Annotated in this window: 102 protein-coding genes, 1 other RNA gene and 1 riboswitch (1 of these 104 running past the window's edge); of the genes, 32 read left to right on the top strand and 71 right to left on the bottom strand. The window is 41.8% G+C overall.

Annotated features, from left to right (window positions below; translation table 11 throughout):
* The 7 genes from PR766_RS09160 to xerD all read right to left on the bottom strand — a co-directional run.
* Positions 1–1,159: hypothetical protein (locus PR766_RS09160; protein WP_272518476.1), on the bottom strand; the 1,159-nt coding region annotated here is incomplete at its 3' end.
* Entirely contained in the window at positions 1,156–1,653 is a 498-nt protein-coding gene (locus PR766_RS09165; RefSeq protein WP_036964165.1) for a hypothetical protein, read from the bottom strand. The genes PR766_RS09165 and PR766_RS09160, both read right to left, overlap by 4 nt.
* A 702-nt stretch (positions 1,654–2,355) precedes the next feature.
* Positions 2,356–3,873 carry a lysine--tRNA ligase gene (lysS, locus tag PR766_RS09170; RefSeq protein ID WP_006658054.1) on the bottom strand — a complete coding sequence of 506 codons (1,518 nt, stop codon included), beginning with the start codon at positions 3,871–3,873 and terminating at the stop codon, positions 2,356–2,358.
* 7 nt (positions 3,874–3,880) lie between these two features.
* Positions 3,881–4,982 (bottom strand): peptide chain release factor 2 gene (gene prfB / locus PR766_RS09175; RefSeq protein ID WP_112860566.1). Its coding sequence is split into 2 segments (ribosomal slippage): positions 3,881–4,903 and positions 4,905–4,982, totalling 1,101 coding nucleotides; the frame shifts between segments, so codons are not numbered across the junction.
* 126 nt (positions 4,983–5,108) lie between these two features.
* Positions 5,109–6,842, bottom strand: a complete 1,734-nt coding sequence (recJ, locus tag PR766_RS09180; protein WP_036968251.1) for a single-stranded-DNA-specific exonuclease RecJ — start codon at positions 6,840–6,842, stop codon at positions 5,109–5,111.
* A gap of 8 nt (positions 6,843–6,850) precedes the next feature.
* Positions 6,851–7,552, bottom strand: coding sequence for a bifunctional protein-disulfide isomerase/oxidoreductase DsbC (gene dsbC / locus PR766_RS09185; protein ID WP_006658051.1), 702 nt, complete (start codon positions 7,550–7,552; stop codon positions 6,851–6,853).
* Positions 7,553–7,570: 18 nt separating this feature from the next.
* Positions 7,571–8,473 carry a site-specific tyrosine recombinase XerD gene (gene xerD, locus PR766_RS09190; RefSeq protein WP_006658050.1) on the bottom strand — a complete coding sequence of 301 codons (903 nt, stop codon included), beginning with the start codon at positions 8,471–8,473 and terminating at the stop codon, positions 7,571–7,573.
* 117 nt (positions 8,474–8,590) lie between these two features.
* Between xerD and fldB the strand changes: the two genes are divergently transcribed.
* Positions 8,591–9,109, top strand: a complete 519-nt coding sequence (gene fldB / locus PR766_RS09195; RefSeq protein ID WP_006658049.1) for a flavodoxin FldB — start codon at positions 8,591–8,593, stop codon at positions 9,107–9,109.
* Positions 9,110–9,134: 25 nt separating this feature from the next.
* Here fldB and PR766_RS09200 read toward each other — a convergent pair whose 3' ends face one another.
* Complete coding sequence (locus tag PR766_RS09200) at positions 9,135–9,545, bottom strand: protein YgfX (RefSeq protein ID WP_006661186.1); 411 nt, start codon at positions 9,543–9,545, stop codon at positions 9,135–9,137.
* Positions 9,526–9,792, bottom strand: coding sequence for an FAD assembly factor SdhE (sdhE, locus tag PR766_RS09205; protein WP_230086674.1), 267 nt, complete (start codon positions 9,790–9,792; stop codon positions 9,526–9,528). Before sdhE ends, PR766_RS09200 begins: the two co-directional genes overlap by 20 nt.
* A 291-nt stretch (positions 9,793–10,083) precedes the next feature.
* Here sdhE and ygfZ point away from each other — a divergent pair, with 291 nt between their 5' ends.
* On the top strand, positions 10,084–11,070 hold the full coding sequence (ygfZ, locus tag PR766_RS09210) for a tRNA-modifying protein YgfZ (RefSeq protein WP_006661184.1): 987 nt from the start codon (positions 10,084–10,086) through the stop codon (positions 11,068–11,070).
* Between the two features lie 11 nt (positions 11,071–11,081).
* On the top strand, positions 11,082–11,702 hold the full coding sequence (locus tag PR766_RS09215; protein ID WP_006658045.1) for an HD domain-containing protein: 621 nt from the start codon (positions 11,082–11,084) through the stop codon (positions 11,700–11,702).
* Between the two features lie 88 nt (positions 11,703–11,790).
* Here the strand turns inward: PR766_RS09215 and gcvP are convergent, their stop codons facing one another.
* The 7 genes from gcvP to PR766_RS09250 form a co-directional block, all read right to left on the bottom strand.
* Complete coding sequence (gene gcvP / locus PR766_RS09220) at positions 11,791–14,667, bottom strand: aminomethyl-transferring glycine dehydrogenase (protein WP_036978469.1); 2,877 nt, start codon at positions 14,665–14,667, stop codon at positions 11,791–11,793.
* Positions 14,668–14,851: 184 nt separating this feature from the next.
* Positions 14,852–15,244, bottom strand: a complete 393-nt coding sequence (gcvH, locus tag PR766_RS09225) for a glycine cleavage system protein GcvH (protein ID WP_006658043.1) — start codon at positions 15,242–15,244, stop codon at positions 14,852–14,854.
* A gap of 79 nt (positions 15,245–15,323) precedes the next feature.
* Positions 15,324–16,418: a glycine cleavage system aminomethyltransferase GcvT gene (gene gcvT, locus PR766_RS09230; protein ID WP_006661180.1), complete on the bottom strand. Its 1,095-nt coding sequence runs from the start codon at positions 16,416–16,418 to the stop codon at positions 15,324–15,326.
* Between the two features lie 467 nt (positions 16,419–16,885).
* Positions 16,886–18,112: an FAD-dependent 2-octaprenylphenol hydroxylase gene (gene ubiI, locus PR766_RS09235; RefSeq protein WP_006658041.1), complete on the bottom strand. Its 1,227-nt coding sequence runs from the start codon at positions 18,110–18,112 to the stop codon at positions 16,886–16,888.
* Positions 18,113–18,137: 25 nt separating this feature from the next.
* Positions 18,138–19,316 (bottom strand): 2-octaprenyl-6-methoxyphenyl hydroxylase, encoded by a 1,179-nt coding sequence (gene ubiH, locus PR766_RS09240; protein WP_154635792.1) that lies wholly within the window; start codon positions 19,314–19,316, stop codon positions 18,138–18,140.
* 37 nt (positions 19,317–19,353) lie between these two features.
* Positions 19,354–20,676: a Xaa-Pro aminopeptidase gene (gene pepP, locus PR766_RS09245; RefSeq protein WP_006658039.1), complete on the bottom strand. Its 1,323-nt coding sequence runs from the start codon at positions 20,674–20,676 to the stop codon at positions 19,354–19,356.
* 164 nt (positions 20,677–20,840) lie between these two features.
* Entirely contained in the window at positions 20,841–21,419 is a 579-nt protein-coding gene (locus tag PR766_RS09250; protein WP_006658038.1) for a YecA/YgfB family protein, read from the bottom strand.
* A gap of 222 nt (positions 21,420–21,641) precedes the next feature.
* Between PR766_RS09250 and zapA the strand changes: the two genes are divergently transcribed.
* The 3 genes from zapA (at position 21,642) to PR766_RS09265 (ending at position 23,004) form a co-directional block, all read left to right on the top strand.
* Positions 21,642–21,971: a cell division protein ZapA gene (zapA, locus tag PR766_RS09255; protein WP_006658037.1), complete on the top strand. Its 330-nt coding sequence runs from the start codon at positions 21,642–21,644 to the stop codon at positions 21,969–21,971.
* 109 nt (positions 21,972–22,080) lie between these two features.
* Positions 22,081–22,263: non-coding RNA, 6S RNA (ssrS, locus tag PR766_RS09260), on the top strand.
* Between the two features lie 138 nt (positions 22,264–22,401).
* On the top strand, positions 22,402–23,004 hold the full coding sequence (locus PR766_RS09265) for a 5-formyltetrahydrofolate cyclo-ligase (RefSeq protein WP_224120247.1): 603 nt from the start codon (positions 22,402–22,404) through the stop codon (positions 23,002–23,004).
* 37 nt (positions 23,005–23,041) lie between these two features.
* On the opposite strand, the gene serA is transcribed toward PR766_RS09265, so the two are convergent.
* Positions 23,042–24,292, bottom strand: a complete 1,251-nt coding sequence (serA, locus tag PR766_RS09270; protein WP_006658035.1) for a phosphoglycerate dehydrogenase — start codon at positions 24,290–24,292, stop codon at positions 23,042–23,044.
* A 428-nt stretch (positions 24,293–24,720) separates the two neighbouring features.
* Positions 24,721–25,380 carry a ribose-5-phosphate isomerase RpiA gene (gene rpiA / locus PR766_RS09275; protein ID WP_006658033.1) on the bottom strand — a complete coding sequence of 220 codons (660 nt, stop codon included), beginning with the start codon at positions 25,378–25,380 and terminating at the stop codon, positions 24,721–24,723.
* A 197-nt stretch (positions 25,381–25,577) separates the two neighbouring features.
* Here rpiA and PR766_RS09280 point away from each other — a divergent pair, with 197 nt between their 5' ends.
* Positions 25,578–26,498 carry a LysR family transcriptional regulator ArgP gene (locus PR766_RS09280; protein ID WP_006658032.1) on the top strand — a complete coding sequence of 307 codons (921 nt, stop codon included), beginning with the start codon at positions 25,578–25,580 and terminating at the stop codon, positions 26,496–26,498.
* Here PR766_RS09280 and PR766_RS09285 read toward each other — a convergent pair.
* From PR766_RS09285 to PR766_RS09300, 4 genes are all read right to left on the bottom strand, one after another.
* Entirely contained in the window at positions 26,488–27,216 is a 729-nt protein-coding gene (locus PR766_RS09285; protein WP_036964156.1) for an oxidative stress defense protein, read from the bottom strand. The two genes, PR766_RS09280 and PR766_RS09285, sit on opposite strands and share 11 nt — an antisense overlap.
* Positions 27,217–27,331: 115 nt before the next feature.
* Positions 27,332–27,949, bottom strand: a complete 618-nt coding sequence (argO, locus tag PR766_RS09290) for an arginine exporter ArgO (protein WP_154635791.1) — start codon at positions 27,947–27,949, stop codon at positions 27,332–27,334.
* A 206-nt stretch (positions 27,950–28,155) separates the two neighbouring features.
* A complete protein-coding gene (gene mscS, locus PR766_RS09295) occupies positions 28,156–29,028 on the bottom strand; it encodes a small-conductance mechanosensitive channel MscS (RefSeq protein WP_006661175.1) in 873 nt (290 codons plus the stop codon).
* Positions 29,029–29,180: 152 nt separating this feature from the next.
* Positions 29,181–29,546 carry a YacL family protein gene (locus PR766_RS09300; RefSeq protein WP_154635790.1) on the bottom strand — a complete coding sequence of 122 codons (366 nt, stop codon included), beginning with the start codon at positions 29,544–29,546 and terminating at the stop codon, positions 29,181–29,183.
* Between the two features lie 176 nt (positions 29,547–29,722).
* On the opposite strand from PR766_RS09300, the gene PR766_RS09305 reads away from it, so the two are divergent.
* Positions 29,723–30,100 carry a VOC family protein gene (locus PR766_RS09305; RefSeq protein WP_006658027.1) on the top strand — a complete coding sequence of 126 codons (378 nt, stop codon included), beginning with the start codon at positions 29,723–29,725 and terminating at the stop codon, positions 30,098–30,100.
* Between the two features lie 107 nt (positions 30,101–30,207).
* Here the strand turns inward: PR766_RS09305 and acnB are convergent, their stop codons facing one another.
* From acnB to nadC, 8 genes are all read right to left on the bottom strand, one after another.
* Positions 30,208–32,805: a bifunctional aconitate hydratase 2/2-methylisocitrate dehydratase gene (acnB, locus tag PR766_RS09310; RefSeq protein ID WP_006658026.1), complete on the bottom strand. Its 2,598-nt coding sequence runs from the start codon at positions 32,803–32,805 to the stop codon at positions 30,208–30,210.
* A gap of 963 nt (positions 32,806–33,768) precedes the next feature.
* Positions 33,769–33,993, bottom strand: a complete 225-nt coding sequence (locus PR766_RS09315; RefSeq protein WP_036978471.1) for a hypothetical protein — start codon at positions 33,991–33,993, stop codon at positions 33,769–33,771.
* 28 nt (positions 33,994–34,021) lie between these two features.
* A complete protein-coding gene (locus PR766_RS09320) occupies positions 34,022–35,344 on the bottom strand; it encodes an adhesin (RefSeq protein ID WP_230086672.1) in 1,323 nt (440 codons plus the stop codon).
* A gap of 211 nt (positions 35,345–35,555) precedes the next feature.
* On the bottom strand, positions 35,556–36,983 hold the full coding sequence (lpdA, locus tag PR766_RS09325) for a dihydrolipoyl dehydrogenase (protein ID WP_006661171.1): 1,428 nt from the start codon (positions 36,981–36,983) through the stop codon (positions 35,556–35,558).
* Positions 36,984–37,188: 205 nt separating this feature from the next.
* Positions 37,189–39,054, bottom strand: coding sequence for a pyruvate dehydrogenase complex dihydrolipoyllysine-residue acetyltransferase (gene aceF / locus PR766_RS09330; RefSeq protein WP_036978473.1), 1,866 nt, complete (start codon positions 39,052–39,054; stop codon positions 37,189–37,191).
* 13 nt (positions 39,055–39,067) lie between these two features.
* Positions 39,068–41,734, bottom strand: coding sequence for a pyruvate dehydrogenase (acetyl-transferring), homodimeric type (gene aceE, locus PR766_RS09335; protein ID WP_006660778.1), 2,667 nt, complete (start codon positions 41,732–41,734; stop codon positions 39,068–39,070).
* Positions 41,735–41,927: 193 nt separating this feature from the next.
* Complete coding sequence (gene pdhR, locus PR766_RS09340) at positions 41,928–42,704, bottom strand: pyruvate dehydrogenase complex transcriptional repressor PdhR (protein ID WP_006661169.1); 777 nt, start codon at positions 42,702–42,704, stop codon at positions 41,928–41,930.
* Positions 42,705–43,299: 595 nt separating this feature from the next.
* The gene (gene nadC, locus PR766_RS09345) at positions 43,300–44,205 is read right to left on the bottom strand and encodes a carboxylating nicotinate-nucleotide diphosphorylase (RefSeq protein ID WP_006660776.1); all 906 of its coding nucleotides are present in this window, start codon (positions 44,203–44,205) and stop codon (positions 43,300–43,302) included.
* Positions 44,206–44,306: 101 nt separating this feature from the next.
* Between nadC and ampD the strand changes: the two genes are divergently transcribed.
* The 7 genes from ampD (at position 44,307) to yacG (ending at position 49,886) form a co-directional block, all read left to right on the top strand.
* Positions 44,307–44,843, top strand: coding sequence for a 1,6-anhydro-N-acetylmuramyl-L-alanine amidase AmpD (ampD, locus tag PR766_RS09350; protein ID WP_036964207.1), 537 nt, complete (start codon positions 44,307–44,309; stop codon positions 44,841–44,843).
* Positions 44,844–45,124: 281 nt separating this feature from the next.
* On the top strand, positions 45,125–45,550 hold the full coding sequence (ppdD, locus tag PR766_RS09355) for a prepilin peptidase-dependent pilin (protein ID WP_006661167.1): 426 nt from the start codon (positions 45,125–45,127) through the stop codon (positions 45,548–45,550).
* A 12-nt stretch (positions 45,551–45,562) separates the two neighbouring features.
* Positions 45,563–46,957 carry a GspE/PulE family protein gene (locus tag PR766_RS09360; protein ID WP_006661166.1) on the top strand — a complete coding sequence of 465 codons (1,395 nt, stop codon included), beginning with the start codon at positions 45,563–45,565 and terminating at the stop codon, positions 46,955–46,957.
* A gap of 5 nt (positions 46,958–46,962) precedes the next feature.
* Positions 46,963–48,147, top strand: coding sequence for a type II secretion system F family protein (locus PR766_RS09365; RefSeq protein WP_154636235.1), 1,185 nt, complete (start codon positions 46,963–46,965; stop codon positions 48,145–48,147).
* 153 nt (positions 48,148–48,300) lie between these two features.
* Positions 48,301–48,906 carry a dephospho-CoA kinase gene (gene coaE / locus PR766_RS09370; RefSeq protein ID WP_006660771.1) on the top strand — a complete coding sequence of 202 codons (606 nt, stop codon included), beginning with the start codon at positions 48,301–48,303 and terminating at the stop codon, positions 48,904–48,906.
* An 8-nt stretch (positions 48,907–48,914) separates the two neighbouring features.
* On the top strand, positions 48,915–49,673 hold the full coding sequence (zapD, locus tag PR766_RS09375; RefSeq protein ID WP_006661164.1) for a cell division protein ZapD: 759 nt from the start codon (positions 48,915–48,917) through the stop codon (positions 49,671–49,673).
* A gap of 15 nt (positions 49,674–49,688) precedes the next feature.
* Positions 49,689–49,886: a DNA gyrase inhibitor YacG gene (gene yacG / locus PR766_RS09380; protein ID WP_006660769.1), complete on the top strand. Its 198-nt coding sequence runs from the start codon at positions 49,689–49,691 to the stop codon at positions 49,884–49,886.
* Positions 49,887–49,982: 96 nt separating this feature from the next.
* On the opposite strand, the gene mutT is transcribed toward yacG, so the two are convergent.
* From mutT to secM, 3 genes are all read right to left on the bottom strand, one after another.
* A complete protein-coding gene (mutT, locus tag PR766_RS09385) occupies positions 49,983–50,381 on the bottom strand; it encodes an 8-oxo-dGTP diphosphatase MutT (protein WP_006660768.1) in 399 nt (132 codons plus the stop codon).
* A gap of 60 nt (positions 50,382–50,441) precedes the next feature.
* Positions 50,442–53,153, bottom strand: a complete 2,712-nt coding sequence (secA, locus tag PR766_RS09390; protein ID WP_154636234.1) for a preprotein translocase subunit SecA — start codon at positions 53,151–53,153, stop codon at positions 50,442–50,444.
* Between the two features lie 95 nt (positions 53,154–53,248).
* Positions 53,249–53,776 (bottom strand): secA translation cis-regulator SecM, encoded by a 528-nt coding sequence (gene secM, locus PR766_RS09395; protein ID WP_006660766.1) that lies wholly within the window; start codon positions 53,774–53,776, stop codon positions 53,249–53,251.
* Positions 53,777–53,862: 86 nt separating this feature from the next.
* Here secM and PR766_RS09400 point away from each other — a divergent pair, with 86 nt between their 5' ends.
* Positions 53,863–54,384 (top strand): DUF721 domain-containing protein, encoded by a 522-nt coding sequence (locus PR766_RS09400; protein ID WP_006661161.1) that lies wholly within the window; start codon positions 53,863–53,865, stop codon positions 54,382–54,384.
* Positions 54,385–54,420: 36 nt separating this feature from the next.
* Here PR766_RS09400 and lpxC read toward each other — a convergent pair whose 3' ends face one another.
* The 21 genes from lpxC to leuO form a co-directional block, all read right to left on the bottom strand.
* Positions 54,421–55,338 (bottom strand): UDP-3-O-acyl-N-acetylglucosamine deacetylase, encoded by a 918-nt coding sequence (lpxC, locus tag PR766_RS09405; RefSeq protein WP_006660764.1) that lies wholly within the window; start codon positions 55,336–55,338, stop codon positions 54,421–54,423.
* A gap of 99 nt (positions 55,339–55,437) precedes the next feature.
* A complete protein-coding gene (gene ftsZ, locus PR766_RS09410; protein WP_006660763.1) occupies positions 55,438–56,595 on the bottom strand; it encodes a cell division protein FtsZ in 1,158 nt (385 codons plus the stop codon).
* A 57-nt stretch (positions 56,596–56,652) separates the two neighbouring features.
* Entirely contained in the window at positions 56,653–57,909 is a 1,257-nt protein-coding gene (ftsA, locus tag PR766_RS09415; protein ID WP_006660762.1) for a cell division protein FtsA, read from the bottom strand.
* 44 nt (positions 57,910–57,953) lie between these two features.
* Positions 57,954–58,769 (bottom strand): cell division protein FtsQ, encoded by an 816-nt coding sequence (ftsQ, locus tag PR766_RS09420; RefSeq protein WP_006660761.1) that lies wholly within the window; start codon positions 58,767–58,769, stop codon positions 57,954–57,956.
* Between the two features lies 1 nt (position 58,770).
* Complete coding sequence (locus PR766_RS09425; protein ID WP_036968218.1) at positions 58,771–59,691, bottom strand: D-alanine--D-alanine ligase; 921 nt, start codon at positions 59,689–59,691, stop codon at positions 58,771–58,773.
* 2 nt (positions 59,692–59,693) lie between these two features.
* Positions 59,694–61,157 carry a UDP-N-acetylmuramate--L-alanine ligase gene (gene murC / locus PR766_RS09430; protein ID WP_006661159.1) on the bottom strand — a complete coding sequence of 488 codons (1,464 nt, stop codon included), beginning with the start codon at positions 61,155–61,157 and terminating at the stop codon, positions 59,694–59,696.
* A gap of 73 nt (positions 61,158–61,230) precedes the next feature.
* A complete protein-coding gene (gene murG / locus PR766_RS09435; protein WP_006661158.1) occupies positions 61,231–62,307 on the bottom strand; it encodes an undecaprenyldiphospho-muramoylpentapeptide beta-N-acetylglucosaminyltransferase in 1,077 nt (358 codons plus the stop codon).
* Positions 62,304–63,497 (bottom strand): cell division protein FtsW, encoded by a 1,194-nt coding sequence (gene ftsW, locus PR766_RS09440; protein ID WP_006661157.1) that lies wholly within the window; start codon positions 63,495–63,497, stop codon positions 62,304–62,306. Before ftsW ends, murG begins: the two co-directional genes overlap by 4 nt.
* The gene (murD, locus tag PR766_RS09445) at positions 63,497–64,822 is read right to left on the bottom strand and encodes a UDP-N-acetylmuramoyl-L-alanine--D-glutamate ligase (protein ID WP_006661156.1); all 1,326 of its coding nucleotides are present in this window, start codon (positions 64,820–64,822) and stop codon (positions 63,497–63,499) included. The genes ftsW and murD overlap by 1 nt, the downstream gene beginning before the upstream one ends.
* A gap of 1 nt (position 64,823) precedes the next feature.
* Complete coding sequence (mraY, locus tag PR766_RS09450; RefSeq protein WP_006660755.1) at positions 64,824–65,906, bottom strand: phospho-N-acetylmuramoyl-pentapeptide-transferase; 1,083 nt, start codon at positions 65,904–65,906, stop codon at positions 64,824–64,826.
* Positions 65,900–67,258 carry a UDP-N-acetylmuramoyl-tripeptide--D-alanyl-D-alanine ligase gene (gene murF / locus PR766_RS09455; protein ID WP_154630477.1) on the bottom strand — a complete coding sequence of 453 codons (1,359 nt, stop codon included), beginning with the start codon at positions 67,256–67,258 and terminating at the stop codon, positions 65,900–65,902. The genes mraY and murF overlap by 7 nt, the downstream gene beginning before the upstream one ends.
* A complete protein-coding gene (gene murE, locus PR766_RS09460; protein WP_006661154.1) occupies positions 67,255–68,742 on the bottom strand; it encodes a UDP-N-acetylmuramoyl-L-alanyl-D-glutamate--2,6-diaminopimelate ligase in 1,488 nt (495 codons plus the stop codon). Before murE ends, murF begins: the two co-directional genes overlap by 4 nt.
* The gene (gene ftsI / locus PR766_RS09465) at positions 68,729–70,495 is read right to left on the bottom strand and encodes a peptidoglycan glycosyltransferase FtsI (RefSeq protein ID WP_006660752.1); all 1,767 of its coding nucleotides are present in this window, start codon (positions 70,493–70,495) and stop codon (positions 68,729–68,731) included. The genes murE and ftsI overlap by 14 nt, the downstream gene beginning before the upstream one ends.
* 12 nt (positions 70,496–70,507) lie before the next feature.
* Positions 70,508–70,828, bottom strand: a complete 321-nt coding sequence (gene ftsL / locus PR766_RS09470) for a cell division protein FtsL (RefSeq protein ID WP_006660751.1) — start codon at positions 70,826–70,828, stop codon at positions 70,508–70,510.
* Positions 70,829–71,782 carry a 16S rRNA (cytosine(1402)-N(4))-methyltransferase RsmH gene (rsmH, locus tag PR766_RS09475; RefSeq protein WP_036964135.1) on the bottom strand — a complete coding sequence of 318 codons (954 nt, stop codon included), beginning with the start codon at positions 71,780–71,782 and terminating at the stop codon, positions 70,829–70,831. It lies immediately after the preceding gene.
* 2 nt (positions 71,783–71,784) lie between these two features.
* Positions 71,785–72,243 (bottom strand): division/cell wall cluster transcriptional repressor MraZ, encoded by a 459-nt coding sequence (gene mraZ / locus PR766_RS09480; protein WP_006661153.1) that lies wholly within the window; start codon positions 72,241–72,243, stop codon positions 71,785–71,787.
* 722 nt (positions 72,244–72,965) lie between these two features.
* Positions 72,966–73,976 (bottom strand): catabolite repressor/activator, encoded by a 1,011-nt coding sequence (gene cra, locus PR766_RS09485; protein ID WP_006661152.1) that lies wholly within the window; start codon positions 73,974–73,976, stop codon positions 72,966–72,968.
* An 84-nt stretch (positions 73,977–74,060) separates the two neighbouring features.
* A complete protein-coding gene (gene ilvN, locus PR766_RS09490; protein ID WP_006660747.1) occupies positions 74,061–74,552 on the bottom strand; it encodes an acetolactate synthase small subunit in 492 nt (163 codons plus the stop codon).
* Between the two features lie 2 nt (positions 74,553–74,554).
* Positions 74,555–76,282, bottom strand: coding sequence for an acetolactate synthase 3 large subunit (gene ilvI / locus PR766_RS09495; protein WP_154636233.1), 1,728 nt, complete (start codon positions 76,280–76,282; stop codon positions 74,555–74,557).
* 329 nt (positions 76,283–76,611) lie between these two features.
* Complete coding sequence (locus PR766_RS09500) at positions 76,612–78,369, bottom strand: AMP-dependent synthetase/ligase (protein ID WP_154636232.1); 1,758 nt, start codon at positions 78,367–78,369, stop codon at positions 76,612–76,614.
* 301 nt (positions 78,370–78,670) lie between these two features.
* Complete coding sequence (gene leuO, locus PR766_RS09505) at positions 78,671–79,618, bottom strand: transcriptional regulator LeuO (protein WP_036968205.1); 948 nt, start codon at positions 79,616–79,618, stop codon at positions 78,671–78,673.
* Positions 79,619–80,523: 905 nt separating this feature from the next.
* Between leuO and leuA the strand changes: the two genes are divergently transcribed.
* From leuA to PR766_RS09540, 7 genes are all read left to right on the top strand, one after another.
* Positions 80,524–82,104: a 2-isopropylmalate synthase gene (leuA, locus tag PR766_RS09510; RefSeq protein ID WP_006660743.1), complete on the top strand. Its 1,581-nt coding sequence runs from the start codon at positions 80,524–80,526 to the stop codon at positions 82,102–82,104.
* Between the two features lie 2 nt (positions 82,105–82,106).
* Positions 82,107–83,198: a 3-isopropylmalate dehydrogenase gene (gene leuB / locus PR766_RS09515; protein WP_036978490.1), complete on the top strand. Its 1,092-nt coding sequence runs from the start codon at positions 82,107–82,109 to the stop codon at positions 83,196–83,198.
* A gap of 1 nt (position 83,199) precedes the next feature.
* Positions 83,200–84,603, top strand: a complete 1,404-nt coding sequence (leuC, locus tag PR766_RS09520) for a 3-isopropylmalate dehydratase large subunit (RefSeq protein ID WP_006661148.1) — start codon at positions 83,200–83,202, stop codon at positions 84,601–84,603.
* An 11-nt stretch (positions 84,604–84,614) separates the two neighbouring features.
* Positions 84,615–85,217, top strand: a complete 603-nt coding sequence (leuD, locus tag PR766_RS09525; protein WP_154636231.1) for a 3-isopropylmalate dehydratase small subunit — start codon at positions 84,615–84,617, stop codon at positions 85,215–85,217.
* A 452-nt stretch (positions 85,218–85,669) separates the two neighbouring features.
* Positions 85,670–87,346 carry an HTH-type transcriptional regulator SgrR gene (gene sgrR, locus PR766_RS09530; RefSeq protein WP_006661147.1) on the top strand — a complete coding sequence of 559 codons (1,677 nt, stop codon included), beginning with the start codon at positions 85,670–85,672 and terminating at the stop codon, positions 87,344–87,346.
* 568 nt (positions 87,347–87,914) lie between these two features.
* On the top strand, positions 87,915–88,598 hold the full coding sequence (gene mutH / locus PR766_RS09535; protein ID WP_006661146.1) for a DNA mismatch repair endonuclease MutH: 684 nt from the start codon (positions 87,915–87,917) through the stop codon (positions 88,596–88,598).
* A 62-nt stretch (positions 88,599–88,660) separates the two neighbouring features.
* A complete protein-coding gene (locus PR766_RS09540; protein ID WP_036961763.1) occupies positions 88,661–89,389 on the top strand; it encodes a TerC family protein in 729 nt (242 codons plus the stop codon).
* A gap of 8 nt (positions 89,390–89,397) precedes the next feature.
* On the opposite strand, the gene PR766_RS09545 is transcribed toward PR766_RS09540, so the two are convergent.
* Positions 89,398–89,637, bottom strand: a complete 240-nt coding sequence (locus tag PR766_RS09545; RefSeq protein ID WP_006660735.1) for a hypothetical protein — start codon at positions 89,635–89,637, stop codon at positions 89,398–89,400.
* A 218-nt stretch (positions 89,638–89,855) separates the two neighbouring features.
* On the opposite strand from PR766_RS09545, the gene PR766_RS09550 reads away from it, so the two are divergent.
* Positions 89,856–90,731, top strand: a complete 876-nt coding sequence (locus PR766_RS09550) for an alpha/beta hydrolase (RefSeq protein ID WP_036961757.1) — start codon at positions 89,856–89,858, stop codon at positions 90,729–90,731.
* Between the two features lie 58 nt (positions 90,732–90,789).
* Here PR766_RS09550 and speB read toward each other — a convergent pair whose 3' ends face one another.
* Both speB and speA read right to left on the bottom strand, forming a co-directional pair.
* Complete coding sequence (speB, locus tag PR766_RS09555; protein ID WP_006660733.1) at positions 90,790–91,710, bottom strand: agmatinase; 921 nt, start codon at positions 91,708–91,710, stop codon at positions 90,790–90,792.
* Positions 91,711–91,723: 13 nt separating this feature from the next.
* Positions 91,724–93,628 (bottom strand): biosynthetic arginine decarboxylase, encoded by a 1,905-nt coding sequence (speA, locus tag PR766_RS09560; RefSeq protein WP_006660732.1) that lies wholly within the window; start codon positions 93,626–93,628, stop codon positions 91,724–91,726.
* Between the two features lie 675 nt (positions 93,629–94,303).
* Here speA and metK point away from each other — a divergent pair.
* Complete coding sequence (gene metK, locus PR766_RS09565; protein WP_006661136.1) at positions 94,304–95,455, top strand: methionine adenosyltransferase; 1,152 nt, start codon at positions 94,304–94,306, stop codon at positions 95,453–95,455.
* Positions 95,456–95,610: 155 nt separating this feature from the next.
* On the opposite strand, the gene PR766_RS09570 is transcribed toward metK, so the two are convergent.
* The 3 genes from PR766_RS09570 to PR766_RS09580 are packed head-to-tail and all read right to left on the bottom strand — an operon-like array spanning position 95,611 to position 96,806.
* On the bottom strand, positions 95,611–96,027 hold the full coding sequence (locus PR766_RS09570; RefSeq protein WP_006661135.1) for a DUF6691 family protein: 417 nt from the start codon (positions 96,025–96,027) through the stop codon (positions 95,611–95,613).
* Positions 96,028–96,031: 4 nt separating this feature from the next.
* Positions 96,032–96,469, bottom strand: coding sequence for a YeeE/YedE family protein (locus PR766_RS09575; protein WP_036968197.1), 438 nt, complete (start codon positions 96,467–96,469; stop codon positions 96,032–96,034).
* A gap of 1 nt (position 96,470) precedes the next feature.
* Positions 96,471–96,806, bottom strand: a complete 336-nt coding sequence (locus tag PR766_RS09580) for an ArsR/SmtB family transcription factor (RefSeq protein WP_154636230.1) — start codon at positions 96,804–96,806, stop codon at positions 96,471–96,473.
* 120 nt (positions 96,807–96,926) lie between these two features.
* Between PR766_RS09580 and PR766_RS09585 the strand changes: the two genes are divergently transcribed.
* Positions 96,927–97,454, top strand: coding sequence for a SprT family zinc-dependent metalloprotease (locus PR766_RS09585; RefSeq protein ID WP_154632655.1), 528 nt, complete (start codon positions 96,927–96,929; stop codon positions 97,452–97,454).
* A 31-nt stretch (positions 97,455–97,485) separates the two neighbouring features.
* Here the strand turns inward: PR766_RS09585 and PR766_RS09590 are convergent, their stop codons facing one another.
* From PR766_RS09590 to hcp, 3 genes are all read right to left on the bottom strand, one after another.
* Positions 97,486–98,556 (bottom strand): magnesium transporter, encoded by a 1,071-nt coding sequence (locus tag PR766_RS09590; RefSeq protein ID WP_006660726.1) that lies wholly within the window; start codon positions 98,554–98,556, stop codon positions 97,486–97,488.
* Between the two features lie 73 nt (positions 98,557–98,629).
* A riboswitch (M-box (ykoK) riboswitch) is annotated at positions 98,630–98,802 on the bottom strand.
* A gap of 347 nt (positions 98,803–99,149) precedes the next feature.
* Positions 99,150–100,154, bottom strand: a complete 1,005-nt coding sequence (hcr, locus tag PR766_RS09595) for an NADH oxidoreductase (RefSeq protein ID WP_006661133.1) — start codon at positions 100,152–100,154, stop codon at positions 99,150–99,152.
* Between the two features lie 51 nt (positions 100,155–100,205).
* Complete coding sequence (gene hcp / locus PR766_RS09600; RefSeq protein WP_154636229.1) at positions 100,206–101,858, bottom strand: hydroxylamine reductase; 1,653 nt, start codon at positions 101,856–101,858, stop codon at positions 100,206–100,208.
* 285 nt (positions 101,859–102,143) lie between these two features.
* Between hcp and clcA the strand changes: the two genes are divergently transcribed.
* Complete coding sequence (gene clcA / locus PR766_RS09605; RefSeq protein ID WP_006660723.1) at positions 102,144–103,532, top strand: H(+)/Cl(-) exchange transporter ClcA; 1,389 nt, start codon at positions 102,144–102,146, stop codon at positions 103,530–103,532.
* Between the two features lie 53 nt (positions 103,533–103,585).
* Here the strand turns inward: clcA and tehB are convergent, their stop codons facing one another.
* From tehB to PR766_RS09630, 5 genes are all read right to left on the bottom strand, one after another.
* On the bottom strand, positions 103,586–104,473 hold the full coding sequence (tehB, locus tag PR766_RS09610) for an SAM-dependent methyltransferase TehB (protein WP_036968188.1): 888 nt from the start codon (positions 104,471–104,473) through the stop codon (positions 103,586–103,588).
* A 112-nt stretch (positions 104,474–104,585) separates the two neighbouring features.
* Positions 104,586–105,665 (bottom strand): linear amide C-N hydrolase, encoded by a 1,080-nt coding sequence (locus PR766_RS09615; RefSeq protein WP_006661130.1) that lies wholly within the window; start codon positions 105,663–105,665, stop codon positions 104,586–104,588.
* Positions 105,666–105,890: 225 nt separating this feature from the next.
* Positions 105,891–106,664: a hypothetical protein gene (locus PR766_RS09620; RefSeq protein ID WP_036961790.1), complete on the bottom strand. Its 774-nt coding sequence runs from the start codon at positions 106,662–106,664 to the stop codon at positions 105,891–105,893.
* A gap of 278 nt (positions 106,665–106,942) precedes the next feature.
* On the bottom strand, positions 106,943–107,521 hold the full coding sequence (locus PR766_RS09625) for a YceI family protein (protein ID WP_006660719.1): 579 nt from the start codon (positions 107,519–107,521) through the stop codon (positions 106,943–106,945).
* A gap of 13 nt (positions 107,522–107,534) precedes the next feature.
* Positions 107,535–108,092: a cytochrome b gene (locus tag PR766_RS09630; RefSeq protein WP_006661126.1), complete on the bottom strand. Its 558-nt coding sequence runs from the start codon at positions 108,090–108,092 to the stop codon at positions 107,535–107,537.
* A gap of 432 nt (positions 108,093–108,524) precedes the next feature.
* On the opposite strand from PR766_RS09630, the gene PR766_RS09635 reads away from it, so the two are divergent.
* Positions 108,525–109,154: a glutathione S-transferase family protein gene (locus tag PR766_RS09635; RefSeq protein WP_006660717.1), complete on the top strand. Its 630-nt coding sequence runs from the start codon at positions 108,525–108,527 to the stop codon at positions 109,152–109,154.
* A gap of 155 nt (positions 109,155–109,309) precedes the next feature.
* Here PR766_RS09635 and PR766_RS09640 read toward each other — a convergent pair whose 3' ends face one another.
* Positions 109,310–109,930, bottom strand: coding sequence for a malonate decarboxylase holo-ACP synthase (locus PR766_RS09640; RefSeq protein WP_006660716.1), 621 nt, complete (start codon positions 109,928–109,930; stop codon positions 109,310–109,312).
* A 223-nt stretch (positions 109,931–110,153) separates the two neighbouring features.
* Here PR766_RS09640 and PR766_RS09645 point away from each other — a divergent pair, with 223 nt between their 5' ends.
* Positions 110,154–111,131, top strand: coding sequence for an FUSC family protein (locus tag PR766_RS09645; protein WP_006661125.1), 978 nt, complete (start codon positions 110,154–110,156; stop codon positions 111,129–111,131).
* Positions 111,132–111,187: 56 nt separating this feature from the next.
* On the opposite strand, the gene PR766_RS09650 is transcribed toward PR766_RS09645, so the two are convergent.
* The gene (locus tag PR766_RS09650) at positions 111,188–111,880 is read right to left on the bottom strand and encodes a DAPG hydrolase family protein (protein WP_154636228.1); all 693 of its coding nucleotides are present in this window, start codon (positions 111,878–111,880) and stop codon (positions 111,188–111,190) included.
* Between the two features lie 104 nt (positions 111,881–111,984).
* Between PR766_RS09650 and PR766_RS09655 the strand changes: the two genes are divergently transcribed.
* A complete protein-coding gene (locus PR766_RS09655) occupies positions 111,985–112,620 on the top strand; it encodes a TetR/AcrR family transcriptional regulator (RefSeq protein ID WP_036975185.1) in 636 nt (211 codons plus the stop codon).
* 88 nt (positions 112,621–112,708) lie between these two features.
* Positions 112,709–113,350, top strand: coding sequence for an NAD(P)-dependent oxidoreductase (locus tag PR766_RS09660; protein WP_036961729.1), 642 nt, complete (start codon positions 112,709–112,711; stop codon positions 113,348–113,350).
* 465 nt (positions 113,351–113,815) lie between these two features.
* Here the strand turns inward: PR766_RS09660 and PR766_RS09665 are convergent, their stop codons facing one another.
* Positions 113,816–114,070, bottom strand: a complete 255-nt coding sequence (locus PR766_RS09665) for a helix-turn-helix domain-containing protein (protein ID WP_006660711.1) — start codon at positions 114,068–114,070, stop codon at positions 113,816–113,818.
* A 961-nt stretch (positions 114,071–115,031) separates the two neighbouring features.
* Here PR766_RS09665 and PR766_RS09670 point away from each other — a divergent pair.
* On the top strand, positions 115,032–115,343 hold the start of the coding sequence (locus tag PR766_RS09670) for a helix-turn-helix domain-containing protein (protein WP_006661122.1). The gene runs 573 nt beyond the window's last position; only the first 312 of its 885 coding nucleotides appear in the window; it begins with the start codon at positions 115,032–115,034; its stop codon lies off the right edge, out of view.

Genomic DNA, 115,343 nt, shown 5'->3' on the forward strand with positions numbered 1-115,343 from the left:
CCAATTGCTGTTTAGCGTCAGATTGCAGTTTCGCAATCTCTGCCGTTAACTGATCAATACGTTGGTGAGCATCAGTAACTTGCTTATCTTTGTCGGTGAGTTGTTTTTTCGTATTCGCAACATCAACCAAACCATCATTAAGTTGTTTTTCCAACTTTTTGATGGTTTCTAAAGACTGATCATTCTGTTTGGCGAGCGCTTCCAAACTGGCTTGTTTTTCAGCAACAGCACCCTTCGATTTCGTTAACTCATTGTTAAGTTCATCGATAACAACTTTATTATCAACCGACTTCACAACATTTTGTAACTGATCAATTTTCAGCTTGTTGGCTGTAATTTCTTCGCTAAGTTGATTAATCGTAGATTGTTTTTCAGCAATAATACGATTTAGCTCAGCAATACTTTTATTGTAGTTGGTAAGCTTATTGACTAGCTGACCATCCGTTAAAAGCTTATTGTACGCAATTAACTCACCCACACCTTGCGCAATGCCAAGGCGATAAAGGCTTTTTAATTGTTGCTGCTCAATTAAGTTTGCCAACTGAGCTAAATAGGCAGCATTATCTGCCCCTGCTTTCTTCGTGAAATCAGAAGAATACAGACCAAGAGGATCAATAATAACTTGGTATTTGGCAAAATCTTTCGCCAAATACTTAGGGTTCCATTGATTACTTTGCAGTAAGTATGAAGATGTCGGCTGGTAAGATGAAGGCTCAGTTGGTAACACACAAACCTCTGTAACAGGAGGAGTCACCGGCTCTGTTACTTGTGGTTGTGTTTTAGGCTCGACCTGCGTTTGTACCGTGGCGGTTACTGGCGCTGTAGTGTTTTGAGAATGAGACACCGTCACCGTATTCGATACGTGCTGAGTGACCTTTTTCTCTTTAGTATTCCTTGCATTAACCGTCTTGACTTGGCGGTTTTCTTTCGGCAGTGGAACTGGCGAAAGTGTGGATAAAACATCATAACCCTGGGCTTGTGATTTAACACTCAGTGGCACTTCGATAGGACGTGGCTTTGGCTTTTGACCTTCATTTTCAGATTGAAGGTAAGTATCAAAGTCATCGATGACATTGTTAAAACGATCCGCATAGGATGCCGATGAAAAACATGTCGAGAAGAGTGCCAGAGAGACACAAAGCCTTAGGTTAAGTCTCATAATCCATTAATTTTCTGCAAAGTTGATTCCGTTGACAGCACTGCGTTGTAACGCACCTTAGCACAAAGTACTTTTGTTTTAGACTCAATTGCCATTTGCAATAGTTCAATCGTATCTGGGCTAGCAGTTGCTTCGATTTGCTTATACAACTGATTGATTTCACTCACTTCCTTAAATGAACCAACCAGACGATTGTAATTTTCTGGTGATAATGTTTTCAATGAACTGAGTTCTTTAATACAGGTATTAAGTGGAGCAACGCCCGATTGCTCAGCACCATTTGGCGAGCGATCTAAAGCATTATTTAAAACATTTTGTGATTCAGGGTAAGAATTATCGACCTTACCGCTTTGTGAACTTTTCGTTGATGCTGTAGCTAGTTGAGAATCAGCTGATGCCGTATTTTGCGCGTTTGGACCAGAAACACAGCCAGAAAGTAAAACTGTGCTTACCGCAAGCAAAGATGCGACATAAAATTTATTTTTTAAAAACATATATTTACCTTACCAGTACTTTTCTTCGCTATTATTATGATGTCCTAGAAACCTAGTGTAAGCTAAAAACTTCTTATTTTCTATATAGTCGAATAGAGAAATAGAGTCTTCTCATAAATATAATGCATTTTTATTTTTCACTAATATAATTCCACACTGCGGTGTCGTTATTTTAACGACAATAATACTCATCGCTACTCTAAATAAGATATCCTGCATTCCTATTTATTGGTTGTTTATCTCCATTTATTAACACCAAAAACACATCTCATTAGTAATAACTTAAAATGAGTAATGCCTATTTACTTTATCTATCCAGTTATCTACACGTGTTTTATCAAGTAAACCTAATTAGCAATGTCATATCAAAATCAATCAATTACAATCAAGTAGATTTACTCATTAAAAGACTTAAATTCTCTTAATCTGAAAAACAAAAAAGTGCTAACGCTCACCTTGATGATAAAAATAAGTATTAATGAAACAATACTCTACATTTATTAAAACCAGCGAAGAATAGCAGTTATCTTAAAAGATACAGACATTCAATTAACGCACAACGTGATATAACTCAGCTTTTATTTGCTACAAAAGAAAAATACGACAAATTAATTGTAAGTTCACATAGGTTAATTAAATAGAACGGTGACAACGTATTGAGAGGTTCATGCCCAGCAATTTACTGGGCATGAAAAGCAAAATTTAAGCTTTGCTAGGACGTAATGCAGGGAATAAGATTACATCGCGGATAGTATGGCTATTGGTAAATAACATGACCATACGGTCAATACCAATACCTAAACCTGCTGTTGGCGGTAAACCGTGCTCTAATGCGGTGACGTAGTCTTCATCATAGAACATCGCTTCATCATCGCCTTCATCTTTCTGGCGAACTTGCTCAGCAAAGCGCTCAGCTTGGTCTTCCGCATCATTTAACTCAGAGAAACCATTACCGATTTCACGACCACCGATGAAGAATTCAAAACGATCTGTAATGAACGGATTTTCATCGTTACGGCGAGCTAATGGTGAAACTTCAGCTGGATATTCAGTAATAAATGTTGGCTGAATTAAGTGGCTTTCCGCAACTTCCTCGAAAATTTCACACTGAATACGACCTAAGCCCCAGCTCTTCTCAATCTTAATGCCAAGAGACTGAGCAATCGCAACCGCTTTGTCCATGTCATCCAAATCCGCAACATTGGTTTCTGGACGGTATTTGCAGATAGCTTCTTTCATCGTCATTTTGGTAAATGGCTTACCAAAATCAAATTCTTGCTCACCATACTTCACAACCGTATTCCCTAACACTTTCTGCGTTAAGATACGGAATAAGTCTTCAGTCAGAACGATTAAGTCACGGTAATCCGCATACGCCATGTACAGTTCCATCATTGTGAATTCTGGGTTATGGCGTGGAGATAAACCTTCATTACGGAAGTTACGGTTAATTTCGAACACACGTTCAAAACCACCCACAACTAAACGCTTCAGATACAGTTCTGGCGCAATACGCAGATACATATCGATATCTAACGCATTATGGTGTGTGACGAATGGACGCGCAGAAGCCCCACCAGGGATGACTTGCATCATTGGAGTTTCAACTTCCATAAAGCCATGATCGACCATGAAATTACGAACTTCCGCTAAAATCTTAGAACGGATGATGAAAGTGTTACGAGATTCATCGTTAGCAATTAAATCAAGGTAACGTTGACGATAACGTGTTTCTTGGTCTGATAAACCGTGGAACTTGTCTGGTAATGGACGCAGAGCTTTGGTTAACAAGCGAACTTCATGACAATGAACAGTCAATTCGCCCGTTTTAGTTTTAAATAAACGACCCTTAGCACCCAGAATGTCACCTAAGTCCCATTTTTTGAACTGCTCGTTATAAATACCTTCTGGCAGATCATCGCGGGAAACGTAAATCTGAATACGACCACCAACATCTTGCAATGTTGCGAATGATGCTTTACCCATGATACGGCGAGTCATCATACGACCCGCGATAGTCACTTCAACATTCAGATCTTCTAACTCTTCTGCTGTTTTTTCACCAAATTCAGCGTGAAGCTTATCGGACACATTTTCACGGCGGAAATCATTTGGGAACGGAATACCCTGTTCGCGTAACGCAACCAGTTTTTCTTTACGGGCTTTGAGTTCGTTATTTAAATCGGGAGCGTGTTCTGCACCCTGTTGCTCTTGAGACATTTTTTCCTCACAGGCCAGCTTTTAAACTAGCTTCAATGAATTTATCCAAATCACCATCCAGCACGGCTTGCGTGTTACGCGTTTCCACACCAGTACGTAAATCTTTAATTCGCGCATCATCAAGGACGTAAGAACGAATTTGGCTTCCCCAGCCAATGTCCGATTTATTCTCTTCCATCGCTTGCTTATCTGCGTTCTTCTTCTGCATTTCCAGTTCGTACAACTTCGCTTTTAACTGGCGCATGGCTTGATCTTTATTTTTATGTTGCGAACGGTCGTTTTGACACTGAGTCACTATGTTGGTCGGTATATGGGTAATACGCACCGCTGACTCAGTTTTGTTAACGTGCTGACCACCAGCTCCAGAGGCGCGGTATACGTCGATACGCAAATCAGCAGGGTTAATTTCGATATCAATATCATCATCAACTTCAGGATAGATAAACGCTGAGCTAAATGAGGTATGACGACGGCCGCCAGAATCAAATGGGCTCTTACGAACCAAACGGTGAACACCCGTTTCTGTTCTTAACCAACCATAGGCATAGTCTCCGATGATTTTAATTGTCGCAGATTTTAAACCTGCCACATCACCATCGGACTCTTCAATAATTTCTGTTTTGAAGCCTTTTGACTCGGCCCAACGCAAGTACATACGCATGAGCATACTTGCCCAATCTTGCGCTTCAGTACCACCAGAACCTGCTTGTAAGTCAATGTAGCAGTCAGCACTATCATACTCGCCGGAAAACATACGACGGAATTCCAGTTGTTCTAACTTGCCTTGCAGTACGTCTAACTCGGCACCCGCTTCGTTGAACGTTTCTTCGTCATCAGCTTCTACCGCTAATTCCAATAAACCTTCTACGTCTTCGATACCTTGGGTCAGTTGGTCAATAGTCTCAACAATTGCCTCAAGGGAAGAGCGTTCTTTACCAAGCGCTTGAGCTCGTTCTGGTTCATTCCAGACATCCGGTTGCTCAAGTTCTGCGTTCACTTCTTCTAAGCGTTCTTTCTTGGCATCATAGTCAAAGATACCCCCTCAGAACCATTGTCCGTTCAGACAGGTCCTGAATCTTGCTTTTTACTGGGTTTATTTCAAACGTCATTTTCACTATCTTATAGTTGATCAATAAAGATAAATATTTCCATTCACGAACCGTTTAGTATAACGGAATTCCTGTCAGGTTTATAGGGCATCACTCCCCTATTTCTGTACGAATTGTATCGTCAGTTTAATCCGGCCAAATATGCTCAATCATCAATTGCACATTTTTATTGCCGCGAAATTCGTTTACATCCAGCTTAAATGCGATTTTAGCTTTTTTCACACTGTTGTCTGGCCATCGGCGAACATCAATATTAAACATGATACCATCGAGCATGGGTCCACCATTAACGGGCTCCAACATCAATTTCAAATGTTTTTCACCCACTAACTTTTGTTGTAATAACTGGAAATGTCCATCAAATACCGGTTCAGGGAAAGCCTGTCCCCAAGGACCACTTTCACGCAGTAATTCTGCTGTTTCTAATGACAGCTGATTACGCAATAGCTCACCGTCACTCCAGATCACACCCGATAACAGTTCAGGCTGAATAAGCTCCCCCATTAACGTCTCAAAGTGGTATTTGAAGGCGTCAAATTTACTCTCTTCAAGAGACAAGCCAGCCGCCATGGCATGTCCACCAAACTTTTGCATTAACCCTGGTTGCAGCGTGTTCAAACGCTCAAGCGCATCACGCATATGTACACCTTGAACCGAGCGACCAGAGCCTTTTAATAACCCATCACCGGCGGGTGCAAAAGCGATGACAGGACGGTGAAACTGCTCTTTAATTCTCGATGCTAAAATCCCAACAACCCCTTGATGCCATTCAGGATGGTACAAAGCTAGCCCATTGGGTAATTGATTGTCGCTATATTCGATTTTATTAAATAACACCAAAGCTTCTTGCTGCATGCCTGCTTCGATTTCTCGACGAGTTTGGTTCAAACCATCAAGCTCATTAGCTAGCTCACGCGCATATGCCATATCATCCGTGAGTAGCAATTCAATACTCACCGACATATCATCGAGCCGTCCAGCCGCATTTAACCGAGGACCTAACGCAAAGCCAAAATCGTTCGCGACAAGACGAGACGCATCTCGCTTGGATACCTCAATTAACGCTTTGATTCCCGCGCAGCAACGTCCTGCTCTTACGCGATTTAACCCTTGATGCACTAAAATACGGTTATTGGTATCTAATGGCACCACATCAGCGACCGTGCCAAGTGCAACTAAATCGAGATATTCCGCTAAATTAGGTTCACTGATCCCTTGCTTTTCAAACCATTGCTGTTGGCGTAAGTGCGCCCTTAATGCTGACATTAAATAAAACGTAACCCCAACACCCGCCAATGATTTTGATGCGAATTGGCAGTCACTCAGGTTTGGATTGATGATAGCATCAGCTGTTGGTAGGATTTCACCCGGCAAATGGTGATCTGTAATAATCACCTTCATCCCATATTGATGAGCAGCATCGACCCCATCATGAGAAGAAATACCGTTATCTACGGTAATAATCAGGTCAGTTCCCTGCTTATAGGCTTCATCCACCACTAGCGGCGTCAAACCATAACCATTTTCAAAACGGTTAGGAACGATATAATTTAAATTCACATACCCCATGGCTTTCAGTGCACGAATGGCCAATGCAGTGCTGGTTGCGCCATCAGCATCAAAATCCCCTACAATGGTAATTTTTTGATGCTCCACCAGTGCGACATAGAGCAGCGTTAATGCATTCTCAACCCCTGATAATGAGCGATAATCTAGTAAATTAGAGGCTTTTCGCTCTAATTGGGCGATATCAGTGATCCCTCGAGAGGCATAAATACGCTGCAAAAGCTCAGGAATATTGGGTAATGCGGCAGCATCACCCGTTAATTCTCTTTGACGTAAAAAAGTTTCAACATTCACAATAATGATTATTTCTGTTCAAGTAATTGGAGTAATTCATCCGGTTTTAAAAAGCCAGGTAGCACTTGTCCGCTTGGCAAAATAATCGCTGGCGTGCCTGTTACTTTAAATAATTGACCTAATTTTAAATGATTACCTAAATCAATTTTACAGTCATCAATCATGGCAACCTCATCACCTTTAAATGCTTTCGTTAACGCATCTTGAGGTAAACCATTGCACCAAATGGATGCCATTTGTTTCGCCGTATCACTCTTCAGTCCTTGGCGTGGGAATGCTAAATAACGAACGGTAACTCCTTTACTGTTTAATTCGCCTACGGTTTCATGTAACTTTTTGCAGTAGCCACAGCTGATGTCCGTAAAGACGGTCACCACATATTTTTCATTAGGCGCTTTGAAAATGATCATTTCATTTTTTAGCGCTTCTACCTTCTTCAATAATGGTTGGTTACTGATATTTACAGGGACTTTGCCACTCAGATCATAAATAGGACCTTGCAATAAATATTTACCATCATCAGTCACATAGATAACGCCGTTATCCGTTTCTACCGTATTTAAACCCACAATTGGGGAAGGCTTAATAGACTCTACTTGCATATTATAATGTGCAAGTTTTTCAATAATCAGCTTCTCTTCTGTTGCTGCATAAACAGATGCCGTTAATGACGCGATGCAGGCGCCTAAAACAAGTAATTTGCGTTTCATATTTATCCTTTTCACCCATCACCCTCGAGGATGATGCTGCTCATGTAAAGCACGTAGTCGCTCAGTGGCAACATGTGTGTAAATTTGGGTTGTTGATAGGTCACTATGACCTAATAGCATCTGTACGACGCGTAAGTCTGCGCCGTGATTCAATAAATGGGTTGCGAATGCATGCCTTAATACATGAGGCGATAATGCTTCCCCATCAATATTTGCCAAAACGGCGTAATATTTTATTCGGTGCCAAAATGTCTGGCGGGTCATCTTTGTACCGCGTTTACTTGGAAAAAGCACGTCGCTGGTCTTTCCATTCAATAAGTCAGGGCGCCCTTCTGCAATGTATTTTTCCAGCCAATAAATCGCCTCTTCTCCCAGAGGGATCAAACGCTCTTTGTCACCTTTCCCCACAACACGCACAACCCCTTGCCGTAAACTGATATCCGAGAAGGTCAATCCCGTCAGCTCAGAGACGCGTAAGCCACAGGCATATAACACTTCTAACATCGCTTTGTCTCGTAATTCGAGCGAGTCCTCAGTTGCAGGCGCATTGAGTAAATCTTCGACTTGTTTTTCACTCAAATCTTTTGGCAATCGTTGCGGAATTTTAGGTGCTGCAATTACCGCTGAAGGGTCATCTGACCTAATTTTTTCACGATAAAAATATTGAAATAGCCTGCGTATCGAACTTAGCAAACGCGCCGAACTTGCAGCTTTATATCCACCGTCAATACGCTCTGCTAGAAAAGATTGCAAATCAATAGATTGAACGGTTTCTAAATGTAGCTGCTGCTTATCCAGCCACCGATCTAATGATTGGAGGTCATTACGATAAGATGCCAAGGTGTTTTCAGCAAGATCTTGCTCCAACCAAATTGTATCAAGAAACTGTTCAATTAATGGATTTAGTTGTTTACTTTCCACGCTAGATCCTATGCCTCTTTATTATTACCATGCAATCTATTATGCCTGATTGTAGCACCATCTGTTACAATACGTCCCTCGTGATAAAAACCAGCGCTGGATATAGTAAGAATATATATGAAAATAGGTCTTTTTTACGGCTCAAGTACCTGCTACACCGAAATGGTTGCGGAGAAAATACGCGACATCCTAGGTGATGATTTCATCACGCTCCATAACGTTAACGATACACCGCCAGAATTAATGGAGCAGTACGATGTTCTTATTTTGGGAATTCCTACGTGGGATTTTGGTGAAATTCAGGAAGACTGGCTGGAAATTTGGGAGGCGCTTCCCAAACTTAACCTTGTCGACAAAATGGTCGCCATGTATGGCATGGGTGACCAAGTTGACTATAGCGAATGGTTTTTAGATGCATTAGGTATGCTCTATCACCAACTAAAACCGACTGGCGCACAATTTATTGGTTTTTGGTCTACTGAAGGTTATGAATTTGAAAGCCCCAAACCACTGACTGAAGACGGTAAAATGTTTGTTGGTCTCGCACTCGATGATGTGAACCAATTTGAACAAACGGACGAGAGAATCGCCCAATGGTGTGAGCAGATCCTACAAGAAATTGAAGCTGCTCTTTAGAGATGAAGCGCAATAAACTGCAATATCAAATGTCGGGATATTGCAGTAATAATTGATTGAGGTTACGCCAATTTTCTTCGGACACTGAATCTTTCGCCACCCACAAACGCAGCTTCTGTGGCTTTCCTTGCAGTGCCTTAAGCGTCAATAAAATACCACAACGGCTACACCATGGTGCTTTGATTATTTCCCACTCATTCTTTTTCCATTGAAGCTTATTGCCATTCACCAGTACAGCAACGCCTTTCACTTTGCTAATGTTCTTTTGACTTTTTGCCCAGCTCGCCACTAAGATAACCAATAATGGAAGCCAAATCATCGAGTTACCAGGTTCCCATGGTGCAACAAGCAAAATGATACCCGCCCCCACATGGAGGCTGGTTGAAAAAAGCTGGGTTTTCCATGAAATGGAAAGATTAGATTTCCACAGGACCACGATTTTTATTTCTTTCTTGAATGAGTTTAATCATAGATAATAGCTCTTCATCCTCCGGACGCCCGTGATTCATCAACCAATTGAACAAATCTGGATCTGGGCACTCGAGTAGACGCACAAAAATACGTTTATCGTGATCTGTCAGTTCGTCATATTCATATTCAAAAAATGGCATGATAGAAATATCAAGCTCACGCATGCCTCTTCTGCATGCCCAATGAATTCGCGCCTTGTTATTGATATCGATTTGACTTTGCCCGCTAGGCATTCCATTATCCATTTCACTACGACCTTTTGTTGCAGTTGACTGATAAGATTGATTATTTTAAATACTCTATCAGATAATCTGTCAATAAAACATGCCACACTCTACATAGTTCACATTTTAGGTTGTAAAATACCGTTTTTCTACAAACTATTTACCCGCTTATGCTGAATAATAGGCTAATGAAACTTTAGTACCGTTTTAGGCTTGCAATGTGACCTAGCTATTTTACCATTAAGCACCATTATCAGATAAAGAACAACAGGTGAAATCATGACTTCTCATGTAGACAACACACTTCAGTTTCCCCTCAATTCTCAGTCTTTACCCCTTGTATTGATTTCACTGGAAAACTGGGAACTTATTCATCTTCACGGTGCCGACGCAGAAAAATATCTGCAAGGGCAAGTCACCGCGGATATTAGTACGCTTGAACATGCCCACACACTGACCGCACATTGTGACCCAAAAGGCAAAATGTGGAGTGACCTACGCCTATTCCATCATTTAGATGGTTTTTCTTATATTGAAAGATGCAGTGTCGCCGATGCCCAACTTGCAGAACTAAAAAAATATGCCGTTTTTTCCAAAGTCACTTTTGAGAAAAAACCCGAACTGAAATTACTGGGTATTGCCGGACAAGGCGCAAGAGAAGCACTAGCAGCTATTTTTGCTACATTGCCGGATCACCAAAATCAAGTGGTTGTTGATGGCAATAGCACCCTTCTGCATTTTGACCTCCCAGCAGAACGCTTCTTAATCATTACAGATGAGCCCATCGCACAAAAGATAACAGACACATTAAATGCACCACAGGTTTCTGACCAACAATGGTTAGCGCTTGATATTGAGGCCGGTCTCGCTGTTATTGACCAAGAGAATAGCGCTCAACATTTACCACAAGCAGCAAACTTACAGGTTATCCCTCACGGTATTAGCTTTAAAAAAGGCTGCTACACAGGCCAAGAAATGGTGGCTCGTGCCAAGTTCCGTGGTGCTAACAAACGAGCGATGTATTGGCTTACAGGTACAGGCTCCGCGCTCCCAACCATCGGCGAGGGTGTTGAATGGCAACTCGGTGAAAACTGGCGTCGTACAGGCACTGTTCTCGCGGCAGTACGTTTAGGTAATGGTGAGCTTAGCATCCAAATCATCATGAATAATGACATGGAAGCCGATAGCGTATTTCGTGTTATGGGAGATGAGCACAGTCGCCTAACAATTAGCCCACTCCCTTATTCTTTAGAAGAAGATAAATAATTGAGGTTTTTATGTCATCTGCAACAGGTACTAAGCCACAGAATATTTTGAATTTTGGGGCTTTTACCGAAGTCATCCAATTTTTAATGGAGCTCGATAAACTGAAAAGTGTTTATCGAAAAAATAAATTATTAAACCGTGAAAGACACGAAAACACCGCAGAACATAGCTGGCAATTTGCGGTTGCAGCAATGGCATTCGCACCTTATGTACCGGGCGTTAATCTGGAACGTGCCATTAAACTCGCCTTAGTACATGATATTGTTGAAATTGATGCTGGTGATGTCTTAGTCTTTGATAATGCTGCTCGTGATGCCATTCATGATGAAGAAGTCAAAGCGGCTAACCGCCTATTTAACCTACTACCAAGCCCACAAAATGCGGAATTTTTAGCCTTGTGGAATGAGTATGATGCTGTTGAAACCTTGGAATCGAAATATGCCAATGCCATTGACAGAGCGATGCCAATGTTATTGAACTTGCATAATCAAGGTCAAAGCTGGGTTGAAAATCATATTCGCCATGAGCAGGTCGTCAGTAAGTGTGACTATATTCAAGAGATACTGCCTGAGTTTTGGTTGCAACTTGAACAGCAATTAGAACAGGCACACCAAAAAGGATGGCTGCTGTAGTTATAAAAACAGGCTACAGAAAAGGCAATCCCATAAAAAACGCCAGATCTTCATCTGGCGTTTTCATATTCAACACTGAGTAAATTAATTACATATACTCTTCAATAGGTACGCACGAACAATGTAAATGACGGTCCCCGTAAACATCATCAAGACGTTTCACCGCTGGCCAATATTTGTTCACTCGAGTTGCGTGAGATGGGAATACCGCCAATTCACGACTATAAGTATGCGCCCACTCTTCCGCTAATTCAGTTTGAACGTGCGGAGCGTTCACTAACGGGTTATCTTCCAACGTCCATTTACCTTGAACCACTTGGTCTATTTCATCACGAATAGCCAACATCGCATCGATAAAGCGATCAATTTCGACGATGCTTTCTGATTCAGTTGGTTCAATCATCAAGGTTCCCGCGACAGGGAATGACATGGTTGGCGCATGGAAACCGTAGTCAATCAAACGCTTCGCAATATCTAACTCACTGATACCTGTATCTTTCTTGATAGGACGTAGATCCACGATACATTCGTGAGCCACATAGCCTTCTTGCCCTGTGTACAGAATGTCATAGCGAGCGGCTAAGCGTTTCGCGATGTAGTTAGCATTTAAAATAGCCACTTGGCTAGCTTTTCTAAGCCCGTGCGAGCCCATCATACGGATATACATCCAGCTAATAGGTAGAATAGAAGCGCTACCAAATGGTGCAGCAGAAACCGCGCCTTGCTCAGTCAACATTTCTTGCGTGACCACCGAGTGCCCAGGAACAAACGGTGCTAAGTGTTTTTTCACACCAATAGGTCCCATACCTGGTCCGCCGCCACCATGAGGAATGCAGAAGGTTTTATGTAAATTCAAGTGAGACACATCCGCACCAATAAAGCCAGGTGTTGTTAGACCTACTTGTGCGTTCATGTTCGCACCATCTAAATAAACTTGCCCACCATATTGATGAATAATTTCACACACTTCACGGATACTCTCTTCATAAACCCCGTGAGTAGATGGGTAGGTCACCATGACACAAGAAAGAGCTGTGCTGTGTTCCTTCGCTTTTTCACGGAGGTCAACAAGATCAATATTACCTTCATCATCACAACGCACAACCACGACTTCCATGCCTGCCATATGTGCAGATGCAGGGTTAGTTCCGTGTGCCGATGCGGGGATCAAACAGATATTACGCGCGCCTTCATTGCGGCTTTCATGGTAACGACGAATCGCTAACAGCCCCGCGTATTCACCTTGTGCCCCTGAGTTTGGCTGCATGCAAACGGCGTCATAACCCGTTAATTGCACTAACCAGTGAGAAAGCTGCTCAATCATTTGGTGATAACCTTGCGCTTGCTCTGGTGGGCAGAACGGGTGTAATTCACCAAATTCAGGCCATGTGATAGGGATCATCTCCGCAGAAGCGTTCAGTTTCATCGTACATGAACCTAATGGGATCATCGCTTGATTCAGCGCTAAATCCTTACGTTCTAAGCTATGCATGTAGCGCATCATTTCCGTTTCACTATGATAACGATGGAAATTTGGATGGGCTAAGATAACATCATCACGCAACATCGCGGCTGGAATAGAACTTGTGCCTTCTGAAACGAGCTTGTCTAATGCTTCAAAATCCAATTTTTTATCCATGCCAGTGATCACGAAGAACAACTCGTTCAGGTCATGACGTGAAGTGACTTCGCTAAATGTCACGCCCACCGCACCATGAATATCTGTGCGCAAGTTGACTTGTGCTTTTTCTGCGCGCGCTAATACTGCGGCTTTATCTGCGACTTCAATCGCGAGAGTATCGAACCACGTTTTATGACGAAGAGTAATACCCGCCTCTGTAAGCGCTTTGGCAAAAATAGAGCTAAAGCGGTGAATACGCTCAGCAATCAGTTTTAAACCTTCAGGACCATGATACACCGCGTACATTGCTGCAATGTTAGCGAGTAAAACTTGAGAGGTACAAATGTTAGAGTTCGCTTTTTCGCGGCGAATATGTTGCTCACGAGTTTGCATTGCCATGCGTAATGCTGTATGTCCTGCCGCATCACGGGAGACCCCGATAATACGTCCCGGCATCGCGCGTTTAAATTCATCTTTGCAGGCAAAAAATGCGGCATGAGGACCACCATAGCCCATTGGTACACCAAAACGTTGAGCGGAGCCAAAGACAATATCCGCGCCTTGTTTTGCTGGTGCTGTCAGTAAAACGAGTGCCATCATATCCGCAGCCACACAACTGACGATATTTTTCTCTTTCAGCTTAGCAAACAGTTCACTGTAATCATGAATGTTCCCTGTGGTACCAACTTGTTGTAGCAATACACCAAATACCCCTTCATGCTCCAGTGCTTTTTCTGCACTATCCACAATCACTTCAAAACCGAAAGTACCCGCGCGAGTACGCACAACATCAAGTGTTTGAGGATGGATATCATCTGCAACGAAAAAACGCTCTGCGTTTTTCAACTTACTAATACGTTTTGCCATCGCCATGGCTTCAGCCGCCGCAGTCGCTTCATCCAATAAGGACGCTGAAGCGAGATCTAAGCCCGTCAAATCGATAGTGAGTTGCTGGAAATTCAGCAGGGATTCAAGACGCCCTTGAGAAACCTCAGGTTGATACGGCGTATAGGCCGTGTACCAGCCGGGATTTTCTAACAAATTACGCAAGATAACAGGGGGAAGTACTGCAGGGGCATAGCCCATACCGATGTAACTTTTATAGCGTTTATTAAGAGATGCGATGCCTTTTAGCTCGGCCAATGCCTCTTGTTCTGTAGCACCACCACCCACTCTTGGTGGTTCCGGTAGTAAAATTGCTTTTGGGACAATTTTGTCCATTAAATTATCGAGAGAGGTCGCACCAACAGTACCTAACATGGTTTTTATTTGTTGTTCTGATGATCCAATGTGGCGCGAGATAAATTCTGAACGGTTTTCTAGTTGACTCAGTGACATCGACATATCTGTGTTCCCATCCTTTTTGCCGTGCGTAGCGTAGGTTATAAGACTCTAGCGATGATAAGACCTATTTATAAACTGCGAGGTAAGTGGGCCAGTTCAAACTAACCTTTATAAAAACAATATTTTTAAATACGTTGCGCTGTAGCGAACTATCAGGCTACAGCGCAAAGTACGATGCAATAAATTACTCTTCCGCGGCGATCATGCTCAGATAACCCTGAGCATCAATCAGGTCAGCTAACTGTGAGTCATCAGTCATCTTAATGCGGAAAATCCAACCTTCTTGATAAGGTGATTCGTTGACTAATTCTGGAGAATCACTTAATGCATCATTTACTGCGATAATTTCACCGCTAATAGGTGCATAAATATCAGATGCCGCCTTAACAGATTCAACAACTGCACAGTCATCCCCTGCACTCACGACATCACCTACGTTAGGTAAGTCGACAAAAACCATATCGCCTAAAGTTTCTTGCGCATGTTCAGTGATACCCACAGTAAACTCACCGTTGCCTTCATCACGTAACCATTCGTGTTCACGGGTATATCTTAACTCTTTAGGTGCGTTGCTCATTTCTAGCCTCTCTTCTGATTCTGAGAATATGTTTTTTGAGAATAAAACTAAATATTGTGTTGCATTAGAAAATATCTAATTATACTAATGCCTTACCTTCGCGTACGAACCCCGGCTTAACCACTTCAACCGGCATTTCACGATGGCGAATTTCAACGATGGCCTGATTTTTAATCCCATTCGGTACACGCGCTAATGCGATACTGAAACCCAACGTTGGAGAAAATGAACCGCTAGTGATCACTCCCTCATGCAATTTACCCGATTCGTCGGTAAAGCGCACAACCTGTTCAGCACGTAAAATGCCTTTTTCACGCATGACAATACCAACCAGTTTGTCTGAACCTTGCGCACGTTGCTTTTCCAATGCTTCACGACCGATAAAGTTCCGATCTTGCGGTTCCCAAGCAATTGTCCATCCCATATTGGCTGCCAATGGAGAAATAGACTCGTCCATATCTTGCCCATATAAATTCATACCTGCTTCAAGACGTAACGTATCACGAGCACCCAAGCCAGCTGGATGCACACCCGCTTTAAGCAGCTTGCGCCAAAACTCTACAACTTGCTGCTTTGGCATTGCGATTTCATAGCCTTTCTCACCGGTATAACCTGTTGTTGCAATAAACAGATCGCCAGTTTGTACACCATAGAAAGGCTTCATATCTTTAATTGCAGCACGCTGCTCTTCAGTCAGTAAGGCGTGAACTTTATCTTGTGCCTTTGGACCTTGAACGGCTAATAACGCGAGATCATCGCGTACAGTGATTGCAACAGCATACTCTTTAGCATGCTGTTCAATCCATGCAATGTCTTTGTCTCGTGTCGCAGAGTTAACCACCAAACGATAGAAATCATCGTCAAGGTAATAAACAATCAAATCATCAATCACACCACCGGATGCATTCAGCATACCGGTATACAGTGCGCGGCCTTTGATCGTGAGTTTGGCAATATCATTGGCGAGAAGATAACGGAGAAAATCGCGGCAGCCTTCACCATGTAAATCAACAATGGTCATGTGGGAAACATCAAACATTCCTGCATCGGTTCGGACAATATTATGTTCGTTGATTTGCGAACCATAGTGCAGTGGCATCATCCACCCGTGGAAATCCACCATTTTTGCACCGCAGGCTATATGCTCATCATATAGAGTTGTTTGCTTTACCATGAATACCCTCTTTACATTACTGTGTCTGATGGGGTGATTGCGTGATGACGGTATAAATTTTTTCTGTAAACCCCGTTTCATCAAAACGCAAATCATCGAATTTGATTCAAAATCGCTAACATTCGAAATTGGATGCTATAAAAAAAAATAGGGTGACGTACTCACTGTATTACTGATTGCGCGGTTATATTGCCAGCGCTTTTTGTTAAATAATTGAGAACGATCACTCAATCCCTTCATATTTGGCTTATTGGTGAGCAAAATATCATCAAAACTGAGATTCCCATCGAAATAAGGCTCTAACAGCTTCTAATTGTTAAATTAGAAAAACTAATCCGAAATAAGGGATAAATTAGTTTTTCTCAGCCATTGGAAAGTATCAACGAGGTGGGTAGATAGTGATTACAAATAAAAAAACGGAACGCGTTAAACTCAGCGTTCCGTCTATAAGAGAAAAATAAAATCGATTACTGACTATCAATAGGGAGTTGTTTTAACCATTTAGGCATATCCGATAAGCCCATTGCATGGTTCAGCAATTGTGGTTTTATTCCGGGTAGGCTATCCGCTAATACTAAGCCAATATCACGTAACAATTTTTTCGCAGGGTTATTGCCATCGAATAACTCACGGAACCCTTGCATACCCGCTAACATCAATGCGGCACTATGTTTACGACTGCGCTCATAGTCACGTAAATAGAAATATTGACCAAAATCCTTACCTTCTCGATGCAATCTTCTGATTTCACCGATCAGCATAGCAACGTCCATAAAACCAAGATTAACGCCCTGACCTGCCAATGGATGAATCGTATGAGCAGCATCCCCCAGAAGTGCAAGACGCTGAGCCGCAAACTGGCGTGCATAACGCCCAGTTAATGGAATAGTCACACGATCGCTTTCAAGCTGGCATAACCCTAAATTAGCATCAAATGCAACGGTTAACTCTTTCTCAAACTCGAGCTTGTCTAAATCTTGGCGACGCGCCGCGGCTAAGTTTGGTTGGGACCACACAATCGAGCATAAATGCGGGTCGCTCAATGGTAAGAATGCGAGGATACCTTCCCCATTAAAGGCTTGGCGAGCAATCCCTTCGTGTGGACGTTCCGTTCTAATTGTGGCAACTAACGCAGTATGTTCATAATCCCAGAATGTCAGTGGGATATCCGCATGACTACGTAACCATGAATTCGCCCCATCGGCACCGACAACTAATCGAGCTGTCAGCATATTTTCGTCATCTAACGTGATGAAAACCTCATTTTCGCCCCAAACAACTTTCTTAATGGTCGCTGGCGCTAATAATGTCACATCACGCAATTGGCTGGCTTTTTGCCACAGCGCATCACGTACCACATTATTTTCAACAATATGACCTAAGTGCGAAAGGTTTTGGTCTTTTGCAGAAAAAGCGATACGCCCAAAACTATGGTTATCCCACACTTCCATACCATTATAGGCAGACGCTCTCATTCCTTTAATGGCTGACCACACATCTAAGTGAGCCAATAATTTTTCACTCGCTGCATTAATTGCTGATACGCGCAGCGCATGGGGCTCACTGGCAGAAAATGGCACTTTAGGCGGATGGTTTTCTACCACTGCCACACGTAAACCACTGCCTTCGAGTCCACATGCCAATGCCAGCCCAACCATGCCACCACCAGCGATAACCACATCGAACGATTGCATATTATAATTCCTCTTAATTTTGTGGTTATTTATGTGCGACCCAGCCAAGGGTTTGGCGGGCTAAAACATCACGAATAGGCGGTAACATTTCCATCGCCATCAGTCCCAAATTGCGCCCAACGATCAGGGGAAAGCAACGATTAGCAAATAACCGAACCAGACCATCCGTCATGGCAACCGTTTTTTCTCTGTCAGCTAATCGGGATTGTTGGTACTGATTTAGCAATGAATAATGACCAATATCTTGCTGATTAGCATGAGCATTCACCACTAATTCAGCTAATTGCATTACATCACGGATCCCAAGATTGAAACCTTGCCCCGCGATTGGGTGTAGCGTCTGAGCTGCATTTCCCACCAGCGCAACACGATGACTCACTGAATTAACCGCTTTTCTTAATACTAACGGGTAACAGTTGCGTTTACCGGCTTGGGTGATTTCACCTAAACGCCAACCAAATGCTTGCTGTAATTTGCGAATAAACGTTTCGTCGTCCCATGAATTAATAGCATCAGCATGCTCTTGATGATGGCACCACACTAGCGAGCTGCGCCCTTCTGACATAGGCAATAACGCTAAAGGACCAAATTCAGTAAAGCGTTCGAAAGCACGTCCTGCGGGGTCAATTGCTGTTTTGACGTTCGCGATAATCGCCACTTGCCCATAATCATCCTGCTGCCATTGCATGTTACAAGCTTGTCCAATCGCAGAGCGACTTCCATCGGCCGCCACTAAAAGATGACCCGTAATTTGTTCGCCACTTGCTAACGTGACCGTCACATTATCCACGGTACGCTCTACATGCTCTACTTTTGCAGGACAATAGAGTTTGACTCCTGGGGCCTTACGCAACAGGGTAAATAAACGGGCGCCAGCTTCATGCAATTCAATCACATTACCTAGCTCGGTAATCTGGTGATCTTCGGCATGAATATTAACAAAACCGGCATGACCTCTATCAGACACATGAACGTGATTAATCGGAGTCACACAGTCAGCAAAAGCAGACCAAACACCTATCAATGACAAGTACTGACAGGTGCCGTGGGATAATGCAATCGCTCGAGCATCAAAGCCTGGATGCTGACCTTCCGGTCGAGAGGCTTCAATGAGTGATACCGAAACGCGTCCTTGACTGAGTGACGAAATCGCCAGAGCCAATGTGGCGCCAGCCATCCCTCCCCCAACAATAATCACATTCATAGATTATTAATTACCTTCTGTTATTACTTTGTACTGCTTAACCTAAGCGTTTTTTAGCAGCCGCCATTAACGCTTCTATTTCATCTGGATCTTTCACGACCATTGACGTTAGATTCTCATTCCCATCTTCAGTGATAAGAATGTCATCTTCAATACGCACACCAATACCGCGGTATTGAGGGGGTACATCTGCATCTGGTGCAATATAGAGCCCCGGCTCAATGGTCAGCACCATGCCCGGTTCCAAAATGCGATCTCTTTCCACACCATAGAAACCAACATCATGCACATCTAAGCCCAACCAATGACTTAAACCATGCATAAAAAATGGATGATACGCTTTGTTTTCGATCAATTGTTCGACATCACCCTGTAAAATGCCTAATTTCACTAAACCTTCCGTTTTGATACGAACAATTTGTCGAGTCACTTCGTGGATGCTGGTTCCTGGGCGATAAAGCGCTAATGCGGTATTGATAGATTCAAGAACGATGTCGTAAATTTCACGCTGCGCTTGGGTAAATTTACCATTCACAGGAAACGTACGAGTAATATCTCCTGCGTACCCTTCTAACTCCGCACCCGCATCAATTAAAACTAAGTCTCCATCCTTCATAGCACATTCATTTTCGGTGTAGTGCAAAATGCAGGCATTTTCGCCGCTACCAACGATAGTGTTATAGGAAGGGAAACGCGCGCCATGGCGAGTGAATTCATATTCAATTTCACCACAGAGTTGATATTCATACATATTTGGACGGCAAGTTTCCATCGCACGAATGTGGGCTAAGGCTGAGATTTCCCCCGCTTTACGCATAACTGCCATTTCTGCATCCGATTTAAACAGACGCATTTCATGCACCATCGGACGCCAATCAATAACAGTTTGAGGGGCTTTCAAATTGCGGCGGCTACCACGGCGTAATACATCCAGCGCACCAAAAACCAATTTATCCGCATACTCAAACTCACCTTGAGCATGATAAACCACATCTAATCCATTCAATAATTGATAGAGTTGATCAACAATCTCATCAAATGGTAGCGCTTTATCTACACCTAATTTTTCAGGTGCTGCGTCTTGTCCTAGACGACGACCAAACCAAATTTCTGCGGTTAAATCACGGACGCGGTTGAACAACACGGTATGACTATGTTTCTCATCACTTTTAATTAAAACTAAAACCGCTTCTGGCTCACTAAATCCAGTCAGATACAAAAAATCACTGTGCTGGCGATACGGATATTCGCAATCCGCATTACGTTGTGCTTCAGGTGCTGAGAAAATAATGGCAGCACTTGCAGGCGCCATTTGAGCCAATAATGCATTACGACGAGAAATAAATTCCTGCTTATTCATACCGTTATTGCCTTATTATTTTGGGTTTTAGGTAAATTGCTTATTTGATGATTAGCTAAAAATCAAAGAGCAATCGTCTTATATTAGGTAAAGAGCCCCCTTAACCATAGGCTTCTGATAACCCAGAAAACCGACGGTTAATGGTCATTACCTAGCATTATAGATTAGTGGAGAACGGGCTTGATATTCTCGACTGCGGTTGGTCCATTTTTCGGCTCAACTAATGCGATGTAGCACAGTTGAACGGCAACTCTGACATATTCAACAACTTCTTCTAAGGCTTGCTCAAGCTCTTCTTGGTCTTCTTCTTCATCATAACCAAGCATACCGATGTTACGTAAATCAGTAATAACTTCGCTAATCTCTTTTTTATCAGTAAGTTTAGGTTGAGCAACACCAATGCCCAGTAAGAAGTGATTAACCCAGCCAGCTAACGCATCTGCGTGATCAAACACTGAAGCGTCTTCATCAGGAAATAGCATATTAAATGCGAATTCGCTGTCATCTAATGCATCAAATGTGAGGTCATACAGCTCACGTAGCGGCTGAGCTACCGTCTGTGGAAATGCAAGCCCGTCATTTGCCAAATCATGGACGAGTGTTTGCCAACCGTGGTCACGACTTCCTCCACAAATTAATCCGGTAATTAAACCATGGATTTCGGCAGCAGTGAGTGCGATTGAGTGCTGTTGGAGCAAATTGTCCAACGATTCATAGTTAGGTAAAGATTTTTGTATAGACATCTGAATTCGTCATGTTAGCTTGGGATTCGTGATATGCTACCACCAAGGATAGCCGCTAGACCAGTCTGCTTTTTTTTGTCTGAGTTATTATTAGTTTATTTTTATTCTAAACTAGTAATATAACGCCAATGCCTATCTATGCATAAGCTATGTGAAAATTAACAACATTTACGCCAAATGTCCCACTTTTATTGGCGAAAAAGATTTTAGTATGGAGGTATCATGTCCGCACAACCCGTTGATATTCAGATTTTTGGGCGATCTATGCGCGTTAATTGCCCAATAGAACAAAAAGAAGCGCTGTTAGAAGCCGCAAAAGAGTTAGAAGAACGTCTAAAGAATTTAAAAGACAGAAGTGGTGTAACTAACACTGAACAGCTTATTTTCATTGTCGCATTGAACGTCTGTCACGAATTAGCACAAGAAAAGACAAAAACACGCGATTATGCTTATAATATGGAAGAGAAGATAAAGGTATTGCAACAAACGATTGAGCAAGCGTTGCACGATCAGGTGAAAATCACTGAGAGGCAGGTATTGCCCCTAGAGTAATTATGCTTATTAATCAATCACTAGTAAAAAATAAAACTAAAAATTAGGTTGCATTTATACTCTAATTTCGTACAATGAAGTCACTGAGTAACGTAAGTTCTCAAAACAAATTTCTCTGAGATGCGCGTCAGTGGGTGAGTCCCCTGAGCCGATATTTCATACCAAACAGAATGTGGTTTTTGCGCTGGTGAGCATGCCTGATTCGCTCAGGAAGCCTAAAGGTTGCTAAACTGCGTTCACCTTGAACCAAGGGTTCAAGGGTTACAGCCTACAACGGCATCTTGGAGACCCCCTTTCTTTTCCTGTTGTTTCTGTGTCTTCTGCACAACTTCCCAAATACTCTGCGAAAAACTACCCATTCCTATCGCTTGCGATATACTGTTTGTTATGTTTTTCCGCTGGTTATACAACTTTCTATGAGGGAAGGTATATGAAAATGGTTATGTCAGATGCGCTTTCTTTATCACGTCAGCAAATTCGTCAATCCATTAGGGCAGCCCGTCGGGCACTTTCCCTTGAAGCACAAGACGCTGCGGCACAGCAAATAGTGACTCACTCACTCAATCACCCCAAAATAGCACAGGCAAAAACTATCGCCCTATTTCTATCGTTCGATGGGGAAATTAATACACGCCCATTAATTCAAGCTCTCTGGGAACAAGGGAAACATATTTATCTCCCCGTCATTCATCCATTTAGCCCTAATAACCTCTTATTTTTACGTTACACACCAGAAACTGCACTAGTAAAAAATAAGTTTAATATCGAAGAACCTCCATTGAATATTTCAGATGTATTACCCATTGAGCAGCTCGATATTATGATGATCCCACTCGTGGCATTTGATAGCCAAGGGCAGCGATTAGGAATGGGTGGCGGTTTTTACGATAGAACGTTAGCGAAATGGCAGCAAACTGGCTTTTATCCTATTGGGCTTGCCCATGATTGCCAGCAAGTTGAAAATTTACCAGTAGCACATTGGGATATTCCATTACCTGAAATTATCACCCCTAAAAAAATATGGCGCTGGTAAGCACCAACGCCATATGAGAATAAAAAGCTAAATTTAATTAGAACAACAGGCGAGCGCGAATAGTGCCTGGCAGTGATTTCAATTTCACTAACACTTCATCCGCCTGACCAGGTGATTGCGTCAGCACATCAATAACAACATAACCAACATTACCTGACGTTCTCAGATATTGCCCTACTACGTTGATGTTATTTTCCGTAAATACTTGGTTGATGCTATTCATCATCCCTGGACGGTTTTCATGAATATGCAGTAAGCGGTTGGTATCATCCGTATGGACTGGCAGTGAAACCTCAGGGAAGTTAACCGCAGATAATGTTGAACCATTGTCAGAGTATTTTGCTAGCTTACTCGCCACTTCTAAACCGATATTCTCTTGCGCTTCTTCCGTTGAACCACCGATGTGTGGTGTCAGGATCACGTTGTCGAATTTAATCAACTCAGAGATGAACGGATCATTCGGATCATTATTTGCCGCTGGCTCTGTTGGGAACACATCAACTGCCGCGCCTGATAATTTTTTGCTTTCTAATGCTGCGCTAAGTGCTGGGATATCAACGACCGTACCACGAGAAGCATTGATGAAAATTGCACCTTTTTTCATTTGCTCAAATTGCGTTGCACCAATCATATCCTTGGTACTTGCTGTTTCGGGCACATGCAAACTCACCACATCGCTCATTTTCAGTAGCTCAGGTAATGAGCGAACTTGCGTCGCATTACCTAATGGCAATTTATTTTCAATGTCATAAAAATAAACATCCATACCAATCCCTTCAGCTAAGATCCCTAACTGAGTACCGATATGACCATAACCGACAATACCTAAACGCTTGCCTCGAGCTTCAAAACAGCCTTTCGCTTGTTTTTCCCAAATACCGCGGTGCGCCTGCATATTGGCTTCAGGAATACGACGCAATAATAGTAATAGCTGACCTAATACCATTTCCGCCACGGAACGTGTGTTGGAGAATGGTGCGTTAAAGACAGGAATACCGCGTTTTGCTGCCGCATCTAAATCAACTTGGTTAGTCCCAATACAGAAGCAACCCACTGCCACCAGTTTCTCTGCCGATGCAAAGATCTCTTCAGTCAAATGAGTACGGGAACGGATACCGACAAAACGAGCGTCTTTAATTGCTTCTTTTAATTCTTCGTCCGACAGCGCGCTTTTGTGATATTCGATATTGGTGTAACCCGCTGCTTTGAGGTTATCCACAGCACTTTGGTGAACACCTTCAAGCAGTAAAAATTTAATTTTGTCTTTCTGCAAAGATACCTTGACCATTTACCCTACCCTATCGTACTTAATTTATGACAGATGAATTTCGTATGAACTCAAAATAATTCGAGATGCAAGTCATGAAATTAAGGCACTCCAGCCCCTCACATGCACCTTGAAATAAAACGAGAATACCAACATAGCAAAATTCAGCGCAGTAGCAATACAAACGATTGCTTAGACGCTGCTAAAAAGTGTGAAGAAAAAGAAGTTATGTGGTGGAAAATCTAGAGCGGTAACACAAAATAAGCATTTTGCCCACCCAATGGGCATTTGTGTGAGATATATCACCAAAATAACGGATGGTAAAAAAAATTTAAATAATTTTCAGGTTTACCATATTTATAAAAGTCATTAACGCTTTAGCTATCTAGTTAAAAACAAAATAAGCCAGTGAACTTAAAATCCACTGGCTTATCATTAACCACAGAAGATTACAGCTTAATAGTTTTTACACCTTCAGCTGTTCCCATCAATACGACATCAGCACCACGGTTAGCGAATAGTCCCACAGTCACGACGCCAGCAATACCGTTGATTTTGTTTTCTAATGCAACAGGATCGAGGATCTTTAAGTTGTGGACATCCAGAATAACGTTACCGTTATCCGTCACCACATTTTCACGGTAAACTGGTTGCCCGCCTAATTTAACCAATTCACGCGCAACATAGCTGCGCGCCATCGGAATGACTTCGACTGGTAGAGGGAAATTACCTAAAACACCCACTAACTTAGATTGGTCAACGATACAGACAAACGTTTTAGCAATGGCAGAAACAATTTTTTCGCGAGTTAATGCGGCACCACCGCCTTTGATCATGTTCATGTTGCCATCTACTTCATCAGCCCCATCAACATAAACATCTAATGAATCTACACTGTTACAGTCAAAAACAGGAATACCCAAGGATTTCAATTTTTGTGTTGATGCTTCAGAGCTAGAAACGGCTCCTTCAATTTGTCCCTTCATTGTTGCCAATGCATCAATAAAGTGGGATGCGGTAGAACCTGTACCTACCCCAACAATCGTGCCTGGCTTAACATATTCTAATGCCGCCCAACCTACTGCTTTTTTCAATTCATCCTGAGTCATGCGAGAGCCTTATACTGGAATATTCAATCATTAAATAGATAGTGAGTAGTATATACCGGACATTCTGCAAGTTGCAGTATTGTTATTAGGGATTGTGCACTACTTCTTATGAAAAATACCCTTTAGGAATATTTGCAAGTGTTATCCCTAAAAATATGGCATAGTGATTGGCAGAATAACAAGAAGGAGAGTTTTTGATGAAGCGCCCTGATTATCGCGCCTTGCAAGCACTGGATGCCGTCATTCGTGAACGCGGATTTGAACGAGCAGCACAAAAGTTATGCATCACTCAGTCTGCAGTTTCTCAACGAATCAAACAGTTAGAAAACCTTTTTGGTCAACCTTTGCTTGTGCGTACCGTTCCGCCACATCCGACTGAACAAGGTCAAAAACTGTTGGCATTGCTTCATCAAGTTGAATTACTCGAAGAACAGTGGCTTGGAGATGAAAACAGTGGCTCCACGCCATTATTGCTCTCCTTAGCGGTGAACGCTGACAGTTTAGCGACATGGTTTTTGCCCGCCCTAAACCCAGTTTTAGGCAATACGCCTATCCGTTTGAACATTCAAGTGGAAGATGAAACCCGCACCCAAGAGCGCCTAAGACGCGGGGAAGTGGTTGGGGCTATCAGTATTCAACCTCAAGCCTTGCCAGGTTGTTTAGTCGATAAACTGGGCGCATTAGACTATATTTTCGTCGCCTCACCGGGTTTTGCCGCGAAGTATTTCCCTGATGGGGTAACTCGAGCCTCCTTACTAAAAGCACCCGCGGTGGCATTTGACCATTTGGATGATATGCACCAAGCCTTTGTACAACAAAACTTTGGACTATCACCTGGCAGTGTACCTTGCCATATCGTTAACTCATCAGAGGCCTTTGTACAATTAGCTAAACAGGGGTCAACATGCTGTATGATCCCACACTTGCAAATTGCCAGTGAGTTAGAAAATGGTGAATTAATTGATTTAACACCGGGACTCTGCCAACGCCGGATGCTCTACTGGCATCGTTTTGCACCGGAAAGTCGCACAATGAAGAAAGTCACTGACGCCCTATTAAAAACAGGACGCCAGATGCTAAAACAAGATGATGAAATCGCCGCTGAGATTAACGTTTAATTTCAAATACCACATCAACTTGATCATTAAAATCGATACTTTGCTGCTCATAGGTCTCATTAACGTTGAGATCTTGAGCCGCCGCTTTCAGTGACCCCGCTTGACCACGCACTGCCATTGGATATGGGACATCAGCTGGAGCATTGTAATTAATGCTATAAATCGGTCCTAACTGTGCATTAAACCCTTTTGCCAGCGCTTCAGCTTGTAACTGAGCATTCTTCATTGCTTGGTCACGGGCTGCATTACGGTATTTCTGAGGATCACTCACCCCAAACTGCACAGAATTAATTTCATTTAATCCTGCCGTCAACGCACCATCAAGTAAAACATTTAGCTGATCCAACTTTTTCACTTTGACATCGACGGTTCTTATCGCCGTATATCCTTTCAGTGTTGGCTTAGACGCTGAACTATAATCATAGTTAGGTTGTGTTCGTACATTTGCAGCATCAATATCCTGCTTTTCAATTCCATTTTTCTTCAGGAATTCATAGTATTCAGCAACGCGCTTATCAACTGCCGCTTTTGCCGCCGCAGCATCTTTATTCGTAACCTGCACATTAATGCTCAACGTTGCCATATCCGGTGCTACTTTCACCGCCCCACTTGCTGACGTTGAAATATGAGGACCTTCCGGTGCTGCACTAGCCAAAGAGATGCTCGGAACCGCAAGACCTGCCAATACGGCAGCAACAACGATAGATTTCAATTTCACAGAACCTCCCAATGGTGTTTTTCTCTATAATAAAGAGGAAGTTCATCATAAACCTCCCCTGATTAAGATTCACATTATCATATTTACCACAAACTGCGATTCAGAATAATGCTAATTAATATCCTAGCCCGTGCATTGCGAGTTGAAATGCAATAAACCACATCACACAGCCTACAAACAGATTAATAAAACGCTGGGAACGTGGTTTATTCAGTATAGGAGAAAACCACGCCGCTAACATCGCTAATAAAAAAAACCAAACGAATGAAGCCGTTAATGCCCCAGCCGTGAACCATGGGCGCAACTGACTTTCTAATTGACCACCAACACTACCTAATACCACAAAAGTATCTAAATACACATGAGGGTTAAGCCAAGTCACGGCAAACAACGTCACGACCACTTTCCATCGTGTCATCATCTTACGTTCTAATTGCAATACTGCGTCATCTGGCGTCATTGCTGTGCGAAATGCCTTATAGCCATACCACACTAAAAATGCGACTCCCGCCCAAGTAATCAGTGCCATTAATAGCTCAGATTGACTTAATAACGCGCTGCCACCAAAAACCCCCGCAATAATTAAAATCGTATCACTTAATGCGCATAATAATGCACTCATCAAATGAAACTGCTTTCGGCTACCTTGTTGTAAAACAAATGCATTTTGTGGACCTAATGGCAATATCATTGCAGCCCCTAAAAGAGCCCCCTGAAAATAAATCGTAAACATGCAAATTTTCCTAATAATTATTCAGATTATCTGCACAGAATAATATCCACGAAAAATCATTAGTGAAAACGATTAACTCTAATAGGGCATAAGAAAGGCTAATACAAATTCATGGAGAGAAATTTGAAATAAGATTACCTATATTCTGGGAATAAAAATGGCGTAGTTTTTTAGTCTACGCCATTTTTCATGGTACACATGATGAGTTATTCAGCAGAAATATTTTTCACACTAGGATTAACTTGATGAAGGTGAACATCCATTTGTGGGAATGGAATTCCAATATTGTGCTGATCTAATGCACGTTTAAAGTTTTCCATTAAATCCCAGTAAACAGGCCAAGTATCACCATTCGTGGTCCAAAAACGCACTAAATAATTCAATGAAGAAGGCGCCATTTCATTTAAACGGATAGTCACACCTTTATCGTGCAGAATACGTTTATCAGCCGCAACAATGTCACCTAAGACTTTTTTAACCATATCAATATCTGAGTTATAAGCAACGCCCACCATGATATCTTGACGGCGAAGTGGCTCACGGGTCACGTTAATGATGCTGTCCCCAATGATTTTACCATTTGGGATAACAACGATACGGTCATCCGCCGTTCTCAATGTGGTTGAGAAAATTTGTACGCTTTGAACAGTACCGTCAATCGCACCAATCTTCACAAACTCACCCGCTTTTAATGGTCTAAATACCACCAGCAAAACGCCTGCAGCAAAGTTACCTAATGAGTTTTGTAATGCTAAACCAACCGCTAAACCGGCGGCACCCATTACCGCGATGACAGAGGCAGTTTGTACGCCAATTTTGCCCAGCACAGCAATTAAGGTAAATGCCACAATGGTATAGCGAGCAATAGCAGATAAGAATTCGCTAACAGTGGAGTCAATTCCTCTCATTGTCATCACACGATTCAAACCACGGCTAACCCATTTAGCAATCATCAACCCCACAATTAAAATAACAAGTGCGGAAACGATATTGACGACATACTGGACTAGCAGATCCTGATTTGCCACAAACCAATTCGTTGCATCATTCAATGCGCCTGTAACATCATCAGTATTCATATGTATATCCTTTTCGATCAAATTTAGACTAGGAAAACTCGCTCAATTCAATTAACAATCTCAAAAATCATGAGTAAATAATTGAATAACACGCTTAAAATAATAGCTATAAATCATCAAAATATAAAATTAATCGATAAATAAAATACTTTTTATCGATTTTCGATAACAAATTCACGATAGTCATCTAGCATATCGAAGAAGTCATTGATACCGCAAAAAGCAATACTTTCATTATCATAGTAACTCATTCCTTCTTCTAACCCATCGGTCTCAAACGCTAACTGATTCGCACGGATCATGACTTCCTCATCATCTAGAATCAGTGTGTATTCGTGACCAATAAACTCCCACTGCTTTTCACTGCCTTTAATCAGTTCATAATTATCTGCGATAGTATCCAGTAAACTGAGGTCGTTTTTTATTTCCTCGTTTAGCCAATAACCAATAGCTTCATGATCCATTGAAAATTTTGCGGTAATACTTCCTGTAATATCCGTTAAAAATTGGTAGTCCATATGCAATACCTCACACTTTGCGTCTTTGAATTAAGTATAACGCGAGTCAAGCGGGTTTGCTTAGCGCTATTACGAGCTGTCAGAAGAATATTTCAGTATGGAATTATTGCACTACACAAATATGCTTATTCAATTAAAATTAACTATACCTCTTCGACTCGGTAATAAGGACTTCAATGATTAATCGCGTAGACCACCTTGTTTTAACCACCACTAATCTTGATACCTGTCTTGATTTTTACCAGCGTATCTTAAAAATGTCTGTGATCACGTTTGGTGAACAACGTTACGCATTACAGTTTGGTCAGCAAAAAATAAACATTCACCAATATGGAAAAGAGTTTGAACCTAAGGCTCACTTACCCGTGCCAGGGTCACTGGATCTCTGTTTTATTAGTGATATACCGCTTCTCGATGTGCAAAAACATCTTGAACAACAGGATGTAAAAATTATTGAAGGACCTGTACAACGCACTGGCGCTACAGGCAAAATTTTGTCGTTATATCTCCGAGATCCCGATTTAAATTTAATCGAAATTTCTCAATATATTTAGCATCAACCTATTTATCCCTCTGTATTTTTCACGTAGAAATAGAAAACCCCAATAATTGAATTAACAACTATTGGGGTTTAATTAATATAACCGCGATTAATCAATCATTAAACAGCAGTTTGGAAGATCACTCCATCCGCTTTCTCAGTGTACTGATCCAGTCGATCAAAGTTCAGATAACGGTATGTGTCTTCCGCAGTCTCATCGACTTTATTCATAAACTGTTGATACTCAGCAGGTGTTGGCAAGCGACCTAATAGGGAAGCCACTGCGGCTAACTCCGCTGATGCCAAATAAACATTGGCACCTGTACCTAAACGGTTCGGGAAGTTACGCGTAGACGTGGAAACAACGGTTGCGCCATCTGCCACTCGAGCTTGGTTCCCCATACACAGTGAACAGCCCGGGACTTCAATACGAGCCCCACTCTTACCAAATACGCTGTAGTAACCTTCTTCCGTTAGCTGCGCAGCATCCATCTTCGTTGGTGGCGCAACCCACAGGCGAGTTGGTAATTGACCTTTATGGGAATCCAGCAGTTTACCTGCCGCACGGAAGTGACCGATGTTAGTCATACAAGAACCGATAAATACTTCATCGATTTTTTCATTCTGAACATCAGACAGTAAACGTGCATCATCTGGGTCATTTGGCGCACACAGAATTGGCTCTTTGATCTCATTAAGATCGATTTCAATCACTGCCGCGTATTCTGCATCCGCGTCACCTTCCAGTAACTCAGGGTTAGCAAGCCAGTTTTCCATCCCTTTGATACGACGTTCGATGGTACGGCGGTCGCCGTAACCTTCCGCGATCATCCATTTCAACAGAACGATGTTGGATTGCAGGTATTCAATGATTGGCGCTTTATCCAACTTGATAGTACAACCCGCAGCTGAACGTTCTGCTGACGCATCCGCTAATTCAAATGCTTGCTCAACTTTCAGCTCAGGAAGACCTTCAATTTCCAGAATACGGCCAGAGAAAATGTTTTTCTTACCTTTTTTCTCAACAGTCAGTAATCCATCTTTAATCGCATACAGAGGAATAGCATGAACAAGGTCACGTAATGTAATACCCGGTTGCATTTGTCCTTTGAAGCGAACTAATACGGACTCTGGCATATCCAGAGGCATAACACCGGTTGCAGCAGCAAAAGCCACTAAACCAGAACCTGCTGGGAATGAGATACCAATTGGGAAACGGGTGTGCGAGTCACCACCAGTACCAACAGTATCTGGCAATAGCATACGGTTTAACCAAGAGTGAATAATACCGTCGCCCGGACGCAGAGAAACCCCACCACGGTTCATAATAAAATCAGGTAGTGTATGGTGTGTTGTCACGTCTACTGGTTTTGGATACGCCGCCGTGTGACAGAATGACTGCATCACTAAATCCGCAGAGAATCCTAAACACGCTAAGTCTTTCAGCTCATCACGAGTCATTGGACCCGTTGTATCTTGTGAACCGACAGACGTCATTTTAGGTTCACAGTATTCACCAGGGCGAATACCTTGACGACCGCATGCGCGACCGACCATTTTTTGTGCTAATGAGTAACCACGATTACTTTGTGCAACAGGTTTTGCAAGACGGAACATATCCGTTGCACCTAAACCTAATGCCTCGCGTGCTTTTGTGGTTAAGCCACGACCGATGATTAGAGGAATACGACCACCAGCACGAACTTCATCGATTAACACATCCGTTTTTAATTCGAATGTTTCTAACAATTCGTTAGTTTCGTGATTACGAACTTCACCTTTATATGGATAGATATCAATCACATCGCCCATATTCAGCTTAGATACATCCACTTCAATTGGCAGTGCTCCCGCATCTTCCATTGTGTTAAAGAAGATTGGTGCAATTTTTCCACCCAGCACAACTCCGCCACCGCGTTTATTAGGCACGAATGGAATATCATCGCCCATAAACCACAGAACCGAGTTCGTTGCTGATTTACGTGAAGAACCAGTACCGACAACGTCACCCACATAAGCCAGCGGGAAGCCTTTTTTATTCAGTTCTTCGATTTGTTTAATTGGACCTACGTTACCCGCTTCATCAGGAACGATGCCATCGCGTGCGTTTTTCAGCATGGCTAAAGCATGCAGAGGAATATCTGGTCGCGACCATGCATCTGGTGCAGGAGATAAGTCATCCGTGTTGGTTTCGCCAGTCACTTTAAAGACCGTCACGGTCATTTTTTCAGCTAATTCAGGACGCTCTTTGAACCAATCTGCATTCGCCCATGATTCAATCACTTGCTTAGCATGCGCATTTCCCGCTTTCGCTTTTTCTTCTACATCATAGAAATTATCGAACATCAGTAGAGTGTGGGAAAGTGCTTTCGCTGCGATGGCTGCCAATTTGGCATCATCAAGAGCTTCGATTAGTGCGTGAATATTGTATCCGCCCTGCATGGTACCTAGCAGTTCAATGGCTTTTTCAGGGGAGATCAGAGGGGAGGATGTTTCGCCTTTTGCGATCGCGGCTAAAAATCCAGCTTTAACGTAAGCTGCTTCATCAACGCCAGGTGGGACACGGTTGGTCAGCAGGTCTAACAAGAAATCTTCTTCACCTTTGGGTGGGTTTTTCAGTAACTCGACTAGTGCAGCTACTTGTGACGCATCTAATGGCTTAGGGACAATCCCTTGAGCGGCACGCTCGGCTACGTGCTTACGGTATTCTTCTAGCACGACGTTCTCCTCGCTTCTTTGTTATTTATATACCCGGCTGTCTGCACCATCCTGAAAAAAATTATCATCCGGTGCCAGGTCAGAGGAATTTGCTCACATAATCTCAATGGCGATAAAATTATGTCCAGCTTCGGGCAATCAGCATAGCAGAATTTAAACGTAATGTTAATTCATTCACAAGAAAGTAACATTCTTCTGCTAACTTAACCCATTAACAAACTTTATAGGGCAATTTTTAAGCTTGAAACATCATAATCCATTATAAACATCCATTAAGACCCTACTTTTTATAATCCATTTCATGGCTGAAAGCACTCTAATTAGTGTCTTTTTTCATCCCTTATCACAAATTATATTTAATAACTCATTTTTACTTATCTGACTAATTGATAAGGCAAATCATTGCGATTGGTTTAAAATTTTTTAATGGATTTTATGGGGTTTATTGGTCTTTTTAGTCCAACCAAATTGCTGAGGGGAAGCAATAAAAAAGAGCCTACGAAAATCTAGGCTCTTTAATTGAAACTTAAATTATTTCACATAATTATCTATCTAAATGAGCGTAATTCAATGCTTATCTTTATTCTTAAGCGTATCACGCGCTTTAAATAAAATAGACATCAAGTCACCTAATGGCAGCTTTGCAATAAGATTATTTAATAAATCAGAACCTAACAATTCAATTTCCAAATTTTCATATTCCATAGGATTTAAAAAATAATTCTAAGATTTTCTTTTTTCTTTTTTCTTTTTTCTTTTTTCTTTTTTCTTTTTTCTTTTTTCTTTTTTCTTTAACGCTAATAGTTTATTGGGGAATCTATCAATACAATTGAGATCATTTCAGATTGTTAATGTTAGAAACCTTATCTATCCTCACATCAGTAGCTCGTTATGTGTACATTCTTTATTGAATTAAAGTCCCCCACTATAAAAGTGAGGGAGATCAACTTAATTATGTAATAATTAAACTAAAGGCTCTAACCGTAAAAGATGCTCTTTAGCTTTTTCTATCAATGATAAAAACTCATTATATTTGAACTCTAAAATTTCCGAGTCTGGATAAATAATGATATTTACCTCTTTTTTATCTTCAGAAAGTGATATTTCTCCCCATTGAATACTATTAAAGTAGAGCTCTGCATATAAATCATCTCTATTTAAAGAGCTACCAACACTATATTCTAACATGAAATCCCTCATCAATTAGTTTTCAATTTCACGGTTCTCTAAAACCAATAAATTTCTTACCATCTCGACTAAATCTTAATGTCCGACCATCTGGTGATCTAGCATCAATCACTTCAATTCTTTGCCTATTTTCATAAACAGTTCTAGATTTTATTGTTACATTAGGATTATCTAATATTTCATCAATTATTGCTCTAGCCTCTTGGTTCAATACTGAAGCTTTTTGATTTGAATACGAGTATACAGAGCCTTCTCTGCCTCCATGTTTTTGTAGTGATCGTCCTGCATTTGTTAAGCCGTTGCGATTAATTTCAGATGCACCTTGCTTTAGCTCCTCTTTAGAAGGAATCTGATGTGTTCTAGCATGTGCTTCATCCTCAGGCCCCCAGCCATCTGGTGTACCTGAAACAGTACCACCTAATTCTATTTTATCTGAATTTGAAAGTTCTTTTCCAAGATTTGGATTTTTAGCAGCCTTATCCAAATCCGATGCACAAGCAAATCCAAAGGAACATTCAAATGTTTCTGCTAATTTATCACCAATCGCATTCAGTTTATTTTCAACTGCTTGAGCAACACTTGTATCCATTCTTGTTGTTTCATCAAGCGTGGAGCTTCCGCTGTTTACTGGAATTAACGGTGTTGGGATTGTTAAAACACTGCTTTTTTCAATACTAATTTGAATATTTCTTAATTCACTTTCATTAGACTGTATTTCTTTTGTTAAATGAGTATGTCTTTCCTGAGTTGCTAGCAGATAATTTCTTGCTGATAATTCTGCGTTTCTCTCAATAGCATTATAAAAAGGTTTAGGATCAAAAAAGTTTAATTTTGGTATATCTATAGGGCTATCATCAAAGTTATCTGAAAGTAAGCGATCTCTATCTTGTATTGAATTAAATTTAACATTTGCAGTGATATTAAGATCTGGTGATTTAAAAAACCATTGATAATTACATGGGTATTTCTCCGGATCAGTCAAAAACTTCCATTCATAACTTTTTTCTAAATTATTTTTCTCTTCTTTTAGAACTCTTATTTTATTTAAAGATTCCTGATAACTTAATGTTAATTTCTCTTGAGGTGATGGTTCTTGTGGTGATGGTAATGGTGTGTTTACCGTATCTTCTGATACTATATTTTCTCGATTTACATCCCTATCTCTAGATATCTCCAGATTATAATTATCATTCTCTATAATTCTTGTGATAGTTTTCAAATGGTCATATTGCTCATTTATACTATTATTATTAAAAGCATAATCACCATAAAAAAGATCATCATTCGTTACATCAGTAAAATTAAAAGGGACGGGGTTGGCATAAACAGTCATTGAATCTATATAGAGCATAATTAACATCCTTGTTGTTGTTTAAAAACAGCAAAGAAGTTAAATTTAAAATCTTTTATAGTCAACTAAGTGTAAATATCAAAATTATAACCATTATAATATTTATATAATTAAGAAAATAAGTTAGCACTGCTTTATTAATTAATAATAAAAAGACCAAAACATTTCTGCTTTGGTCTTCAATTCGCTTATTTCTTGCTAAAAAAGAAAATTATTTTTTCTTTTTCGCTTTCGCGTTTGGTAAGTCAGTGATGCTACCTTCGTAGATCTCTGCAGCCATACCAATTGATTCATACAGTGTTGGGTGAGCATGAATAGTTAATGCTAAATCTTCAGCATCACAACCCATTTCGATTGCCAAACCGATTTCGCCCAGTAATTCACCGCCGTTAACACCAACAACTGCACCACCGATGATACGGTTAGATTGCTTGTCGAAAATCAGCTTAGTCATACCTTCAGAACAGTCAGATGCGATTGCACGACCTGATGCAGCCCATGGGAATGTTGCTGTTTCGTAGCTGATGTTTTTCTCTTTCGCTTCTTTCTCAGTTAAACCAACCCATGCAACTTCTGGCTCAGTATAAGCGATTGATGGAATAACTTTAGGATCGAAGTAGTGTTTCAGACCTGAAATAACTTCAGCTGCAACGTGGCCTTCGTGAACACCTTTGTGAGCCAGCATTGGTTGACCTACAATATCACCGATAGCAAAGATGTGAGGAACGTTAGTACGCATTTGTTTATCAACGTGGATGAAACCACGGTCATCAACTTCAACGCCCGCTTTACCTGCGTCTAAGTTCTTACCGTTAGGCACACGACCGATAGCCACTAACACAGCGTCATAACGTTGTGGTTCAGCTGGTGCTTTTTTGCCTTCCATTGAAACGTAGATACCATCTTCTTTCGCTTCAACAGCAGTCACTTTAGTTTCTAACAGTAAGTTGAATTTCTTGCTGATTTGCTTAGTGAATACTTTAACCACGTCTTTATCCGCAGCTGGGATAACTTGGTCAAACATTTCAACCACATCAATTTGTGAACCCAGTGCATGGTATACAGTACCCATCTCAAGACCGATGATACCGCCACCCATGACCAGCAGACGCTCAGGAACTTCTTGCAGTTCTAATGCATCTGTTGAATCCCAAATACGTGGATCTTCATGAGGAATAAATGGTAACTGAATTGGACGTGAACCCGCAGCAATAATCGCATTATCAAAATTGATAGTGGTGCTGCCGTTTTCGCCTTCAACAACCAGTGTATTCGCGCCAGTAAATTTACCCAGACCGTTAACTACGTTAACTTTACGGCCTTTTGCCATTCCAGCTAAGCCGCCGGTCAGCTGGTTAATCACTTTTTCTTTCCACAGACGAACTTTGGAAATGTCAGTTTTTGGCTCGCCAAATACAATACCGTGCTCAGCTAATGCTTTAGCTTCTTCGATAACTTTAGCAACGTGCAGTAATGCTTTAGAAGGGATACAACCAACGTTTAAACAAACTCCACCAAGAGTTGAGTAACGTTCTACCAAAACAGTTTCTAAACCTAAGTCAGCGCAACGGAATGCCGCAGAATAACCTGCTGGGCCTGCACCAAGCACAACGACTTGGGCTTTAATTTCAGTACTCATCATGACCTCTTTTTGTTTTGTCCAGCGGGGCCGCCGAATAAACGAATTTTCCACTGGTAAAGTACACACCGCAAGCAGTTTACAGAATTGTTAACATCCTGAAAAGGCTGAATACGTGACGTAACTCCCAACCTTTCGTTGCAACAGCGAAAAACTCTGCCCCAGCCTAAATAAAACAGACCGGTCAATTGACCGGTCTTCTTAGTTACATTACCAGACGGCGGATATCGCTCATCAGTTGTCCAACTAAAGTGATGAAGCGCGCACCATCAGCGCCATCAATCACACGGTGGTCAAATGACAAGGACATTGGCAGAATCAGGCGAGGAACAAACTCGCTACCATTCCAAACTGGTTTGATAGAAGAGCGAGACAGCCCCATTATTGCCACTTCAGGTGCATTCACGATTGGTGCGAAGCCAGTCGTACCGATACCACCTAAGCTAGAAATAGTGAAACAACCGCCTTGCATGTCTGCTGCGGTCAGTTTACCTGCACGCGCTTTCTTAGACACTTCGCCAAGCTCACGAGATAACTCCATAATGCCTTTTTTGTTCACGTCTTTGAAAACAGGAACCACTAAGCCATTTGGTGTATCAACCGCGATACCGATATTGATATATTTTTTCAGGAACAGACGCTGTGCATCTTCTGAAATAGAGCTGTTGAAGCGTGGCATTTCTTCCAGAGCACGGGCAACCGCTTTCATCACGAAGACTAATGGAGTGATTTTCACATCCAGTTTTTTCTTCTCAGCTTCTTTGTTCTGTTGCTTACGGAACTCTTCAACTTCAGTGGTATCCACTTCTTCCATCAGAGTTACGTGCGGGATCATGACCCAGTTACGGCTCAGGTTAGCGCCAGAAATTTTCTGGATACGACCCAGCTCAACTTCTTCAACTTCACCAAATTTGCTGTAATCAACTTTCGGCCATGGCAGCATCCCCGGTAAACCACCGCCAGCTGCTGCTGGTGCTTCCGCACGCTTGATTGCATCTTTAACGTAAGCTTGAACGTCTTCACGTAAGATACGACCTTTACGACCCGTACCTTTCACTTTCGCTAAGTTCACACCGAATTCGCGCGCTAAACGACGAATAACCGGTGTTGCGTGAATATACGCATCGTTCTCAACAAATTCATTTTTGCTATCAGCAGTTTTAGCTGGAGCAGAGGCTACTGGCGCAGCAGCTGGAGCTGCAACTGGTGCTGAAGCCGGAGCTGCAGTAGGAGCTGGCGCTGCACCCGCAACTTCGAAAGTCATAATCAGGGAACCAGTTTTGACTTTATCGCCAGTCGCAATCTTGATCTCTTTAACTGTACCTGCGAATGGTGCCGGTACTTCCATTGATGCTTTATCGCCTTCAACGGTGATTAAAGATTGCTCAGCTGTTACGGTGTCGCCAACTTTGACCATGACTTCGGTAACTTCAACTTCATCACCACCGATATCTGGCACGTTAACGTCTTTGATTGCCGCTGCGGCTGGTGCCGCTGCCGGTGCTGCTGGGGCAGAAACCGCTGCTGCAGGCGCTGCGCCCGCAACTTCGAATACCATGATCAGCGAGCCAGTTTTCACTTTATCGCCAGTCGCAATTTTGATCTCTTTGACAGTACCTGCAAATGGCGCAGGGACTTCCATTGAAGCCTTATCACCTTCAACGGTAATCAGAGATTGCTCAGCCGTGATTGCATCACCCACTTTCACCATAATTTCGGTGACTTCAACTTCATCACCACCGATATCTGGCACAGCAACTTCTTTCAGTGCAGAAGCTGCAGGTGCTGTTGGTGCTGCCGCAGGAGCTTCTGGAGCCGCAGCTGGCGCAGATGCACCTTCTGCCGAATCAAAAATCATGATTAATTTACCAGTAGTAACTTTGTCACCAACTGCAATTTTAATCTCTTTAACCACACCCGCTTGTGGAGATGGGACTTCCATAGACGCTTTATCACCCTCAACAGTGATGAGCGATTGCTCAGCTTCTACTTTATCACCAACTTTAACCATCACTTCGGTGACTTCAACTTCATCAGCACCGATATCTGGCACTTGGATTTCAATAGACATTGATTATTACCTCTTATGCCAAACGTGGGTTAACTTTATCTGGGTTGATGTTGTATTTTTTAATCGCTTCTTCAACGACTTTAACATCAATCTCACCACGTTTAGCCAATTCACCTAACGCTGCAACGATGACATACGTTGTGTCCACTTCGAAGTGGTGACGCAGGTTCTCACGGCTGTCAGAACGACCAAAACCATCTGTACCCAGAACACGGTATTCACTTGCTGGAACATAAGTACGGATTTGCTCAGCGAAGAGTTTCATGTAGTCAGTAGAAGCAACTGCTGGAGCATCATTCATTACTTGAGCAACATACGGTACGCGTGGTGTTGCTGATGGATGCAGCATATTCCAACGTTCACAGTCTTGACCATCACGCGCCAATTCAGTGAATGATGTTACGCTATAGACATCAGAACCAATTCCATACTCAGCGGCCAGAATATCAGCGGCTTCGCGAACATGGCGCATCATAGAACCAGAACCTAATAGCTGCACTTTACCTTTGCTACCTTCAACAGAAGCCAGTTTATAGATACCTTTACGGATACCTTCTTCAACACCTTCCGGCATTGCGTGCATGTGATAGTTTTCGTTCAGAGTCGTGATGTAGTAATACACGTTCTCTTGTTTCTCGCCGTACATACGCTCTAAACCGTTTTGCATGATCACCGCAACTTCATAAGCGTAAGCTGGATCATAAGAAATACAGTTAGGAATCGTCAGAGATTGGATATGGCTATGACCATCTTCGTGCTGTAAGCCTTCACCATTCAATGTTGTACGACCTGAAGTACCACCGATCAAGAAGCCACGAGCTTGTTGGTCACCTGCTGCCCACATTAAGTCACCAATACGTTGGAAACCAAACATAGAATAGTAAATATAGAATGGGATCATTGGCAGGTTATTGGTGCTGTATGATGTTGCAGCCGCTAACCATGAAGAACCGGCACCCAGTTCGTTGATACCCTCTTGCAGAATTTGACCTTTAGAGTCTTCTTTATAGTAAGCAACTTGCTCACGATCTTGCGGAGTATATTGCTGACCTTTCGGGCTATAGATACCGATTTGACGGAACAGACCTTCCATACCGAAGGTACGAGCTTCGTCTGCAATGATTGGTACTAAACGCTCTTTGATAGAGTTGTTTTTCAACATGACATTCAATGCACGAACAAATGCGATTGTTGTTGAAATCTCTTTAGATTGTTCTTCCAGTAATTGACTGAAATCTGCCAGTGTAGGAATTTCCAGTTTTTCATCGAATTTAGCACGACGAGCTGGTAAATAGCCACCCAGAGCTTGACGACGCTCATGCAGGTATTTGTATTCTTCTGAATCTTTATCGAAAGTGATAAATGGCAGTTTTTCAATTTGCTCATCAGCAACTGGTACATTGAACTGATCACGGAAGTGGCGAACGCCATCCATGTTCATTTTCTTAACTTGGTGAGCAATGTTTTTACCTTCTGCAGTTTCACCCATACCATAACCTTTGATGGTTTGAGCTAAAATAACAGTTGGTTTGCCTTTAGTTTCTTGCGCTTTTTTGAATGCTGCATACACTTTCTTCGGATCATGACCACCACGGTTCAGGGCCCAAATTTCGTCATCAGTCATATCTTTCACTAATGCAGCCGTTTCAGGATAACGGTTGAAGAAGTGCTCACGCACATATGCACCATCGCGTGATTTAAATGTTTGATAGTCACCGTCAAGGGTTTCGTTCATCAATTGAACCAGCTTACCGGTAGTATCTTTACGCAGTAGCTCATCCCAACGATCGCCCCACATAACTTTAATAACTTGCCAGCCAGCTCCGCTAAAGATGCCTTCTAACTCGTTAACAATTTTGCCGTTACCTGTAACCGGACCATCTAAACGTTGCAAGTTACAGTTAATAACGAAGACTAAGTTATCTAACTTATCGCGTGTTGCGATAGTGATTGCGCCTTTAGATTCTGGCTCATCCATTTCACCATCACCTAAGAAAGCATAAACACGCTGTGCTGACGTATCTTTCAGTCCACGGTTATCCAAATATTTCAGGAATTTAGCCTGATAAATCGCATTTAGTGGTCCCAGGCCCATTGAAACGGTCGGGAACTGCCAGAAATCTGGCATCAATTTAGGGTGCGGATAAGAAGACAGACCTTTACCACCAATTTCTTGACGGAAGTTATTCATCTGTTCTTCAGTTAAACGACCTTCTAAGAATGCACGCGCATAGATACCTGGGGAGATATGGCCTTGGAAAAAGACTAAGTCACCACCATCATTGTTGTTATGAGCGCGGAAGAAATGGTTGAAGCAAACTTCATATAAAGTTGCGGAGGACTGGAATGATGCCATGTGACCACCCAGTTCTAAATCCTTTTTAGATGCACGCAGAACGGTCATTACAGCGTTCCAGCGAATTGCAGAACGGATACGGCGTTCTAAATCCATGTTACCAGGGTATGCAGGTTCATCTTCAACAGCAATTGTGTTGATGTAATCAGAACTACCAGATGCACCAGCGGCAATGTTAACACCGCCTTTACGTGCTTCGCTTAATACCTGCTCGATAATAAACTGTGCACGATCAACACCTTCTTCACGGATGACCGATTCAATCGCCTGTAGCCAGTCGCGAGTTTCAATCGGATCCACGTCATTTTTTAACATATCTGACATGGTGTATTCCTTATCTGTTATCTATTTTATATGGTTATGTGGAGCCTATCTTCCCAGTGCTTTCTTCATACGATTGTCTTCATGACAGTGAAAACAACAGGAAGATAGGCCCTAATGTAGTTGCCGCTTTACTTCTAATTAAGAGTGCTCACAGTAATGCAGACGCAGCAGTCAGGATCCGCATTACTAATTTTTAAATCTGATCTAAGCCAGGATGTTGCTGTAATCGGCGTAGCGAACGTTCTCTGCGAGTTTGTTCACGACCAATATCCAGCAGCAAGTCCTCAATGAAAGCGAGGTGCCGATGTGATGCCTCTCGCGCTTTTTCTGGTTCTCTTGCAACAATAGCGGAGAAAATCTGTTCTCTATGTTCACTTACCGCGTTATACATCTCTTTGCGGGTATACAAGAACTCAAAATTCTGTCGAATATTTTGCTCTAGCATTGGGATCATGCAGCGTAGTAAATGAAGGAGCACTACATTATGCGCTGCTTCCGTTACAATCAGTTGATACTGTAATACCGCATCTGATTCTGCATTAAGATCGCCACTTTCTTGAGCCGATTTAATCAATTCATAGCTTTGACGGATACGCTCAAGATCTTCTTCTGTACCACGTAATGCAGCGTAATAGGCAGCAATGCCTTCTAATGCATGACGAGTTTCTAAAAGATCTAATTGAGATTCTGGGTTACCAGCGAGTAATTCGGTCAATGGGTCACTAAAACTTTGCCACATCTGCTTTTGTACAAATGTGCCACCACCTTGACGACGAGATAGAAGACCTTTTGCTTCTAAGGTTTGAATAGCTTCACGCACTGATGGTCTTGAGACATCAAATTGCTTCGCAAGTTCACGTTCAGGAGGCAGCTTTTCGCCGGGGCGTAAAGTCCCCTCGAATATAAGATGCTCAAGCCGCTGCTCGATTACATCAGATAACTTTGGTTGGCGAATTTTACCGTAAGTCATAATCTGCCATTTTCATAGTGAGTAATTATTGATTATCTAGTACCCAGTGTTAATTGGTCATACCAATTATTTTATGGCTTAATAAAGTAACAAAGTATTCACTATCTGTCCATAAAGACCTTGAGCTAAATCATAAAATCCTGCAAGTTTTAACGATTTTTTTTAAAAAAAGCATTAATTAATAACCAACCCTTGACTAAACAACACACAATATTAACAAAAATAATGATTTTTTATGCCGTAAAAACCAAAACTGAAGCGTTACAGCTTACCAATTAGTGAATACTTATATATATATAGTGAATTTTAAATCAAATTGTGAGTTATATGTTTATTCCTACTTATAAGTACAATTTCATTGGTTAAAAATTTGTTAAATCAATAGTGATTAAGAATGATATTAAATCATTCATTACATAATAACTTACCATCAATGGTAAACATTTATGTCCTAAATATGCGTTGCAATTCGATAAACACAAAATATATCTAAAAGAATAATTACTATGAGCATAACGATTAATCTAGGGCAAATCATTCAAACAATCGACTGCCCTTATCTCATTCAATACAGTCTATGCCCTTAGCTTTGTGCTTATTCACTTTTGACATTCGTAAAGCGCATTGAAAGATCTAACGCTTGAATGTGTTTCGTTAATGCGCCGACTGAAATAAAATCAATGCCCGTTTCTGCAAATTCTCTGATCGTTTTATCTGTGACATTCCCTGACACTTCTAAGGCAGCTTTGCCATTCGTAATAACCACTGCATCTTTCATCATGTCAGTCGTAAAATTATCAAGCATGATAATGTCTGCGCGGGCTTTGATTGCCTGTAACAGCTCTTCTAAATTTTCAACTTCAACTTCAATAGGAACATCTGGGTGAGCTTGACGAGCAAGAGAAACCGCTTGAGAAACTGATCCCGCAGAAATAATATGGTTTTCTTTGATGAGATAGGCATCTGACAAACCTAGTCGATGGTTATAACCGCCCCCCATGAGTACTGCATATTTTAATGCACTACGTAGACCGGGAATTGTTTTACGGGTATCTAATAATTTAGCCCGTGTACCTTCAAGAAAAGCCACATACTTTGCAGTTACTGTGGATACAGACGATAACGTTTGAATGAAATTCAATGCAGTTCTTTCGCCCGTAAGCAAGATTTGAGAAGGTCCCTGCATTTTGCATAGCACTTGATTAGGCGAAACTTTATCGCCATCCTGTACTTTCCAATCTACTTTAACTTTGTTACCTAGCTGGTAAAAAACCTCTTCTAGCCATTTTTGCCCACAAAAAACACCTTCTTCACGAGTAATAATCTGAGCATGTGCTTGTGTTTCTTTACTTAATAACTGCCCAGTGATATCCCTTTTATAATCAATAATCTGACCAAGATCTTCTTTTAAAGCCACGCTGACCATGAAAGGAATATCAGCGACTAATCTTGCCATGAGCATTTTGCGTCTTTCTTGTTCATCATAACGTCGTGTAGTCATCGTTCACTCCAAAATATGCACCCGCAGAGATCTCAATTATGCTAATCTTTTCTAATTACGGGCACTTACAAAAAAGAAAAGAGCATACTATGGATACTGATATGAAAATACATGATGGATGGCTAAATAATGTGACTCATATCCCTTCTCCACATCAGGATGACCGCCCAGAAGGAGAAACCCCTTCACTTTTGGTTATTCATAATATCAGCTTGCCTCCGGGGCAATTTGGTGGTCCTTATATTAACCAGCTATTTACTGGCACTTTAAACCCTGAAGAACATCCTTTTTTTGAGGAAATTAAACATCTGCGTGTTTCGGCTCACTGCCTTATTCGCCGTGATGGTGAAATTATTCAATATGTCCCCTTTAATAAACGAGCATGGCATGCTGGTCAATCCAACTACCAAGGAAGAGAAAAGTGTAATGACTTTTCTATTGGCATTGAGTTAGAAGGTACTGACTATGAAGCATTCACTGAAGCTCAATACTTAGCGTTAGCCAAGCTAAGCCAATTACTGATAATCGAGTACCCAAAAATTAAACAGAATATTACAGGTCATAGCGATATAGCCCCTACTCGAAAAACCGATCCTGGCCCTCACTTTGATTGGCTATATTATAAAAATTTACTCTAATGTTTATTCATTTTCTGCTCTCTCCTTTTTAGCTAATGTGGATAAAACTCCCCATTAGCTCATTTCTATCTCTGTATCTATTTATATCAGCTCAGAACATTCGTTTTTATTACAAAAATTGCCCTTAATACATTTTTGCGAGAACGCTCGAAATAAAATGAGACAGACCACCATTTGCAGTATCTATTTACAAAGCCACTCGTAATCTGCGTTTTCATCCTGTGTTTTCGCTAAAAATAGTCTCTAAAATGGAATCTCAAACTACCAAGGAGATTTTATTTATGGATCAAAAAGGATTTTCACTCGTTGAAATCATGGTTGTTATCGCAATTATTTCAATACTGAGTGCCGTTGCTATACCTGGCTACCAAAGCTATATGCAAAAAGCAGCTATGACCGACGTTCTACGGACCATATTGCCTTATAAAAACAGTGTCGAACTATGTAATTTTAACCAAGGTATTTTGGCTAAATGTAATTCTGGAAAAGAGGATATTCCGAGCAATATCAAAGGAAAGTATCTGAAACAGATCGATGCGAAAGCCGGAGTTATTACTTTTGTCGGTGATAAGACATTAACGGGCTTGTCAGGGGTTTTGACACCAATCAATTCAACAGCGAATACCCCATTTTCTTGGGGCGTTAGTTGCCTAGCTGATAATGATGCTGAACTAAAAAAACTGTGTGAAAAAACACTGAACTTTTAATAAGGGATTAATATGCGCTCATCTAGGGAAAGCCACTATATTTTCAAAGAGCTAAAAGTGCTTTGTGATAAAAACTACATTGTCATTATTGATTACAATGAAAAAAGACTATCCATCGCTACAATAGAAAAACCAAATGATAATTTACTGTCTACTTTACGTTTCATTGCCAGCGTACCCGTCTGTTATGAAATCTGGGCAAAAGAAAAAATTGACCATTATTTCAATCGCCATATTTTAGAAATTAATGAAGATGAAAATGCATATCAGACCAATTCCACTGAATCTGTCAATGTGGTATCGCCTGCGGTTGATTTTGTCGAAGATTTATTAAAAATGGCGGTGAGAAAACGCGCTTCCGATATCCATCTTGAACCGACAAAACATAATTTAAAAATCCGCCTTAGGGTTGATGGTAAGCTCTATATCTTTCCTTCCCCACCTCATGAAATAAACAATGAAGTTATTGCTAGAATAAAAATTTTATCAAAAATGAATATTGCGGAAAAAAGAATTCCACAGGATGGTCAAATGAATTGGAATTTTGAACGGAAAAACTTTAGTATTCGCCTCTCTAGTATGCCAACTATCCACGGTGAAAAATTAGTTCTTAGATTACTCAACACTCAATTGAAATACTCTATTGAACAGATTGGAATGTGTTCATCCTTATTATCTGACCTCAAAAACACACTACAGAAACCGCAGGGGTTAATTTTAGTCACCGGTCCCACAGGTAGTGGCAAAACTGTCACACTCTACAGCGCGCTTGAGTATCTAAATAAAACGTCAAGAAATATATCAACGATTGAAGATCCTATTGAGATCCCTCTTGGGGGAATAAACCAAACACAAGTAAACGAAAAATATTCACTTACTTTTGCGTTTATCCTGCGAGCACTACTACGACAAGACCCTGATGTTATTATGATTGGGGAAATTCGTGATGAGGAAACCGCCCAGATAGCAACTCGAGCGGCGCAAACTGGTCACCTTGTACTATCAACACTTCACACCAACTGCACCATGAGTGCCATTACTCGTATGGCACAGCTCGGTGTCGACAAGAATCAGCTCCAATCTTGTTTAAAAATGGTTATCGCTCAACGCCTAGTAAGGAAACTTTGCACCTATTGCAAACAAGAAACACCGACAACCGCTCAAATAAATCAGTCCAAGAGTATTAATGAATATCACTCAACTGGTTGTGAACACTGCTTTTCTGGGTTCATGGGACGTGCTGCAATCTATGAATATCTCGAGCAAACGCAGCTCGATTTCATCTTTAAAGAAGGCAATAAAGTTCCAGATAATTTCAAAAGCTTATTTCAAACAAGCCTTGAGCACGTTGATTTAGGGGAAACAACATTACAAGAAATCTACTCTACTATCGGGCAAGGGAGATAAATTCAATGTTCATTTATAGTTACACCTCATTAAACAATAATTATTATGTAGCTGACAGCTTAATTGCAAAAAGTAAAAAACAAGTATTTTTAGAAATCATTAATCGAGGGCAAACACCCATATCAATAAAATTAAAATCTATTTTTATTTTTGATGCGGAAAATTTGAATTATAGAATTCACTTTTTTCATCAACTTAACATTCTATCCTCATCAGGAATTAGTTTACTAAAGTGCTTTCAATTGCTTCAACTCAATTGCCACCTACCTTTTTGGCGAGATATTATTAATCATACGATTAGCGACCTAGAAAAAGGAAATAATTTTATTATAAATTTTAAAAAACACCCTCATATTTTCAATCCAACCATTATTAGCTTAATTAGGATTGCTGAAAAAACCGGAAAATATGATGAAAGCTTTTTAATCATTAAAAATATGCTTGAAAATAATCAAAAAACATCAATTTTAATCAAAAAAGCCTTACGTTATCCAATTACCTTGATAGGTTTTTCCAGCTTGTTACTGATTATTATGTTGGTTTTTGTCATTCCTCAATTTGCTGAGATTTATGAGAACTTTCAACAAGAACTGCCTGCTATAACAAAAGCCGTTCTCTTAATATCCAACTCTATTATTGATAATACGAGAGAAATCTTAGCAATTCTATTTCCTACTATATTCATAGGTATAAGATATAAATCTTCTATATCGAATAGGTTGGGGTTTTTAATGGATTTTTTACCCTATATTAAGAACATCATCCGAATGAAGAGCTTGAACCTGTATTTTCTGACTCTTTCCTCAACCTTAAAATCAGGACTGTCCCTATCTGAATGTCTTGATTGCTCAGCAAGAATTATTAAACATAGTCAGTATAATAAAGAATGTAATGAAATATGTTACTCTGTTCTTAAAGGTAGCTCATTATCAGATGCAATGAAAAATACACATTTATTCCCTGACTTAGCCATTCAACTCATTTCTCTTGCTGAAGAGTCAGGAAAACTAGAATACTTTACATTATATTTATTTAAGTATTACACACAGCAATATGAAACTATTACAGAACAGCAACTCAAAAACCTTGAGCCTATTTTACTTTTATTTATAGCAATAGTTGTCTGCTTAATTATGTTTGCAATGTACTTACCCATATTTAATTTAGGCTCGGTAATTTCGGGTGCTTAACTATGCATCCAAAGAAAACAGTTAAATTTAGATAGTAAAAACTGTTTGAAGTCACAGTTATATCCATAACATCATAGCTTGCTTAAATTGTATAAAGACAAATTAAAACTTTCAGTGTAATCTGACTTATTTCCAGTGAATTAAAGAATTTTTATGTCTTATATTGTTGCCCTCACAGGGGGAATAGGAAGTGGTAAAACAACGGTTGCCAACGAGTTTGCTAAGCTAGGAGTTCCACTAGTTGATGCTGATGTTATTGCCCGCCAAGTTGTTGAACCGAATACCCCTGCGATCATGAGTATTGCACAGCATTTTGGTCAAAATGTAATAAATCATGATGGCTCTTTAAATAGGGGTTATTTGCGAACCGTCGTGTTTTCAAAGCCAGAAGAAAAAATGTGGTTAAATGCTCTTCTTCACCCTTTGATACAACAAGAAACGCAAAAACAACTTCAGCAGGCTAACTATCCTTATGTTTTATGGGTTGTTCCCTTACTTGTTGAAAATAAGATTACGCATTTAGCGGATCGTGTTCTTGTCGTTGACGTCACTCGAGAAGAGCAGATAGAAAGAACAATTCAACGCGATAACGCAGACCGTGAGCATGTTATTCACATATTAGATGCACAGGCATCTAGAGAAGAAAGACTCTCATATGCTGATGATATTATCACCAATCATACTAATGATGCCGATATACCAAATAAAGTTGTTGAACTACACAAACAATACCTAGCACTTGCAGCACAAAAAGAATAGGAATGAGTATGAGCGAACACATCGAGACAACTTTGGTTACTTATGAATATCCAATGAATGAAAAAATTCGTTCTTGGTTGCGCCTTGAAACGTTATTAATGCAAATCTATGAGCAGAGCAACATTACCTCATACTCTTCAGGAATTGCTTTTTTTCGCTCAGTATCTGAATTAATTGAAATTCTAGATAGAGGTGAGGTTCGCTCTGACCTTATCAAAGAGCTAGAAAAACAAAAAAATCGACTACTTAACTGGATAGACTCACCAAATGTTGATAAAACATTAATCACTTCATTTCTGAATGAATTAACTCCGAAAATAAGTAGTTTGATGTCTGCTCCTAGATTTGGTCATCAACTGCGTAATGATAAAATCATTAGTATGGTTCGTCAGCGCCTCAGTATTCCTGGTGGTTGCTGTAGCTTTGATTTACCTACCCTACAACTATGGCTCAATATGCCTCAAGCAGATAGAGATAACGAAATCAAAAGCTGGCTAAATAGTTTAGACCCTTTACAAGAGGCCTTAGAAACTGTCCTACTGCTTATTCGCCAAAACGGAAGCTTTGAAGCCGCTGAATCTCATAATGGCTTTTACCAAGGTAGTGTTGAAGGAAAAGAACTTTTACGTATTCGGCTAGCTCCAGATAATTTGATATATCCACAAATTTCAGGGCATAAAACTCGTTTTGCCTTACGTTTTCTTCATATCGATAGCGAGAATGGTATACTGCCAGACGTCATTCGTTTTCAGTTAGCCTGTTGTTAGTTTGAGAGTCGATGTATGAGTGAAATTATTGAAGTCAATTGCCCTACCTGCCAAAAAATTGTTGTGTGGAATGAATCGAGTCCCTTCCGTCCATTTTGCAGTAAACGCTGCCAACTTATTGATTTAGGTGAATGGGCAACCGAAGATAAACGCATTGAAAGCCAAGGTGATATTTCAGACAGTGAAAGCTGGAGCGAACCGCCAGAGTACTAACTTTATTTTCTAGATTAACAGTGAAAATAGCCATCATTAGGCTATTTTCATCTCTATTCTTAGTACTCCCTTAACAGAATAGCATTAAAGATTGTGTTAAACCTTTTTTGTCAGCATATCTACAATCACGCGGTTAGCGAGTGGAAAATCTTCCGCTATTAAGTCGTGTTGTTTAATCCAACGTGATTTTTGCCCCTCTTTTCCATACGGTTCATTTTCCCAGTCTGAAACCATAAAAAAGTAAAGGGTGATAAATCTATCTTCAAATTCATGATCAACTTGATGGAATAAATTACAGTCAGTGACTGCAATACCAACTTCTTCCTCTAGTTCACGAATTAATGCATCCTTTGGATGCTCTCCTTTTTCTAGCTTTCCGCCAGGGAATTCCCAGAACCCCGCCATATGAGTACCCTCAGGGCGCTGAGTAATAAAAATATGTTGCTGAGAATTACGAATGATCCCAGCGGCAATATGCAGATGTTTTTTTTCCATAATTTCGTCATTAAAAAGGCGGGTTTCCCCGCCTTTATTTATTAGTTATCAAACTTTACATTAATTCAAACGGCCATGGCACTGTTTGTATTTTTTACCAGAACCACAAGGGCATGGATCATTACGACCAATTTTATGACCTTGAGTTGCAATTTTCGCTTCTGTTTCAGTCATTAACGATTCAGCTTCCGCTTCATGGCTTAAATGCTGCTTCTTAGCCAAGCGCTCTGCTTCTTCACGACGTTGTTGTTCTAATGCTTCAACTTCTTCAGGTAAGCGCACCTGAACTTTTGACAGAGTACTGATCACTTCATATTTCAGTGCTTCCAACATGTTTGCAAACATACTGAAAGATTCACGCTTGTATTCTTGTTTTGGATCTTTTTGCGCATATCCACGTAAGTGAATACCTTGACGTAAATAATCCATAGAAGCTAAGTGCTCTTTCCACAGTGTATCCAGCGTCTGTAACATAACGCCTTTTTCAAAATTACGCATCGCCTCAGCACCAACAATCTCTTCTTTACGTTGGTAAATTTCCACTGCTTTTTCCATGATACGTTCACGTAACGTTTCCTCATGAAGTTCAGGTTCTTTATCCAACCACTCTTGAATTGGTAAGTCGAGGTCAAAGTCATTAACTAAACGTTTCTGTAAACCGTCAATATCCCACATCTCTTCCAGAGATTGAGGTGGAATATATGCATCGATAATGGTGGTAAACACATCTTCACGAATGCTATCTACGGTTTCTTTGATATCGCCACCATCCAGCAGCTCATTACGCTGAGCATAAATAGCGCGGCGTTGGTCACTTGCTACATCATCATACTCAAGTAACTGTTTACGAATATCAAAGTTACGGCTTTCAACTTTACGCTGTGCGTTAGCAATTGCTTTAGTGACCCATGGATGTTCAATAGCTTCGCCCGGTTTCATACCCAGTTTTTTCATCATGCCCGTAACACGGTCTGATGCGAAGATACGCATTAAAGCATCTTCCATAGACAGATAGAAACGTGATGAACCAGCATCACCTTGACGTCCCGCACGACCACGTAACTGGTTATCGATACGGCGAGATTCATGGCGCTCTGTACCGATGATATGTAAACCGCCAGCCGCTAACACTTCATCGTGACGAATTTTCCAGTTCGCTTTGATTTCATCAATTTGTTCTTGCGTTGGGTTCTCTAGCGCAGCCACTTCTGACTGCCAGCTTCCCCCTAACATGATATCGGTACCACGACCCGCCATGTTAGTTGCGATGGTTACAGCGCTTTTTTGCCCCGCGTTAGCAATAATATCAGCTTCCATTGCGTGAAATTTCGCATTCAATACGTTATGAGCAATTTTTGCTTTAGTCAGCGCATGAGAAATTAATTCAGATTTTTCAATCGAAATGGTACCGACCAGAACTGGCTGACCTTTGGACGTTTTATCACGAATATCTTCAATAATTGCTTCAAATTTGTCTGCTTCAGTCATATAGACTAAATCAGGCATATCCTTACGAACCATTGGACGGTTAGTTGGGATAACAATCGTATCCAGTTTATAGATAGAGCTAAATTCGAATGCTTCGGTATCTGCTGTACCCGTCATACCCGCTAATTTTTCGTATAAGCGGAAATAGTTCTGGAAAGTGATAGATGCCAATGTTTGGTTTTCATTATGAATTTCAACACCTTCTTTTGCTTCAACAGCTTGGTGCAGACCATCAGACCAACGACGCCCTTCCATTGTACGACCAGTATGTTCGTCGACAATAATGACTTGGTTATCTTTAACAATATAGTCAACATCACGAGTAAACAGTGCATGTGCACGTAAACCTGCCATGACGTGGTGCATCAGCATAATGTTTGATGGTGAATAAAGCGACTCGCCTTCATCCATTAAACCAGCTTTTGCCAGTAATTCTTCAACCAGAACCAGACCTCGCTCTGTAATTGTTACCTGACGAGATTTTTCATCAACTGAGAAGTGACCTTCACCTTGGAAAGTGTCTGAGTCTTCTTTTTCTTGGCGAACGAGTTTCGGGATCAGTTTGTCCACTTTGATGTACAGATCCGAGCTATCTTCCGCTGGGCCTGAAATGATCAGTGGCGTACGCGCTTCATCGATAAGGATAGAGTCCACCTCATCCACTAATGCGTAATGCAGTTTACGTTGAACGCGATCTTCTGGGCTAAATGCCATGTTGTCACGTAAATAGTCAAAACCAAATTCGTTGTTAGTACCGTAAGTAATGTCTTCCGCATAAGCTTGACGCTTTGCAGGTGGAGCCATACCCGATAAGTTAATACCAACCGTTAAACCTAAAAATTCGAATAATGGACGGTTATTTTCTGCATCACGTTTTGCTAAGTAGTCGTTCACGGTAACAACGTGAACCCCTTTGCCTGATAATGCGTTAATGTATGCTGGCAGCGTTGCAGTCAGTGTTTTACCTTCACCTGTACGCATTTCTGCGATGCAACGTTCGTTCAGAACCATACCACCGATTAACTGAACGTCGAAATGACGCATACCGAATACACGTTTACTTGCTTCACGCACTGTCGCAAACGCTTCAGGAATCATATTTTCAATCCTTTCGCCTTGCTTTAAACGCTCACGAAATTCTGCGGTTTTGGCTTTCAGCTCGTCATCCGATAATTTCTCAAACTCAGGCTCTAGCTGGTTAATTTTTTCCACCTCTTTACGCAGACGGCGCAGAGTACGGTCATTACGGCTACCAAATACTTTGGTTAATAGTTTAGTTAACATATTTTTTCTCAGGTAAATCAATTAATTATTCAAATCAGTGATTTTTGGCACGATAAAAACTCTCTCCGTAATGGAGTAAGTATCGTTAAATAGATTTAGGCAAAAAATGGTCCTGCCCGAATGCCATGCACCTGAGCAACCCAAATTGCAGGCTGATAAACGGAAAAGAGAGGGTAGATGTATTCACTCGCTTGAGTGGTTGCCACATCCCATTGAAGTGACCGTTGAGCCAGCATGGCATACAACGTATCCAGCATTAACTGAGGGGCAAATAAAGGTTCTTTTTGTAACTTGCTTTTATCGGTACCTTCATCTTCAGTTGCAGAAAAAGCAAAAGTCAGCTGGCGGATAACATTACGTACCGCATGCTGCTGCCAGTAATTAACAGAATAAGAGGATGAGGATGAAGAACGCTGAGAATTCTGCTGAGCGAATAAATTATCGAATGCATTGACAGCTTGGCTTTGTCGATTTGCTGGCGCAGAATTGATTAAAGTTTGCTGGGATTCCGATAAGGCATTTAAAATTGTAGGCAAGCCAACACCCGTAGCCACAACACCTAATAAAAGGTGGGACCAAAAGTATCGTCTACCTAAATGTCGCCAAAAATTTAAAATACCCATCAAACTCTTATATAATTTATAGATTAAAGTATTATTCCCAATTATGTCCTAACATCGTTGGCGAAAGCGCAAAATGAGAGTTCACAATGAGAGATAGTCATCCACAAGCACTTTTCGATGTTCTCGAAGAGTCTCTGGCTAAAACATCAAACACTTTACAAACCATTCAGCGAAATGCAAAAGCTATTCTAAAATTGAATCGAGTTGTAAAAAGCTTGCTGCCAGCGGAAATTAAACCGATGTGTCGAGTAGCAAACTATCGAAATAACATTATGGTTATCGAAGTGGCTAATGCCAGCTGGATGACCCGCCTTAATTATGAAAGAACAAATCTTCTTTCTGCGTTAAGGTCATCTATTCTACCATCTTTATCTTCCATCGACATCAGAATCAATCCTGATCTTATACGAAAATCCAAGCAAAATAGCTCATTGAATAAGCAATCAGTGAATCAAAAGGAAAATCGTAATCAAAGACAGATTAGTACACAAACTGCTGAGCAGTTATTAAGATTAGCAGAAAAGAGTCCGAAAGGATTAAAAGAGAGGTTTGAGCGGCTGGCTGCATTAGCCGGAGAGAGTACTAATGCAACCAACAGAAAAGGCTAGCTCTGACTAGCAGAGATAGCCGCATAATAGAAACTATTATGCGAATACAGTCGAAGGCGCTTTGAATGCCAGAGGTAATTCAGCTTCGTCTTCAAAGGTTACTAAATCCCAAGCAGACTCTTTAGCAAGAACCGCTTGCAATAGTTTATTATTCAATGCGTGACCCGATTTAAATGCAGTGAATGCACCAATAATGTTATGTCCACACATGAATAAGTCACCAATTGCATCAAGCATTTTGTGACGAACGAATTCATCTTCAAAGCGTAAACCATCTTCGTTGAGAACTTTGTAGTCATCAACGACGATAGCACAGTCAAAACTACCGCCTAAGCATAGGCCTTTCGATTGCAGATATTCAATGTCACGCATGAAACCGAATGTACGCGCGCGGCTAATTTGGTTTACAAAAGATTCCGCTGAGAAATCCATTGCATAGCGTTGCGTGCTGCTATCAATTGCAGGGTGTTGAAAATCAATAGTGAAATCAAGGCTAAAGCCATTGTATGGGGACATTTCCGCCCACTTATCACCATCTTCAACACGTACAGTTTCTTTAATGCGTAAGAATTTCTTCGCACAATTTAATTCTTCAATACCGCCATCGAGCAGTAAGAAAACAAACGGTGCAGCACTGCCATCCATAATCGGGATTTCAGGCGCATTGACTTCAATAACAATGTTATCGATACCTAACCCTGCTAAAGCAGCATTCAAATGCTCAACAGTTGAAATACGTACGTTATCTTCGTTGACTAAGCAAGTACATAACATAGTATCGCGAACTGATTTCGCATCTGCCGGAAAATCTACCGGTGGATTAAGGTCAGTACGACGGTAGATGACCCCGGTATTGGCCGGTGCCGGACGTAAAGTAAGCGTAACTTTCTTGCCGGTATGTAAACCAACACCAGTCGCTTTAATAATACGTTTAAGTGTCCGTTGTTTGATCATCGTATTTTCTCGCAATGTTATAAGTCCTACTGGCTATCTTAATTGATAACCAGTAGAAAATTTTAGCACAAAAAGCGGAAAAACCAATATAATTAAAAATTAATCGGCCTGTTTACGCAAGAAAGCTGGGATATCTAAATAATCCGGCTCTTTATTTGCTTGCGTATTTTGGTCGTTAACGGCTTTTGCAGCTGGTTTTTCATCATTTAATGAAGACATGCTATTTTGCATTTGCTGATAGCGCTGCTCCATAGAAGTTTGCTGAGACATTTTATTGCTCACTAAAGTAATTTCTGGACGTTTGTCCATGCCAATACCTGTAGCAACAACAGTCACACGCAATTCTTCGTGCATTTCTGGGTCTAAAGAAGTACCGATTACGACAGTCGCATTATCAGATGCGAATGCACGAATGGTGTTACCCACTGTTTCAAACTCATCCAAGCGCAGGTCGAAACCAGCAGTAATGTTGACAAGAACACCACGCGCACCTGACAGGTCGATGTCTTCCAGAAGAGGACTAGAAATAGCCATTTCAGCTGCTTCTTCCGCTCTATCTTCGCCACGAGCCACACCTGAACCCATCATCGCATAACCCATTTCTGACATTACTGTACGCACGTCAGCAAAGTCCACGTTCATTAAACCTGGACGAGTGATCAGTTCAGCGATACCTTGAACTGCACCTTTTAATACGTCATTTGCCGCACCAAAAGCATCCAGCAAAGAGATACCACGACCAAGTACTTTCAGTAGTTTGTCGTTAGGGATAGTGATCAGCGAGTCAACATGTTTAGACAGCTCAGTGATACCCGCTTCCGCGAATGCCATGCGCTTTTTGCCTTCAAAGTTGAATGGCTTAGTCACAACAGCAACAGTCAGGATACCTAATTCTTTAGCAACTTCAGCAACAACTGGAGCCGCACCAGTACCGGTACCACCGCCCATACCCGCTGCGATAAACACCATATCTGCGCCATCAAGAGCATTGCGCAGTGCTTCACGGTCTTCTTCCGCCGCGTTACGACCAACTTCAGGGTTTGCCCCCGCACCCAGACCTTTCGTAATACCTGTACCGATCTGAATGGTTTGTCCGACTGCGGTTTTACGCAAAGCTTGTGCATCAGTGTTGACAGCAAAGAACTCAACACCTTCGATGCGCTCGCGTACCATGTGTTCAACGGCATTTCCGCCGCCGCCGCCAACGCCGATGACTTTAATCACCGCATCGTTGGTTAGCTCCATTGGTTCAAACATAATGTCTCTCCGTTTTGTGCTTACTATTGAAGCTAATAATATGCTTCTAAATAAAAATTAAAATTCTTTTCTCAACCAGCTGGTGAGCTTACTAAACCACCCGCTAACTGAAGCACGTTTTTCCGTTTCGGTATCATCGCCAAGATGGCTTTCTTTACCGTAATGCAGAAGCCCTACCGCTGTGGAATAGTATGGCTCCTGAGCATAATCCGTTAATCCTGTTATATTAAGTGGGGTTCCAATTCTGACTTGCGTATGAAACACTTTTTGAGCGCATTCAACTAGCCCATCAATCTGTGCTGCACCACCCGTCAAAACTATCCCAGCCGCTAAGTGGTGTTTGACACCTTGCAGGCGTAACTGTTCCTGTAAATTTAAAATTTCTTCATTGACTAAATTTAACAGCTCAGTATACCGTGGCTCAATCACTTCTGCTAAGGTTTGACGCTGTAAACTTCTTGGAGGACGACCGCCTACACTCGGCACTTCCACCGTTTCATCTTTACTCACAATCGAACCAACTGCACAGCCGTGACGTACTTTAATCGCTTCTGCATCCGTTGGAGGTGTTCCAAAAGCGTAAGCGATATCGCTTGTAACCACATTTCCTGCGTATGGGATCACTTTGGTATGACGCAAAGCACCACCCGTATAAACCGCCATGTCCATTGTGCCACCGCCGACATCAACAACACAGACACCTAATTCGCGTTCATCTTCTGTGAGGACACTGTAGCTTGCTGCTAGACCGGCAAAAATAAGCTGGTCAACTTTTAATCCGCAACGCTCAACTGCTTTCACGATATTCTTCGCCATATCGTTATGGCAAGTGATTAGATGAACTTTAGCTTGCATACGAACACCCGAAAGACCGACTGGGTTTTTAATACCTTCTTGGTAGTCAATTGCAAATTCTTGCGGGATAACATGCAGAATTCGGTGTTCGTCTTTAACTCGGACAGATTTTGCCGTATGAACCACACTATCAACATCTTCTTGGGTCACTTCTTCTTCTGAAATTGGCACCATACCAATTTCATTTTGGCAACTCACATGTTTACCTGATAATGCAAGGTAAACAGAAGAGATTTGGCAATCTGCCATTAATTCAGCTTGGTCAATCGCTCTTTGGACGCATTTAACAACCGACTCAAGGTCGTTAACGCCACCTTTGTCCATTCCGCGAGATGGACAGCTTCCCACCCCAATAATATTAACCATACCATCGGGCAGAATTTCACCTACAAGGGCCGACACCTTGGAAGTTCCAATTTCAAGGCCTACCACTAATTTTCTGTCCGTTGCTTTAATCATTTGCTTCTGCCTATTTGCCTAATTTGAGTTTTTAGCAATTTGTCTTATTGGAAGCCTTGCGGTGCGTCAACTAATAGAGGCGCCCACCCCACCGCTGCTCCACTGGTATAACGCAAGTCGACATAATCGACGCGCTTATCAGTCGTTTGCTGTAAAAGCGGATAAAGCTCGAGAAAACGGTTTAACCGCTCTAACACATCTTTTTTCCCAAGTTCGACTCTTACATCATTATCTAAAATAATTTGCCATGCATGGCGCGCTGTCATAGAAACGGATTTTAGTTTCAAGTTATTTTTAGCCAAAATACCACTTAACACAGCAAATTCTTTCAAAACTTCTGTTTGGCTACCTTGCGGACCATACAGCATCACATAATCACCTTTACCATTTTGGCTAGGTGGAAGGGTAAAAACGCGCCCTTCTTGATCGACCATATTTTGGTCATTCCATCTTGCGTAAGGCTTATATTCCGCAATATGGATTTTTAATTCATCTGGCCACTGTTTGCGCACAGTAACTTGTCGGATCCAAGGCATCATGCTGATTTGATTCTGAATTGCATTAACATCCACCGTCATAAATGTTCCTGGCTGACCTAATGATAAAATCGCCTTTCGAACATCGTCGTTTGTGGTGTAATTGCGTTCTCCAGTCAATATCAGTTTGGACATAGGCAGCCTATCGGCATCCTTCATCCAGTTCATCACAGTCCAGCCGCTCCATACAATGGTGCCGACAACCATGAGGAAGAAAATCAATCCGCTCAAAAACGCCCCATTGCTGGGTCTTGAGCGCGGGTCTTCATCTTGCTGACCGCTATTATGATTATGGTGCCTTACGTTTAACGCTGCCTGTGACATATTAACTAGCCAATTCCAAAATTCGTACCACTAACTGCGAAAAATCCATACCCGCTTGACGCGCAGCCATTGGGACTAAACTGTGACTGGTCATTCCCGGTGAAGTATTAACTTCAAGTAAATAGAATTCGCCATCACTATCTTGCATCACATCAACGCGCCCCCAACCACGGCAACCCACTGCCTGATAAGCTTTCATCGCCATATCCGCAAGTTTTGCCTCGAGGTCATTCGTTAATCCACTTGGGCAGAAATATTGAGTCTCATCGGACAGATATTTTGCTTCATAGTCATAAAAAATACCCGGTGGTTGAATACGGATAGAAGGTAGAACTTCATCACCTAATACTGCCACCGTATACTCTGGACCACTTAACCACTTTTCAATCAATAACGTATCGTCAAATTGGAAGGCTAACTCAATGGCTTCTGGTAATGCATCCAGAGAATCCACTTTACTCATTCCAACACTGGAACCTTCCAAACTCGGCTTAACGATTAACGGCAATCCTAAGTGCTTAACTTGCTGAGCTAGTTGCTCTTTTTTAATATTAGTATATTTCTGCCTGTTAAGTGAAATATATGGAGAAACACTTAGACCCGCACCTTGCCAGAGTTGTTTGGTGCGCAGCTTATCCATACTCAGCGCAGATGCCATAACGCCACTACCTGTGTATGGAAGCCCCATAAACTCAAGCATGCCTTGTATCGTTCCGTCTTCTCCGCCACGACCATGCAAGGCAATAAACGCTTTATCAAAACCAGCTTCTTTTAATGTCACAACAGGAAAATCTTGGGTGTCAATTGGATGGGCATCAATGCCTGCTTGACGTAATCCCGCCAAGACCGCATTACCTGACTGAAGTGAAACTTCACGTTCAGCGGATGTGCCTCCAAATAGAACCGCAATTTTTTCTGTCATGCTTATTCCTCAACCATTGGTGGTTGTAACTTCGTTTCTGCTAGGTTTTTGGCTATTTTACCAATATTTCCTGCGCCTTGAACTAAAATTAAGTCGTTATCATCAAGAACTTGAGCCAGCATATGTGAAACTTGTTCTGGTTCTGCAACAAAAATTGGGTCAACCTGCCCACGACTGCGAATTGTACGGCACAATGAACGGCTATCAGCTCCCGGTACAGGCTTCTCACCCGCAGAATAAACTTCCAGCATCAGTAGGACATCAACCTGCCCCAAGACATTCGCAAAGTCATCATATAGGTCACGAGTTCGTGTATAACGGTGTGGCTGGAATACCATGACGATACGCTTATCTGGCCAGCCAGCTCGCGCTGCTTTAATGGTGGCATCGACTTCAGTTGGGTGATGACCATAGTCATCAACTAGCATCACGTCGCCTTCTTTCCCATTCACATTACGCAACGCATAATTACCTAAGAAATCAAAGCGGCGACCTGTGCCTTGGAATTCAACCAGTGCAGACAGAATGTGTAGATCATCGATACCCTCTTCGGTTGCCACCGCAACCGCGGCAGTAGCATTGAGCGCATTGTGACGTCCCGGTGCATTCAGAACAACAGTCAGCTCAGGCATTCCTTCACGCGCAATGGTGAAGAAACCTTGATTCCCTTTTTGCTCGTATTTAGTGATTCGTACATCAGCGTCTTCACTAAAGCCATAAGTCGTAATGTAACGACCAATTTTAGGTAATAATGAGCGAATAACAGGATCATCGATACACATGACTGCACGACCATAAAATGGCAAGTTATGCAGGAAGTTAATGAATGTATCTGTCAGGTTTTCAAAATTACCCTGATAGGTATCCATATGATCAGCTTCAATATTTGTCACAACAGCAACTAATGGCTGTAAATGCAAGAAAGAAGCATCACTTTCATCCGCTTCCGCAATTAAGTAGCGACTACTACCTAAACGTGCATGAGTCCCCGCTGATTTAACGAGTCCACCATTAACAAATGTTGGGTCTAAACCAGCTTGTGCATAGATTCCAGAAATCATCGCCGTTGTGGTAGTTTTACCGTGAGTGCCTGCGACTGCAATACCGTGACGGTAACGCATTAATTCAGCGAGCATCTCTGCACGACGGATGACCGGAATACGTAATTCTTTAGCAGCTTGAATTTCTGGGTTCTCAGCAGAAATCGCCGTGGAAACCACAACCACACTCGCATTTTCAACATTTTCAGGGCGATGATTAAAATAAATCGTTGCACCCAATTCAGTTAATTGCTGAGTGACTGCGTTCGGGGCAAGATCTGAACCACTAATTTCATAACCTTCGTTAGCCAACACTTCAGCGATACCACCCATGCCAGCACCGCCGATGCCGACAAAATGAATGTGCCGTACTCTACGCATTTCTGGCACTGATGTTCTTAATTTCGCTAACTGTTGTGTATTCACTGTATTTCCGCTTCTCTGTAAATTCTGTCTACATTCTATTTTGTAAGATGCACGCTATTTTGCGAGGCTTATGCTATTTCTTCGCTACATCGCAAATAACCGCAGCAACACGCTCGGTTGCATCAGTGATGGCACAGCTATAGGCTTTCTCTGCCATCGATAATAATTCGGTTCTATCCCACTTATTGAGTAACTCAGCAACGGCTTCCGCCGTAAATTGTGGCTGTTCAATAATTTTAGCTGCACCTGCTTGTTCCAGAGGCAGCGCATTCCAATACTGTTGACGGTCTTTGTGCTGGAAAGGAACAAAAATCGCAGGTAAACCTGCCGCCGCAATTTCGCTGACAGTTAATGCACCTGAACGACACACCACAATATCAGCCCATGCGTAAGCTTGTGCCATATCATCAATAAATTCAGTCACTTTAAACTCAGAATCGCCTGAATTTTGCAAAAAATCATTATACAATGCTTCTGTCGATTCCTTACTGCCTTTTCCAGCCTGATGCCAGATATTTAACTGTTTGCTTACTTTTCCAGCAACTAATGGCATGACTTGATTTAAAATTCGAGCTCCTTGACTTCCACCCACAACTAATACGCGTACCGCGCCATCGCGCCCTGTTAAACGCTCTTGTGGTGCTGGTAATGCCAATACATCCTCACGTACAGGGTTACCCACAACAGGCGCATTAGGAAAGGCACCAGGGAAGGCTTGCAAAACACGTTTAGCGATTTTTGATAACCATTTATTGGTTAATCCAGCAATGCCATTTTGCTCATGCAAGACAACAGGGACACCACATTGCCAAGCAGCAATACCACCAGGACCAGAGACATATCCGCCCATCCCCAAAACCGCATCGGGTTGGTAGCGCTGAATAATGCTTTTCGCTTGACGAATCGCTTTGTAAATCCGCCAAGGTGCTCCCAGTAACGCACCAATGCCTTTGCCTCTTAAACCTGAAATTTGGATAAACTCAATATCAATACCATGTTTAGGCACCAAGGTTGCTTCCATACGATCAGCAGTACCTAACCAGCGGATTTCCCAACCTTGAGCCTGCAAATAATGCGCCACAGCTAAGCCGGGAAAAACATGTCCCCCAGTTCCGCCTGCCATAACGAGTAATTTTTTTGCCTGACTCATTTGGAACTCCTTACAAACGCCTGAGCTTTCTCAAGTCGTGTTTCATAATCAATTCTAAGTAACACAGCGATCGCCGCTGACATCACTAATAAACTCGATCCCCCGTAACTAATCAGTGGGAGAGTTAGACCTTTTGTTGGCAACATACCCGCAGCAGCACCAACGTTAACTAATGCTTGGAAGGTAAACCAAATACCGATAGCACATGCGAGATAACCACCAAATAATTGTTTGGTCAGTAGCGCTCTACGCCCCACCATCATCGCTCTAAATGCCAACATAAAGACCATCAGTAAAACCAGTACGACGCCCACATAACCAAGCTCTTCGGCGAGTACGGAGAAAATAAAGTCGGTATGCGCTTCAGGTAAGTATTCTAGTTTTTGTACTGAGTTACCCAAACCTTGTCCTAAGAGCTCCCCTCGACCAAATGCCATCAGTGACTGTGTTAGCTGATATCCACTACCAAACGGGTCATCCCATGGATTTAAGAATGACGTTACGCGGCGCAAACGATAAGGCTCGAAAACAATTAAAGCCAGTACCCCTACGCCACAAGCTGCGATACCAATAATAAATGGTGCTAAACGAGCTCCCGCTAAGAACAGTAATCCCAGCGTTGTCACAACCAGTACAACCACCGTTCCTAAATCCGGCTGTAACAGTAGCAGCAACGCCATCATGATCAAAATACACATCGGTTTTACAAAACCAAAAAACTTGGTGCGTACCTCGTCTGACTTACGGACTAAATAACTGGATACATAGCAAAACAAGGCAAATTTTGAAATTTCGGCGGGCTGAATTTTCACAATACCAATGTCAATCCAGCGCGATGCCCCGTTAACTGAGCTTCCCGCAACTAATACCACCGCCAACATGGCTAACGCGCCCATCAGCAAGATAAAACTGTATTTTTCCCATGTTGCCATTGAGACACGCATCACTCCTAAAGCAAGGAGGAATGCGACAACTAAATACACCACATCACGTTTTGCAAAATAAAATGGGTCATCGGTTAACCGCTGCCCGACTGGCATTGATGCGGATGTCACCATAATGAAACCAACTGCTGCCAAACCGAATGCTAACCAAACCAATGTACGATCGTAGAGTGTCGAGCCTGAAATCACGCCATTCTTTTCACCGATGATCCAGTTTTTTAAACGCAAAGCACCCGGTATGGTCATTAACCTAACTCCTTAGCGAGCTGAGCAAACACATCACCACGTTGCTCAAAGCTTTTAAACTGATCTAAGCTGGCACATGCAGGGGATAACAGCACCATATCGCCCGATTTCAAGAGCGGCGCAATTTGGCGCATACTCTGTTCCATCGTCTCAGTCAGCACTGATTTTTCAGGCGCTAACTGCGCGAGTTGCTGGCCATCACGACCGAAGCAGTACAAGCGGTAGTTATCCGCCGCAATATACTTTTTCAATGATGAAAAATCGGCTGATTTACCATCACCACCTAGCAATAGATAGACAGTCCCATCCACGTGCAATCCATTGAGTGCGGCTTCGGTACTGCCCACATTGGTCGCTTTTGAGTCATTAATCCAACGTACACCACGATTGAATAAGACCAACTGGAAACGGTGCACTAAACCGGCATACTCTTTTAAAACTTGAATGCTCGCTTCACGAGGAATTGCAACGGTATCTGCTAATGCTAATGCCGCCAACGCATTCATATAGTTATGCTGCCCCGTCAAATGCATTTGTGTTACATCCAGCACCACTTCACCTTGAGCCACTAAAACACGTTTTTGAGTATCAAAGTAATAATCGCCACTGTTTAAACCAAAACTTGTGCATTGACTTAACTCTTGGTGATGAGGAAGCGTTAACGGATCCTGCGCATTCACAATGCAATGCTTTGCATTATCATAAATACGTAGTTTTGCCGCACGGTATTGCTCAAGCCCCAATGGGTAGCGATCCATATGATCTTCAGTCACATTCAACACGGTCGCAGCCGCTGCTCGTAGGCTAGACGTAGTTTCTAATTGGAAGCTAGACAGTTCCAACACAAACAGGCTATGCCCTTGATTGAGCAAAGAAACTGCAGGAATACCGATATTTCCGCCCACACCAACGGAAATTCCAGCTGATTTCGCCATTTCTCCCACAAGGGAAGTTACCGTGCTTTTACCATTAGAACCTGTGATTGCGACGATTGGTGCATCTGCTTCACGACAAAACAGCTCAATATCACCAACAATTTCAATACCATTTTTTGCAGCTTCTTGTAGCTGTGGTGTTGCTAGCGCAATACCTGGGCTCGCTACAATCAAATCAGCATGTTGCAACCATTCATTGTTCAGGCTGCCACGATGGCAGGCAACCTGTTCAGGGAGTTTATCAACACCAGGTGGCACAGCACGGGTATCCATCACGCGAGGTACAACCCCACGAGCAAGGAAAAAGTCAACGCAGGAAAGCCCAGTTAATCCTAAGCCAATTATCACGACGTTTTTACCCTGATACTGCTGAGCCTGTGAATGTACCATCTTAACGCACCTTCAATGTTGCCAGTCCAATCAGAACTAACATAAGAGAGATAATCCAGAAGCGCACAATAACGCGTGGTTCTGGCCAACCTTTCAATTCATAGTGATGGTGAATTGGTGCCATACGGAAAATGCGTTGCCCACGTAATTTGAATGAGCCCACTTGTAAAATCACCGACAATGTTTCAACGACAAACACACCGCCCATGATCACTAATAAGAATTCTTGGCGTAGCAGAACAGCAATAGTTCCTAGCGCACCACCTAAAGCTAATGAGCCAACATCACCCATGAAAACTTGTGCAGGGTAGGTGTTAAACCATAAGAACCCTAAACCTGCCCCAACAATCGCGGTACACACAATCACTAACTCACCCGCATGTGGTAAGAATGGAATGTGCAGATAGTTAGCAAAGTTAACGTTACCTGTTGCCCATGCTACTAAGGCAAAACCCGCAGCAACAAACACGGTTGGCATGATCGCTAAACCATCTAAGCCGTCTGTTAAGTTAACGGCGTTACTGGTTCCAACGATAACGAAGTAAGCCAGTAAAATGTACAACACACCTAATTGCGGCATCACATCTTTAAAGAACGGAACAACCAGCTGAGTCGCTGGCGTGTCTTTACCAATGGCATACATAGAAAAGGCAACAACTAATGCAAGAACGGATTGCCAGAAATATTTCCAACGAGCAATCAAACCACGGGTGTCTTTTCTCACCACTTTGCGATAATCATCAACAAAGCCGACAATACCGTAACCCACTAACACCAGCAGCACACACCAAACATAAGGATTGTCTAAACGCGCCCATAACAGCACAGACATACAAATAGAAAACAGGATCAAAATCCCGCCCATGGTTGGCGTACCACGTTTACTGAAGTGAGACTCAGGGCCTTCATTACGGACAACTTGACCAATCTGCATTTTTTGCAGGTAAGCAATGAGATGTGGTCCCATCCACAAAGCAATAATTAATGCTGTCAGCAAACCGACAATGGCTCTGAACGTCAAATAGGAAAAGACGTTAAAAGCAGAAAATTTATGGACTAATAATTCGGCTAACCAGACTAACATTCGAAGCACTCCTTCAATGCATTCACAACATCTTCCATCGCGGAGCTGCGTGAACCTTTAACTAAAATAGAAACAACATCATTCTGCTGTGCTAGCGGAATTAGTCGGGTTAATAAATCTTGTTTCACTGTGAAGTGCTCACCGCGCTCGCTAGATTGGCTAATGATTTCGCTTAGCTGTCCAACACTCAGCACTTTATCTAAACCTGCTTGTTTCGCTGCTAAACCAACGCGCTCATGACACTCATGGGCGTAATCACCAAGCTCCCCCATATCGCCAGCGACTAAAATGCGATAACCTGGCATTTTTGCCAGTACATTAATCGCTGCAATCATTGAACCGTCATTTGCGTTATAGGTATCATCCAGCACCACTTTGGTATCGCTCAAGCGTACTGGGAATAAGCGCCCCGGTACTGCCTTTGTCGTCGCTATACCTTGCTTGATATCTTCTAAGGTTGCCCCTACAGAGATAGCTAATGCACTCGCGGCTAAAACATTCGCGATATTATGTACACCGGGTAATGGCAACGTAATTTCAACCTGCCCTACTGGAGTATGTAGTGTGAAATCCGTTGTGAGCTGTTTAATTTGAATATTGGACGGGTAAAAATCCGCTTTCTCAGTCAGTGAGTAATACCAAACTGTTTGGCGTGAACCAAACTGCCACTTATCTGAATAACTGTCTAAGTTCACAATCGCCGTGCCTTCTTCAGGCAAACCTTGGTAAATTTCACCTTTGGCTTTTGCGACACCTTCTGGAGAGCCAAAGCCAGCAAGATGAGCACCAAATAAATTATTGACGAGTGCAGTTTCTGGCTTAACGATATTGGTTGTGTATTCAATTTCATGTGGGTGATTCGCCCCCATTTCGATGACCGCAAATTGATACTCATCGGTTAAACGAAATAGCGTTAGCGGAACACCAATATCATTATTCAGATTACCTGCGGTATATAACGTGTTACCACGTTGCCCCAAAATTGAGGCTGTCATTTCTTTGACTGATGTTTTACCGGAAGAACCTGTCAGCCCTACCACTCTGGCTTTAGATTGTTGGCGAACCCATCCTGCAACTTGCCCCATGGCAATACGGGTATCTTCCACAATCACTTGCGGGCAATTAACGTCCAATTGGTGGTCAACTAACAGTGCTGTCGCGCCTGCCTCAACCACTTGACCGGCGAACTCATGAGCATCAAAACGCTCACCTTTTAAAGCAATAAACAGGCTGCTAGCTTCAATTTTACGGCTATCAGTGCTGACATTTAACAGAATCAGGTCATGATTAGTCGCATTAATAATGCGCCCTTGAGTCACTTGTGCCAGTTGGTTTAAGGTGATTGGGATCATGCCATCACCCCCAATAATCTCGCGACGGTTAAGCGGTCTGAATAATCTAAACGACGTGAACCAATGATTTGATAATCTTCATGACCTTTACCTGCCACTAAAATCACATCATCAGGCTGTGCTTGTAAAATCGTGTTAGTCACTGCTTCTGGGCGACCAGGGATGGCTAGAACTCGGCTAGAATCTAAAATACCTGCCATGATGTCATTAATAATATCCAACGGATCTTCGCTACGTGGATTATCGTCAGTGATCACAACTTTATCCGCATACTGCTCAGCAGAAGCCCCCATTAAAGGACGTTTCCCTTTATCTCTGTCCCCACCGCAACCGAATACACACCACAGTTTGCCTTTACAGTGTAAACGGGCTGCTGCTAGCGCTTTTTCTAAGGCATCCGGTGTATGAGCATAATCAACAACTACCGTCGGTTTACCCGTTACACTGAACACTTCCATACGCCCACAAACTGGCATTAGCGCATTGGTCGTGGCGAGGAGTTTTTCTAATGGGTAATCCATCATCAGTAGGGTTGCCATCGCCAGCAATAAGTTGCTTACGTTAAACGCCCCCATTAATGGACTTTCAAATGAACCATTACCCCAAGTCGACGCAAAATGAATCGTTGCACCTTTATCGTGGTAATCGACATCCGTTGTTTTTAACCATGGACCTTGCCAATTGGCAGGGATGCTATCTTCCATGGTCACTGCACAAGCTTGCGGTAAACGCTGTAACCATTTCAGTCCTACTTCATCATCGGCATTAATAATTTGAGTTTTTGTGTGATGAGTAGAGAACAGCAGCCATTTTGCGGCTTCGTAGTTTGCCATATCACCATGGTAATCAAGGTGATCACGACTTAAATTAGTGAAAACAGCCGCATCGAATTGTAATGCAGCAACGCGCCCTTGAACTAAGCCATGGGAAGACACTTCCATCGCGGTCAACGTGGCTTTTTTATTTAGTAATTGGGTCAGTTCCAGTTGAATATCAACCGCTGAGCCTGTGGTATTCTCGCTTGGAGAAACATGCCCCAGAATCCCATTCCCCACAGTCCCCATGACCGCAGAGGTTTCGCCTAACCCTTTTGCCCATTGAGCAATTAATTGCGTCGTCGTTGTTTTACCGTTAGTCCCTGTCACACCCACTAGTTTCATTTGGGAGGAAGGTTGATGGTAGAACTCACCCGCTAATGCAGATAAACGATTATTTAGGTCGTTAAGATAAATGACAGGCACACCATGAACAAAGCGAATTTCGCCTTCTTCAGCTTCGCCGTGTGCTTCTGCGATCACCGCAGAAACCCCTTGAGCGATAGCTTGAGGAATATAGTGTCTACCATCTGACTGATGGCCTTTTACTGCAATAAACAGATCACCCGCGGCAGCCTTACGACTGTCTAGCGTCATCTCTCGTAAAGAGATATTTGTTGTACTCACACCAAATGGGGCGAGGAGTTCACAAAGATTACGATCTGCCACTTTTAACCTCTTTTTGACTGTTCACGATTTCACTTTTATCGTCTGTTTGCAATGCATCTGGCTCCACATTCATGAGACGTAAAACCCCACCCATGATAGAACCAAAGATAGGTGCGGATACCGCACCTCCGTAGTACTTACCGGCTTTTGGATCGTTGATTAACACAACGAGCGCATAGCGCGGATTGCTGGCTGGTGCAACCCCGGCGGTATAAGCGATATATTCATTGATATAACGCCCTTCAGGTCCGACTTTCTTCGCGGTACCTGTTTTAATTGCAATACGATAGCCTTTAATTGCGGCACGCGTTCCCCCGCCACCAGGCAGAGCAACGCTTTCCATCATGTGCACGACAGTGCGCATTATTGGCTCTGGAAATACTCGGGTCCCCGGAACAGGCGGGTCGACTTTCGTAATCGATAATGGGCGATATACCCCAAAGCTACCGATCGTTGCATAGGCACGCGCAAGTTGTAATGGTGTTACCATTTGCCCGTACCCGAAAGAAAAGGTGGCCCTTTCTAAATCAGACCACCGTGTTTTTTTACTTGGAAAGATGCCACTACTTTCCCCGACTAACCCCAGATTAGTCGGCTTACCAAACCCAAAGCGGCTATACACGTCCACCAGCTCTGTGGCAGGCATCGCTAACGCTAATTTTGAAACACCAACGTTACTCGACTTCTGTAAAATACCGGTAATTGATAACTCTGCGTAACGCGCAACGTCTTTAATTTCATGTCCATTAACGCGGTACGGATAGGTATTCAAGACCGTATTTTCTTTAATAATTTTATTGTTCAACGCACTCATCACAACGAGTGGCTTCACAGTAGAACCTGGTTCAAAAATATCGGTGATAGCCCGGTTACGCATGGAGTCCATCGGCGTACCCGCAAGGTTATTTGGGTTATAGGATGGACTGTTTGCCATCGCTAAAATTTCCCCTGTATTCACGTCCACAAGGATAGCAACACCCGATTCTGCTTTGTTCTCTTGAACCCCTTTTGTTAGCTCACGATACACAATAGATTGAATGCGCTCATCAATACTGAGCATCAAGTTATGCGCCGCTTGGCTATCAACGGAGGAAACTGTTTCAATAACACGTCCATTACGGTCTTTACGTACCGTACGCTCTCCTGGAGAGCCTTTTAACCAACGATTAAAGCTTTTTTCTACACCCTCAATACCTTCACCATCAATATTGGTAACCCCTAATAAGTGGGCAGTGACTGGACCTGATGGATAATATCGGCGAGATTCTTTACGTAAATAGATCCCCGGAACTTTTAATTTGCGGACGTATTCACCAATGGAGGGGTTAACTTGACGAGCGAGGTAAACAAAGCGCCCTTTCGGGTTAGCTGAAATTTTAGTGGTAATTTGTTCAAGTGGGATTTCTAGTGCATCTGCGAGGGCTTTCCAATGTTCATCATTCGTGATCCCGCCTTTTTCAAAGACTTCTTTAGGATCTGCCCAGATAGCATTCACAGGAACACTCACCGCTAACTGACGCCCTTCTCGGTCACTGATCATACCGCGAGCTATCGAAACTTCTTGAACTCGAAGGGAGCGCATGTCCCCTTCTTTTACCAGTTTTTCTGGTGCAATAATTTGTAGGTACGCAACACGAGTCAGTAATCCTGCTAATGCCAACCCAATACATCCACACAACAAAACAAAACGCCAGCGAACAAAGCTGGTGACTTCTTCTGTTTTCTTGTTCTTAGCGGGTTTGGTTGCTTTCATTCTTAACCTTCGTTATTGCTTGGAAACAATAATGTTTTCTTGGGATGGCTCCACATGAACCATACGTAATTTTTCAACAGATAAACGCTCAACACGACTGTGGCTCGCCAACGCATTCTCTTCGAGGATCAAGTTGCGCCATTCAATATCAAGAAAGTCTTTCTCTTCATAAAGCTTATCTTTCGCGGCTGTCAGCAGTCGTGTTTCATGAGCGGTGGTGACCACAAACACAGCGCTAATGATTATCGCGGCTAACAAGATCATTGGAATAATCCCGTAGCGAAATAAATCGCGCCCAATAACCCTTGCTAGACTGTGTCTTTCTGGTGTCATTTACTCTACCGCTCTCTCTGCAAAACGTAACACCGAGCTACGTGCTCGTGGGTTTTCATCAATTTCTAACTCAGACGGTTTCATCTTGCCTAATGCACGTAATTTCGCCGCACCCAGCTCTTTGATTTGTGCCTCTGTTAACGGAATCCCCGCAGGAACAGAAGGTCCGGTACTATTTTGACGAATAAAGCGTTTTACTAATCTGTCTTCCAATGAATGGAAGCTAATCACCGATAAACGCCCTTCTGGTGCTAATACAGACATCGCGCCATTTAATGCTTTCTCAATCTCTTCCAACTCGCTATTAATATAGATTCGAATAGCTTGGAAGCTTCGAGTTGCTGGGTGCTTATGTCGGTCTTTAATCGGACTGACTTTTGCAATCAATTCAGCCAAATGGCGTGTGCGCGTTAAGGGCTCTTCTTCTGGATTATGATTACGCTCTACAATCGCTCTTGCGATGCGCTTTGAAAAACGCTCTTCACCAAATGTTTTCAATACCCATGCAATGTCATCCGCTTCAGCTGTCATCAGCCATTGCTGCGCTGATTGACCGCGGGTTGGGTCCATTCGCATATCCAGAGGTCCGTCACGCATGAATGAGAATCCACGCTCTGGATCATCTAACTGCGGTGAAGACACACCAAGATCCAGTAACACACCATCAATCTTGCCGGCTAAGCCTTCTTCCTCTACATAGTCTGCAATCGCTGAAAACGGACCATGCTTAATCATGAAACGCGGGTCATTAATCTCTTGAGCGGCTTTAATCGCTTCTGGGTCACGGTCAATCGCAATTAAGCGGCCTTGTTCTCCCAGTTGGCTTAAAATCAGGCGAGAGTGCCCACCGCGACCAAATGTGCCATCAATGTAGATACCATTTGGTTTGATATTTAAGCCATTTACTGCTTCATCAAGCAGTACTGTTACGTGTTTAAATTGCTGCTGTGTCATTGTTATAGTGACAAATCCTGTAGACGGGCGGACAGTGGTTCGTCGGCTTGACGTTCAGCAGCGATGTCATTTTCCACTTGCTGATACCACATTTGTTCATCCCAAATTTCAAATTTATTTATTTGGCCTACCAACATGACCTCTTTTGTTAGCCCTGCGTGTTGACGCAGCGTGCTAGCTAGCAAAAGACGTCCTGCATTGTCTATCTGACACTCACTGGCATGACCAAGTAAAAGGCGCTGTACTCGACGTTCTGCGGGATTCATAGTGGATAGCTTAGAAAGCTTTTCCTCAATGATTTCCCATTCAGGTAAGGTATAAAGCAATAGGCATGGCTGGTGAAGGTCAATGGTACATACCATTTGCCCTTTGGATTCCTCGCTCAGCATTCCTCGATAACGAGTCGGCACGGTTAGTCGCCCTTTGCTGTCGAGATTAACCAGTGTTGCCCCACGAAACATACCTGATTTATCCCCTTTATTTCCAACTGCCCCACTTTACCCCACAATTCTCCACTTATAAAGTTTACGAATGGTATGAAAACGTTGTCAAGCCAGCCGCACGTAGCTTTAGCTTTATTTACAGAACGTTTTAGAAAAGAAAAAGTTGGAAAAATTCTTACTTGGAAAGAAAAAGAGAAATAACGAGTTGATATAATTCACTTATTTTATAAAACGCAGGTAAAACATATTTAAATCTATTTCATTGCTGCAAAATCATACAAATTTGAGTAAATGATATATACGTCTCATTTTTAATCAGTTTATTTCGTGTCTATTCTTTACCTTTTGATCATCATTTATTGATGATTATTTAATCAAAACTACCAAATAATACGTATTTGCATATAAAACCATTGTATTTCAACAAATTAAACAACTGTTTTAATTCACAGTGTTATTTTATTTACAATAATTCCTTCAACATATGCATCGGTTTTTTTATGGGTTAAAAAAATTTAATTCATCAAAAACCCGCTTAATGCAAAATAACCAAAAAAAGTATTAAGAAAATTCCTAAAGTGAAATATTTACAGGGTATCTTAATAAATAAATCGTAATTGCCCCTAAATCTTCACCAAAAAAAAGCCCCTAATAGATAGGGGCGGATATATTACTAAGAATTGTGGTTAACATCACTAACTATTAAACTGGTTTTTGCATCACTGGATAAGGTTTATTCACTACTGTTTGCGACCTAAACTACCGCGACGACATAAGTCCCTGCGAATTCGACGAATTCCAGTTTCTGGCTTCTGTTTTTCATCTAGGCTAGCTAATACCAATTCTAAGATACGTTCTGCTATGTCACGGTGGCGCTGCGCAAGTGATAGCACTGGGCAACCCAGAAAATCCAGTAATTCATTATCACCAAAGGTGCTAATAACCATATTTTCAGGTAAGCGCCCATTACGCTTCAGCGCTACGTCCAACACACCTTGCAGTAAAGAGAATGACGTAGTGAATAGCGCATCTGGCATCGAGTTGCCGCTATCTAGCCAGTTCGAAAAAACATCAGCGGCAGCATCGCGCTCGTAGCTGTTTGCGTATAAATAATTGACTTCGCGAGTATCGCCTTCCCACGCTTTACGAAAACCTTGTTCACGTAAATAGCTGACAGAGAGCTCAGGTAATGCCCCAAGATACAGAACCGATTCCGCAGGAAATTTTCGTAATTCTTTGGAGATCATCAGCGCATCTTCTTGGTCATCACCCACGACACTAATGAAATGCTCTTTTTCTAATGCTCTATCCAGTGCAATGATAGGTAACGAGCGATTCGCCCATCGTTGATAGAATGGGTGCTCTGGGGGTAATGCAGTAGAAACGATAATCGCATCGACTTGACGCTGAAGTAAGTGCTCCACACAACGAATTTCGTTATCAGGCTGGTCTTCTGAGCAAGCAATTAAAAGCTGGTATCCGCGCTGACGAGCCTGTCTCTCAAGATAATTGGCTATACGGGTATAGCTGGTATTCTCAAGATCAGGGATCACAAGCCCGATTGACCGAGTACGACCAGCACGTAAGCCTGCTGCTACTGCGTTTGGATGGTAATTGTGCTCTCTGACGACTGCCATCACTTTTTCTACAGTTTTATCGCTGACTCGATACTGCTTGGCCTTGCCGTTGATCACATAACTAGCCGTTGTGCGGGAAACACCCGCTAGACGGGCTATTTCATCCAGTTTCACATTAACCTCTTTGCTATTTGGGAAACAGCCCCGAGTCATTCGGGGCTTTAATTCGCTCTATTCTACCTGTGGCTGACAAATTTTTCATCGCATAATTTTATCGCCACGAGAAACTCCGACGATCCCAGAACGGGCAACTTCAACAATTTCAGCAACGCTACGTACCGCCTCAAGAAATGCATCTAGTTTATCGCTTGTTCCTGCTAGCTGAACGGTGTACAGCGTTGGCGTCACGTCGACGATTTGTCCGCGGAAAATATCGGCACTTCGCTTAATTTCATCACGTCCATAACCGGAGGCTTGTAGCTTCACTAACATGATTTCACGCTCGATATGAGCTGATGCGGTGAGTTCACTCACTCTCAGTACATCCACTAACTTATGAAGCTGTTTTTCTATCTGCTCAAGTACTTTCGCATCCCCTTTCGTCTGGATAGTCATCCGCGATAATGTCGGATCGTCAGTCGGAGCGACAGTTAAACTTTCAATGTTATAACCGCGCTGGGAAAAAAGCCCAATAACGCGAGATAAAGCACCTGATTCATTCTCTAATAATACCGATAAAATACGACGCATGATCAGGTCCTCTCCGTTTTACTTAGCCACATTTCATCCATTGCTCCACCACGGATCTGCATTGGGTAGACATGTTCGGTTTCATCAATATTAATATCCACAAACACTAATCGTTGATTCTCATTCACTTCGACTAACGCTTGTTTGAGTTTATCTTCTAGCTCATCAGGAGAAGCGATTGAAATACCCACATGCCCATACGCCTCAGCAAGTTTGGTAAAATTCGGCAATGACTGCATATAGGATTGCGAATGGCGACCTTGGTAAATCATATCCTGCCACTGTTTTACCATGCCTAAGAAACCATTATTCAAGTTCAGAACTAGCACCGGTAAACCATATTGCAGCGCGGTTGAAAGTTCTTGGATATTCATTTGAATACTGCCATCCCCCGTCACACAGACAACTGTGGATTTAGGATGAGCTAGCTTCACGCCCAATGCCGCTGGTAGACCAAAGCCCATGGTGCCCAAGCCACCTGAGTTGATCCAATGGCGAGGTTTATCAAAGGGATAATAAAGGGCGGCGAACATTTGGTGCTGTCCAACATCTGAAGTTACGTAAGCTTCACCATTAGTTAAACGGTAGATCGTTTCAATGGCCTGTTGAGGCTTCACTTTATTCGGATTTAAGGTGTATTTGAGGCACTGTTTTTCCCGCCAAACGCTAATTTCTTTCCACCAAGTTTGCAACGCCGTCGCATCCTGATCAGCAGCCACATGCTCCAACTGTGCGATCATCTGCTCCAACGTTAATTTGGCGTCGCCAACGATAGGAATATCCGCTTTTACTGTCTTAGATATCGAGGTTGGGTCCACATCAATTTGAATCACTGTCGCATTAGGGCAATATTTTTCTAAATTGTTCGTTGTTCTGTCGTCAAAACGCACCCCAACCGCAAAAATAACATCCGAATGATGCATCACTTTATTGGCTTCATACGTGCCATGCATCCCAAGCATACCGACTGATTGCGCATGCGTTTCAGGGAATGCACCAAGTCCCATCAATGTTGATACGACTGGCAGTTGGAGCTTTTCCGCTAACGTCATTAATTCAGCCGAACAATTCGCATTAATCGCCCCGCCACCGACATACAGCACCGGTTTTTTGGCCGCAACTAATTTGCTCAATGCTTTCTTAATCTGCCCTTTATGACCTTGTAATGTTGGGTTATATGAGCGCAATGAAACCGATTCAGGGTAGCGATACGGGTACTTTGCAGCGGGATTTACGGTATCTTTCGGAAAATCGATCACTACGGGACCTGGACGTCCACTTGCGGCAATATAAAAAGCTTTCTTGATGGTTTCGGGGATCTCTTTGGCGTGTTTAATTAAAAAACTGTGTTTCACAATCGGGCGTGAAATACCCACCATATCGCATTCTTGGAATGCATCATTCCCGATCAAAGAACTCGCTACCTGCCCCGATAAAACAACCATTGGCACAGAGTCCATATACGCTGTTGCGATCCCTGTAATCGCATTCGTGGCACCCGGACCCGAAGTCACTAAAACAACGCCGACATCCCCCGTTGAGCGGGCATAACCATCAGCCATGTGCACCGCAGCTTGTTCGTGACGAACGAGAATATGTTCAACGCCCCCAACTGTATGCAGTGCATCGTAAATATCCAGAACAGCACCGCCTGGATATCCAAATACATGTTTAACACCTTGGTCAATCAATGATTTGACGACCATTTCTGCTCCCGACAACATCTCCATGAGTTTGCCCTCAGACTATTTGCAAGTTAACAGAGAGCCTAACGACCCTCTTTAATTTTTATTAAGTTAGTCATAAATTCAGCTATTAACATATCCCTCCCACATAAGGGACGCAAATTTGATTTCACACAGAAATTAAAGAAGATTTCGTTTTGTCTTGAACATGAAATTTCAGCAGATGCATTGACTAGTTTTCAATCGAAATAGAGCTGAAATAACTAAAAGGTCAGCAAAAATAGTCGCAACACGGATTTCACGAAATTGTGGATAAAACAAAGCCCCCCAGGAATAACCACTGAAGGGCTTAGAAATAACAATGAACGACTGAATTACTCTTGATACATAGACTCAATTTCGAGTCGATAACGTTCAGAAATAATTTTCCGACGTAATTTAAGCGTTGGGGTTAACTCACCTTTCTCCATAGAAAAATTCGTCGGCAACAATGTAAAACGCTTCACTTGATGGAAATGCTCTAGATTCTTTTGCAAATCCTTTAAGCGACTTTCAAACAACGCTACTATTTTTGAATCTTTGAGTAATTCCAAACGATCACGGTATTTTAAGTTAATCGAGTTTGCGTACTCTTCAAGGCTATCATAACAAGGCACAATTAATGCGGAGACGAATTTGCGCGCATCCGCAATCACCGCAATATGCTCAATAAATCGATCTTGACCAAGAACACCCTCAATCACTTGCGGCGCAATATATTTACCATTAGACGTTTTCATTAAATCTTTTAGTCTATCCGTAATATATAAATTTCCTTGGGCATCAATTTTACCTGCATCGCCTGTACGCAACCAACCATCCGCAGTAAACGTATCAATCGTTTCTTGTGGGCGATTGAAGTAGCCCTTCATGACCACAGGACCTTTGACTTGAATTTCGTCATTTTCTCCAATACGCACAGAAATAGCAGAAAGTGGCGTACCAATAGAGCCTAATGGATATTTATTGTCTTCCCAACATGAAACCGTTGCACAGGTTTCACTCATTCCATAACCATATTTAATATCCACACCCGCAGAGAGGAAAAAGGCAATCACATCATCATCGAGACGCGCACCTGCGGCTGGCATAAAGCGAATACGCCCACCAAGTCCTTGACGAATTTTGCTCAAAACCAGTTTGTCCGCTAATGCGTACAATGGCTTATTCAGGAATGACAGCGACTGACTTTTCGCCATCCTCTTGACTTTCTGTTTCCCAATCGCAATCGCCCATTTAAAAATCATGCGGCGCATTAATGGTGCTTGGGATACCTTGCTTTGTATTGCGCTATAGACTTTTTCATAGAAGCGCGGCACGGCACACATGACGGTCGGTTTAACTTCAGCAAGCGCCTCTTTCACCATGTTGGTGTCGGTTAAATAGACATTACGTGCACCACTGTGCATCACATAAAAACTCCATGCGCGTTCAAAAACATGAGAAAGTGGCAGGAAGCATAAAGAAACATCCTCTTCTGACAACTCTAAGCGGTTGTCATGAAGGTAAAGCTGGGATGCCATATTGTAATAATCCAGCATCACCCCTTTCGGCTCGCCCGTCGTGCCCGAAGTATAGATAATCGTAAATAGATCGCTTAAGTTTTGTGCTGCAATACGTGCATCCAACTCTGCTTGATAATCCGGTTGAGCTAGGGACATGAATGTGGACAAGTGCATGCTGTTTGCCACTTGGCTGTCGAGCTCAACACTTTCATCTAATGCAATAATAGCGGTTAACTGAGGGCAATGAGTTAATAACTGGCAAGCAACGTGATATTGCTCTTGAGAACCAACAAAGAGGATTCTAATGTTGGCATCATTAATGATATAGGCGGCTTGGTCAACACTGCTCGTTGCATATAGAGGAACAGTCACAGCTTTAATGTGCAGTACTGCAATATCAACCAAAGACCAATTCATACTGTTTTGAGCAAAAAGCCCAATATTCTCTTGTGGAGCAACATTCATTGCCAAGAGCTGGCGAGCAATATCGGTGGTTTTTGTATCCACTTCTGCCCAAGTTAGCTCAGACTGGTGTCCGTTGTCCCATTGACTGAAAGCTATCCGATCCGCTGACTCGCTCGCGTCCATTCTGGAACGTATGCGGTTAACTATATGATATGGATATAGATTCTCAGTTATCAATGTGTATTCCCTATAGGTCATTTAAATTTTAAGTCATTCGGTACACTCACAAATAACTTAATCTAATACTTTTTATTATTTTCAGCTTACAACTGTTAGCTGAATGACTGGAGTGTATAGCGGAAAGATTAGTGAGGAAAGGAATAAAATGTAAATTTTTCGCAAATGCTACAGACGCTACAAAACTCGCCATTGTTTTCACTCTGACGAGTTAAAATTACCGCTAAATGAATAAGACTGAGTTAGCTTACAGCTGTTCGATCATTTGACAAAATTGCGCTTTCATCCATTGATGACCTTTATCACGCGCGGTAGATTCATGCCACGTTAAATAGCATGGGCGCGTCTTCTCTTCCCACGGCAATGACAGCATACGCAACTGTAGTTGATTCGCATGGTGTTCAACTAACCATTTCGGGGCAATCGCCACCAAATCTGTTTGCGCGACAATATTCAAAACGCTGCTTAAGTCAGTTCCTTGGTAACTGACCGTATGTGAGAGATCGGTATTATGGTAATAAAGCTTACTGAATGACCCAATATTATCCATCGCCATGATAGCGTGTCTTTCATTACTCAGCATCTCTTGATTTATAATATTTTCGATTCTTGGATGGTGATTTGCAACGACTAACACTAATTCATCATTAAATAAAACCTGATGTTGATATTCGGATTTTTCGAATTGATTATATCCCAAGAAAAAATCTATCTCTTGATATTTTAATTGGTGAGCTATGTTATTACCTAAAAATGAATGAATGAAAACTTGAATATTTGGCGACGTAGTTTTAAATTTATCAACAATCATTGCAGCTAAGCGAATATCTAATGGTGAGCAAATCGATAAGTTGAATTCTCTTTCACTCTGTCTTGGATCAAATCCGGCACCCGGTAATTCATTATGAACCAATTGAAGCGCTTGTCTTACTGGACCAAATAATTGTTTAGCGCGAGAGGTTGGTTGAATACCACGCCCATAACGCACAAATAACTCATCATTAAACATCGATTTTAATCGAGATACTGCGTTACTCACAGCTGGCTGAGACATACCTAGCACTTGTGCCGCACGAGTGACATTTTGCATTTGCATCACAACATCAAAAACGGTCAATAAGTTCAGATCAACATTACGTAGATGAATATCGCTACTTTCTTTTTTTGCTGTTGAGATCGTATCAAAATCAGTCATTTTTAACTCCACTAAATATATTTATCATTTTTAATTAATGAACATGATCCATCAAAGCAATATTGACGAAAAATATAAAATCATTAAATATTATTTTTAAAACAACTTATACATGATAAGTTATTTCGCTTTCCCTGCATTTATTAAAACGACGTTTCTATTCTTTTTAACCATAAATTAGAATCGAGATATAGATATCATCATAAAATGCAAATATTCATCAGCGTAATGAGTGTGTGTAACTTATTAAAACCACCTTCATTCCAATAAAAATAATAAAACAATTTCAAGAATAAATCATAATAAATATCTTCAGGAAATGCGCTTGCATCTCATTATCAGATTAATTTTTTATTATTCATTTATTACATAATTAACCTTATTTGAAGTATATCCGCTATCAATGATAATGACGGTTTTCATCTAACCTCTGCATACCTCTAAGGTAGAAACATACTCAAAACAACTTTTGCATAAAAATACTATCATGCCATGAATTTTTAGGCGGAATTTTAAACTAACAACCACCTACAAATATAGGTAAAAACATCATAGAAATTATAAATATTAGACGTAACATCCAATTACGCCCTAAAACTCCCGATCGTAGAATATGCGCTTCAGAAAATTAAGTTTGACAACATTATTGAAATCACGTATCAATAAAAACAGATTAGTTGAAATTATATGAGAGACAGTTATCCATGACATTTTCTATCCGCCTACTAAGCCTACTACTACTCGCAGACAAATTGCGCGGTATGCTTATGGATAGAAAATAACAAACACTGTCCACAAACATGAAAAAGCCCGCGCAACCAGCGGGTTTTTTTATGCCTGCGGCTAGATGGGAACCAAGCAAACAGAATCAATAACAACAAAATTTAGTCTATGAGGAACACATTATGAGCAACCAAGTTATCATCTTCGATACGACCTTACGTGACGGCGAACAAGCATTACAAGCCAGCTTATCCGTGAAGGAAAAGCTGCAAATTGCATTTGCTTTAGAGCGCTTAGGTGTCGATGTTATTGAAGCTGGGTTCCCTGTCTCATCGCCTGGTGATTTCGAATCTGTCCAAACTATTGCGCGTGAAATCAAAAATAGCCGCATCTGCGCATTAGCACGTTGTGTTGAAAATGATATTGATGTTGCTGCGGAATCCTTGAAAGTCGCCGAAGCATTCCGTATCCATGTGTTCTTAGCCACCTCCAACTTGCACATGCAAAAGAAATTAAATAAAACGTTCGATGGGGTGATGGATATGGCTATCAACTCAATTAAACGTGCTCGACGCTATACCGATGATGTCGAGTTTTCTTGCGAAGATGCTGGTCGTACTGATATCGACAACTTATGCCGTATTGTAGAAGCAGCGATCGGCGCAGGGGCGACCACCATTAATATTCCTGACACCGTGGGTTACACCACGCCATATCAGTTCGGCGGCATTATCTCTTCTTTATATGAACGCGTACCTAACATTGATAAAGCGATTATTTCGGTACACTGCCACGATGACTTGGGCATGTCAGTCGCGAATTCCATCAGCGCAGTTCAAGCAGGCGCTCGCCAAGTAGAGGGTACAATTAATGGATTAGGCGAACGTGCCGGTAATACTGCGTTAGAAGAAGTGATTATGGCGATTAAATTACGCGAACAGATGTTAGGTGTGCACACCAATATCAATCACAAAGAAATCTACCGCACCAGCCAATTAGTGAGCCAATTATGTAATACCCCAATCCCGGCTAATAAAGCCGTTGTGGGGAACAATGCTTTCGCACACTCATCAGGTATCCACCAAGATGGTGTATTAAAAAATCGCGAAACCTACGAGATTATGACGCCAGAATCCATTGGATTAAAAGCGCAGCAATTAAACTTAACTTCGCGTTCTGGTCGCGCTGCGGTGAAACATCGCATGGAAGAAATGGGGTATCACGAAGGTAAAGATTTTAATTTGGATGAACTGTACACCGCATTTTTGAGTTTAGCGGATAAAAAAGGTCAAGTGTTTGATTATGATTTAGAAGCATTAGCCTTCTTTGCTAAACAACAAGATGAAACTGACCACTTTGTGATGGATTACTTCAGTACACAATCCGGCTCTAGTATCGTGGCAACCGCCACGGTCAAAATGCAGTGCGGTGAAACAGAAAAATCGGAGGCTGCCACAGGGAATGGTCCTGTCGATGCCATCTACCAAGCCATTAGCAAAATCACAAATTACCCAATGAAATTGGTTTCTTACCAATTATCTGCTAAAGGTCAGGGAGAAAATGCATTAGGGCAAGTGGATATCGTCGCCGAATGCTTCGGTCGTCGTTTCCATGGAATGGGATTAGCAACGGATATCGTTGAATCATCAGCAAAAGCCATGGTTCATGTATTAAATAGTATCTGGCGTGCAGAACAAGTTGAAAAAGAAAAGCATAAAATTTCTCACCAAGCATCACAATTCAACACAAAGGAAGCGGTGTAAACATGTCTAAGAATTTTAATATTGCAGTATTGTCAGGAGATGGAATTGGTCCTGAAGTGATGGCTCAAGCTCATAAGGTATTGAATGCAATCAGTAAGCGTTTTGCTATTACGATTTCAACCAGAGAATACGATGTAGGCGGTGCTGCCATTGATAACCATGGTGAGCCATTGCCACAAGCCACTGTGAAAGGGTGTGAGGAAGCCGACGCCGTATTATTTGGCTCAGTGGGCGGTCCTAAATGGGAGCATTTGCCTCCAGATAGTCAACCTGAACGTGGTGCATTGTTACCATTACGCAAGCATTTTAAATTATTCAGCAATTTACGCCCTGCTCGCTTATATCAAGCATTGGAAGCATTCTGCCCATTACGCGCGGATATTGCTGCTCAAGGGTTTGATATTTTATGCGTCCGTGAATTAACGGGGGGAATTTATTTCGGTCAACCGAAAGGTCGTCAAGGTGAAGGCGCGGAAGAGTTTGCCTTCGATACCGAAGTTTATCACCGCTATGAAATTGAACGTATTGCACGTATTGCCTTTGAGTCTGCTCGCAAGCGTAGTCATAAAGTGACATCGATTGATAAGGCTAACGTTTTACAAAGCTCCGTATTATGGCGCGAAGTGGTTAACCAAATTGCCAAAGAGTACCCAGATGTTGAAGTGAACCATATGTATATCGATAACGCCGCGATGCAGATGATCAAAGCGCCTTCTCAGTTTGATGTGGTGCTGTGCTCGAATTTATTTGGTGACATCATCTCCGATGAGTGCGCAATGATCACTGGTTCCATGGGCATGTTACCTTCCGCTAGCTTAAACGCAGATGGCTTTGGTTTATATGAGCCGGCAGGCGGTTCAGCACCGGATATTGCTGGCAAAAATATCGCTAACCCGATCGCACAAATTTTGTCAGCATCGATGTTATTGCGTTTCAGTTTAAACCAAGCCGATGCGGCTGATGCCATCGAGAGATCTGTCAATAAGGCATTAGAAAATGGCTATCGCACTGCGGATTTAGCCGGTGATGGTCAATCAATCAGTACCAGTGAAATGGGTGACATCATCGCCCGTTATATTGAAGAAGGGGTTTAATATGTCGAAGACTTTATATCAAAAATTATATGATGCTCACGTCGTACGTGAAGTCGAAAATGAAATCCCTTTAATTTATATCGACCGTCATCTGGTACATGAAGTGACTTCACCACAAGCATTTGATGGCTTAAGGACCAAAAACCGCCCATTACATCAGCCAAGCAAAACATTTGCCACTATGGATCACAACGTATCAACCCAGACAAAAGACATTAATGCCTGTGGCGATATGGCGCGCATTCAAATGCAAGAGTTGATGAAAAACTGTGAAGAATTCGGCGTAACCTTATATGACTTAAACCATCCATACCAAGGAATTGTCCATGTGATGGGACCAGAGCAAGGTATTACATTGCCAGGCACCACCATTGTTTGTGGTGACTCTCACACCGCAACCCACGGCGCATTTGGTGCATTAGCCTTTGGAATCGGTACGTCCGAGGTTGAGCATGTAATGGCAACACAAACCTTAAAACAAGCCCGTGCCAAGACAATGAAAATTGAAGTGGTTGGTCAAGCACCTGCGGGGATCACCGCCAAAGATATCGTATTAGCGATTATTGGTACAACTGGCAGCGCAGGTGGAACGGGTTACATCGTTGAATTCTGTGGCGAAGCAATTGAAAACTTAAGTATGGAAGGTCGTATGACCGTCTGTAATATGGCGATTGAATTAGGGGCTAAAGCGGGCATCATTGCCCCTGATGAAACTACTTTTAATTATATGAAAGGACGCCAATTTGCACCGAAAGGTCAGGACTGGGATGATGCTGTCGCTTACTGGAAAACCTTGAAAACGGATGATGATGCAAAATTCGATAAGGTTATTACTATCCAAGCGAGCACCATTGCTCCTCAAGTTACTTGGGGAACCAACCCTGGACAAGTAATAGCAATCAATCAGCCGATCCCTGCTCCAGCGTCCTTCTCCGATCCTGTTGAACGTGCTTCCGCAGAAAAAGCATTAGCCTATATGGGATTAGAGTCCGGTATTAAATTATCCGATGTGAAAATTGATAAAGTCTTTATCGGTTCTTGCACTAACTCACGTATTGAAGATTTACGTGCTGCGGCAGCCATTGCGAAAGGTAAAAAAGTGGCGTCTGGTGTGCAAGCTATTGTGGTTCCAGGTTCCGGCCCTGTTAAAGCTCAAGCAGAACAAGAAGGCTTGGATAAAATCTTTATTGAAGCAGGTTTTGAATGGCGCTTACCCGGCTGCTCCATGTGTTTAGCCATGAATAATGACCGTTTAAATCCGGGTGAACGTTGCGCATCCACCAGCAACCGTAACTTTGAAGGTCGCCAAGGTCGTGCGGGACGTACCCATTTAGTTAGCCCAGCAATGGCAGCCGCAGCAGCTATCAACGGTCATTTTGCTGATGTTCGTGATATTCAAATCTAAAGGAGAAAACCATGGATAAGTTTATTAAGCATGTTGGAATTGTCGCCCCTTTAGATGCCGCGAACGTGGACACTGATGCGATTATTCCCAAACAATTTTTGCAGAAAGTCACGCGTACCGGATTTGGTCAGCACTTATTTAATGACTGGCGTTTTTTAGATGATAAAGGGCAGCAACCTAACCCTGACTTTGTCTTGAACAAAGCGGTATTTAAAGGTGCCAGCATTCTGTTAGCTCGCGAGAATTTTGGGTGTGGTTCATCCCGTGAACACGCGCCGTGGGCATTAACTGATTTTGGTATCCAAGTCGTTATTGCACCAAGCTTCGCCGATATCTTTTACGGTAACTCATTTAACAACCAATTGTTGCCCATCAAATTAAGCGAGCAACAAGTTCATGAGATGTTTAACTATGTTAAAAACCACGAAGGTTGCCAATTTACGGTTGATTTAGAAGCACAAACCGTTACCGCAGGAGATAAAGTTTATACCTTTGAAATTGACAGCTTCCGCCGCCATTGCATGATGAATGGTTTAGATAGTATTGGTTTGACATTACAGCACGTCGACCAAATTAAAGATTATGAACAAAAACTCCCCGCCTTTATGAATTAATCTCCAGCCCACTTCGGTGGGCTTTTTCTTACCTATTTGTCTTCATAAAAGTAGAACTCAACTCCAACAAACCGCGCCCACCAATAAATCCTTCCCCATTAATTCTGAATATGCCATGATTTCAAATAATCATGATTCTGGGTTTAATCAAACCGTTTTCTCAAAATAGTTCATGTTGTGGCAAGGCGACAAAATGAGGATATCTCGGGAAGCATACATAAGTATATGACCTGAGTAGTCGAATGAAGCCAACACAGCCACAACGTGAAATATGAAGAAAAAAGAAAAAAAGCCGATATGCATTCACATACCGGCTGGTAAATATACCATTACTCAATAAATGGGGGAGTAAACCTGCAACAGACAGGTCAATAGAGCTACTTACTGCCTCTTATTATCTACGGAATATAGGATATTAAAATTGATGCAATTTTTTCCGGAGTTCCTCTTTTATGTCTAGTTCTCGATTACAAACCCAATTTGTTCGCTTGTGGCAACATTTTCAGGGAAAAAACAGCGAAACCACTTTGCAAGATATTGCGGAGATCCTGTTTTGTTCTCGTCGCCATGTACGTACGCTACTCAATAATATGCAAGCTCATGGTTGGCTCAGTTGGCAAGCCGAAGCGGGACGAGGAAAGCGTTCCGCATTAATTTTTCATATCAATGGATTAGAGCTTCAGCAAGCACAAGCAGAACAGTTATTAAAAGAAGAAAGCATTGAAAAATTAGTCGCCCTCGTGGGTGATAAAGAAACGATTCGCCAGATGGTCTTATCAGAGCTGGAGCGCAGTTATCGGCAAGGGAAAAACCTGCTACGTATCATTTATTATCGCGATTTCCCGAATTTATTACCTGGCACACCAATGCGTCGCTCTGAAATCCATTTAATGAGCCAAATATTTAATGGATTAACCCACTTAAATGAGGAAAAAGGGGAAGTAGAAGATGGTATTGCCCATCACTGGCAAGCTATCAATGACCAACAGTGGCGTTTCTATTTACGCCCTGCTATCTACTTTCATCATGGGCGTGAAATGCAAGTGGATGATATCATTCATTCGTTACTCAGATTAAAACGCTGCTGGCCACTATTTTCCCATATTCAGACCGTCACCTCACCGCAACCGTATGTTATCGATGTCCATCTCAGTCATCCTGATACGCAATTTCCTTGGCTACTCGGAAGCCCTCACGCCGCGATACTTCCTAAAGAGTGGGAAACCATTGAGCACTTTAGCCAACGCCCCATTGGTACCGGTCCTTATGTAGTCGAAACCAATATTCCGCAGAAGCTAACCATCAGCGCATTTGATCGCTACTTTGGCTATCGAGCCTTACTGGATGAAGTCACAATTTGGGTGGTTCCTGAGCTTTCTGAGCAAATGGTCTGCACCACATTAAAAATGGATGGTGACAAACGTCACAATGACTCGCTAGAGAGCCGTATGGAAGAAGGATGCTACTTTCTGTTATTCGACCAGCGTTCCGCCATATCTCAACGTGAAGATGTCCGTAAATGGCTGTGCAGCTTTTTAACACCGGTTAATTTACTGGCACACTGTGAATCTTTTTATCAACGTCATTGGGCGCCCGCCTATGGATTATTGCTTCACTGGCACCACAGTAAGATGTTATCTCAGCGTACAAAACCTGAAGATTTAACAGAGCTAACCGTGACTTTTTATCGCCATCATCATGAATTCTATGCGATAAGCCAAATTATGAAGCGGGTATTGGAGACTCAAGGTGTTGAGTTAAAAATTAATATTGTCGACTACGATGATTGGTTTAATGGTAACGCTGAAAGTGATATTTGGCTCTCTACAGCCAATTTTTACAAGCCGCTCGAATTTTCTATTTTTGCCACTTTGTATGAAATGCCGTTATTACGCCAATGTTTAGGAAAAAGCCTCGATGGAGAGTTACAACTGTGGCGTCAGCAAAAATTGGATGTTGAATCGTGGTGTGAAAGTTTAATTGACTCCCAAGTTTTCCATCCTATTTTTCACCATTGGTTAGAACTTCAAGGGCAAAGAACAATGCGAGGTGTACGCATGAATACCTTCGGTTGGTTTGACTTTAAATCGGCCTGGTTTAAGCCAACTGAGGATAATACACAGAATTGATGATAGTTATAAACAGTTAACGTGAGTAAAATGGATTTTATTCACTTTTTCTGTGGATATCTATGTTAACAACCAGATAGTAATCAGGGTATATCCTAATCGTTCATTTCTAACAAAAAACCATACAAAAAAATAAAATATTATAAATCATGATGATAAATAAATTTCCCATGAGATATCCACTGTCTACTTTTTGATGTTTTTTCTTAGGAGTCTAACTGAGCAAATATCAATCAATGCATGTTTTATCCACAAGGAATGTACTTAACTTACTCGCTTTTTGTGACGAGCTTCAATAAATGACATTAGTCAAGGCTGTAAATGCACACAGTAATCACTGTTTTTCACAGTTATCCAGAAATCCTGTGGATAACCTAGTGCATGATCCTGTGGTTATCTTGGGATGAAGTTGAATAACCCTAAATATTCATAATTTCGTCAGTGATTATTATTCAATATACATATATATATCATGCAGTTAAATACAGTGACTAAAAAGTGTTATACTCTTCCTATCCTGTGACCATTTTTCTGGTTATTTTTTAAACACAATTACATTCTACTGACTATGTCATTTACACCACCTTCTCCTCCTGAAAATGAAACAGTCTTACTCGCTCGTGCTCAAGCCCTTGCGGGCTATACACTTGGTGAGCTAGCCACCGCAGCGGGGATCCCCATTCCTCCCGATCTTAAACGAGATAAAGGTTGGGTCGGTACTTTGTTAGAGTATTTTTTAGGTGCAACCGCAGGCAGTAAAGCCGAACAAGATTTTGCGAACATAGGTGTCGAGCTTAAAACGATTCCCATTGATCGCCATGGTGCCCCTTTAGAAACCACATTTGTTTCTATTGCCCCACTGACTGGCAATAGTGGACTCACATGGGAAAATAGCCACGTACGTCGCAAACTTTCGCGTATCCTATGGTTTCCCATTGAGGGAGAACGTCAAATTCCGCTTGCTGAACGACGTGTTGCAAATCCACTGATTTGGAGCCCTTCCCCTCTTGAGGAGCAACTTTTACGTCAGGATTGGGAAGAGTTGATGGACTTAATCGTGCTTGGAAAAGTCGAAACGATTACAGCTCGTCATGGGCAAGTCCTACAGATTCGCCCCAAAGCCGCAAACAATAGAGCGCTAACCGAAGGTATTGGTGAGCTGGGTCAGCCCATTATGACGTTGCCGAGAGGTTTCTATTTAAAAAAAGATTTTACAGGTCCATTATTAGCACGGCACTTTAATCTCGGTTAATTGTTCAAGGCATCGCCTGTGCCAAAACAGACGATTCGTTATTCCATTTTTAAGGCAATAAGATGTTTGAGTGGTTCTTAGATCCCCATGCTTGGATGGCATTGGCAACATTAACAATTTTGGAAGTCGTATTGGGTATCGATAATATTATTTTCTTAAGTATTGTCGTCAGTAAATTGCCCGCTCATCAACAAAACAGCGCCAGACGCATTGGGTTAATCGCCGCAATGGGAATGCGCTTAGCGCTACTGGCTTCTATTGCGTGGCTTGCACGGCTTACCACGCCGCTATTTACATTGGCTGAACATACCGTTTCTGCTCGTGACCTTATCTTGTGTGCGGGAGGACTATTCCTGATTTGGAAATCCAGTCAGGAGATTTTCGATACCATCGAAGGGGAAGATGATGATGGGATCGCTCAGAAAAAAGTGACCTCTTTTTGGGGGGCAATTGTACAGATAGCCATCTTGGATATTATCTTTAGCTTAGATTCCGTGATCACCGCAGTCGGGTTATCTGACCATCTGTTTATTATGATGGCAGCCGTGATTATCGCCGTGATGATTATGATGTTCGCCGCGAAGCCGATTGGTGATTTTGTCGAACGATACCCTTCAATCAAAATTCTCGCCTTATCCTTTTTAATTCTGGTGGGCTTTACCTTATTACTTGAAAGCGTTCAAGTTCACGTCTCGAAAGGCTATATCTACTTTGCGATGTTTTTCTCTATGTCAGTTCAGATGCTCAATATTCTGCGCAGTAAAAAGTGGAAAATGAAAAACAAACAATAATAGAGACCTTAGCGTAAGGCGCCCTTAGCTGCGGCAATGGCGCCTTCCACCGCTTTTTTAGCCTGAGGGCTATTTTTCCAACAACTCGACCCCGTTAATGCCGCACCAGAAATAAGAATTTCTTCATAAGAGGCTTCACTCAATTGCGCTAATGATGAAAACCCCATTTGTTCTAATCGGCTGATCACCATCGGTCCCACACCTTTTACTGATAATAAAATTTGCTTTTCTGAGTCTGAAAATGCCATAAATTGTCCTTTTGACTGTAAAATAGCCTTAATTGAGCGTATATTTTGTAATTAGCTTATTTCTTAATTTAAAATTCTAAGCTGATCTAAAGCAGGTCCCATTTATTTGCCCTACAAACCTGCTTTAGCAAATAGGAAATAACAATTGTAAAGTCATTGATGACTCGCGATAGAAATCAACATGTCGCACTAAAAATTCTATCTTGTAGGTATTTATTATGTATAGCAACAAAATATCCAATACTCGCCACATGTCGATGAAATTGTCCGATGGGCGCCTTCTGTGTTGGTATGAATCAGGACCTGAACAAGGTTTTCCCGTTATTTTTTGTACCGGTGCTGGCATGAGCGGTACGCTTGGCTTTGGGATTGATCGTCTTGATGAGCTCAATATTCGATTAATCACCCCTGAGCGTGCAGGATTAGGTCAATCCGCCTTTGATGAGCATAAATCCCTACAACGTTTTGCGCGAGATATTCAGCAACTCCTCGATGCTCAGGAAATCCCGTCTTTTTCCGTCGTCGGCTTCTCCCAAGGTGCTGTTTTTGCGATGGCACTAGCCTACTACTGTTCCCCTGTTTCCCTATCACTGGTTTCTGGGCAAGATCAATTCGAGTTTCCTGAAACGAGAAATCATTTAAAACAAGATGTTATTAATATGCAGGAACAAGCCATTCATACGCCAGAGGCACTATCTGAATGGCTAATGAGAAATGTGACATCACAATGGCTACTGGCATTTATTCTGAATTGCAGTGCGGAAATTGATCAACAAATTTACAGTGAAGAGAGTTTTTTAGCTGCTTACAGTGATTGTATGGAACGCGCATTTATGCAGGGAAATCAAGGTTATGTGCAGGATTTATTACTAGCATTACAACCGTGGCAATTTAATCCTGAAGATATTCACTGCCCAGTTGCACTCTGGTATGGCGAGCAAGATGTCAGCGCTGTTCATTCACCGGATTTTGGTAAAACACTCGCTCAGCGTTTTCCCCACAATGAACATTTTCTATTTTCTCATGAAGCAGGGTCCGTGCTATGGACACAAGCATATTCAATCCTTGCCCAACTGAAAGAGCACAGCCTTTAAACAATAAAAAAGGTGCCCCAATGAACACATTGAGGCACCCTATATTATCAATGGCGTTTTACTTCTTAGACGCTTGGATGTACAGCATTTCTAACGCGATAGTCGCGGCAGCTAATGCAGTAATTTCAGATTGGTCATACGCTGGAGCAACTTCGACCACATCCATTCCAACAATATTCAGGGATTGAATACCACGTAACAGTTTTAACGCTTTATCTGATGTTAACCCACCAATGACTGGGGTTCCGGTTCCTGGCGCAAAAGCCGGATCCAGACAGTCAATATCAAATGTCAGATACACCGGCATATCACCGACGATCTGTTTGATCTGAGCAACCATATCCTCGACACCACGATCGTTGGCTTGAGCGGCATCTAACACTGTAAAGCCGTTATCCGAATCATGTTCAGTACGAATACCAATCTGGACTGAATGATTAGGGTCAATCAAACCTTCTTTCGGCGCATGATAGAACATCGTGCCATGGTCATATAAGCTACCATTACCGTACGTATCGGTATGTGCGTCAAAATGCACTAATGCCATTTTACCGAAGTGTTTTGCATGAGCGCGCAGTAACGGCAGAGTCACAAAGTGGTCACCACCAAATGTTAAACAGCGCTTACCTGATTCCAGTAGTTTTTCGGTGTGTGCTTGCAGCTTATCGCACATATCTTGTGCATCACCGAATGCAAAAACCACATCACCACAGTCAACCACATTGAGCTTATTTTTTAATTTAAAATCCCATGGCCAGCGGTGGCTTTCCCACGCGAGGTTAGTTGAGACTTGGCGAATAGCAGCAGGTCCATGACGGCTACCCGCCCGTCCTGAGGTTGCCATATCAAACGGCACTCCCGTGATCACCCAATCCGCATCAGAGCTATAAGGTTGGAAATTCAACGGAAAACGTAAAAAACCAAATGCGTTTGAAACCAGTGAGTTATCAACCTGATTTCCTAATGTGCTATTAATCATCACTGTTCCTTAATCATTCATCTTCTAAGTAAGTGTAGCCGTACAACCCACTTTCAAATTCGTTTACAAAATCTTTTTGTAGCTCATCGCTAAGTCCGGTGCCTTTAACTTGCTCAATAAAGCTTTCTAGCAACACTTCAGGGACCAACTTCACGTATTGCAGCATATCAGCCACAGAGTCGCCTTCTTCGCTTTGCAAGTAACGCATACTACCTTGGCTATCGACCCATACATCAATGGCAGCGGTATCGCCAAACAAGTTGTGCATGTTGCCTAAAATCTCTTGGTACGCCCCAATCATGAAAAAGCCAATCATCGGCGGATTTTCTGGATCATATGCTGGCATTGGCATGGTGGTTTCGACCCCATCGCCGTCAACATAATGATCAATAATCCCGTCAGAGTCACAGGTAATATCCAGTAATACAGCGCGTCTATCTAGTGGCTTGTCTAAGCCTTCAATCGGCAAAACAGGGAAAACTTGGTCAATTCCCCAAGCATCAGGAAGCGATTGGAATAGCGAGAAGTTCACATAGAATTTATCCGCCATACGCTCTTGCAGCTCATCGATAATTGGACGGTGAGCGCGATTACTTGGGTCTAAATCTTGCTGAATACGGCGACAGATATTCAAGTATAGCTCTTCTGCCCATGCGCGCTGTGTTAAGTCCAATACACCATGTGCATACTGAGTATGTGCTTCTTGCAGGTCAAACTGACTATCATGCAGCCATTCACGTAAAGAGCGGCTGTTACCTTGATGCTGCATGGATTCCCACGTTTCCCATAACGAGACCAGTGAACGCGGAGCATCCTCACTAGGTGGTGTGGTTTTCGTAAATTCGTTACGCTCAACACCAATGACGTTAGAGACTAAAACCGTATGGTGAGCCGTTAACGCACGACCAGATTCGGTGATTACGGTTGGATGAGGCAAGTTAAACTCTTCACACGCATCACCAATCGCCCAAATGACATTATTCGCGTATTCGTTCAGACCATAGTTAACCGAGCAATCAGACTGGGAGCGGGTCCCTTCATAATCAACGCCTAAGCCACCACCCACGTCAAAACATTGAATGTTGACACCCAATTGGTGCAACTCGACGTAAAAACGTGCTGACTCACGAACACCTGTTGCGATATCACGAATATTCGCCATCTGTGAACCTAAATGGAAGTGCAGTAATTGCAGGCTATCCAAACGGTTCGCATTACGTAAAATCTCCACTAGTTGCAAAACTTGGGTCGCTGCCAATCCAAATTTGGATTTCTCACCACCACTGGCTTGCCACTTGCCTGAGCCTTGGGACGCCAAACGGGCGCGCACGCCTAAACGAGGCGTCACTTCCAGCTTTTTCGCTTCCTCTAGCACCATCTCGATCTCAGACATTTTTTCGATAACCAGATACACTTTGTGACCCAGTTTTTCGCCAATTAAGGCGAGACGAATATATTCGCGATCTTTATAGCCATTACACACAATCACGGTGCGAGTACGACCCGCGTTGGCTAACACGGCCATTAACTCTGCTTTTGAACCTGCTTCTAACCCTAAAGGCTCACCCGAATTCACTAATGATTCAATGACTCGGCGCTGTTGGTTAACTTTAATGGGGTAGACTAAGAAATAGTCACCTTTATAACCATAAGATTCCCGCGCACGTTTAAATGCTGCGTTAATAGAGCGCAAACGGTGCTGCAAAATTTGAGGGAAACAGAACAGCGCAGGTAAGCGTAAGTGCTCCTGCTCTTCTTTAACTTGGTAAACTAATTCAGCTAAATCAACAAAAGTGTCAGGGTTTTCAGGATTTGGGCAAACACAGACATTTCCGCGCTCATTCACCTGATAGTAACCACCGCCCCAATACGCAACATTATAAGTTTGGCGCATCTTGCGAGCGATATTATCATTCATAATAAACTCCTAGTATGGAGGGGTGAGTGATGCGTTCTCCTTCCAGACAAGCTCCCACCAAAGGCATGGTGCGACTGGGCAGTAATGTCAGGGAAACAGCGATACTCAGATTGTAATTAAAAGTGCTTAGAACGTCTAAACGGTGACAATATACATCCACAAACCTAGCAGATTACTGACTAAGTATTAAGGATCTATGATAGGTATGACGGTAACTTCGTGACGAAGTAAACAAAGACAGGAAAGTAAAAGCCAATGTCACACGGCGATCCGCGTACGACGGTTGGATACTGTTATTCAGTAGATTATGGATCATCGCCCATTAACCCCCAATATAACTGTTTTCCCCTTGGGAATTTTAATCATCTATTAAAATTCAATCGGTTATAAACATTCCTGATAGAAAGCAGACTCATGGCTGACCTGCTGGTATATAGCGAGAAATAACAACCATCCGCTACGGTCGCAGTTTATACCTCGAATAGCCCTAAAATGCAAAAGCAAATTATCTAAAATTTCACATTCACGATAAAACTAACTGAATTAGCCATTTATGCGCTTATCATTTTAGGCTGAAAAACAGGTAGAAATTATTCATTGAAAAGTCTAGAATAGCCGTCTAGATGTTAAAACATCCAACTATAATGTTCTTTGAATTCTTAAGGTATTAATCTCATGTCTACACACCTCTTTACTTCTGAGTCCGTATCAGAAGGGCATCCTGATAAAATTGCTGACCAAATTTCTGATGCGGTCCTTGATGCTATTCTTGAACAAGACCCAAAAGCGCGCGTAGCTTGCGAAACCTATGTCAAAACCGGCATGGTCATGGTTGGTGGTGAAATCACGACCAGTGCATGGGTCGATATTGAAGAAATTACGCGTAAAACCGTTCGTGAAATCGGTTATACCAGTTCAGACATGGGCTTTGATGCCAACTCTTGCGCAGTATTAAGCGCAATTGGTAAACAATCACCAGACATCAACCAAGGTGTTGACCGTGCAGATCCTTTAGAACAAGGCGCTGGCGACCAAGGTCTAATGTTTGGCTATGCAACTAACGAAACTGACGTATTGATGCCTGCACCGGTGACTTATGCACACCGTTTAGTGCAGCGCCAAGCTGAAGTTCGTAAAAATGGCACACTGCCATGGTTACGCCCAGATGCGAAAAGCCAAGTCACCTTCCAATACGATGACAACAAAATTGTCGGTATTGACGCGGTAGTTCTGTCCACACAGCACTCAGAAGATATTGACCAAAAAGCTTTACACGAAGCGGTTATGGAAGAGATCATCAAGCCAGTTCTACCTGCTGAATGGTTATCTCCAGCGACTAAATACTTCATCAACCCAACAGGCCGTTTCGTTATCGGCGGACCAATGGGTGACTGCGGTTTAACCGGTCGTAAAATTATTGTTGATACCTACGGCGGTATGGCTCGTCACGGTGGTGGGGCATTCTCTGGTAAAGATCCATCAAAAGTTGACCGTTCTGCTGCGTATGCGGCGCGTTATGTAGCAAAAAACATCGTGGCAGCTGGCTTAGCTGACCGTTGTGAGATTCAAGTTTCTTACGCTATCGGTGTTGCAGAGCCAACGTCTATCATGGTTGAAACATTCGGTACCGGTAAAGTTGACGAAGCACTGTTAGTAAAATTAGTCCGTGAATTCTTTGACTTACGTCCTTACGGTCTAATTCAAATGCTGGATCTGTTACACCCAATGTACCAACAAACGGCTTCTTACGGTCACTTTGGTCGTCCACAATTCCCATGGGAAAAAACCGACAAAGCGGCACAACTGCGCGAAGCTGCAGGTCTGTAATCTCCGCTAACGTCTCTGACGATTAGCAAAAAACCCATCATTATGATGGGTTTTTTTATATCTGTAATGTATAACCACCTCGATGAATCAAATAACCTTTCCACTTGCTTCATATTTTGTGTTGGATAAACAGGTTAGTTGCCCCAGAGCCATGATTATTTTTCAGTACGCTGAAATAGTTGGAAAATGGCCATTCCCGCTATCATCGCCAGCGTAAACAAAATACCTTGAGTCAGTCCCATACCCGTTAATAAAATGGCAGGTCCTGGGCAAATCCCCCCAAGTCCCCAACCTAAGCCAAACAATGCACTACCAATAAGTAACTTCTTATCAATAAGCTTGCTGGTTGGGATCTGCAATGGACAATTTAACACACTGGATTTGCGCTTTTTCACGAACTGGTACCCAATAGCACTGATGACCATGGCAACGACCATCGTCACTAATAGCGATGGATCCCAATTGCCAGTGATATCCAAGAAAGCCAGAATCTTAGCAGGGTTCCCCATACCAGCCAGTAGCAACCCCAATCCAAATAAAATTCCAGAGACTAACGCAACGATGATTGGCATTGAATTACCCTCTTAAACCAAAATGATTAATGACGGCAACCGTGATAAATGCCACCAGCATGAAAATAACGACCGCAATAATGGAGCGGCGGGAAAACCTCGCCATACCGCAAATACCGTGGCCGCTAGTACATCCACCGCCGAGTCGAGTACCAAATCCTACTAACAGCCCAGCGGCAATGAGTAACGGCGTGCTGGTGGTAATCGTAACTTCAGGTGCATACACAAAGGCAGTAAACAGTAGCGGTGCCACTAAGATACCGACAATAAAAGCGAGCTTCCAAGCCGTATCCCCTTTCACGGGCTTAAGAACCCCCGCTAATATCCCGCTGATCCCTGCAATCCGACCATTTAAAATCAGTAATATTGCTGCCGCTAAACCAATTAAAATACCGCCAATCGCCGCTGACCATGGCGTGAAATTGACCCAATCAATCGTCATATTAATTCCCCTTCACAGGACAATAAAGTTGGTACAAAGTATTGAGTAAGATAAACAATTTCTCATCTGCAATAGAATAATAAATGCGTTTACCTTCGCGACGAGTCACTACCAATTCCTCGTTTCTTAACACGGTTAACTGCTGTGACAATGTGGGCTGTTGAATACCGAGTGATGCTTCTAAATCACTCACACACGCTTCACCTTGGGTTAATTGGCATAGCAATAACAGTCTATCTGGATTCCCCAGTGTTTTTAATAATGACGCCGTTTGCGTTGCCGCTTGAGTCATTGCTAAAAGCAGCTGTTCTGAGTTGGGTTGTTCACTCTTTTGCATCTTCGTGTCCTAGCTACTTACTTACAGATATCATTATATTTAATAATAATATATTAATTTATATATTTATTGTCAATTATCACTTGTGAGAACTATATGGCTTCACGTATTCTTGACCACATGAAAACGATCAGAGTCCCCATCATGCTCCAGCAGCGAGTGATGAAAACCTTGCGTGAAAAACTCACGTTAGCAGAGCAAAAACTGGAGCAAACATTTCCAGAGCCCGTCATCAACTATAAGCAACGTGGTACCACTGCTGGCAGTGCCTATCTCAAAGATTGGGAAATTCGCGTTAATCCAACGCTGTTAATTGAAAATCCAGATAATTTCGTGGATGAAGTCATCCCCCATGAACTCGCTCACTTACTGGTTTACCGGGTTTTTGGTCGAAAAGGGGTAGCTCCCCATGGCAATGAATGGAAATGGATGATGCAAAATGTTTTAGGCGTAACCCCGAAACGGACTCATAACTTTGCGGTCACTAGCGTCAAAAGCCGAACATTCCGTTATCTTTGTGGCTGCGACACCATTCACGAGTTGACCATCAGAAGGCATAACAAAGTTGAGCGTGGGGAAAATCAATATTTATGTCGAAAGTGCGGGGAAATTCTTAAGCGAGAGATTGCGTCAGCGGCAGAGAGCTAATTCCCTGCCGCATCAAGAGGTTGGTCCGAACTTAGGCGAACTCCGTCATCACCAATTTAGCGATTTCAAAGTAAATAATTAAGCCAGTCCCATCAATAAATGTTGCAATAAACGGCGCAGAAACTACCGCTGGGTCAACTTTTAATTTTTTCAGAACCATTGGAATAATGGAAGAAACAATCGCACTCCACACGGTGATTGCCACAATCGTTAAACTGACCACGATAGTCACTTCATGACCCACACCTAAAATCCAAGCACGAATTAACGCAGCTGCACCTATAGTAATGGCTACTAAGAACGACGTTGAAACTTCTTTTTTCAGTACCGCGCCGAGGTTACGTAAACTCACTTCGCCCAATGCCATCGCTCTGACAAGGGTCGAGGTGATCTGTGTTCCACTGTTACCACCGGTTCCAATCAATAATGGAATAAAGAATGCCAATGAAATTGCCGCCTCAAGCTGCTCTTCAAATGCTTTAAGTACCGTTCCAGTGTACGCTTCCGCGACAAACAGCATCAGTAACCACACAACACGCTTACGCCACAGAGTGACTGGGCTAGTGGTTAAGTAAGGCTCTTCTAATGGTGTAGTCGCACCCTGCAATTGTGCATCGAGGGTATTTTCATCTTCAATTAATTCAGCGATATCTTGAGGACGTAATACCCCCATCAACTTACCAAACTGAACAACGGGGATCATATCCAAACCACTATGATTAATTAAATCATAAACGTCGTGACGTGATTGTTCAGGAGAAACAGAGAAATAATTGTGGCGCATAATGTCCGACACTAATAAATCTTCTGATGCGGCAAGTAATGATTTAACGGACAAAATTCCATTTAAATAGTTTTCACTATCTACGACAAATAAATACGTTGGAATTTGTTCGCCATCGAGGTGTTCAATAAGGCTTTTCTTCACACATGCCACAGAGTCTGCAACCGAAACAGGCAAATAAGATTGGCTCATATATGCGTGAACAGTTGAATCATCAATTTTAGTGGGTTGTGTTTGATTAGACTTTTGACGTGCGTCTTTCATTGCGGACTGTGCAATTGCTACTGCACCCGCTTTGTTCTGGGTAGAGAATGTCATTTTTTTGGTCCCTATTACTGTTGTTTACTCAAACAGTACTCACATAGGGGCGAAACCAGATGAGAGAATGCGTTTGCTATCTCTTCGTCTCGGTTTTAGCACTATACAACGTATCCTGCATAAAGCAGGAAGTTACATGGGGATATACCTTCGGTCGATATATCCTGTCCTAATCTTGGGCGTCTCTCGACGTCGTCAGATCAGTAACCTATGTTTGTATAGGAGCCTCGCCTAACGAGATACTGCACTTTGGATGCGGCGCGAATTATACCCACTGAATGCTTAATTTCCACCCTTTTACTGTGCTCTTTTTTTAATAGCCTCCCCTTGTTTAAGTTTTGTTTAAGTTAATGTGTATCAAGAATTCAGCGTGTAACCATTTGTAACTTTAATGGGAAATTATATTATTCATAATATATAAAGTGATAATAACGTAATGAATTATCGGCTTATTTTTAATTATATTTCGAAACGCAAACAAGCCGATTAATAAACAAAAAAGTCGATTAATAAACAAAAAAGCCACCTTATTTATATTTAAAATAAGGTGGCAATGAATGAGGCATTCTCAAAATGATATTATCGAAAACTCATTAAGCGATTTCTGTGTCGCCCTGTAATTGACAACTGCACGCTAAAACATATCCATTAGCAATTTCGTCTGCCGTTAATGTCATCGTACTACTGGTTGTATAATTACCTGAGAGTACTTTGGTTTTACAGCTACCGCATACACCAGCACGGCATGCTGCGATCACCGGCTGTTTGTTTTGCTCTAGTGCCGACAATAATGACGTTCCGACTGGGACGCTAAAATTGACTAAACGATGACGAATTTTTAAGTTAAGCACCTCTTCACTTACCGCTTCATCACCGCCAGTGGTAAAACGTTCCATAAAGAAATGTTCCACTGGCACACCTAATGCTTTGGAAAACTGCTGAACATTTTTCATATAAGGAACGGGTCCACAGGTCATCACCACTCGCTCATGAATATCCGGCACTAACTCCAGCAATTTCTCTTGGCTTAAGCGACCTTGTGCAACTCCCCCGTTATCCGGTGTTTCCGGCATGATGCAAAGCTGTAAACGCTGAGGATATTGTTGAACCAATTTTTGCCATTCATTCGCAAAGATAACCTGCTTTTCATCACGAACATTAAACAGCACTTTGACATTTGTTTCTGGTCGATTCGCCATCAACCAGCGGGTCATCGACATAATCGGAGTGACACCGCAACCTGCCGCCAGCATTAAGTATTGGTTGCTTTGCACATTTGCACAGGTAAATTCACCTTGCGCCTCAGATAACCACAGGTAATCCCCTGGTTTCACTTCCCCCGTCAGCCAACAAGAGCCTGCACCCTCGTCTAATCGCCTCACGGTAATGGAGATAAAACGGCTTTGTCCCGGAGATGAAGACAAGGTATAAGCGCGCATGACTTCATCACTGTTTTTGATACTCACGAGCGCATATTGCCCCGGTTCGTATTGGTAAAAATCATGATTAATTAAGTTAATAGTCCAAACATCAGAGGTTTCTTGCACAATTGAGTGAATTTGCATTCTGTTTGGACATAAGCTTGTTGGCATGGTCATGAGTGACTCCTTGCAAGGAGGAAGCCCCTTCCTCCTTGGTTTCCTTCCGTTTTATGCAGGCAGAATTTCCGCCAAATCTTGTTCAACCGTGGTAATGCTGCGCATACCAAATTTTTCATTCAGAATATTCAGCAAGTTTTCAGTTAAGAAGCCTGGCGCGGTTGGTCCGGTATAAATATTTTTCACCCCCAAAGCCAGCAAGGTTAACAAAATAACAATCGCTTTTTGCTCGAACCAAGAAAGGATCAGGCTTAGAGGTAAATCATTCACACCACAACCTAATTTCTCTGCTAGGTTCACCGCTAACATAATGGCGGAATAAGCATCGTTACATTGACCCACATCCAGCAAGCGTGGTAAGCCTTCTAAGGTACCGAAATCCAGTTTATTGAAGCGGTATTTACCACATGCCAATGTCAAGATGAGGCAGTCTTTTGGTACGCTACGTGCGAAATCTGTGTAGTAACTGCGCTCACCACGGCTACCATCACAGCCGCCGACTAAGAATACATGACGCAGTTTTTTCTGAGCCACTAAGTCAATCACTGCATCTGCGGCGCCAAGTAATGTCTGACGACCAAAACCAACAGTAATTTTGTGTTCAATTTCTGTGTATGGGAAACCTGACATTTGCTGAGCTTGAGCAATCATGTCAGCAAAACTGTCTCCTGTGATGTGTTTGACACCCGGCCAGCCCACAATACTGCGAGTCCAAATACGGTCTTTATATTCACCAACATCAGGGTCGATAATACAGTTAGAGGTCATTAATACAGGACCTGGGAATTTGGCGAATTCCACTTGTTGATTTTGCCAACCGCTGCCGTAGTTACCGACTAAGTGTGAATATTTTTTCAGTTCAGGATAACCGTGAGCAGGTAACATTTCACCATGGGTGTAAATGTTGACGCCGGTTCCTTCAGTTTGTTCTAACAGCATTTTTAAATCTTTCAGGTCATGACCTGAAATCAAAATACATTTACCTGCTACAGGGCGTACATTCACTTCAGTTGGCACCGGATGACCAAACTCGCTAGTCTCACCTGCATCCAAAATTTCCATGATTTTGAAGTTCATCACGCCGATAGCCATCGCATTATCAAGCAGCTCATTCATGTCTGCGGGTAACGTTCCTAACCACGCCATTATTTCATGGTATTGGGCATAAATTTGATTATCAAATTGCCCCAGAACGTGAGCATGTTCCATATACGCCGCTGCCCCTTTTAGACCATACAGGCACAGCATTCGTAAACCATGAATATCATCACCAATTTGGGCTTTATCAATATCTAATGCAAATTGTGCCGCTTGTTGTTGCAGTGATTGAATATCTTGCCCTGCTAGTTGCAGGTTAATCAGTGGGTGATTAAATGCCACTGCGCTATTCACAGATAGGCAGTGTTTGACTAATTTATCGCGCAGATAAATCGCTTCACGGGCATAACCGATAATACGTTCAGAATCGAAATTCACGTTAGTTAAGGTCGAGAAAAAGGCACGCGGAGCAAAACTGTCCACATCATGATCGATAATGCCCAATTCACGCGCTACCACTGCACTTGCAGATAGGCTTTGCAGTACCGCGACTAATAAATCTTGCAAGTCTGAAGTTTCAGCGGTTTTTCCGCACATACCTTGCGAATAAGCGCAACCATTGGTTGCTGGAGTTCTAATTGTTTGTTCACATTGCACACAATACATGGAGAAAACCTCTTAAGTTGTATTTCATATACAACATTAAGATTACCCCTTTTATTTAAATAAAAAAGTGCCTTGAGATCCTATCTAACGGTTTGTTGATCTACATTAAGCTTTACTGTAAATAAGAATTATTCAATAGCGTACAATTATCCGTTCTACCTACCCAACTGCATTTTTCACTGGGGTTTCAAAACAGTATTGCTATACTATGAACAATTGTTTTTGTGTATAAGTTACTATTCATAAGTTATTGTTGTTAAATCATTTTAAGAGAATCAAAAAGCGATGATGCAGGCTAATTCGACTCCAAAATCAGACAACAAAACCCATTTTAGTTTTTTACGCCACTTAAAAGAATCTGATAAAACACCACTCAAAGTGCTTGTTTTAGCAGCTATTATTGGTGCTGTCGTTGGACTGATTGGTTCCCTATTTATGCTGGGTACGGAGTGGGTCAGTCATATTCGAGTCTCTTCCGTCAATCAGTATGTCACCAATAAATGGTTGATAATCCCCGCCATGTTCGTTGCCTCCGCGCTGTTAGCTATGCTCGGCTATTATTTGGTCAAGCGCTTTTCCCCAGAATCGGGTGGCTCAGGGATCCCTGAAATCGAAGGGGCATTGCAAGATTTACGTCCGGTACGATGGTGGCGAGTAATCCCCGTTAAATTTATCGGGGGATTGGGTACACTGGGTTCAGGCATGGTCCTTGGACGTGAAGGTCCTACCGTGCAACTCGGGGCGAACATTAGCCAAATGTTTTATGATTTATTTCGCCTTAAAGATAATGAATCTCGTCATACATTATTGGCGGCTGGTGCCGCTGCGGGTCTTTCCACCGCATTTAATGCGCCATTAGCTGGAATATTATTTATCATTGAAGAGATGCGCCCGCAGTTTAAATACAGCTTAATTTCCATCAAAGCGGTGTTTATTGGTGCAGTGACTGCCACCATCGTTTATCGGTTGATTAATGGCGAAGCCGCCGTACTGAATATTGGTCAATTCTCAGCAGCCCCAATGGAAACACTGTGGTTATATCTGATTTTGGGCATGCTATTTGGTGTCGTAGGAATTGCCTTTAACCGCTTCTTGCTCTATCTACAAAGCCGGTTTTTAGCGTTTTATCAAAACAAAATCTCACGATTTGTCCTGATGGGTGGACTGATTGGTGGCAGCTGTGGTGCTATCGGTGTATTTGCACCTGAAGTTGTGGGTGGTGGTTATAGCGTTATCCATCAAATGGTGGCTAATAGCTTCACAATCACCCTACTAATGGTGTTTTTTGCGCTGAGATTTTTAACCTCAACAATCAGCTTTAGCTCTGGCGCGCCGGGAGGGATTTTCTCACCATTATTAGCGCTTGGTACACTATTTGGTGGAATTTATGGTTACGCGGCACTTGAACTATTCCCTAACTATTCTATCGAAGTGGGTACTTTTGCGATTGCAGGGATGGGCGCGCTATTTGCCGCCACCGTACGTGCGCCATTGACGGGCATTGTATTAGTCTTAGAAATGACCAGTAACTATCAACTTATCTTACCCATGATTATCACCTGTATTGGTGCCACGATGGTAGCGCAATTCCTTGGCGGTCGCCCTCTTTATTCTGTCCTACTGGAAAAGACATTAGAGCGCAGTGAAAAACAAGCTACCGCCTCAAATGCCTAAAGCAGATGTCAAAATGGGTTGCCTAAGCAACCCATTTTATCTTCAATCAATGACTATTTTTTCTTGGCAATCAGCGTTGCAAAGTTCAGTTTGATTCGGTTACCTTGCGCATCCGTTCTATGCAGATGACCTGGGTTTTCATTGTATTTTAAAATTTCCCAGTCTTGATAATACTGCTGCAATTCACCCGGTTTTAAGAAGCACGTGAATGGCACCCTATCCAGTGGTGCATCTGGCGTTTCTACCGCACATACCACGATGTTAATTCCGCCAGATAGCGTGTGTGATTGCATATCAGCCACAATATCAGCGATTTTGTCCCGTTGCAGGAACATCAACACCACCGTCGAAATAATCAGGTCATAATCACCTTGGATTTGGTGAGTATTAATGTCATATAAGGCGGTATGGATATTTTCAATACCCGATTGCTGTTTAACCGTTTCAATAGCTTGAATATGATTTTGGTTAATATCAACGGCGGTAACATCATAGCCTTGCTGAGCAAGGTAGAAACTATTGCGACCACGACCAGAGCCTAAATCCAAAACCTTACAAGGTTTAGCCAAGTTATTCTCACAAAGATAACGAACTTCTGAATGCGGGATACTGAGGTCATACTGCTTATAAAACGCGATTTCAGGTCGGCATAAAAAAGAGAGCTGGCAACGTACATCATCACTACAATCAGCAATACGATGCCAGACTTGCGGCTGGATCACTGGAGGCTGATTTTGTGTATCGAATGTAAATTTCTGCTCACTACCATCGTCACCAAAAATAATGAAATCGAGGGAACCTTGTAACACCTTCAATTGAGCGAACGTATCTTCTTTGGTGTTATGGCGGTCTTGAAACATTAATGGAATAGAAGCCTTGTCCCAAACAGGCATCGTTTTGTAGCACACTAAATCAGTCATGGAATCACCCTTAAGTTGCATTTTAAATACATCTTATGACGTTGAATTGAATAGTGCAACGTTTTCATGAATTGAAAAATGATGAATTGATATGTATCAACCCCCTGACATTCAGGAGGTTGATACCAAGATGTTAATAACCCAACTGTGCTGCACTCAACCCTAAAAATTCAAACGGTTTAGCATCAACATATTGCGCCGTCGCATCTCCTGAATAGATATGGCTTTGCTCTTCACCTAACTCTAATTTTTTCACTTTTCCAGTATCGCTGGAAAAATCAATTTTCTTTAAATCTGTCCAAAAGATATTCGGTGTTAATGCAGATTCGAAGAAGTAAAGTTGACGCTTATGGTCAACCAAAGTACGCCAACGAGTTGAAGAGATCTCTGGGGATTGCTCTGAACTTAGACCATAAGGAACTGAAACATTGCGGATCACCCCAAACACACTCGCAACCGCTTTATTCGGTGTGGTTTTTTGTGGAATCGCATTGATATAGAACTGTGCTCGAGCAAAACGATCCGCTGAGCGGTTCGTTCCAGGTAACATCACCGTTCCACCAATCCCTTGCCAGTATTCTTGCATCGCTAGCTGTTTATCATAGGTTGGTGAGTTTGTCATAACTTGGTATTTACGACTATGGTGAATAACTTGTTTGCCATCAATGTATTCGATGATCGCACTGTCGCCACTGGCATCCGAAAGGGATAAATGCAGTGTTGCTAAGCGATTTTGTCCCGGCACTTTATCCGTGGCGACAATCAATGGTGTTTTTTCTAATGCGGCAACGGCTTCCTCGACAGTGGCATAATTATCCAACATATATTGTGCCCACAGTGAAATAGAGAGTGCAGGCTTTTTATTGTCGAGCTCTGGATATTTAGATTCAGCCAACCACAACAAGTTAGCGACTAACCCTTTCTCGTTGATGCCATCTGTTGTCGAAATATCGTAACCTGAGGCAATCACGCTGCCATATTTGGATTTCCATTTGAGTGATTGAGGTCCTGCCACGCCATTTCGTTCCATGCCACGTGGGAAAATCCATAAATTGGTACCGATATCGTATTTCCAATCCATGGTTCTGCCAGTCATGATCTGCTGGTCTTCCCCGAGATAAACAACTCGAGTACAAGCCTGAGAAACCATGGCTGGAACATAGATTGCGGCGATGGTTAAGAGCGTAACAATGCTTTTCTTCACAAATCGCATCTTGCCTCCAAATGGTATTAAATTGATAGCGTAGCTAAGCCACACAAATGATAGACCACGCGAATAAAAATCCGACATTGATTTATGCAGTATATCGCTTTAGGGGTGCTATTTGAGCATAGATATTGCAACAAAATGCAACAAGGATTAACACCCTATACCAAACTCGATGAGTTTTACAGTGTGTTAATCCTATCAGTAATTCATTGCAGAGGTAGTTAGTAACTATTTTTTCGCAGGAGAGAACCAAGAACGCAATAATGCCGCTTTAGTCTGAGTGTCTGGAATGCTCAATGCCGAGTCATATAGACTGATCGAGATTTGGCATACTGTGGCTGGCGATTTTTTCCCTGCATTCACATCAACCAACATCGAAACATCATTTCCATACTTGGCGGTTAACTCAGCCCTGAGAGCCCCCATCATTTGTTGGTATTTTTCTGGGGATAACGGTGCATGCTCCTTGCCTGCTTCACTGGAAATCAGTAATGCATTAATCGCACTGACTTGTTTTAGCAATACATCTTGGCTTTTCTGAGGAGGGATAATGTCTGCAGAATCTCTTAATTGCGGAAATAATGCGTCGTAACACATTTTCCCTGATGGATCTTGTTCTAACAATGACTTGATATTATCGTTTACTTTCGCAGTGAAGTTAATGACAGTTTCATCAGACGCGTAAGGCATACGCTCCACCACTAATTTCATTGATTGGCTGACAACTTGATCAAGCAGCTGACGACGCAAATCTTCATTCGCAGGATCGTATTGAGACATTAAATGCTCAAAATTCTGATAAGTCATCGGACTCAATTTTTTGATCGTCACTAAAATGGGCAGTTCTTTTTCAACTTGAGCAATTGCTTCGGAGTGAATTTCGCTATTACTTTCCGTCGATAGCACGTTATTGTCTTTACTTAACCAGTAAAAACCCAGCGCAAAAATAATAAAAATAATGCTAACGACTAGTGCGGTTTTGCGTGAACTATTTGTATTCAAAGTGACTCTGCCTTTTAACAATAAAACCAATACTCAACCTAAGCCTACCTGACATTGCTAACCACTAATAACTTTAGTCAGTGTAATAAGACTCAGCAATAAACTCATTACGATTATTTTAGACGTGGACGAGATAATATCGCTATAGGAATAGGCGTAAATATAGAGTAAAAGTTAGGTGTTTAGCACTACGAATCAAGTTAAAAACAAAAAACCGCAGATGCCTATTTAAACATCTACGGTTTAAGAAGTTGATAACAGTGACTCAAAAAAATGAATTACTTAACTTGAACACCTTCAACAGACAGCATTAATTCAACTTCTTGAGATTTTGGACCTAAGTCAGATTTGATATTAAACTCTTTCAGTTTAATGTTTCCTTTCGCTTCAAAACCTGCACGGTAACCACCCCAAGGGTCTTTACCTTCACCCGTTAATTTTGCATCCAATGTGATGGGTTTTGTCACACCATTTAATGTGAAATCCCCTGTCACGAGGTATTTATCACCCTCTTTTTTCACTGCAGTCGAAACAAACTTCGCTTCTGGGAATTTAGCGGCGTTTAAGAAATCAGGGCTACGTAAGTGCTTATCACGCTCTGCGTGGTTGGTATCAATGCTACCAGTTTTGATGGTCACTTCTACTTTATCTTTCGCTGGATCTTTGGCGTCATAGGTAAAGTTACCATCGAAATCTTTAAAGCTACCGTATAACCAGCTGTAACCTAAGTGTTGGATACGGAACTCAATAAACCCGTGCTGCCCTTGTTTATCAAATTGGTAATTTTCTGCCAATGCAGATCCTGCTGATAATAGTAAAGTACCCGCAGCAAGACCTAAAATAGATTTCTTCAACATAACTCTCTCCACGTTATTTATCGGGATTAAAACCCAACATTCTTTTTAAAGTAATATCACCATCTAAGAAATGGTGTTTTAAAGCTGCAAATGCATGCAGAATAGATAACAAAACAACAGCCCAAGCTAAATAAAGGTGAATTTCACCCGCGGTATCAGCCTGTTCTGCTGCGCCTGTAAATAATGCAGGCACATCAAACCAGCCAAATACACTTATTGCTTGTCCATCTGCGGTTGAAATTAAATAACCGCTGATCAAAATCGAGAATAAAATAATATAAATTAAAAGCTGAACCGTAATTGAAGCAAATTTAGTTAATTTACTATAACTTGCTAACGGTTTAGGTGGCGGAGAAATGAATCGCCAAACCACACGAAAAAGCATAATAAAGAATAGCAACATTCCTATGCTTTTATGTATTTCAGGGGCTTGATGGTACCAGGTATCATAGTAACCTAGAGACACCATCCATAAGCCTAATGCAAACATTCCATATACGACAATTGCGACCAACCAATGAATGAGCAGCGACAGATGCCCATAACGCGTGGTGTTATTCTTCCATTGCATAATTTAAAAACCATATAGTTTTAAAGGTAATTACTTGTTTTACCAAGTAGGAATAATCATAAGGTTAATCAGGCTTTATTCCTATCCCAAAGTTAAACAAATATTTTGTCGAAGATATTCAAATAGTATCACCATCATTATGAAATAATAGATGAATTCTATTTTTCTTATTACAAGCGTAAAGCTTTAATAAAGAATCTTCTATTTATGTAAATACATGCCCATAATAAATTTTCTAATTTTTTAATCTGTTGATTCTTTATAGCGCATCTTAATATGATAGATGAATTTGTTATAAATATAGTCCAGCCTTTCTAAAATAAGTAGGCGATTTTTTCTTTTTATGAATAAATCACATTAATCCTTCCCAATCATGATTAAATTGATAATCTATTTATCGGTTACTTATCCATCACTTTAAGAGGCTGACGTATGTATACACTCTGGATTGCTAACAAAAATTACTCTTCATGGTCCTTAAGACCGTGGATCTTATTAAAAGCATTGCAGATCCCTTTTGAAGAAAATCTCTGTTTCTTCGAAAACGGCAAAAGTAGCCACGAAAAATTTCGTCGTTTCTCCCCTTCTGGATTAGTTCCTTGCCTCATCGATGGCGACAAAACTGTTTGGGATTCTCTTGCTATTTGTGAATATGTTGCTGAAGATTTCCCCCAAGTTTGGCCAACAGAAAAATCAGCAAGAGCATGGGCTCGCTGTGCTAGTGCAGAGATGCATTCAGGGTTTACAGCGTTACGCCAACAATGTCCTATGGACGTCATTCGAAATGAACCACTTCCTGAAATTTCCCATGACTTACAAGGAAATCTCAATCGCCTTCAGCAATTATGGAAAGAAGGATTTGATACATTTGGTGGACCGTGGTTAGCAGGAAAGAATTTTACCGCAGTGGATGCATTTTTCGCCCCGATCGCTTTTCGGATCCAGAGTTACCAACTTCCTGTGAATTCACAGACTCAGCAATGGGTCGAACGTATTCTTGCATTACCCGCGATGCAAGCGTGGAAACAATCTGCAGAATTAGAGCCTCACATCCAGCACTAACGTTTTTAATAGGGTTATCACTAACCCTATTAAACCACTAGTTTTACTTGTGTCTTTTTGATTACTAAAAAAACACCTGCACGAGCATCAAAATTAATTTTCGAACAAATAGAACAAAAACAAACCTATAATGTGCTCTTTTCTCCACAACTTGACTATAAATTGTCATCCCATGGATCTGCGGTCATCACATCCCCTGTCGGAGTATGGAGTGTCACCTGATCATTTTTAAACCATTCGGCTAAAGAGAATCCGCCTTTAGGCGTTTCTACATGAATATCAATAGGACAATAAGGTGTATTCGCTTTGATGGCAAACTGCGCAAAGTCTTCTTTTTGCTGCCGTGTTGGGCAGCGGATCACCACATCAAGGTCACAATCCGCCAGCATGCTTTGAATGTCCGTCGCCAACGTGTAAGCACAGCTACCCGTCACTCCCCATTTCCAAGGCCAATTATGCTGTGAAATAAGGAGTAAAACTTGAATAGGGGGCAAAGCAATAAACATCGAACGCTGTAGTTCAATTGAATTTGAAACGAGAGATTCCACATTCATAATGTGAGTAATCGCAGATTTTGAGATTTGAGTAGTAACCCGTTGATGAGGTTTAATACCTCGGATAGCAACCGTGAGTTGGTTATTATCTGCTTTTTCTCGGTACACAATAAGGGGTAGCTTACTATTCCACTGTGTTTTAACCCATTCAGGTAAAGTATCAAGAGGGACATCGCTATTACTACCGACCCAAACAAAATCATGGGGATTAATTATTTGCATTTATTCTTCCTTATCATGACGACAATTGCTCTAGCACCCCGCTATTATGCATTTTTTCTGTTCGATGAATACAATCACTCACATTCAACAGGAATAATTGCACCATAAAGCAGGAAAAAAGATACGTTATTGACGGCTAACATTTGTCTTCACATAACGGTATGTTATCATCGAATACTCTTAATAATTAAAGAGTTAGACAACGAATTTTGAGCATCATAATATGAAGAAAATCCCTGCTATCCATGACGGTATTCTGTTCAGTAGCTGCTTAGTTTTAAGTGCCCTTACTGCACTCGCTCTGATCGATGTTCAAGCCGCAATGTGGGCCGCCTTTTCGACGCTCTATTCATTCAACTTATTTAATGCAGCCAAAGAGTATAAAAATTATCTTTATACTGCATTTTGGTTATGCATGATTTTAGTTGCTATCTATATTGGTGATACCTTGCGCTTGGGAACGGGCTTTTACATTTATCTGGCTATTTTCTCATTCATTTATTATCAGCTTTATGGCACAGACCCCATCATGGATTTAACGATGAAATTCATGATTATTATGTCCACAATTGGTACTATTCTGCCTGAAATATCGAAAAGCCTAACCCTGGGCTTTTTAATTGGCAGTGGCGTAACCCTGATTACTTACTATGTACTCAGCCATAAAATGACTCGTCACTCCATTATTACGCCACTGGTTGTAGAAAAAAATCTATTCACACTACGCAAAAATATTATTCCGCGATCAATGACCTATGCAATCGGCTTGCTATTATCTTTAGCTCTCCCTCGTATGATTGACTTAGGACATTTCTATTGGACATTGCTAACCTTTGTTTTTGTATTACACCCTAAGTCTGAAAGTATCGTGCGTATCACATTCCAACGTGTGGCTGGCAGCTTAATTTCCGTGTTGTTCCTATTTCTCTTATTTAATACGCCGTTGATGCCGTATATCGGACTCATTGCTATTTTAGTCTTCGCATTTTTACTCCCGATGAGTTTCCATCACGGCTATACCTTTATGACTTTTGTTGTCACCAGCTTAATTCTTTCGGTACTCGAGCAAGTGGTTTATTGGCGTCATCCCGCCTACACCTTATTATTTGATCGCGTTCTAGAAACCGCTCTTGGTGGTGCTATCGCTATTATCACCAGTATTATTTTGAAATTATTTAGAGAAAAAAGCCCTGAAAGCTAGCGCTACTTGGAGTTATAACGCTCACTCTCTAGGCTTTATTTATACCTAGCCCTACCTCACCATGGTAATGGTACATTCTCCCCATTTGCGTGCTCACCGTAATACAAAGACGGTAAAAAGCGAGACAAGTAGGTAAATTCGTTATAGCAATGGCGCATCAGCTCTAGCCCTATGTCGTCGGATAACTGTGTTCTTGGGTCGCTAAGAGATGCCCCCAATAAGAAACGACTACGTAATACACAACCAAATGCAGTGTCGCGGACTAAGTGCATCATTTTTCCATCAATAGGATAACCTTGCGAGTCCATTTCAACATGCTCACCAAAGCCAATGGAAGAACACACTGCGCCAGAAATATGTCCATCCTTAATTGCTTTTTCAAAAGCTGAAGCATCAAAAAAGTCGGTCGGCTCTCTAAATTTCAGTTTTGCTGCTACCGGTGGAATAGCGCCGAGAGATTCAACGGCGTGAATGGAAGCACCAATAAAGCTTTCCCCTTTTTTCCATTTTTCATCCCACCCATAATGGGCAACATGGTCATGAGGGTGCCACCATCGAATATGTTGTGTCGTCTCAAAAAAGGTAAACCACCATGCCAACATTCTTCCTTTGCAACCATGCAAATCTGTACGTACTGCCACGGTTAGTAAGCCATTTTCATCTCGTTCAATGCCCATTTCCATGCGTAAAGGATTAGGTAACAATAGCTGGTTAACATCACTTACTGCCCATGTTTGATTTGTCTTCATGATGATCTACCTATATTAATTTATTAGGAAACTTATTTTGTTTCCAAATTAGTTTTAAGCTAAAATGAAACAATGTCAAGCTAGATAGATAAGGTCAGCCATTTATGCCAAATAACACCGAGAGCAAACAAACGCGTGGTCGCCCAAGTGTTCCTGAGGCCATTCTTAAAGAAAAAATCATGAATGCGGCGCTAGATTCGCTACTCGAAGATGGATACCAACTAACCAGTATTGATAACGTGGCTAAGCGAGCAGGCGTCGCCAAAAAAACCATCTATCGATTTATTGAAAATCGCGAAGCGCTCGTAGAAAGAGTGGTTCTTAGCTGGACGGATAGCTTTGTCCCTCTCTTTGAACAAACCGCTACCACTCGGGATGAATTATTTCACTTGTTGCAAAATAACTTAGAACTCATTGGCAAAACCGTCCTTTCCCAAAAAGCCGTTGGACTATATCGCTTGTTGCAAACTGAATTCTTACATAAAGACGTGTTACTCGAAAAATATCAACAAAATGGAATTGAACGTAGTCGTCAATTACTGACTCAATGGTTAGCTCACCACGCTCAAGAAAAAATCATCGCACACCATGATTTTACGATTATCAGTGACCTTATCCTATCCATGGCTATTGCTGAACCATTGAGACAAATTTCGTTGGGGCTTTCCTCCGCAGGGTTAACTTCACCATTGAAGCAACGAATCCAGCATGTCATCGATTTTTGCCGCTCGATAACTTAGAGAAAAACAACCAAATAAATTTTCATGCTCTATACTTTCATTAACATTCATCAAGCCTGTTCAATGAAAAAGGCAGCTGGAGCGAAAAATGAAAATATCTATTCTTGGCGCTACGGGTTTTGTTGGTAAAGCATTGGTCTCGGAAGCATTAATGCGCCAACATCAAGTCACTGCGATTTCTCGCCACAGTAATCAGCTTCCACAACATGCTCATTTAATTGCTGAATCTGGCGATATCTTAGATGTGCCATGGCTAATATCTCGACTTAAAGGTCAAGATGCGGTGATCAGCGCATTTAATGGTGGTTGGAGTAATCCTAATCTGTACAGTGATACTGTTGCAGGCAATAATGCCATTTTAGAGGCTGTTAAAAAGGCAGGCGTAAAACGGTTTGTCGTGGTAGGTGGCGCGGGAAGCCTAGAAATTGCTCCTGGTGTCTTACTATTAGATTCACCTGATTTTCCTGCTAACATCCGACCTGGCGCTCAAGCAGTGAAAGAGTTTAAAACCACATTGGAATCTATTGATACGTTGGATTGGACCTTTGTTTCGCCTGCTGCAATGCTTGAAGCAGGTGCAAGAACAGAAACCTTTCGTCTCGGTGGTAAACAATTATTAATGAATGGCAATACACCGGCAAAAATATCAGTGCAAGATTTAGCCGTTGCTATATTAGATGAAGTGGAGCATCCACAGTTTATACGCCAGCAATTTACAGCAGCATATTAGCGGTCAAAAGGTGGATAGCGAATAAATCATGACAAAATGTATCAATTTATTTGGTAAGCATTAAAACCAATTAAATTATTAACCTCAATAAAATGGGTATATTCGCGTAAGGATAAATATAGTGACTTACTCGTAATAGAACAATTTAAGATTATTATTATTTAAATAAAGTAAATTTTGGCAACCATTATAAATGAGACTTAAGTATTACTCATTCACAGTGAGACAAGCGTTTTATTTAACCTTGAATGTTATAATGCGACACTCACGTTATGATAATTAAAAGCCATTCATTAAGCCGGAAGAAACCATCTATATTAGTAAACTAGATAGATAACCTCTTCCGGTTAGATGATTAGAGTCATGGTGTCTCTTTTAAAAATTGTATTGAAATAAAAAATTCATTCCTAAGTTTTATTTTACTTTTATATAAACGATTTAAAAAACTCTAACTCACTGAGATAGTTAGTGAATTGTACTACGGACTCCACTATTTACATTCACGACACCGTATAAAAATGATGCAGGTTCTAGGTTAAATAAATACGCGAACTGAAAAAGAGAATCAACATCAATGCAGCTTTCACCACTTTCAAAACGATTCATCTCATCCTCAGAAATACCTATTAGATCGGCCGCTTGCTGAAGGCTCATTTTATGGCTTTCTCTTTGCATGCGGATTTTGATCCCTAGTTTTTTTGCAATTTCACTTTCATTCATAAACGCTCCTTTTACTATAGATTGAATATCAATTATGAGGGCAAGTAAATTATCATTACGTCAATTTTAATTAATTGACCTGAATTAATAAAATATGACATACATCACGTCACTTAATGACACTCATAAATAGATATATTTCATTTAAACCTGTAATTGGTTGATTTAAAATACAAATAAAACCAATAATCCTTGTAATATAAAAATAAAATCGTGATATTAATCACATCAAATTCAGATTAATACCTGTGTATATTTACTTATTTAACTCATCAAATAATGAGCTTCATCTTTAATTACTCATTTAATGATAGTCAATTACATTGCTTATATTACAAAATCACAAAAACAATGATCAAGGATTATCTTCACTTTTTTCCAATAATGACAGATTACGTTTATACACTTAAATGTACTCTTATATTTAAATCATCAAGTAATGACATATTTACTTAAACCATAAGTAATAGAATAATAATAACCGACTAAACCCTCTATCACTATCAGAATAAACTTTTATCATTTACTTAACCTTTCAACATTAATCAAAAAATTCTTAAAAAAATGCATATTGATGAATAATAATTGAATTTCTTACCCATATCCTGAATCAAGTAACCTTTTGAATATTTAGTTTAATTTTATTTATGATTTAGCCACTTTTGTTCTCTGTATGTGAATATTCTTTTCTTTGCATAACAGCTGATTTAACAAAAAATGCGTTATGTGTAATCAAAAATTCAGCATAATCTTAAGTCTGCTGTCAGTTTAATAAGCCAACTTTCCCTGCATTTAGTGGGCTCTTCTGTAATTAAAACTTACCTAACTTCACATTGCTTATAAAAAAGTTGTCAGTAGACATGCTATCCTACATTCCATTACGATGATTTTTATCTAAATTTAATGCTCAGATTTGGCGCTTAAAATAACGCCTGTTGCAAAAGTGACTGGAAAGGTAACCATGCTACAAGAAAGTGTTATCAGGGAAATCATTCTCTGGATCGAACAAAATTTAGAGTCGCGACTCTCTCTCGATACTGTTGCTGATAAATCTGGGTACACTAAATGGCACTTTCAACGATTATTTAAAACCCAAACAGGTCTCGCATTAGGTGCCTACATTCGTGCCCGTCGTTTATCTTGCTCCGCAGTAGCTCTACGTTTAACTAACGATAGCATCATGGATATTTCACTTCGCTATCGCTTTGACTCACAACAAACCTTTTGCCGCGCATTTAAAAAGCAGTTTGGCGTAACTCCCTCAGAGTACCGA

It is taken from the genome of Providencia sp. PROV208, from assembly GCF_028479465.1.
GTDB lineage: Bacteria > Pseudomonadota > Gammaproteobacteria > Enterobacterales > Enterobacteriaceae > Providencia > Providencia alcalifaciens.

What these genes read in the sequence shown, in the direction of transcription:
- mraZ (WP_006661153.1), bottom strand. Translation starts at nt 72,243, where the DNA reads ATGTTTCGTGGGGCAACACTGGTTAATCTCGACAGCAAAGGGCGACTA.
- PR766_RS09650 (WP_154636228.1), bottom strand. Translation starts at nt 111,880, where the DNA reads ATGAAGACAAATCAAACATGGGCAGTAAGTGATGTTAACCAGCTATTG.
- PR766_RS09640 (WP_006660716.1), bottom strand. Translation starts at nt 109,930, where the DNA reads ATGCAAATAATTAATCCCCATGATTTTGTTTGGGTCGGTAGTAATAGC.
- PR766_RS09585 (WP_154632655.1), top strand. Translation starts at nt 96,927, where the DNA reads ATGAAAACGATCAGAGTCCCCATCATGCTCCAGCAGCGAGTGATGAAA.
- gcvH (WP_006658043.1), bottom strand. Translation starts at nt 15,244, where the DNA reads ATGAGCAACGCACCTAAAGAGTTAAGATATACCCGTGAACACGAATGG.
- PR766_RS09575 (WP_036968197.1), bottom strand. Translation starts at nt 96,469, where the DNA reads ATGACGATTGATTGGGTCAATTTCACGCCATGGTCAGCGGCGATTGGC.
- murG (WP_006661158.1), bottom strand. Translation starts at nt 62,307, where the DNA reads ATGAGTCAGGCAAAAAAATTACTCGTTATGGCAGGCGGAACTGGGGGA.
- ftsW (WP_006661157.1), bottom strand. Translation starts at nt 63,497, where the DNA reads ATGACCATACCGGGTGCTTTGCGTTTAAAAAACTGGATCATCGGTGAA.
- ilvN (WP_006660747.1), bottom strand. Translation starts at nt 74,552, where the DNA reads ATGCGTCGTATTTTATCGGTATTATTAGAGAATGAATCAGGTGCTTTA.
- ilvI (WP_154636233.1), bottom strand. Translation starts at nt 76,282, where the DNA reads ATGGAGATGTTGTCGGGAGCAGAAATGGTCGTCAAATCATTGATTGAC.
- leuC (WP_006661148.1), top strand. Translation starts at nt 83,200, where the DNA reads ATGTCGAAGACTTTATATCAAAAATTATATGATGCTCACGTCGTACGT.
- mutH (WP_006661146.1), top strand. Translation starts at nt 87,915, where the DNA reads ATGTCATTTACACCACCTTCTCCTCCTGAAAATGAAACAGTCTTACTC.
- PR766_RS09660 (WP_036961729.1), top strand. Translation starts at nt 112,709, where the DNA reads ATGAAAATATCTATTCTTGGCGCTACGGGTTTTGTTGGTAAAGCATTG.
- leuD (WP_154636231.1), top strand. Translation starts at nt 84,615, where the DNA reads ATGGATAAGTTTATTAAGCATGTTGGAATTGTCGCCCCTTTAGATGCC.
- pdhR (WP_006661169.1), bottom strand. Translation starts at nt 42,704, where the DNA reads ATGACTTACGGTAAAATTCGCCAACCAAAGTTATCTGATGTAATCGAG.
- leuO (WP_036968205.1), bottom strand. Translation starts at nt 79,618, where the DNA reads ATGACTGATTTTGATACGATCTCAACAGCAAAAAAAGAAAGTAGCGAT.
- secA (WP_154636234.1), bottom strand. Translation starts at nt 53,153, where the DNA reads ATGTTAACTAAACTATTAACCAAAGTATTTGGTAGCCGTAATGACCGT.
- PR766_RS09645 (WP_006661125.1), top strand. Translation starts at nt 110,154, where the DNA reads ATGAAGAAAATCCCTGCTATCCATGACGGTATTCTGTTCAGTAGCTGC.
- mscS (WP_006661175.1), bottom strand. Translation starts at nt 29,028, where the DNA reads ATGAATACTGATGATGTTACAGGCGCATTGAATGATGCAACGAATTGG.
- ftsQ (WP_006660761.1), bottom strand. Translation starts at nt 58,769, where the DNA reads ATGTCACAGGCAGCGTTAAACGTAAGGCACCATAATCATAATAGCGGT.
- dsbC (WP_006658051.1), bottom strand. Translation starts at nt 7,552, where the DNA reads ATGAAACGCAAATTACTTGTTTTAGGCGCCTGCATCGCGTCATTAACG.
- mutT (WP_006660768.1), bottom strand. Translation starts at nt 50,381, where the DNA reads ATGGAAAAAAAACATCTGCATATTGCCGCTGGGATCATTCGTAATTCT.
- PR766_RS09300 (WP_154635790.1), bottom strand. Translation starts at nt 29,546, where the DNA reads ATGGACTACCAATTTTTAACGGATATTACAGGAAGTATTACCGCAAAA.
- yacG (WP_006660769.1), top strand. Translation starts at nt 49,689, where the DNA reads ATGAGTGAAATTATTGAAGTCAATTGCCCTACCTGCCAAAAAATTGTT.
- nadC (WP_006660776.1), bottom strand. Translation starts at nt 44,205, where the DNA reads ATGACTACACGACGTTATGATGAACAAGAAAGACGCAAAATGCTCATG.
- fldB (WP_006658049.1), top strand. Translation starts at nt 8,591, where the DNA reads ATGAAAATAGGTCTTTTTTACGGCTCAAGTACCTGCTACACCGAAATG.
- pepP (WP_006658039.1), bottom strand. Translation starts at nt 20,676, where the DNA reads ATGAATAAGCAGGAATTTATTTCTCGTCGTAATGCATTATTGGCTCAA.
- PR766_RS09250 (WP_006658038.1), bottom strand. Translation starts at nt 21,419, where the DNA reads ATGTCTATACAAAAATCTTTACCTAACTATGAATCGTTGGACAATTTG.
- serA (WP_006658035.1), bottom strand. Translation starts at nt 24,292, where the DNA reads ATGGTCAAGGTATCTTTGCAGAAAGACAAAATTAAATTTTTACTGCTT.
- ubiI (WP_006658041.1), bottom strand. Translation starts at nt 18,112, where the DNA reads ATGCAATCGTTCGATGTGGTTATCGCTGGTGGTGGCATGGTTGGGCTG.
- PR766_RS09315 (WP_036978471.1), bottom strand. Translation starts at nt 33,993, where the DNA reads ATGTTAGAATATAGTGTTGGTAGCTCTTTAAATAGAGATGATTTATAT.
- ygfZ (WP_006661184.1), top strand. Translation starts at nt 10,084, where the DNA reads ATGACTTCTCATGTAGACAACACACTTCAGTTTCCCCTCAATTCTCAG.
- PR766_RS09625 (WP_006660719.1), bottom strand. Translation starts at nt 107,521, where the DNA reads ATGTTGAAGAAATCTATTTTAGGTCTTGCTGCGGGTACTTTACTATTA.
- PR766_RS09550 (WP_036961757.1), top strand. Translation starts at nt 89,856, where the DNA reads ATGTATAGCAACAAAATATCCAATACTCGCCACATGTCGATGAAATTG.
- PR766_RS09570 (WP_006661135.1), bottom strand. Translation starts at nt 96,027, where the DNA reads ATGCCAATCATCGTTGCGTTAGTCTCTGGAATTTTATTTGGATTGGGG.
- ampD (WP_036964207.1), top strand. Translation starts at nt 44,307, where the DNA reads ATGAAAATACATGATGGATGGCTAAATAATGTGACTCATATCCCTTCT.
- ftsZ (WP_006660763.1), bottom strand. Translation starts at nt 56,595, where the DNA reads ATGTTTGAACCAATGGAGCTAACCAACGATGCGGTGATTAAAGTCATC.
- speA (WP_006660732.1), bottom strand. Translation starts at nt 93,628, where the DNA reads ATGAATGATAATATCGCTCGCAAGATGCGCCAAACTTATAATGTTGCG.
- ftsA (WP_006660762.1), bottom strand. Translation starts at nt 57,909, where the DNA reads ATGATTAAAGCAACGGACAGAAAATTAGTGGTAGGCCTTGAAATTGGA.
- leuA (WP_006660743.1), top strand. Translation starts at nt 80,524, where the DNA reads ATGAGCAACCAAGTTATCATCTTCGATACGACCTTACGTGACGGCGAA.
- leuB (WP_036978490.1), top strand. Translation starts at nt 82,107, where the DNA reads ATGTCTAAGAATTTTAATATTGCAGTATTGTCAGGAGATGGAATTGGT.
- aceF (WP_036978473.1), bottom strand. Translation starts at nt 39,054, where the DNA reads ATGTCTATTGAAATCCAAGTGCCAGATATCGGTGCTGATGAAGTTGAA.
- PR766_RS09500 (WP_154636232.1), bottom strand. Translation starts at nt 78,369, where the DNA reads ATGGACGCGAGCGAGTCAGCGGATCGGATAGCTTTCAGTCAATGGGAC.
- ppdD (WP_006661167.1), top strand. Translation starts at nt 45,125, where the DNA reads ATGGATCAAAAAGGATTTTCACTCGTTGAAATCATGGTTGTTATCGCA.
- clcA (WP_006660723.1), top strand. Translation starts at nt 102,144, where the DNA reads ATGATGCAGGCTAATTCGACTCCAAAATCAGACAACAAAACCCATTTT.
- PR766_RS09540 (WP_036961763.1), top strand. Translation starts at nt 88,661, where the DNA reads ATGTTTGAGTGGTTCTTAGATCCCCATGCTTGGATGGCATTGGCAACA.
- ftsL (WP_006660751.1), bottom strand. Translation starts at nt 70,828, where the DNA reads ATGACACCAGAAAGACACAGTCTAGCAAGGGTTATTGGGCGCGATTTA.
- sgrR (WP_006661147.1), top strand. Translation starts at nt 85,670, where the DNA reads ATGTCTAGTTCTCGATTACAAACCCAATTTGTTCGCTTGTGGCAACAT.
- gcvP (WP_036978469.1), bottom strand. Translation starts at nt 14,667, where the DNA reads ATGTCGATGTCACTGAGTCAACTAGAAAACCGTTCAGAATTTATCTCG.
- tehB (WP_036968188.1), bottom strand. Translation starts at nt 104,473, where the DNA reads ATGCAACTTAAGGGTGATTCCATGACTGATTTAGTGTGCTACAAAACG.
- PR766_RS09655 (WP_036975185.1), top strand. Translation starts at nt 111,985, where the DNA reads ATGCCAAATAACACCGAGAGCAAACAAACGCGTGGTCGCCCAAGTGTT.
- PR766_RS09360 (WP_006661166.1), top strand. Translation starts at nt 45,563, where the DNA reads ATGCGCTCATCTAGGGAAAGCCACTATATTTTCAAAGAGCTAAAAGTG.
- ftsI (WP_006660752.1), bottom strand. Translation starts at nt 70,495, where the DNA reads ATGAAAGCAACCAAACCCGCTAAGAACAAGAAAACAGAAGAAGTCACC.
- PR766_RS09165 (WP_036964165.1), bottom strand. Translation starts at nt 1,653, where the DNA reads ATGTTTTTAAAAAATAAATTTTATGTCGCATCTTTGCTTGCGGTAAGC.
- PR766_RS09400 (WP_006661161.1), top strand. Translation starts at nt 53,863, where the DNA reads ATGAGAGATAGTCATCCACAAGCACTTTTCGATGTTCTCGAAGAGTCT.
- PR766_RS09615 (WP_006661130.1), bottom strand. Translation starts at nt 105,665, where the DNA reads ATGCGATTTGTGAAGAAAAGCATTGTTACGCTCTTAACCATCGCCGCA.
- coaE (WP_006660771.1), top strand. Translation starts at nt 48,301, where the DNA reads ATGTCTTATATTGTTGCCCTCACAGGGGGAATAGGAAGTGGTAAAACA.
- hcr (WP_006661133.1), bottom strand. Translation starts at nt 100,154, where the DNA reads ATGACCATGCCAACAAGCTTATGTCCAAACAGAATGCAAATTCACTCA.
- PR766_RS09365 (WP_154636235.1), top strand. Translation starts at nt 46,963, where the DNA reads ATGTTCATTTATAGTTACACCTCATTAAACAATAATTATTATGTAGCT.
- metK (WP_006661136.1), top strand. Translation starts at nt 94,304, where the DNA reads ATGTCTACACACCTCTTTACTTCTGAGTCCGTATCAGAAGGGCATCCT.
- lpdA (WP_006661171.1), bottom strand. Translation starts at nt 36,983, where the DNA reads ATGAGTACTGAAATTAAAGCCCAAGTCGTTGTGCTTGGTGCAGGCCCA.
- lysS (WP_006658054.1), bottom strand. Translation starts at nt 3,873, where the DNA reads ATGTCTCAAGAGCAACAGGGTGCAGAACACGCTCCCGATTTAAATAAC.
- PR766_RS09580 (WP_154636230.1), bottom strand. Translation starts at nt 96,806, where the DNA reads ATGCAAAAGAGTGAACAACCCAACTCAGAACAGCTGCTTTTAGCAATG.
- mraY (WP_006660755.1), bottom strand. Translation starts at nt 65,906, where the DNA reads ATGTTAGTCTGGTTAGCCGAATTATTAGTCCATAAATTTTCTGCTTTT.
- zapA (WP_006658037.1), top strand. Translation starts at nt 21,642, where the DNA reads ATGTCCGCACAACCCGTTGATATTCAGATTTTTGGGCGATCTATGCGC.
- PR766_RS09320 (WP_230086672.1), bottom strand. Translation starts at nt 35,344, where the DNA reads ATGCTCTATATAGATTCAATGACTGTTTATGCCAACCCCGTCCCTTTT.
- lpxC (WP_006660764.1), bottom strand. Translation starts at nt 55,338, where the DNA reads ATGATCAAACAACGGACACTTAAACGTATTATTAAAGCGACTGGTGTT.
- argO (WP_154635791.1), bottom strand. Translation starts at nt 27,949, where the DNA reads ATGTTTACGATTTATTTTCAGGGGGCTCTTTTAGGGGCTGCAATGATA.
- PR766_RS09305 (WP_006658027.1), top strand. Translation starts at nt 29,723, where the DNA reads ATGATTAATCGCGTAGACCACCTTGTTTTAACCACCACTAATCTTGAT.
- murF (WP_154630477.1), bottom strand. Translation starts at nt 67,258, where the DNA reads ATGATCCCAATCACCTTAAACCAACTGGCACAAGTGACTCAAGGGCGC.
- murD (WP_006661156.1), bottom strand. Translation starts at nt 64,822, where the DNA reads ATGGTACATTCACAGGCTCAGCAGTATCAGGGTAAAAACGTCGTGATA.
- gcvT (WP_006661180.1), bottom strand. Translation starts at nt 16,418, where the DNA reads ATGGTAAAGCAAACAACTCTATATGATGAGCATATAGCCTGCGGTGCA.
- rpiA (WP_006658033.1), bottom strand. Translation starts at nt 25,380, where the DNA reads ATGACTCAGGATGAATTGAAAAAAGCAGTAGGTTGGGCGGCATTAGAA.
- PR766_RS09280 (WP_006658032.1), top strand. Translation starts at nt 25,578, where the DNA reads ATGAAGCGCCCTGATTATCGCGCCTTGCAAGCACTGGATGCCGTCATT.
- hcp (WP_154636229.1), bottom strand. Translation starts at nt 101,858, where the DNA reads ATGTATTGTGTGCAATGTGAACAAACAATTAGAACTCCAGCAACCAAT.
- PR766_RS09665 (WP_006660711.1), bottom strand. Translation starts at nt 114,070, where the DNA reads ATGAATGAAAGTGAAATTGCAAAAAAACTAGGGATCAAAATCCGCATG.
- PR766_RS09635 (WP_006660717.1), top strand. Translation starts at nt 108,525, where the DNA reads ATGTATACACTCTGGATTGCTAACAAAAATTACTCTTCATGGTCCTTA.
- speB (WP_006660733.1), bottom strand. Translation starts at nt 91,710, where the DNA reads ATGATTAATAGCACATTAGGAAATCAGGTTGATAACTCACTGGTTTCA.
- PR766_RS09215 (WP_006658045.1), top strand. Translation starts at nt 11,082, where the DNA reads ATGTCATCTGCAACAGGTACTAAGCCACAGAATATTTTGAATTTTGGG.
- PR766_RS09630 (WP_006661126.1), bottom strand. Translation starts at nt 108,092, where the DNA reads ATGCAATGGAAGAATAACACCACGCGTTATGGGCATCTGTCGCTGCTC.
- aceE (WP_006660778.1), bottom strand. Translation starts at nt 41,734, where the DNA reads ATGTCAGATATGTTAAAAAATGACGTGGATCCGATTGAAACTCGCGAC.
- PR766_RS09590 (WP_006660726.1), bottom strand. Translation starts at nt 98,556, where the DNA reads ATGACATTCTCTACCCAGAACAAAGCGGGTGCAGTAGCAATTGCACAG.
- rsmH (WP_036964135.1), bottom strand. Translation starts at nt 71,782, where the DNA reads ATGACACAGCAGCAATTTAAACACGTAACAGTACTGCTTGATGAAGCA.
- PR766_RS09265 (WP_224120247.1), top strand. Translation starts at nt 22,402, where the DNA reads ATGAAAATGGTTATGTCAGATGCGCTTTCTTTATCACGTCAGCAAATT.
- zapD (WP_006661164.1), top strand. Translation starts at nt 48,915, where the DNA reads ATGAGCGAACACATCGAGACAACTTTGGTTACTTATGAATATCCAATG.
- ubiH (WP_154635792.1), bottom strand. Translation starts at nt 19,316, where the DNA reads ATGAATGTGATTATTGTTGGGGGAGGGATGGCTGGCGCCACATTGGCT.
- PR766_RS09425 (WP_036968218.1), bottom strand. Translation starts at nt 59,691, where the DNA reads ATGACAGAAAAAATTGCGGTTCTATTTGGAGGCACATCCGCTGAACGT.
- secM (WP_006660766.1), bottom strand. Translation starts at nt 53,776, where the DNA reads ATGGGTATTTTAAATTTTTGGCGACATTTAGGTAGACGATACTTTTGG.
- PR766_RS09545 (WP_006660735.1), bottom strand. Translation starts at nt 89,637, where the DNA reads ATGGCATTTTCAGACTCAGAAAAGCAAATTTTATTATCAGTAAAAGGT.